This is a genomic window from Roseibium sp. FZY0029 (assembly GCF_036350355.1).
GTDB lineage: Bacteria > Pseudomonadota > Alphaproteobacteria > Rhizobiales > Stappiaceae > Roseibium.
The window spans coordinates 226,997-342,339 of the sequence record NZ_JAZDVZ010000006.1; the positions used below are offsets into that span (position 1 = coordinate 226,997).

Sequence of the window (115,343 nt, forward strand, 5' to 3'; positions counted from 1 at the left end):
TCCAGAAAATCCCAGTAAAGCGCGTTGAACGGGCAGGCTCGCGGCCCGGTCTTCTCACGAACGTCATAGAAGCAGTTCCCGCAATAATCCGACATTTTGTCGATGTAGTTGCCGCTTGAGACATAGGGCTTTGAGCCAAGCAGCCCGCCGTCGGCGAACTGGCTCATGCCAATGGTGTTGGGAGCCTCGACCCATTCGTAGGCATCCGCGTAGACCATCAGATACCACTCATGCACGTCCTTCGGCCTTATTCCGGCCAGGAGCGCGAAATTACCCGTCAGCATCAGTCTTTGAATGTGGTGCGCGTAAGCTTCTTCCAGTGTCTGGCCAATGGCTTCGGCAAGACAGCGCATGCGGGTCTTTCCGGTCCAGTAGAAGTCCGGCAACGGCCGGTTCGCGCCAAGTGCGTTGCTGTCGATATAGTCCGGCATTTTCAGCCAGTAGATACCGCGCACATATTCGCGCCAGCCGACAATCTGCCGGATGAACCCTTCGGCCGCGTTCAGCGGAATCTTGTCCGCCTGCCAGGCCTCTTCCACCTTCCGGCACAGCGCCTTGGCATCCAGCAGGCCGGCGTTCAGATAGGCCGACAGGACCGAATGGAACAGGAATTTCCGGTCCCTCAGCATGGCGTCCTGATAGGTTCCGAAATCAGCCAGCGCCTCCGTCAGGAAATGGTCGCAGGCTTTTTCGGCGTCCTTGCGGGTCACCGCAAACCAGAATGGCTCCAGGTCGCCGATATGATCTGAAAACCGCTCGCCGACCATCTCCAGCACCTCCCGCGTGATCGCGTCGGGCTTGAAGTGTTTCGGCTCGGGCATGAAGAGGTCCGGCTTTGCCGGTTTGCGGTTGTTGGCGTCATAATTCCATTTGCCGCCCGCCGGTTTGTCGCCGTCCATCAGCAAACCGGTCGAACGGCGCATTTCCCGATAGAAATATTCCATGCGCAATTGCTTGCGACCATCCGCCCAGGCCCGGAAATCCGCAACCGTTGAAAAAAACCGCGTGTCTGTCAGGATCTCCACCGGCAGGCCGAAGGCATCCGACCACGCGCGCATGTCCTCCAGAACCCGCCATTCGCCTGGCTCGGTGACGAGTATCTGCTCCGGCTGCAGGCGGCCACAGGCGCGCTCCACCTCTCCCTTGAAGCTGCCGGTGTTGTCCGGGTCGTCCAACTTGACATACTCAACGCTCCAGCCGGCTTGCCTCAGCTCCTCGGCAAAATGGCGCATTGCTGAAAACAGGAAGGCAATCTTCTTCTTGTGATGGCGCACATAGGTGGCTTCCGCCATGACCTCGGCCACCAACACCGTGTCGCGGTCCGGATCTGCCCGCTTCAAGCTGGAGAGGTCGGTGCTCAACTGGTCCCCCAGCACAAGGACCAGCGATCGGCATTTTTCTGTCTTGGTCATCGGTCTCTGCAAAGATCAGGTCGTCTGCCTTCCTACGCACCAACCTTGCCGCCCTATCACTTCGCCAGTCATTTTTTCCAACTGACAGTATGACCCGATATTCAGCCTCACTTGATAACGGCAAAGCTTCGCCCCAGTGTTTCCCCGGGCTCAGTGTTTCCCAGGGCTTTGATGTCACGCGCACACGTCAAACCCGCCGCAGGCCAGCAAAAAAGCCACCACCTTTCGGTCCCGCAGCCGCGCCGATATCTTGTCCAAAATGTCAAAAAGCAATTGCCCCGGATCGCCGGATCTTGTATCAGACCCCTCTATCCGCCGCGCAGCCCTTGCGCGCGCGAAGAGCACCCGTAGCTCAGCTGGATAGAGCGCTGCCCTCCGAAGGCAGAGGTCACAGGTTCGAATCCTGTCGGGTGCGCCATTTTCCTCATTGTTAGGCCATGAGACATAGGTAGCGGTTTGTTCCGGAGACATGGGTTCAACCTCGTGCTGAACGGGGTGTCGATTGCCTGTGGTGTTCTCTGCTCCGCGTTGATGTTTGCCAGATCAGAACTCGAGACGCTGATCGGCCAGGTTTCCTCCTCTCTTTCCTTGATCGAGTGTTTTTCTTCGCGCGTTCGTCTTCGATTTGACGAGGCGGTGATGTTACCCTAAAAGAGAATTTATGATTCTCTTTTAGGGTTGGATAGCTCCGATGTCAGATGCGTCTCTCTATGTTGATCTTGATGCCACCGGCCAGGCTGAACTGGTCCGTTCAGGTGAGGTGGAGCCGAGGGAATTGCTTGAGGCTGCCAGGCGCAGGGTAGAACGGGTCAATCCGTTGCTGAGTGCGCTGGCATCCGTCGACTTCGACCTTGCGGAAGAGCAGGCGCAGCGGTGTGACCGGAGTGGTGTCTTTGCCGGGGTGGCAACGCTGGTGAAGGATCTGAGTGCCTATCCCGGCCTGCCTTGCGAATATGGATCACGCTTGTTTCAGGGCTATGTGGCGCAGACGTCCTCGCCTTACATCGATGCACTCACGGCCTCCGGCCTTGTCGTCTTCGGCAAGTCCACGACATCCGAGTTCGGCTTGATGGGGACCACCGAAAGTCTGGCAACTGGCGCCACACGAAATCCGTGGGATCCAACCCGTTCAACGGGTGGATCATCCGGCGGTGCGGTCGCAGCGGTCGCCGGCGGCATCGTGGCGGTTGCACATGCTTCGGATGGCGGTGGCTCGATCCGCGGTCCTTCCTCCCACACCGGTCTGTTCGGCTTCAAGCCAAGCAGGGGGCGAACAGTGCAGGCCGATGTCCCTCCCGAAGCGCCGACGTGGAACATCCTCAGCGAGCATTGCGTCAGCCGAAGCGTTCGCGACAGCGCCGCGTGGCTGCGCGTCACCGAGACCGAGACACACAATCTGGAAGCCGATGACGAACTGCGCGAAAATTGCCCGAGACTGCGAATTGGTGTCCACGCCCGTGATTGTTTCGGACAATACGCCGAGAAGGAGGTTCTTGAGATCTTCGAGCAGGCGAGCGCACTCTGCGCCTCGCTCGGTCATGAAATCGTGCCAGTCGAAATGCCCCTGATGCCGGACGGGGCCGGTGTGGAAGCCGTTCTTGATCTCATGTCCGCGTCGGTTTTCGGGATCCTGGCGAAGATCGAGCAAATGACCGGAGCCAAACCTCCCTTAGAGGCACTCGAGCCCTATACACGGATGCTCGCGGAGCGAGGAGAGACGCTTGATGCGCGCAGTATGATCGCCGCGCAGAAAACACTGGCCGAGTTGGGGGCTTTGGCGGCTCAACCGCTGAACGATGTCGATGTGCTGTTGAGCCCGACCATTCCGTTTGCCGCATTTCCCTTGGGAACCTATGCGCCGGACGCGCCTGTTGAGCGACTGAAACAGCTTTTCCAGCGTTCAGCTGCCTATACGGCGCCGGCCTCGCTAAGCGGATGTCCGGCAATGTCGGTGCCGCTGTTCGAAGGGCGCTCCGGGCTTCCGATAGGGAGCCATTTCGTGGCCCGGAAGGATCAGGACGCCCTTCTGTTCCAGTTGGCGTTTCAACTGGAACAGGCCCGTCCGTGGGCACCGCGCCTGCAAAGCCTGTCTCGAAAGCTCGGCTGATGGTGCAGGTCCTCAAGGAAGAGCTGCGCGAGGCTATCCTGAAAAGCGCAGCAGAGGTCTTCGCCGAACAGGGCTTCAAGGATGCGCGCCTTTCCGACATTGCAGCGCGTGCCGGCACAAGCACCAGCAATCTCTACAAGTATGCCAAGGACAAGGCCGCCCTGTTCGACCAGGTGGTTCCAAAGGCGCTCGCCGAGCGGTACGCCGGCATCCTGGAACGACGGGTGTCCGAGTTTTCGGGGCGTCCCGATTGGCAAGCGTTGACCCACACAGGCTCACGCGAAGCGGCGGATCTTCTGCATTTCTGGATCGCTCATCGTCATGTCGCCGTGATCCTGATGAGCCGCGGGGGTGGAACGGCCTACGAAGCATTCGGCGCGCGCATGGTCTCGATGATGGTCGAAAGCACGCTGGCCAACAGCGATGCGGCGAACAACGGGCCTCATGTGCGGATGCTTCTGGAACAGATCTTCACCAACACTTTGACGACACTCTCCAGTATTCTCATGCGCTTTGAAAAAGAGGCGGATATCACCGCCGCGGTTTCCATGTTCTGGCGCTTTCAACTGGCTGGTCTGACGGCGCTCCATGAAGATGCCACCGAAAGCAAACAGCCCCGGTGATGACCGGGGCTGAGCAATTTAACGGTCTTCAAAACAGGCCGGTTCAGAACTCCAGCGCACGGTCGCCGTCGGCATCCTTGATGCGGGTCGGCAGGCCAATGCGGTTGAGGATGGCGAGGAAGGGATGCGGCGGCAGTTCTTCCACGTTGGCCATCTTCTTCACGTCCCATTCACCGGTCGCGATCAGCATGGCGGCCGCGACGGGCGGAACACCGGCGGTGTAGGAAATGCCCTGGCTGCCGACTTCCTCATAGGCTTCCTTGTGGTCTGCCACGTTGTAGATGAAAACCTCGTGGTCCTTGCCGTCCTTGGTGCCCTTGACGAAATCGCCGATGCAGGTCTTGCCGGTATATTCAGGTGCCAACGAAGACGGGTCCGGAAGACACGCCTTGACGACCTTCAGCGGTACAACCTCCTGCCCTTCGGCCGTCATGACCGGCTGTTCGGACAGAAGGCCGATGTTCTTCAGAACGGTGAAGACGTTGATGTAATGCTCGCCGAAGCCCATCCAGAAGCGGACGTCCGCGCCGTCCATGTTCTTTGAAAGGGAATGCACTTCGTCATGGCCGCAGAGATAGGCCATGCGCTTGCCGACCACCGGCAGGTCGTATTCCTTGCCGATCTCGAACATCTTGTTTTCCTGCCACTTGCCTTCCTGCCAGGAATAGACCGTGCCGGTGAATTCGCGGAAGTTGATTTCCGGGTCGAAGTTGGTGGCGAAATAACGCTGGTGGCTGCCGGCATTGATGTCGACGATGTCGACGTCGGTCACCTTATCGAGATAGTCGTCCTTGGCAAGGCGCGCATAGGCGTTGACGACGCCCGGGTCGAAACCAGCGCCCAGAATGGCGGTAACGCCCTTGGCGGCGCACTCCTCAGCCCGTTTCCATTCGTAGTTCGCATACCAGGGCGGGGTCTCGCAGATCTTGCCCGGCTCTTCGTGAATGGCGGTGTCGATATAGGCGGCACCCGTCTCCAGACAGGCACTGAGCACGGACATATTCAAGAAAGCGGTGCCGACGTTGATGACGATCTGCGCGCCGGTCTTGCGGATCAGGGCGCAGGTGGCAGCTATATCCAGCGCGTTGAGTTCATGTCCTTCCAGAACACCCGGCTGCTTCAGGGCCTTCTTGGCATGCACGGTTGCGATGATGTCGTCGCATTTTGACTTGGTGCGCGAGGCAATATGAATATCGCCGAGAACATCGTTGTTCTGTGCGCACTTATGCGCCACCACCTGAGCGACACCTCCGGCGCCGATGATGAGAACAGTCTTTTTCATTTGATAAAGATACCTTCCTTGGACCTTCGGGGTGTTAAGGGTTCAAGTCTCAAGACAGACTTTGTTCGTAGTCCTGGTATGAAAACTCACGAACAACGCGGACCGTTCCGTCCACTTCCTTGACCGCAATCGCGGGCATTTTCACGCCATTAAACCAGTTTTTCTTGACCATCGTGTAACCCGCCGCATCCTGAATGGAAACCCGATCACCGGTCTTGAGTTCGGCAGGGAAGTTGAATTCGCCGAATATGTCGCCGGCAAGGCAGGACTTGCCGCAGATCATGTAGCTGTGCGGACCTTCGTTCGGTGCCACCTTTGCGGTTTCCCGGTAGATCAGCAGGTCAAGCATATGCGCCTCGATGGAGGCATCGACGATGGCAAGGTTCTTGCCGTTGAACAGCGTGTCGAGGACCGTGGTCTCCAGCGTTGTCGATCGGGTGATCGATGCTTCGCCCGGCTCCAGGTAGACCTGAACGCCATATTTTTCGGCGAAAGCCTTGAGGCGGTCTGCGAAAAGGTGGAGCGGATAGTCGTCTCCCGTGAAGTGGATGCCACCGCCAAGGCTGACCCATTCCGCCCGGTGCAGAAGGGCACCGAACTTTGTCTCGATATCGCCGAGCATACGGTCGAACAGGGAAAAATCGGCATTTTCGCAGTTGTTATGGATCATGAAACCACTGATCCGGTCCATGACCTTCTCGATCTTGGCAACGTCCCATTCGCCGAGGCGCGAGAACGGCCGGGCTGGATCGGCAAGGTCGAAGCTGGATGAGCTGACCATCGGGTTCAGACGCAGGCCGCGCACGATGCCGGCGGACTTGTCGGCGAACCGCTCCAGCTGGCTGATGGAGTTGAAGATGATCTTGTCGGCATGGGAGATCACGTCGTCAATCTCGTAATCGGCATAGGCCACGGAGTAGGCGTGGGTTTCCTTGCCGAAGCGCTCGTGCCCCAGACGGACTTCGTTCAGCGAGGACGAGGTGGTGCCGTCCATGTAGTCGCGCATGACGTCGAACACACACCAGGTGGCAAAGCACTTGAGCGCCAGCAGGGCCTTGGCGCCGGACTTCTCGCGCACATAGGCGATCTTCTCCATGTTGCGGAGCAGCTTTGCCTTGTCGATCAAATAATAGGGTGTGTCGATCATCTCAGTCTGTCGCCATCGTTGCCCGCAGCCGGTGGAGGCCACGTGGACAGGTGATTGGGAGCGATTGCGGTAACTCCGGTTATCCGGACCGGCCTGTCCGCCGACAGGCGGTCCAGCGTCGCTGCGCGCGTGACGGATACCGTTTTCCGGCACGGCCTTGCAAGGGCCTGAGGCGTCTTTCTTGGCACTGCCGCCTCACTGAAGAAGCCTGCAGCAGGGCGTTCCGCCAGCCTGCTATGCCATGTGTGAATAGGGCGCAGAACAGTTATGCAAAAATAGGAGGCAGATTGGTGTTTTGACTCATTGAATTCTTAACTTTCCTCCCGTATTTGTCCGGCAGATCAAATATTCACCAACCCGCTCAAGTAGCGTGCATTTCTGGAGGTCGGTATGACCCGGGACGATCTCATTCGCGAATACAGGACACACAGCGGTTCATGGCCGGCACTTGTCGGTGTGTACGCTGTTATCGTGGGTGCGATGGCTCTCTCCGGCTACATGATGGTCGGTTGATCCCGCACGCCTGACGAAAGACACCGCAGCGTTTCAATCACCCCCGGAGTTATCCGGGGGTGATTGCGTTTTTGCGGCCGGTAAACCGCGTGCCGTCATACGTCGGCGGCTTCACCAATGGCGTCGGTGCCGCGTTCTTCCAGAAGCGTTGTCAGCCAGTTCGGATCCATTTCGGGAACCGAAGACAGAAGCAGATCCGTGTAGGGGTGATGCGGCGGCGTGAACATCTTGTCCTTCGGCCCCTGTTCGACCACCTTGCCTCGCTGCATCACCACCACTTCATCCGCGATGGAGCGCACCGTTGCCAGGTCGTGGGTGATGAACATATAGGCCAGGTTGAACTCCTGCTGCAGCCGGTCGAGCAGCTTCAGGATGCCTTCCGCCACAAGCTGATCGAGCGCGCTCGTCACCTCGTCGCAGATGATGAAGGACGGATCGGCCGCCAGCGCCCGTGCAATGCCCACACGCTGTTTCTGGCCACCGGAAAGTTCCGGCGGATAACGGTTGTAGAACTTCGACGGTTCCAGCTCGATCAGGTCGAGCAATTCGTCGACACGGCTTTTCAGTTTCGCACCGTGCAGTCCGCCATAGAACTGGGCAGGCCGGCCGATGATCTCGCTGATCTTGATCTTCGGATTCAGCGCGGTATCGGCCATCTGATAGATCATCTGCGCCTGGCGAAGCTGATCCTTGCTGCGGTCCTGATAGCGCGGCGGCAGCGGTTCGCCCTTGAACAGGATCTGCCCCTTCGTCGGCGGCAACAGGCCGGTGATGCAGCGCGCGGTCGTGGACTTGCCCGACCCCGATTCGCCGACGACGGCAACCGTCATGCCCGGATAGATGTCGAAGGAGACATCGTCCAGAACCTTGGTCTTGCCATAGGCGGCATCAATGCCCTGCACCGACACGATCGGGATCGCATCGGGATCCGACGGCCGCTCCTTCTGCGGCCGTTCAAAGCTGCGAACCGCCCAAAGGCTCTTGGTGTAGTCTTCCTTTGGCGAACCAAGCATCTCCTCGGTTGGGGCCTCCTCGACCTCTTCGCCTTTCAGAAGCACCTTGATGGTGTCGGCCATCTGCGCCACCACCGCCAGATCGTGGGTGATGTAGATCGCAGCCGTGTTGAACTGATCGACAATGTCCCGGATCGCCGCCAGAACCTCGATCTGTGTCGTCACGTCGAGCGCGGTGGTCGGTTCATCGAAGATGATCAGATCCGGCCGGCAGGCCATGGCCATGGCGGTCATGGCGCGCTGCAACTGGCCACCGGAAACCTGGTGCGGGTAGCGGAAGCCGATTTCTCCCGGGTTGGGAAGACGCAGCCGCTCATAAAGCTGCATGGCGTCTTCCTGCGCCTCGACCCGCTTCTGGATGCGGTACTGGATCGGCGCTTCCGTATGCTGGTCGATGATCCGGTGCGCCGGGTTGAACGAGGCCGCCGCCGACTGGGCGACATAGGCGATGCGCGAACCGCGCAGCGCCCTGAGGTCGCTTTCCGGCGTCGTTGTCAGCTCCATGCCGTCGAACTCGATCGAGCCGCCGGAAATCCGACAGCCATCGCGGGCAAAGCCCATGGCGGCCAGACCGATGGTCGACTTGCCGGCACCGGATTCCCCGATCAGCCCCAGCACCTCGCCCTTGTGAAGGGTGAGATCGACACCATGAACGATCTCGACCCATTTCTCGTCGGAATACCCTTCGATCCGGAGATCGGAGATCCGAAGCAGAACGTCTCTTTTCGGCACCATTCTCATACCTCCTTCAGGCCGGAAGACCGGAACAGCATCCAGTCGACGACAAAATTCACAGCAACGGTCAGAAGCGCGATGGCTGCTGCCGGGATCAGCGGTGTCATTTCGCCAAATGAGATCAGCGTCGCATTTTCACGCACCATGGAGCCCCAGTCCGCGGTCGGTGGCTGAATGCCGAGCCCCAGGAACGACAGGCCGGCGATGAGCAGGAACACGAAGCAGAATTCCAGACCGAATTCCGCGATCAGCGGCGCTGTCGAGTTCGGCAGGATTTCCCGACGGATCAGGTACCAGGTGCCTTCACCGCGCAGCTTGGCCGCTTCGATGTAATCCATCACCACCACGTTGCCGGCAACCGCTCGGGTGAGACGGAAGACGCGCGGCGAATAGATGATCGCGACGACCATCACGATCACCGCCAGGTTTGTGCCGAAGATACTGAGCATCAACAGGGCGAAGATCAGCGACGGCACGGACATGATGACGTCGGCAATCCGGCCGGCCAACTGGTCGAACCAGCCGCCTTTTGTGGCAGCGAGCAGACCTGCCAGCGCCCCCATGATGAAGGCCAGCAAGGTTGCCAGCAGCGCGAGCCCGACAGAGTTGCGCGCCCCATAGATGATGCGGCTGAACATGTCTCGGCCGAGCTGGTCGGCGCCCAGAAGCATGGTCTCGTCCGGCGGCGCAAAGGCCGAAGAAATCACCTCCGCTTCCCCGAAGGGGGCAATGACAGGCGCAAAAACCCCGGCAAGGGCGTAGGTGAAGATCACGAACATGCCGAAGGCGGCCGTGAGCGGTGCGGTTCGCAGTTCCTTGGACACCCCTTCGGGGGTGATGATGATCAGGAATTCACGGAACGCATAGGATGTCCCGGCTGCGAGCGCCAGAGCGCCTGCGGCCGTGGTGATGAACCGCAAGGCCGGAGCACCACCGATGATCCCGGTGATGAAGGAAATCATCGTCAGGGAGAAGACAAGAATGAAGATATTGCGCTTGTTGAAATAGGCTGCCAGGCAGGAAGCCCCGATCAGCAGCGCATAGTAGCCGATAACGAATGTGCTCATGTCGCTGCCCTCATTTCGGATGCCGCAAACGCGGATTGGTCAGGATCGCGCCAACATCGGCTGCCAGGTTCAGCAGGATGAAGGTGGCGGCGAAGATCAGACAGCAGGCCTGCACGATCGGGAAATCGCGTTTGGCGACTGCGTCCACCAGAAGCTGGCCAACGCCCGGATAGACGAAGACAACTTCCACCAGGACCACACCGGTGATGAGATAGGCGAGATTGAGCGCAACCACGTTGATGATCGGCGCCCAGGCGTTGGGCAGGGCATGCTTGACGATCACCTTCCAGGGCGGCACCCCTTTCAGCCGCGCCATCTCGATGTAGGGCGAGGCCAGAAGGTTGATGATCGCGGCGCGCGTCATGCGCATCATGTGCGCCGTTACCACCAGAACCAGGGTCAGCGCGGGCAGGAACGTTCGATGCAACAGATCTCCAAAGCTCATGTCCGCGCTGAGGCTCGCAATGGCGGGGAAATAGTTGGATTTGACCGCCAGATAGAGAATGAGAATGTAGCCGAGAAAGAATTCCGGCGAGGAAATCGATGTCAGCGTCAGAACGTTGGCAACCCGGTCGAACAGCGTGTTGCGCAGCAGGGCGACAATCACACCGAGAACAATGGAGACCGGCACCGCGATGACAGCGGCATAGGTCGCCAGGAACAGCGTGTTGACGAACCTGTCGCTGATGGCCGCGCTGACCCGTTCGCCGGAGACGAGCGAGACACCGAAATCGCCAGTGAGAGCACCGGCAAGCCAATGGAAATATCGAATGACGGCCGGCTGGTCGAGGCCAAGCTTCTCTCTCAGGGCGGCGACTGTTTCAGGCGTTGCTCCCTGTCCGAGAACGGCCTGGGCGATGTCGCCGGGCAGTAGTTCGACTGCAAAGAAGATCAGGATAGAGACCACAAGCAGTGTGATCGCCCCTAAGCCAAGTCTCTTCAGGACCAGCTGTAGGATGTCCCCCATATGTCCCTCCAAAATAGGAAAGCCCGACACGGCTCAATGCGCCGCCGGACACACATCGGGCAGGTTTCCTGTCAGCTTTTTTTGATTTGCTTTGGCAGGAGTCCTGTCCGTCCAGGACGGCCCTGTCCCGTGACCGGGGCAGGGCCAGATTGCAGGCAGCGGCGCTAGCCGCCACCCGAGCCTTCAATCAGGACTCGAACCACCAACGGCTGGCAGCGCGGGCACCATCGTTTTCCCAGCTGGCAGCCAGTTTTTCCGGCGTACCCACCTTCGTGCTGTTAGCGTAAACGAAGTTGTTGAAGAACGGAATGATTGTCCCGCCGTCGTCACGCGCAAGCATGGCCATCTCGCGATACATTTCCGCGCGCCGGGTGTCGTCCAGCTCGGCCTTGGCCTGCAGCAGAAGCTCGTTGAAGCGCGGGTTCTTCCAATGGGACTCGTTCCACGCCGCATCGTTCTTGTAGGCCAGCGTGTACATGACATCAGGTGTCGGACGCGCGCCCCAGGAGACGAGGCAGAACGGCTTCTTCAGCCAGACGTCGGAGTAGTAGCCGTCGTTCGGCTCACGCACGACGTTGATGTTGATACCTGCCGCCTTGGCGTGTTCGGCATAGAGCACCGCCATGTCGACCGCGCCGGCATAGACACTGTCCGCGGTGCTGAGGCTGACCGTAAGACCTTCCGCGCCCGCCTTCTTGAGCAGGGACTTGGCCTGATCCGGATCGTATTCGCGCTGCGGAATATCATCCGGCCAGTAGGGCTGGGCCGGAGAATGGTGAAAGTCGTTGCCCTTGGTCGCCGCACCGAAGGTGATCTTCTCGATGATATCGTCGCGGTTCATCGCCAGCTTCAGCGCGTTGCGCACATCAGGATTGTCGAACGGTGCCGTGTCGCAGAACATCGGCAGCGTGATGGCCCCCGCGGACGGGATGTTGTGAATCTTGATGTTCGGATTGCGCTGCAAAAGCCCCATGGTCTTCAGCTCGATCAGCGAAACCGCGTCCACATCGCCGGTGACAAGTGCCGTCTGACGGGCATTCGGATCGTTCAGCGTGATGAGCTCGACCTTGTCGAAGTAGGCGCCTTCACCATGCCAGCCGTCATGCCGGCTGAGGCTGAACTGGACGCCGAATTCGCCAGTGTCGATTTTGTAGGGGCCCGTACCGTCGCCGGACTGCCAGTCGATCGTGCCATCGTCGTTGGCCGGGCAGATGGCCATGTGATAGTCGGTCATCAACCACGGGAAGTCGGCGTTGCCGCCGGAAAGCTTCACGACAACGGTGTAGTCGCCGTCCTTGGTGATGTCGGTGACATCGGTCAGCAGCGCCTTGGCGGCGGAAGTGGTCTTTTCACCACGGTGGTGGTTCAGCGAGGCGATAACATCATCAGCCGTCAGCTTCTTGCCGCTATGGAACGTGGCGTTTTCGGTGAGTTTGAAGGTCCACTCGGACGCATCCGCGCTGGCTTCCCAGCTTTCGGCCAGATCCGGCCCCAGCGATCCGTCGCCCATGATCATGGTGAGGTAGCTGCGGTGGGTATGGGCGAGGAAAATCATTACACGGGTCAGATAGGTGCCCGGATCGTGAGAGTCTGAGGTGTTGCCGTCATGGATACCCCAGCGAAACGTCCCGCCCTGCTTGGGCTGCGCTTTCGCCTTGGTGGACCAGAGGCCTGTCGCGGTGCTTGCTGTGAGCCCGGCCAACACGGAATATCGAAGGAAATCACGCTTGCTGATCCCTCCCGTGCGGGCCGCTGATTCAAGCCTCTCAAGCATCTCGGCATCTTTGGATTTTGTCATACGACTCCCCTTTCGGTTTTTCTTAAACAGTCTCTTGCCAAATTCCCAAATAGAGCATCCGTGATTTTTTTGTATCCATGATGCTCATTTGCGACATCTACATAGCAAAACACGAACTACCCCTGTCCGGCCACCCCTTCGGGCAAATTCCGAATATAAAAATGTATAATTTAGAACGACTTCCCACATATTGTGCGCAGCAGCATTGTTGTGAAATATTTTTTCTTTTCGCGTGGGGGCGAAAATGCGATCTGCCTATAGCTTTCTCTACTGAGGCGCATCTCAAATAATTCTTTTGGGCGAAGTTCAATATTCTTTGAACCTTTCGGTAAAAAGGCGTGGCGGTTGGTATTTCGGTTTGTAATCGGAAGGATCCAAGCGGCAGAAATGGCACAGGTTTCTTGTCAAAACAGCCGATCTCCCGGGGGCCGGGTGCAGATCACCGGATCCGTCATTGTCCGCGCTATCGACAGCAGCGGCCGTGCGAAATGGGGAAAGCCCGCTGATGCCCGGATCAGGCATCGGGGCGATGCGATGCGGCGCCTGGCGACCCCGCTTTGACTGGTCCACCCGGCCTCCCATCCTTCTTGCGCGTCTTCCCCCAGTGACTTAGATCCTTCTTTGAAGCCGGACAGGACCGGTGTGCTAACGGAGGCCGCATCCATTCTTCCCGTCAGAATTGCCGGCACTGGGCATGCCTTGCCAGCACAGTCCATCACTTCCGAAACGCTTGACCACCGGCTTGGGTTCCATGCCGGGCGAATAAAAAATTTGTCCGGCGTTTCAAGCCGGTTCGTCACAGCAGAGGAAAGCCAGATAGATCTGGCGGTTTCGGCCTGCAAAGCCGCGCTGGAAAAAGCGGGCCAAACGCCGAGGGACGTCGATCTCGTTCTCGGCGCTTGCGGCATCCCCTACCAGACCCTTCCGGCAACTGCGCCGCTGGTGATGCAGAGACTGGGTTTCGCGGATGGTGCTGCGGCAGCCTACGACGTCAACGCGACCTGTCTTTCCTTCCTGAGCGCTGTTGAGCTTGCCGCCAACAAACTTGTGCTCGGGCAAGCCGCGTCAGTGCTGGTGTTTGCGGCGGATATCGCCTCCCGTGCCCTGCCGTGGGAAGACCAGCCCGATGTTGCCGCCCTGTTCGGCGACGGTGCGGCCGCAGCTGTTCTGACGGCAGCAGACGAAAACGGCCCCGGCATTGCAGCTTCTCTGCTGCGCACATACCCTTCGGCCTATGCCGCATGCGAGATCGGAGCCGGCGGCACGCGGTTCGATTTTCACAAGGACCACGAGACTTTCGCCCGTCATGCCGTGTTCCATATGGACGGCAAGGATCTTTTCCGCGTCACGCACAAGCACTTTCCGCAGTTCGTCGACACCCTGCTGTCGAAAGCCGGATGGGGCCGGCAGGATATCGACCTCGTCGTGCCGCATCAGGCAAGCCCGCTTGCGCTTGAGCACATGATCCGGGGAACCGGGATGGAGCGCAGCCGCGTGGTCGACATCAGCTCCACGCACGGCAACCAGATTGCAGCGTCACTGCCGACCGCGCTCGACATTGCCTGGCGCCAGGGCCGGATCGAGCCCGGCATGCGCGTGCTGTTGCTCGGGACATCGGCCGGCGTCACCTTTGGCGGCATGGCCCTGGAGGTTTGACCATGGGGCGTTTGCTGGTGACGGGAGCGACGGGATTTCTGGGCGGCGCACTGATCCGTCATTTGCGCGCCAAGGGCTCCAGTCCCATCGCGCTCGGTCGCAACGAATTGCACTGTCAGCATCTTGAGGCCGAGGGCTTCGATGTCGTGCGCATGGATCTGTCCGGCCCTTGTGATCCAGAGCGTTTCTCCGCCTTTGGCCCGGTCAGCGCCATCGTACACTGCGCAGCGCTCTCCGCGCCCTGGGGGCGGCGCAGCGCCTTCGTGGCGGCGAATGTCACCGGGACGAGGCACCTGCTTGATCTTGCGGGCGAGCTTGGTGTGCGCCGCTTCGTCAACATTTCCTCGCCCACTGTCACTTTCGAGATGAAGGACAAGGAAAACGTGCGGGAAGAGGACCCGCTGCCGCCACCCGTCAACGCCTATGCGGCAACCAAAGCCGAGGCGGAGCGGCTGGTGCTGGCGCGCTCTGAGTTCGGCCCGATCAACCTGCGGCCGCGCGGCCTTTACGGCGCCGGGGACACGACCCTTCTGCCTCGTTTGCTTGCCGCGGCCCACAAGCGGCCCTTGCCGCTTTTCAGGGACGGAGCTGCCTCCATCGACCTGACCCACGTCGAGGATCTGCTCTCAGCCATCGACGCCGCCCTTGAGGCCTCTCCCGCCTGTGAGGGCGAGACGTTCAACATTTCCGGCGGTGATCCTTTACCGGTCCGCTTCATTGTCGACCGCGTCTGTGCCGCCAGGGGTGTTCCGGTGCGCTGGCGAAAGCGCCCCCTCGCTCCGGCGATTTTGGCGGCAAGGCTTCTGGAGAAGGCGTGCCTGATTGTGCCGGGTGCAGGCGAACCTCTGGCAACGCCTTATACGCTTGGTCTCTTCGCCTTCCGGCAGAGCCTCGACATTTCCAAGGCGGCGCGGCTGCTGAGCTGGCGGCCGCAGATCGACTTCGACCGCGGACTTGGTAAAACACTTGGCGAAGGGAGAGCCCTTTGACGCCGGTGTTTGCCAACAGCGCCTTCGTTTCCGCGCCCGAGCGTCTGGTGGTCCGCGGCGGCGGTCGGCACGTGCTTCGCTTCAAGGTGCGCTATGGCGTTTACCAGCATCCGACCGCCGGTCTGGTGCTCATCGATACCGGCTACGGACCTCAGGTCACCGAAGGTCCGGGCCGAAGCCTGCCGCTGCGCCTCTATGACAGGATGCTGCGACCGAAGCTGGTTGAAGAGCACCAGCCGGCCCGCGTGCTTGAACAGCTGAACGCAAGCACAGAAGACGTGGCAGCCATCGTGCTGACCCATTTTCACGCCGACCATGTTGCTGCGCTCACTCTTTTTCCAAAGGCGAAGATCTATGCGAAAGCAGCGGTGCTTGCTCGTATCCTTGCGCGCTCAAGGTTTTCGAACCTCCGCCACGGTATCTTTGACGAGCTGCTGCCGCAGGATCTCACCAGCCGGATCGCTGATATCGCCCAGCTACCTGTCAGGCGTGCTCCCCATGGACTGGGGGAAAGCGCCGATCTCTTTGGGGACGGCACCCTGCTTGCCGTCGACCTGCCCGGCCATGCGGAAGGCCACTTTGGTATCTGCTTTGCCGCGCTGCCGGTGCCGCTGCTTTATGCGGTAGATGCCCAGTGGTGTGCGGCGGCGCTTGCGCCCGGCAAAGCGCCCGGACTGCCCGCGTCTTTGGTCGCTTCAGATCGAAGGGCGCTTGCCGCCAGCACCCGCCGGGTTGCGGCGTTTGTCGAAAACGGCGGTGATGTCCTGCTGTGCCACGATCCGTCCGACAGCCCTTACGACCTGCTGGGATTTCCGGAATGAGCGGGCGTTTTCAGACCGCCGTTGCCTTTTCCGGGACACTCTGGACCTGCCGCAGCGGCCGATCCAGGCAGGCTTTCGAAACCTGGCAGAAGCGGCGGCTGGATACCTGGTTGCGCCAGTCACTTCCCAAGGTCGACTTCTACCGCGATGCGCCACCGCGCCTCGACCAACTCCCTGTCATCGACAAAGCCATCGTGATGAGCCGGTTCGAGACCTTCAACAGGGAGCGGATCACCACAGAGGACGGATGGCGGGCCTTGGAAACAGGCGGCGAGATCAACGGGATCAACATCGGCGCCAGCACGGGCACAAGCGGCAATCGCGGCCTCTATGCCATTACCGCGGCGGAGCGGTTCCGCTGGCTCGGCACCATTCTGGCCAAAACGCTACCCGGCTTTCTGTGGCACCGGGAACGGGTCGCAATCATCCTGCCTCAGTCCTCTTCGCTTTATGAAAGCCCTGCCAGCCTGCGACAGTTGCAGTTGCGGTTCTTCGATCTGCGCCATGGCATTGCCGCCTGGCTGGACGATCTGGAAACCTTCGACCCGACGACCATCGTTGCCCCGCCCCGGGTGCTGCGGCACCTTGCAGAAACATCGAACCGCCTTGCCCCGCGAAAGCTCTATGCCGGGGCCGAGACGCTCGATCCTGTCGACCGGGTCGTCATCGAACAGAGGTTCGGCCTCACGCTCGGGCAGATCTACATGGCAACCGAAGGCCTTTTTGCCGTCACATGCGCCCAGGGGCGTCTGCATCTTGCCGAGGACGCCAATTATTTCGAGTTAGAGCCGGTCGCAAACGGTCTCGTCACCCCACTGGTGACAGGCTTTCGCCGGGATTTCCAGATCATGGCCAGATACCGGATGAACGACCTCTTGCGTCTGTCGTCAGACCCCTGCACCTGCGGTTCGCCGCTTCAGGCTGTCGATGAAGTGGTCGGGCGGATGGACGATATCTTTGTCTTCGCCAACGCAGCGGGAGTGGAAGTGCCTGTCACACCCGACATCCTGCGCAATGCGGTTCTGGACGCTTCCCGCGAGATTTCCGATTTTCGCCTTGTGCAGGAAGACGATGGATCGGTGACCCTGCTGCTGCCGCCCGATCTGCCGGATACAAGTGCTGAAGCGGCGCGCATGGCACTCGGCAAGACCCTGAGCACACAGGGGCTGACACCAGCAATTTCCCTTCACCGGGAACGTTTGCCTCTGGAACGCCCCCGCAAGCTGCGGCGGGTGGAATGCCGGCTGAAGCGGCAGGGGCGGCCATGACGACCGAACAGGATCCTGCCATTAGGGACACTTCAGACCGCGGAGGTGTGCGCAATGACCCGGAGACCGTCCGCGCCTTCGTGCGCTTGTGCAACGACTTCGCAATGCCTGACCTTGTCGCCAACCTCACGACACGCGTCAGTATGCTGGAGATTGCCGGGCGCTGTTTTCCGGTGACGATCAACGAACCGAGCCGTCCGCCGACGTGCTACATCTGCTCGCCCAGCGCCGCCTATATCAACTATGCCATCGAGGAAACGCGCAACTTCCTGAAGTCGCCGCTGACCTACCATCTGGTGCGACCACTGATCCGGGCCTGCGCGCCCTTGATCGCCGCCAGCGGACTTGACCGGCAGGTGCAGGTGAACAACTGGCTGCTATCAACCAATCCCGTGCCGGAGATCGATCCGACCGCTGCCCGCGAGATTGCCAGCACGCTATCGCAGCGCCATCCCGAGCATGCCATCGTCATCCGGTCGCTCAATGGCCGGGCCGACCGAACAACGATGAATGCCCTCAGGCAGGCGGGGTTCAGGCTTCTGGCCGCCCGGCGGATCTATCTCTATTCGGGCGACAAGACGCCAGGCAAGGGGACGCAAAACCGCCGTTACGACGTGAAGCTGATGCAGCGAACGCCTTATCGGCTCGCGGAAAATGACAGTTTCAGCGGTCAGGATTTTGCCCGTGCCGCAGAGCTCTACAAGATGCTCTATCTCGACAAGTACACCCCGCTCAATCCGCAGTACACGGCAACCTACATCCGCGAATGCCACCGCAGGGGCCTGTTCCAACTGCTTGGGTATCGCGACGCAAGCGGCCGGTTGGCAGCGGTCGCCGGTTTCTTTGCAAACGGCCGCACGTTGACGCAGCCGCTGGTCGGATACGATACCCGCCTGCCGCTGAAGGATGGGCTCTATCGGCTGGTGATGGCAGCGGGTCAGGAGATCGCCGAACGGCACACTCTCTTTTTCAACATGAGTGCGGGCGCGGGCCACTTCAAACGCCTGCGCGGGGCGGAACCGGAAATCGAGTTCAACGCCGTCTATGCGGGCCATCTGTCCCGGCGCAGACAACTGGCGGTACGGAGCCTTGAAACGCTTCTGTCGCGCATCGGCATCCCCCTTCTGGAGGCCTTCGACCTATGACTTCATCAAGGGATTACTGGCAGGCCGCAGCGCTTGTGAAGGACGTCAAGCGGCAGCCGTTGCGGCTTGAGTTCGGCGGTGAACCGGTGGTCGTGTTCGAGAGCGGAGCCGGCATTGCGGCTCTGGCCGACCGTTGCCCCCACCGGCTGATGGAGCTGTCGAAAGGAAAGGTCGTCGGGGGCGAGATCGAATGTCCCTACCACGGCTGGCGCTTTGATGGGAGCGGACGCTGCACCGCCATTCCCGGACACCTGGGCGACGTGCCGGGATACCGCATTCCCGGCCTCAAGACGTTCGTCAAGGACGGGGTGGTTTTTCTCTCCAGAGGAGACCCGGCCGGCGAACCTTACCTGCACCCGATGGAAGGCAAAAAGGTGCTGATGCGGCTGGTACGCAGCAGCACCAGGTCGACACTGATCGATACCGCTGAAAACATCCTCGATGCGACCCATACCCATTTCACCCACAAGGGCCTGCTACGCGGCCTCAGCAGCAAACGCCATCGGGTTCGGGTCGACATCACCGGTGGACCGGGCTGGGTCGAGGCCGTCTATACGGGAGAAGACCGGCAGCACGGCCTGATCAGCAAGCTGCTGGAAGCCGGACGGGTCCGGACTGTCGGGCGCTATCGTTTTCCCGGCATCGCCGAGCTTGAATACTGGGGCGAAAACGGCCTTGCGCTGGCAACCACCTTTCATCTGCGGCAGGCGGCAGACGGACGTGTTGAGGGGGTTGGCTTCCTCATCGGCCCGCACAAAGGCCTGCTCGACCGGATCAAGTCCTGGGTCTTCCAGCCCATGTTCCGCATCGCTCTGGAACAGGACCGCCGCGTGCTGACATCCTCGCTTGAAAACGCAGCTCGGTTTCCGGACGCAAAGCCTCTGATCGGACCGCTCGACTATTTGCGCAGGGACATCGAAGCAATTGAAAAAGGCGAGCTACCGGGCGCCGCGCAATCCCCCAGGACCGCTTATATCGAGCTTTGATCCGGCCCGTTCCACTCGATGTCCCTTGTGGTGGCGCTTTGAAGGCTGATGCGATTGCGCAGGGCAATGGCCGCGATTTCCAGAAAGGCTGGTATTTGTGCACGTCCAGGCGCTGGATCGTCCCCGGTTCCGAGGATCTCCTCGGCTGCGCCGAGCACCTTGCGGAAGCGACCGACGTCCCCTGAGCGGAGTGCTGCGGGCAGGCCATAGACCCACATGGCAAGACGCACCGCCTGAATGCGCGATACGTCCGGCAAGACTTCCTGGCCACCTATCGTTAGCGCGCGGACAAACCGGTCCGCGTCTTGGAAAAAGTGCAGGCCGCTGGTTGCGCGTGGATTGCATTCCAGCGGGCGCACAGAGCCGTCTTCAAGGCGCATCAGGTCAAACGAAACCTGCCCGGTCCAACCGGTGTTGCGGGCGAATGTTCCGATAAAAGCCCGTGTTGCCGGGTCCTTTACCGGTTCAAAACAGATCCCAGCGCCAGCACCGGCCCGGTAAAGCGAACGGTACATCGACACTGCCAGCACCTTGCCGTCGCGCGCCAGGACGTAGGCACTGATCTCGTCTCCTTCCAACCGTTCCTGGGCGACCCAGGGCATTGCAGCGCTCGGCGCCACTTGCTTCAACTTGCCGGCGGTAGGCGCCACCAGCACCTGACCGGCGAAGCGCGACCAGACCGGTTTGAACACAAGGTTTCCTGCTTCCTTGCCGAGGCTGGTGATATCCTCCGGGGTCGTCAGCAGCCTTGTTTCGGGTACGGCGATACCGAAGCCTTCACACTGCCTGATGAAGTCGTGCTTGTTGTGGGCCGTCTGAAGCTGGTCGAGGCCTGGTGCGAACACCTCCGCCCCGAGGCTGCGTCTTTCCCTGAGAGCGGTAAGGTAGAAGACCTCTTCGCAGGTCGGGACAATCAGGGACGGCTTTTCCCGTTCGACCAGCGCCTCGAAAGCGTTGGCGAAATCTTCGGGATGAAACCTCGGCGATGGCAGACGCTGATAGACCGCGCAGGCACGGCTTGCGCTGGAGAGAGGCCGGGCGGGCATGTCGGCCAGAACAACGCGCCAACCGGCTGCATGAAACAGCCGGGCGTGATGCAGGGCGACAGGTGCCCGGGCACCCGTTATCAGAACGGTCTGGCCGGAGGATGCTCGGAAGGCAGGCGGCATCGTCGTCAGCTTTCTTTACCGAATGCAGATCCCCGGCACCCTTCAGCGTTCGGCTTCGTAGCGCGCCCTGGTTTCCTCGTTCATAGGATAAAGCCCTGGCAGGCGCGCACCGGCATCCACCTGCTCGACAATCCAGGCTTCCATGCGTTCCTGTTCCGGTGCTTCTTTCAGAACCTCTTCGAGTTTGGCGGCGGGGATCACGACCGCGCCATCACCATCGGCAACGATGATGTCACCCGGAATAATCGCAACGCCGCCGCAGCCGATGGTTTCCTGCCAGCCGACGAAGGTAAGACCAGCAACCGATGGCCGGGCCGAAACGCCGCTGCACCAGACCGGAAGATCCGACGCCAGGACGCCGCTGAGATCGCGCACCGTGCCGTCGGTCACCATGCCGGCAACATTGCGCTTGCGCATGCGGGCACACAGGATATCGCCGAAGACACCGGCGTCCCGGATGCCCATTGCGTCGATGACCGCAACACATCCTTCCGGCATCTCCTCGATGGCGGCACGCGTTGAAATGGGCGAGCCCCAGGAGGCGGGCGTTGCCAGGTCTTCGCGCGCAGGCACGAACCGGAGGGTGAAGGCCGGTCCGACAATCCGGGGTTTGGCGCGGTCGAGGGGCATCGCTCCGCGGATCCAGACGTTGCGCAGTCCCTTTTTCAGGAGGATCGTGGTGAGCGTCGCGGTGCTGACGGATTTCAGGATTTCGACGGCTTCAGCGGACAGGGTCATAAAGGTCTCCGGAAGATGGCGCTGACGGGGAGCGGAAGGACAGCAACTTTTCAAAAGCCATGCCGCTGATCCCGTACGGGGCGTTGTCCCGGCGCGGGCTCAAGCGGTGGAGGCGGCATATTCGGCCGGATCGCATTGCCAGCCAAGAGGTTTTTGAGCTGTGCGGATCTGAAGACGCGTTGGCGGGCAACACGCTGGAAACGCGCCTTAGCCTTGGATGCCAGAGCGGTGACACGCAGGTGTCAGGACCTCTGAACGTCAAGTCGATTTGGAGGCCAGGGCATCAGAGGCGGCAGAAGCTGTGAGCACTCCCCTGCTGGAGCGCGCCGGAGGCACCAACGACAGGCACACGGCATCCGGCTCTCTTGAAACCGAGGCCGGACGTTAGCGTGAATGACCGTTGTGCTTGCAGCAGGCTGCGGGATCAGGAAATCGTCAGTTCAAGCGCCGGGTGGAGACGCTGCAGGTTGCGGAGCGATTTCGACTGCCAGGGAATGGACTTGGAACCAAGAACGCGAACGCCGACTTCCGGCTGCTTTCTGATTTCGATCGTGAATTTGGCGAGAAGGTTGATGCCGGAGCTGTTCAGGAATTCCAGGCTGGTCAGATCCATCGTGATGAGTTCCGGCTTGGCTGCCAGAACCGAATTCATGATCTCCAGAATAGGGGCATAGGCATCCGTTCCTGAAAGCCGCATCGTTCCTTCGTAGTGGATGTCGGAGCCTTCAGTCCAAACGCGGTAATCGTTCGTGCTGATTTCCATTTTGGTATCTTCCTTTGGAATATGTCAGCGATCAGGAAAGTCGCAAAGAAGCATATGTCGTCAACTCAACGCCTTCACTTACACGCTCAGACGCGAAAGACCAGCCCAATTTGGCTTCGTAGTCGCTCATAAGTGTGAGCAAACCCAGTCCTGAGCCGGAGGAATCCGGGTTGAGGGCGTTCTCCTCGATACGTTCCAGGAGCAGCTCTCCCGGCTCGCGTTCGAGCAGGCCTTTCAGGTGAACCTGAAACTTGCTGGCCGTTTCCTGGTCGATCCGGTTCACGATCCGGATTTCAAACGTCTGGTCTTCCAGCGAGCTGTGAATCGCGACATCCCCGCCGTGACGGAACTTGATCGCGTTTTCCAGGATCTCGTTGATCATGTAACTGATGCTGTGGCGCGCATCGACCTGATCGATGCCCTTGCCACAGGCCCTGCTGAAATATTCCCCGATAAAATCCGACGTAAGGCCGCAATGATGCCAGCTCAGCTCCAGCGGTTCTGCCTTCAACGTGAGACAAAACTGTCTCGCGTCTCCGCCATTCACAGCAGTCGTTTCTCCAAAATCCTCGACCATGCCTTACCTATGCTTCAACACAACAAGAGTGATGTCATCAAATACCTTGTAGTCGCCGATATGCGACTTCACATCGTGAATGACCGCCGCCGCAATACCCTTTGCGGTTTTCTCGCGGTTTTCATGGGCGCTCTGGGCAAGCCGGTCGAGGCCATACATCTCGCCCTTGGCGTTTTCCGCCTCCGTAATCCCGTCCGTGTGCAGGATGAGAATGTCCTCAGGTCCGAACGCGAGGTCGAGTGTCGCCACGAAGGGTGAAATATCGGCCTCGAGCCCGACCGGGAAACCGAGATCCATCGTGTCGATGCGCTCGGTTTCGCCATTGGCACGGATGATCAGCACTTCCTCGTGCTGGCCGGACAGGGTGACCTGGCCGTCTTCATAGTCGACGAAGGCGAGCGTCAGGTGCTTGTCGGATCTGGTGCGGGTGATGTTCTTGTAGACGGCACGGTTCAGCACATCCAGGAAGGCGATCGGGTCCTTGTCGCCTTTTTCCTGAAGCGCCCGGGCGACCGACTGAACCATCAGCATCAGGACGCCGCTTTCCAGCCCGTGGCCGGTCACGTCGCCGATACCGACCTTGATGCGGCTGCCGTCGAACAGAACGTCGTAGTAATCGCCGCCGACCTCGTCTGCCGGCTCCATGAAGGCGGCAATTTCGATCTGCGGGATGACTTCCAGTTCGCTCAGGCGCGGCAGGACCATTTCCTGGATGCGCTTGGCGACATCCAGCTCCGCCCCAAGGCGCAGGTTTTCCGATTTCAGCCGCTTGTTCAGCTCGCCGATCTCGCGGTTCGCGGTTTCCAGCTTCCTGGTTCGCTCCTCAACGAGATTTTCAAGGTTCTCGGTGTGATAACTGATCTCGTCAGCCATGCGGTTGAAGGCCAGGCCCACCGCAGCGACCTCGTCGCGGGTCGGTATGGCAACGCGAACAGAATAGTCCTTGTTCTGAAGCGCGCGCGCCGCCTCGGCCAGTTGCGACAGGCCCTTGGTGATGCGGCCGGAAATGGCATAGACAGCGAGAAACACCACGAGAATGCTGACGCAGAAAGCAATGAGCTGATAGTTCAGAATCCGGGCCGTCGCTTCGGAGATGTTGTTGGTGGCATCGATCAGCGACTGGTAGATCTCGCGTTCGGACACGACGAAGCCGAGCGTCATCGTTTCCGAGGTGATGCCAGCGCCATCCCAAAGGTTCGTCGGATTGAGCTGCTTGAGAACCAGAAGGTAGGGAACCTCCTCGCCGCCGTTCTCAAGAAAGATATGCTTGATAACGGTCTCGTCCTTGGCGCTCAGTTCAAGAGACGCGATGGCCGGCTGGCTGCTTTCCTTGAGGTTCCGGTTCACGCCCGTGACCCCCTGGCCACTGACATCGCTGGAGACCAGCCCCAGGGTCTGCTCGCCGGCCTTCGGCGTTGCCACGACATTGCCGTCGGACATCGTCAGGAAACCGAAACCGCTTTCCGAAATCTCGAGGCTCTCGACAAGTGAGGTAAGCTGCTCGAGCGTGATGTCGACCGCCACCATGCCCGCAACGTCTTGGCGGTCCTGCGTCCACAGGGGATGGAAGAAGCTGACGATCAGCTTGCCCGTGATCGCATCGATGTAGGGAGCGGTGGTGACGATATTGGAGTCAACCGGCTTGGAGGACGGATCCTTGATCCACGCCTGCCAGCCTTCGTAAACGCCGGGAAAGAAGAAATCCCAGAAGTTCGCGCCCTCGTTATGGCCGGGGTACAAGAGGTCGAATGTCTGCGCCTGTTCCGAATAGGGCGTCGCACGCATGATCGACGCGTCCTTTGGACCGACGTAATAGATCTGCAGCTTGGGCGCGCCCGTCGACATCATCGACGGACCGACGAGGCTGAGGAAGGAGCTGTGCTTCAGCTCTTCGGCGGCCTTTGGAACCGGGTTCTTGTTTTCATCAAGCAAATAGCCCCAAACGCTGACGGCGGAGGGAACGCCCTCCGTGTTCTGCGACCAGCCGCCCTTTTCGTCATAGACCAGCTCGGACGAAAACGCGGGACTGCCTTCGATCGTGTTGCCAACCGCTTCCTGGACTTGCGGGTTGTCGATCAGCGTCTGCATGGATGAGGCAAGCGTCGCAAGTTCGGAATGGACGCGTTCGATCATAAGGTCGGCGCGGAAGGCCGTCGTGTCGATATAGGTCTGCAGATAGTCTTCGGTCGCTGTGGTCAGGCCTTCACCGACCTGCTCCGTCGCATCCCTGGACAGTTTCTGCACGTTCCAGATGCCGATGCCGCCGGCAAGTGCCAGATCGAACAGAACAGCGACGCCGACCACGAGCATGAACTTGGCCCGAAAGCTTCGCAGGGAAAAACGGCCGATCTGCTTTTCGCTCTGGGGACTGGTTACCGGTGCGTTCATAGCGGCTTACGTCCCGACGCAACCCAGATCGGCCAGCCTGCGTAGCCCTTGGGGTGGAGCGCTGCGAAAATATGATCGTCGAAGCCCTTGGCGAACCGCTCGATGAACTCGGCGCTGTCGCCGCGTTCCTGCGCCATTTTGCCGGCGAAGAGATTTTTCCAAGAGGCGATGACATCCGCGAAATCCTGCGGATCGCCATCCGTGTTGTTGACCATGAAGGATCCGATGGTCACGTTTTCAAAGCCACCGTCGATCAGGAGGCGCCGGCTCTTCGGACCGATTTCGATGTCCATGTCGAAATGATGCCAGAGTTTGGCGACCTCGTTATAGGTCCACTGAATGCTTTCCGATCTCGGTTCGCCGAGGCAGTGCGAGTTCTTTTCGTTGGTGACATAGACGCGGCCACCCGGCTTGCAGATGCGGTAAAGCTCTTTCAGGATCAGCTCCGGCTGGTCGAACACCTGCAGGGAATGGCGGCAGGTCACGAAATCGAACTGATTGTCTTCCAGCAGCATGTCCGCAGCGTCGCCGAAGACATAATCAATGCCCCGGATACCGAAGTCGGCGGCGACACGGCGCGCGTAATCGAGGCTGGATCTGGAATGGTCCAGCGCGACCAGCCTGTCCGGCTCGAATTCCTTTTGCAGAAGCACGGCGAAATCGCCGATGCCGCAGCAAATGTCTGCCACCTGCATGCCCGGTTTCAGGCCGTGCTTGCGCAGAAGTTCCTTTTCGTGCCGCCAGGTGAGCTTTGTCTGGGTCCGCAGGACATGAATAAACTCGCTGTCTTCGACGAACGACTGGCCGGGATAGAATTCGTTGTCGTACTCACTGACGGTGATCTTGTCGGACATCGTCTCGAGCACGGCGAACTTGCGCGTTGCCCAGCCGACCACGCTCGACGTCGTGACGTGAACGCTCAGGTCGCTGCGGCTACGCACAAGGTCCAGTATTTTGCCGGCAAAGGCATGGAAGGCGACGTTATTCATGCGCACAAGGCGTCTGACATTGACGTAGAACTTGCCGCTCACCTTGGCGACGGACTGTTCCATCGCGGAAAAGCAGCCGTTCAGCTCGTCGGCCCGCTGCGGGCGCAGGCTGCCATGAAGGGAGAACTCCTGATCGTTCTCGTTAAAGGTCCACTGAAAGGCCTGTGTCATATTATCAGCGATCATTCTGCATCGTCCTCAAGCACGAGCTCCGCGACCAGGCTCATGCGGCCGTCTTCATTCCGTCCGATGGCAAGCCGGGCGCCGTAATCAACGCCGAGTTCCAAAAGTCCAAGGCTTGCATCCGGTTCGGCGTCGGCAAACAGCGCCTCCAGATACAGCGTTTCGGCGTTGTCGCCGTTTACTTTGGCAATGGCCGCCTCATAGACCTTGTAGGTCTCCTCATCGGCGGGAAAGGTCAGTTCGATCCGGTCGACGTTGCCGTCGCGCAGAACCGCGCATTGCAATTTGCCGCTCGAACCGTGCGTGCGGTAGACCGCTTCCAGCAGTTCGTTCAGAGCCGACGAATAGAGATTGGAGAACAGGAGCGAATCCAGCCGGTTATGACTGACCATCCGGGCGATGTACCCCGACATGAGATCGCAATGGGTCCAGTCGGTGCAAAAATCCTTGATGTCCAAATCCAGGTGAATCATCTGCGGCAAACCGGAATTCAAGGATATGCCTTCAGAAGGTGCCTGCATTTTTATTCCCCCGCTGGCGTGGTCGATTGCACCTCAAAGGGGTGCACTTCTGTTTTATACGAGAAAGCTGGAAATTTTGGCCGATTGAACTCGTGTCATCGATAATTCATGTCTTTAACAATAGGGTGTCGCTCATTGCCAAGAATATATCAACCGAGATTGTTCCCATGGTTTGTACTTCATCAGCGTAGCATCCCAACTCTAAACTTTGGGTTTCCACCGCCCGTCCTTAACGGCATTCTTCCTTGATCAAGACAAACGCCAGTAATTGCCGCAGTGCATCATGGCCGCATGCTTTTTCTGCTGACCTCGCAACGTCGCAGAGACCTTGAGAAAATCCCCTTCAGATCAAGTCGGCCTCCGCTGGCGTTTATCTGCCTGCCGGCACCGCTCACGACACATTCCCCTCACAACACATGCCATGCCCGGCCGCGGGAACCGCCTGAAACCCGTACTTTGTCAGGAGGCGTATTTTGCTGATGCGCTCCGCCCTAAGGCCAGCTTGGCGTGCCGATTGAGCCACGTTTTCCGTGGCGTCCGCCGAACCTTGCAGTGATTCGCGCGGTGGGCATGGCCGCGCCGAATACGCCAACCGGCGGCAAGGTGCACGCATCTAGCCGCCGGCTCCTTCTCCAAAGCAGATCTTTGCCGCCTTATCGTTTCGGCAGGATGTTGTGCTCCGGCCCGAACGGGAAACCGGTGATGTTTTCAGCACCGTCTTGCGTCACGATCAGGATGTCATGCTCCCGGTAACCGCCCGCGCCCGCTTCGCCTTCGGGGATCATGATCATCGGTTCCATGGAGACGACCATGCCCGGTTGAAGCACCGTCTCGACATCCTCGCGCAGTTCCACCGAGGCTTCCCGGCCGTAGTAATGGCTTAGCACGCCGAAGGAATGGCCGTAGCCGAAGCTGCGGTACTTCAGGAGATCGTGGCTGCGGTAGATGTCGTTCAGCTCAATTGCGATATCGCAGCAGCGCGCGCCCGGCCTGATCAGCTTCAGTCCCTCGCGGTGAACATGGCAGTTGATCTCCCACAGGCGCAGATGCTCGTCGGAGGCATATTCGCAGAACAGGGTCCGCTCCAGTGCGGTGTAATAGCCGAAGATCATCGGGAAGCAGTTGAGGCTGAGGATATCTCCCGCTTCGACCCTCTTGTTGGTGACCGGGTTGTGAGCCCCATCCGTGTTGATGCCCGACTGGAACCAGGTCCAGGTGTCCATCAGCTCGACGAACGGGAAGGACTTCGCGATTTCGCGGATCATGGCATTGGTCGAGGCCATGGCGATTTCGTGCTCGGGGACACCGGCCTGAACCGCGTCCACCAGAGCCGCTCCGCCGACATCGCAGATGCGTGCACCTTCGCGGATCAGCACGTGCTCCTCGTCGCTTTTGATCGTGCGCTGCGCCATGGCATCGGCTGCAATATCGACCAGCTCCACACCCGGCAGTGCGGCTTCCAGAAGCTTCAGCATGTCGAGGGAGACGTGATCGAACTCGATGCCGATGCGCTTGACTGAAGGATTGGGCATGCCAAGCAGTGACTGGATGGCATGAAAATAATTGTCCCGGCGCCAGTCGGTGTAGATCACCGTATCGCCATGGGTCCTGCGCCAAGGCTGGCCGCCATCGATACCGGCTGCAATCGTGGTTGCCTTGTCCTGCGTGACCAGGAAGCCGTACTTGCGACCGAAGTAACAATAGAGGAAGCCCGAGTAGTAACAGATGTTGTGATAGGAGGTGAACAGCGCGGCATCGATCTGCCGGTCTTCCATCAGCTTGCGGAGCTTGGCCTGGCGGCTGTCCATTTCTGCGGCTGAAAAGGGCGAAAACGCCTTCTCTCCATTGTTCATTTCGTAGATGCGGATCATGTCATTACTCATTGAAGGCTCCTTCCGTTTGGTTCAGCTTTCGGTTTCCGGCGCCTGAAACGCAAAACGGGCCGGCTTCCGCGAAGAAGCCGGCCCGCCAGGCCCAAATTCACAATGTCTTGCTACCGGGAGATCCTGTCTCCACCCGGTGACTGGCGTTCCGCCACCGGCTCAAGGTGAAAGCAGCGGGGCGCTCTTCGCGCCCGTCCGGGATCAGCCCGGCGACAGACCTCTCAGGCGTTCGGACCTGCGGCGCAACAGCTCCAGCACGGTCAGCAGACAGATGGAGATGGCCACCATCAGGGATGCCACCGCCAGAATGGTCGGCGAGATCTGTTCGCGCAGGCCAGTGAACATCTGCCACGGCAGGGTCTTCTGACCGGCAGAGCCGAGGAACAGCACCACCACCACTTCATCGAAGGAGGTGATGAAGGCAAACAGCGCACCGGAAACGACACCCGGAATGATCAGCGGCATCTGCACCTTGAAGAAGGTGGTGACCGGGTTGGCGCCAAGGCTGGCCGAGGCCCGGACGAGGCTTCGGTCGAAGCCGACCAGCGTCGCCGTCACCGTGATGATGACGAAAGGCGTGCCGAGTGCGGCATGGGCCAGAACCACGCCCCAGTAGGTACCCTGCAGGCCGATGCGCGAATAGAAGAAATACATGCCCGCCGCCGAGATGATCAGCGGCACGATCATCGGCGAAATCAGCACCGCCATTATCGCGGACTTGTAGGGCACATGGGACTGTGACAGGCCGATGGCCGCCAGGGTGCCGAAGCCAGTTGCCAGAATGGTGGCGACAGGTGCGATCATCACCGAGTTGGTCAGCGCCTGCTGCCAGTCCGGATTGGTGAAGAAATCCTGGTAGTGCTTGAAGGAATAGCCTGCCGGATCAAGGGCCAGCATTTCCTTGGTGAAGGTGAAGAAGTTCTCCGCGTTGAAGCTGAGCGGGAGGATCACCAGGATCGGGAAGATCAGGAAGAAGAAGATCAGCCCGCAGATCACCCGGAACATATAGTACCAGGTGATCTGGAGAGGAGACGCGTAGGGAGGAAGTGCACTCATGCCGCCACCTATCCGAGTTTCACGTTATCGATGCCGACGATCTTGTCGTAGACAACAAAGAGCACCATGACCGCCACGAGCAGCAACGTGCCGAGAGCAGCACCCAGACCCCAGTTGAGCGACGACGAGATGTGATAGGCAATCCGGTTGGAAATGAAGATGCCCGATGTTCCGCCCACCAGTTCCGGCGTGATGTAGTAGCCGATCGACAGAATGAAGACGAGAACGGCACCCGCACCGATACCAGGGATAGTCTGCGGGAAATACACCCGCCAGAACGCGGTCCAGTCATTGGCGCCAAGGCTCTTGGCCGCGCGCACATAGGACGGCGAAATGGTTTTCATGACCGAGTAGAGCGGCAGGATCATGAACGGCAGCAGGATGTGCGTCATGGCGATGATCGTGCCGGTCTGGTTGTTGATCATCACCAGCCGCCCGGCGTCGGTGATGATCCCTGTCCAGACAAGGAAATCGTTGATCACCCCCTGTTGCTGCAACAGCACCTTCCAGGCAGACGTGCGCACCAGCAGCGATGTCCAGAACGGCAGCAGAACCAGGATCATCAAGAGGTTGGACGAGCGCAGCGGCAGAGCCGACAGCAGGAACGCGATCGGATAGCCGAGAAGCAGGCAGGAAACGGTAATGGCGACGGACAGGAACAGCGTGCGGCCGAACAGATACATGTAGATCCGTTCGTCCTCCGGCTTCAGTTCGATGCCGTTCGCGGTCTGCTGTGCATCGAAGGCATTCAGGAAGTAGCCGGGCGTATAGCGCGGCGAGAACCGTTTGAGCACCTGCCATGTCTCGACAGCGCCCCAGTCCTTGTCCAGGTCGATGAATTGTTCCTTGAAGGGTCCGGCTTCGTCCATGCGCTTGATGCCGCGGCCCGTCTTGCGGAACAGGCTGGAGATACCGGATTCCTCGTAATTGAGGCGTGAGCCGAGGCGGGTATGGGTCTTTTCCTCCACCGCGACGGCCATGTCGTCGTAAAGCGCCACGAAGACGGCTTCATCAGGCACGGTGCCGGAAGTCGGGTCCCACTCCTGAAGGGCCACGACGGTCTTGGGAAGCGTATCTTCCACGATCCCGTTTTCGACCGAGCGGAACAGCATGTCCACGATCGGGGCTACGAAGGTGAGCAGGACAAAAATCAGCAGGGGCGCAATCAGCGCCAGGGCGCGCAGCTTCTCGCGGCGCAGCGCCTTGGCAAGGGCCACCTTTAGCGGCTTGCCGTCTTGCGTCGTCAGAACCTCGCCCGCGTGGGTATCGCTCATGAAACAGTCTTCCGCAAATCCGTTGGGAGATCCGGGTGGAGCAAGCCCCACCCGGACCGGTTTTCTCCTGTCCGCGTTCATCCGAACGCGGACAGCATCAGGTGATTACTGGGCCAGCCACGCCTGGAATTTGGCGTCGATGTCGTCCCGGTAATCCGCCCACCACTCGTAGTTATAGAGGAAGGTGTTCTTGGCGTTGTTCGGGTCGGTCGGCATATGCGGAGCCATTTCGATGCCGAGGTCAGCGTGCTTGCCAACCAGCGGAGCCGAAGACTTGCGAGCCGGGCCGTAGGAGATGTATTTCGCCTGATCCGCCAGACGCTGGGTGTCTGTGGCGTATTTGACGAAGTCCTTCACCATGGCGAGACGGTCTTCCGGCAGACCGGCCGGGATGATCCAGCCGTCAAGGTCGAACACCTGAGCGTCCCACAGCATCTTCACCGGCTGATCCTGCTCTTCGATGAGAGAGAACAGACGGCCGTTGTAGGTGGAGCCGATCACGACTTCCTTGTCAGCCAGAAGCTGCGGGGTTTCCGCACCAGCGGACCACCACACGACATTGTCCTTGATGGTGTCGAGCTTCTTGAAAGCCCGTTCCTGACCTTCTTCGGTCTCAAGAACGTTGTAGACTTCTTCCTTCGGCACGCCGTCGCACAGAAGAGCCCATTCCATGTTGTTGATCGGGCGCTTTTCCAGCGAGCGCTTGCCCGGGAACGTTTCCAGATCGAACACGTCACAGATATCGTCGGGCTCCTTGCCGTTCCATTCTGCTACGTCGGAACGATAGCCGAAGGTGGTGGAGTAGACGATCTGCGGAATGAAGCACTCGGACACCAGCAGGTCGCCGAAGTCTTCAGAAGCCTTGGTGCCGTCCGGCGCGTCTGCCAGGTCGGTGTCCGGATCGATTTCCAGTGCCAGGCCTTCGTCGCACAGACGGATGGCGTCGGAGGCGACCACGTCAACCAGATCCCACGTGATGTTGCCGGCTTCGTTCATGGCGCGCAGCTTGGCGACAGCCTCGTTCGAAGACTCGTCCCAGATCACGTTGATGTCCGGGTGTTCTGCAACATAGGGATCAGCGTAGGCCGCTTTCTGGGAGGCCTGATAGGCACCGCCCCAGGAAACGATGGTCATGTCCTTCGCCATGGCTGTGCCGCCGGCAAATGCCAGAGCGGTGCCTGCGAGAATTACAGTTTTGAGCTTCATTTGAGTTAGCTCCCTCTTTTAGGATTTAACGGATTTTTCCGTTTTAGTCGCTGGCGGCCGTGGACCGGCCGCCCGGCGATTTCAGACAACCGCATCAAGCGCCTTGCAGTCGTTCAGCGCCCAGCCCACCTGGACTGTCTCGCCAACGGCAAGCTTACGCTTTTCTCCGCGGTTGCGAACCTTGACGATGAACTCGTCGTTGCCGCCCACATTCATGCGAACGCGGATATGGTCACCGAGATAGATGAGTTCCTCGATCCGGCCATCGACCAGGTTGTCCATCGTGTCATGGGTGTCGAATTCCACCCGCTCGGGCCGAAGGGACAGGGTAGTCTTGTCGCCGACGGCGGACACGTTGACCTTGTCTGCCTTAAGCCTCGTACCGTCATCGATTTCAACAAGGCATTCCGAACCGCTGATCTCAACGACCTTGCCGTTCAGCTTGTTGTTTTCCCCGATGAACTGCGCAACGAAGGAATTTTGCGGATCCTCGTAAAGGTCGTCCGGCGTCGACAGCTGCTGGATGATACCGTCGTTGAACACCGCGACACGATCCGACATGGTCAGCGCCTCGGTCTGATCGTGGGTCACATAGACCACGGTAACACCCAGGTTCTCGTGAATGTGCTTGATCTCGTATTGCATCTGCTCGCGAAGCTGCTTGTCGAGAGCGCCAAGCGGTTCGTCCATCAACACCAGTTCCGGATCGAACACCAGAGCGCGGGCCACGGCGACACGCTGCTGCTGACCACCGGACAACTGGGCCGGGCGGCGGTTGCCGAAGGCACCAAGCTCGACCATTTCAAGCGCCCGCTTGACCTTGTCCTGCTGCTCGGCCTTGCCGACACCGCGGACCTGAAGCGGAAACGCGAGGTTCTCGGCCACCGTCATGTGCGGAAACAGGGCGTAGTTCTGGAAGACCATGCCAATACCGCGCTTGTGCGGGGGCACGTTATTGATCGGGCGGTCGTTCAGATAGATTTCGCCGTGCGTTGCCGGTTCGAAACCGGCCAGCATCATGAGGCAGGTGGTTTTGCCGGAACCGGACGGACCGAGCATGGTCAGAAATTCGCCCGGCGGGATATCGAGATTGAGGTTCTTTACGACCAGGGTTTCCCCGTCATAGCTCTTTTGAACGCTGTCATACTTAACAGCAGCGCCCCGTGTGTTCGCCATTGTGTCCCCAAGTCAGCTTCTATCATTATTATTAGACGCACACCCAATAACCCTCAGGTAACCTCCGTACCCAAAGAGCTATCGTTGTGTGCGAACGTGCATAGAAAAACAAAATTACTGCCATTTGGGAAGGGCTTATGAAAAAAAATTGGATATTTTTTAATCAGGCGTCGACTTAATATTTTGCAGCGCGGTATGAAGCGGGTACTTTTACTCAAGAAGAAGCGCCCGGAGAAAGAAATATCTTTCGCCGGGTTAGCCAATCTTTACTACACAGCAATGTTCTTTGTTGTGCCTCTAGAAGAGTTTCACCCAAGCTAACTTGTACCATTTGTCGTAGAACGTCACGAAATGCTCTCGCAGCGTCATCCGTCGGGAGGGCCGCAAAAAGAGCGCGGACGGTCTGCCCGCAACAAAAAACCCCGCCCGGCAAAGGCCGGACGGGGTCTTGTGCAAAGCACCAAACGTGCAGCGACTATGGCTTATTTATAGTCGTACTTGCCGTCTTTCCACTCGTACCAGACGTAGCCCGGCAGGGTAACGTCACCCTTGTCGTCGAAGGACAGGTCACCAAGAACGGTCTTGAAGTCGCCGTCGTTCAGCGCGCCGACAACGTCGTCATACTCGGTTGAACCGGCAGCAGATGCAGCCTCTGCCCATGCCTGGATGGCGGCATAGGTGTAGAGCGCATAGCCTTCAGCGGTCTTGCCGGCGTCTTCAAGCGCCTTCACGACCGGAGCTGCTACCGGGTTCTTGCGCGGATCCGGAGAGAAGGTCATCAGCGTACCTTCGCCGGCCGGGCCGGTGATCGACCAATATTCGTCGGTCACGAGTGCATCGCCGGAGACGAGGATGGTGCTCATGCCCTGGTCGACCATCTGACGCTTCATAAGGCCGGCTTCGGTGTGATAACCGCCGACATAGAGAACGTCGATGTTTTCCGACTTCAGCTTGGAAACCAGCGCGGTGTAGTCCTTTTCACCGGCCGTATAGGCTTCGTAGAGGGCTTCGGTCTTGCCGGCCGCGTTCATGACTTCCTTGGTCGCATCGGCGAGGCCTTTGCCATAGGCAGTCTTGTCGTGAACGATGGCGATGTTCTTGTCGCCGAATTCCTCTGCCAGATAAGTGCCGGCAACCTGACCCTGCTGGTCGTCACGGCCGCAGACGCGGAAAACACCCGGTCCCGGACGCTCGTCGGTGAACTTCGGGTTGGTGGAAGCCGGAGAAATCTGGACGATGCCTTCTTCCGCGTAAACGGCGGATGCCGGGATGGAAGAGCCCGAGCAGAAGTGGCCGGCCATGAAGACCACGCCCTTGCCGACCATCTGGTTGGCAACGGCAACAGCCTGTTTCGGGTCGCAGGCGTCGTCGCCCACTTCCAGCACCAACTGCTCGCCGTTGACGCCGCCTGCTGCGTTGATGTCCGCCACGGCCTGCTCGGCACCGGCTTTCATCTGTGCGCCGAAGGAAGCGTACTGGCCGGTCATCGGACCTGCAGTTGCAATCACGATGTCTGCAAAAGCGGCAGTGGACATAGCCACACCGGCAATCGCAGCAACGCTAGCCAAAAGATACTTTTTCATCATCAACTCCCCTGGTTCCAGTTATCTGGACCACTTGGATTGGAAGCCCGTGCTTCCGTTTTGGCCGGGCCACAGACGATTTTTGTTGTTTTTCGTCCATTCCCTGCCGGTTCCCCATTGGTGCGGAAAATGCACCTCCGGAATTCTCAGCCCTTGGCGTATTTGTCCGTCTGGCCGGCCTTCAACCGCCAACTGAAGGGACTCGTCTTTTCATAAAGCCACACATATTGCGTCGTCATCTGGTTGGTCCGTGTATAGCGCCATCCTGCAAGCCCGAATGCAAGCAGTATGACGTAATCTACAACCAGATAGTGCACCGACAGAAGCGTTCCATCGAACAAGGCAAAGGTCAGGAACCTGATCGCCAGGCTCAGCAGAAACACGAACCAGAACAGCACGTAAAGCGGCCGCCAGGTGTTGGCACAGGCCCGTCCCGTCATCCAGGCCGCACCGCCACCGAGGCCGCACAGCAGGACGAGAAACACGCCAAAACCGGTCTGATAAAGAATACCCATAGCGCGCTCCTAGTGTCTTCCGCCTTCGAGGTAGGCTGCCTGCACATCCTCGCGGGCAAGCAGCTCCCTGCCGGTTCCCGACATGGTGATCTTGCCGTTCACCATCACATAGGCCCGGTGCGCCAGTTTCAGCGCGTGATAGGCGTTCTGTTCCACCAGGAAGACGGTGAGGCCATCGCTCTGGTTGAGGTCCCGGATTGCATCGAAGATCTGTTTGACGATCAGCGGCGCCAGACCGAGAGACGGCTCGTCCAGAAGCAGAAGACGCGGATTGGACATCAACGCCCGGGCGATGGCCAGCATCTGCTGTTCGCCGCCCGAAAGCGTGCCGCCACGCTGGTTCCTGCGCTCTTTCAGGCGCGGAAACAGGTCGAAGGCGCGCTGCAGCCCGGCTTCCAGATCGTGGTTGCCGGCCATTTCCGCACCCATGATCAGGTTTTCCATCACGCTCATGCGCGGGAAGATCCGCCGTCCTTCCGGAGACTGGGCAATCGACTTGCGCATGATCAGGTGGGTTGGCATGCGGGTGATGTCTTCACCGTCGTAGATGACCTTGCCGGAGCTCGCCTGCGGCGTGCCGCAGATGGTCATCATCAGTGTCGACTTGCCGGCTCCGTTGGCGCCGATCAGCGAGACGATCTCGCCCCGGTCGACAGTCAGGTCGACACCGCGCAGCGCGATGATCTTGCCGTAGTGGGTCTCGACGTTTCTGACTTCGAGAAGATGATTGGAGGCTGTCATATGCCAACCTCCTCTTCCACGGCATCCACCTCTTCATCCGGGACGCCCAGATAAGCGGCAATCACCTTCGGATCGTCCTTCACCTCGGCTGCGGTGCCGTCGGAGATCTTCTCGCCATAATCCAGAACCACGACGTGATCCGAAATTTCCATCACAACGCTCATGTCGTGTTCAATCAGCAGGATTGAGGTTCCGTGCTCCTTGCGGATGTACTGCAGGAGCGTGTTCAACTCGCCACTTTCCTTGGGGTTCAAACCGGCGGCCGGTTCGTCCAGGCACAGGAGTTCAGGACCCGAACACATGGCGCGGGCGATCTCCAGACGGCGCTGGTCGCCGTATGGCAGATCCGCGGCCGGAGCATCCGCCCGGTCGATGAGCGCCGTCTTTTCCAGCCAGTAGCGTGCCTTTTCAACCGCCTGACGCTCTGCCTTGCGGAAGGTCGACAGTCCGAAAATGCCTGCCAGCGAATAGCCGGATGCCAGCATCAGCGGATTGTGCTGCGCGACCATCAGGTTTTCCAGAAGGGTCATGCCGCCGAACAGGCGGATGTTCTGGAACGTGCGGGCGACCTTGGCTTTCGCCGAGATCTGGAAGTCGGCCATGCGTTCGAGCAGGTAATGCTCGCCGTTGGTCCGGTTCATCACGACCCGGCCCTCGGTCGGCTTGTAGAAGCCGGTGACACAGTTGAAGACGGTGGTCTTGCCGGCGCCGTTCGGGCCGATCAGGGCGGTGATGTCGCCGCGCCCGACATTGAAGGACAGATCGTCGATGGCGACCAGGCCGCCGAAGCGCATGGTCAGGTGTTCGATCGTCAGGACGGGGTTTGTCTCCCAGGCGCTCATCCGTGGCCCTCCTGCACGAGGTCGGCACTGATGCCCTTGGCCTTCTTGCCGCTCAAGGTAATGGACGGCATGCGGGTGGAGATGAGGCCGCGCGGTTTCCAGACCATGATGACGACCATCAGAAGTCCGAACACCAGCATGCGGTATTCCTCCAGTCCGCGGAAGAATTCAAAACCGCCGATCATCACCACCGCGGCAATGACGACGCCGATCTGGCTGCCAAGCCCCCCCAGAACCACGATGGCCAGAATGACCGCGGATTCGATGAAGGTGAAGCTTTCCGGCGAGATGAAGCCTTGCCGGGTCGCGAAGAACGAGCCCGCAAAACCGCCGAACATGGCACCAAGTGCGAAGGCGGTCAGTTTGGTGTGGGTGGTGTTGATGCCGAGCGAACGGCAGGCGATCTCATCCTCGCGCAGGGCTTCCCAAGCCCGCCCGACCGGCAGCTTGCGCAGGCGCATGGTCACGAAGTTTGTAGCCAGAGCCATGATCAGGATCAGGTAGTAGAGGAAGATGATGCGGTGAATGGAATTGTATTCCAGACCGAAGGTGTCGGCGAAACCGCCCGGGCCGCGTTCAAACTCGATACCGAAGAAGCTCGGCCGCGGAATGCCGGAGATACCGTCCGGACCACCGGTGAAATCGTACCAGTTCAGCAGAACCACCCGGATGATCTCCCCGAAGGCCAGCGTCACAATGGCAAGATAGTCACCCCTCAGACGCAGAACCGGGAAGCCCAGGATGATGCCCCAGAAAGCGGCGAGGATGCCGGCCAGCGGCAGGCAGAGCCAGAAGGAGAAGCCGAAATACTGGGCCAGCAGCGCATAGGAATAGGCACCAACCGCATAAAAGGCGACGTAGCCCAGATCAAGCAACCCCGCGAGCCCGACCACGATGTTCAGCCCCCAGCCGAGCATCACGTAGGTGGTTACCAGAATGGCAAGGTCGAGATACTGGCGGGACCCGCGCGAGCCATAGGCCGACATCAGCAGGAAGGGCAGCACCACGGCGAGGACCAGAAACACCGGCATTGCGTATTTGCCGAGCTTTGCCAGAGGCTTGGCACTTGGCAGGAAGCCTTTGGCCGTCGCGGTGACCGGTTTGTCTGTCTTCCAGACGAACAGGTTCAAAAGCAGGCGCCCGCCGAAGACGATGGCAACCGCAATGGCGACAGCCGCCCAGCGGTATTCGATGCCGAGCTGGCCGCCAAGGCCGCTTGCGACCTCGGCCTTCATGCCGATCAGGACGCCGAACAGGGCAAGCGCTATCGCGCCCCCAGCCGCCGCATCCTTGAGCGACACCATGAAGAGGTTCTCAGATTTTGCGGACATGGATCAGACCTTCTCCACTTCCGGCTTGCCGAGTAGACCTTCGGGCATGAAGATCAGCACGATCGCCAGGATCGAGAAGGCGGCAACGTCCTTGTACTCGACCGAGAAATAGCCGGACCAGAACGTCTCGATGAGACCGATCAGCAGCCCGCCGAGCATGGCGCCCGGCAGCGAGCCGATGCCGCCCAGAACCGCTGCGGTGAAGGCTTTCACCCCGGCCAGGAAGCCGATGTAGAAATCGATCACGCCATAGTAGAGCAGGAACATGAGTCCAGCGACGGAGGCCAGGCCCGCGCCCATGACGAAAGTCAGCGAGATCGTGCGGTCGACGTTGACGCCGACGAGGGACGCCATCTTGCGGTCCTGCTCGCAGGCACGCTGCGCGCGCCCGAGAGAGGTCTTGTTGATCAGGAAGGTGAAGCCGACCATCAGAACGACGGTTACGACAATGATCAGGATCTGCGTGTAGGAAAGCTGCACGATGAAACCGGACCCGTCCGGGCCGCCGTCGCTCAGGGTGAAGCCGCCGGAGATCAAAGGCTGCAGAGGCTTGTTGCGCGCGCCTTGCGAAATCTGCACGAAGTTCTGGAGCGTGATGGACGCACCGATTGCCGTGATCAGCGGTGCCAGACGGAAAGAGCCGCGCAGCGGGCGGTAGGCGATCCGCTCGACCGTCCAGCCCCAGGCTGCCGTCAGCGCCATCGAGATGACCAGCACACCGATCAGCGCCAGTATGAGGAGGGCCACCGGCAAACCTGCCGTGATACCGAAAGCGACGATGAAGATCAGCGCGATAAAGGCGCCGACCATGAAAATGTCACCATGAGCGAAGTTGATCATGCCGATGATGCCGTAGACCATCGTGTAGCCGATGGCGATAAGGCCGTAGATCGACCCGAGCGTCACACCGTTGATCAGCTGTTGCAGAAAGTAATCCATGTTCTTTTTGTTACCCCCGGAAGCCTTAGCTGCTTCTTAGAACGAGGCATTTTTGCCTTCATTAAAGCTTCATTAGCAACTCACGCGTGGTGAGACAATTCCTCTCGCATCAGGGGAAAGATAAAAATAAAAGATTTCCTGTTTTCGAAATTTGAGGAAATTTATTCTTCTTTTTGAAAATTCAGGTCAGAAAAAACCGGACCGGGCGGTACGGTTTCGCTTATCCGTCAAACCAACAAGGTGAAGACTGTCCGGACAGTCTTGTCTCTCCGGAAGGTCCTCCGTAAAGTCCTGTCGATCAACCATGGGCGACGCTTTGCAAGACACCGGCACTCAGCAACTTCAGTTTCTGACCACCAAGGAAGTGGCCGACCTTTTGAGGGTCAAGGAGCGCAAGGTTTACGACCTTGCCGCCGCCAACGAGATTCCGCATCGGCGAATCACGGGAAAGCTGCTTTTTCCCGCAGCCGAACTCCGTTCCTGGATCGAGGGCCCGGCTGCGGCCACCGGCGCTGAACGTCCCGCCGTTCTCGCCGGTTCCCACGATCCCTTGCTGGACTGGGCAGTTCATGCCTCCGGCTGCGGACTGGCCATGCTGTGCAACGGCAGCGCGGACGGCTTGAGCCGCTTTGCCGCCGGGGACGCAGCCCTTGCCGGGTTGCATCTGCCGGAAGAAGACGGCTGGAATGTCAGGTCTGTCGACCACCTCAACCTGAAGGAGGCTGTTCTGGTCGGCTGGGCGACCCGCAAACGCGGCCTTCTGGTTTCACAGGAGGCAGCCTCGGCCATTCGCTCCATCGCCGACCTCAAAGGCAAACGGGTTGCCATGCGGCAACCGGGCACAGGCACGGCGCTGCTGTTTTCCAGGCTGCTTGCCGAGGCCGGCCTGAGCGAAGCCGACCTGACGATCGGACCATCCACCGCCCACACGGAAAACGATGCCGCATCGGCAGTCGCCGCCGGTGAGGCGGAAGCTGCTCTCGGCATTGAAACTGCCGCAAAGCCTTTCAAACTGGCGTTTGTGCCGCTTGCCGAGGAAAGCTTCGACCTTCTGATCGATCGCCGCTCCTATTTCACCCCGCCTGTTCAAACGCTGTTCGCGTTCGCACGAACACCGGAGTTTCAGGAAAAGGCAGCAGCACTCGGCGGTTACGACCTCGAATGTCACGGCGACGTCCGCTGGTTATCCGCCTGATGAGCACCGTCTCGTAGGTTTCCGGAGCGCATTCAGGTTCTCATTCAGGCAGTCTTTGGGCCCTTATTCAGGAAAGACACGATGAGCGATATCCGCCCGCATGAAATTTCGGTTTCGATACCGGAGCCGGACGATGCCAGGCTCTTTTTCATCGGCAGGATCCACACACCCTTCAAGGAGCGCAAGGACTGCCCGCGTCAGGGCAGCGTGGACGGCCCTGAATGCCGGATCGAGATCTTCGACCCCTGGGTGCCGGCATTGCAGGGCATCGAGGCCTACGAGAGTGTGGAAGTGCTCTACTGGCTCGACAAGGCCAGGAGGGACCTGGTGGTCCAGAACCCGGCTCATAGCGAAAACATTTTCGGCACCTTCGCCCTGCGCTCGCCTGTCCGGCCAAACCCGATTGGCACCGTTCTGGCAAAACTGGTCTCGGTCGACGGCCCAACCCTGATCGTGCGCGGACTTGACTGCCTCGACGGCACCCCGCTTATCGACCTGAAGCCTGATCGCTGCGCCTTCACCCCGAAAGCACCGCCGAAGGACTGAACGCGTCACTTGCCCTCTTCGGTCACCTTGACAAGCTCTGCCCGGACCTGACAATCCAGCCCAAAATTTCGCGCCTGCCTGGCGCCAAGGGAGATCTTCATGCCTACGGAACCGCTTGCCGGCGAAACCGGTATCAACGACGTCGTCTCAATCGAGATCAACGGCTCTGTCGGCCTCATCGCCCTCGACAACCCGCCGGTCAACGCCGCCTCCCATGCCATCCGCTCCGGACTGTGGCAGGCCGTGGATACGCTGCAGCAGACGGATGGCGTCGAGGTGATCGCGCTTTATGCCAAGGGCCGAACCTTCATTGCCGGGGCCGACATCCGCGAGTTCGGCAAGCCGCCGCTCGATCCATGGCTGCCGGAACTTTGCAATTTCATCGAAACCGCGTCGAAACCCATTGTCTGTGTCCTGCATGGCACCACGCTTGGCGGTGGTCTGGAAGTTGCCATGTCGTGCCATGCGCGTGTCGCGCTGAAGGGCTCGAAGGTGGGTCTTCCGGAAGTCACGCTCGGCATTCTGCCAGGTGCCGGCGGCACCCAGCGCGCGCCCCGGCTTGCGGGTATTGCGGTGGCCCTCGACATGATCACCAGCGGCAAGCCGATGGGTGCCGACGAGGCCCTGGCCAACGGGTTGATCGACCGGATCGTGGAGGGCGATCCGCGCGACATCGCGCTGTCTTCGGCCAAGGATCTGCTGGCCGGTGACCTGCCCAACCGCAAGACGGGCGAATTGACCGCCGAACCGGACCCGGCCGCCATCGAGGCGATGCGCGCCAAGCTTGCCAAAAGCCAGCCGCTGCTGTTCTCGCCGCACAAATGCGTCGACGCCGTCGAAGCCTGTCATCTGCCTATCCGCGAGGGCATGACCGAAGAGCGCCGGCTTTACGAGGAATGCATGGCAAGCCCGCAACGCGCAGGTCTGATCCATGCCTTCTTTTCCGAGCGTGCCGTCACCAAGATACCGGAAGCCACCGCAACCGCCCGCGAGATCAACGCCGTTGGCGTCATCGGCGGCGGCACCATGGGGTCCGGCATCGCGACCGCTATCCTGCTGGCCGGCCTGCCGGTGACCCTGACCGAACGCGATCAGGACGGCCTTGACCGCGGTGTCGCAACGATCACCAAGAACCTGGAAGGCGCCGTCAAACGCGGGAAGCTTTCCGCAGAAGCCCGCGACGACATTCTGGCCGCCAAACTCAAGACCTCGACGGATCTCGCCGCGCTCGCCGAGGCCGATCTCGTCATAGAGGCGGTGTTTGAGGACATGGCCGTCAAGCGCGAGATCTTCCAGACGCTGGACAAGGTCTGCAAACCGGGCACCGTGCTTGCCTCCAACACGTCCTATCTCGACATCAACGAGATCGCGGCGACAACCGAGCGTCCGCAGGATGTCATCGGCCTGCACTTCTTCTCGCCCGCCCATGTCATGCGGCTTCTGGAAGTGGTGGTTGCCGACAAGACCGGCGCCGATGTGGTTGCGACCGGCTTCGCGCTGGCCAGGAAACTGAAGAAGATCGCCGTGCGCTCGGGCGTTTGCGACGGCTTCATCGGCAACCGCATCATGACCTTCTACAAGAAGGCTGCCGATTACATGATGATGGATGGCGCCTCGCCGGAGCAGATCGATACGGCCATGCGCGGCTTCGGCTTTGCCATGGGGCCTTACCAGGTAGCGGACCTTGCCGGGCTCGACATCAGCTGGGCCGCCAACAAGCGCCGCGCCGCCACCCGCCCGGCCGAGGAACGCTATATTCCGATTGCCGACCGTCTTTGCGAGAACGGCTGGTTCGGGCGCAAGACCGGCCAGGGCTTCTACATCTATGACGACCAGGGCTCGCGACCGAACCCGGAAGCACTTGCGATCATCGATGCGGAACGGGAAAAGGCCGGTGTCACACCGCGCAGCTTCACCGAAGACGAAATCGTCAGCCGGTTCATGACCGCGATGATTTCCGAAGCCGTGCGCGTTCTGGAAGAAGGCATTGCCCTTCGCCCCATCGACATCGACGCCGTCTTCCTCAACGGCTACGGCTTCCCCCGCTTCCGCGGTGGCCCGCTGCACACAGCAGATGTCATCGGCGCGGGTGAACTGGTTCGCCGCATCGAAGACTATGCCAAGGAAGACGCCTACTACTGGAAAGTCCCGGCTCTCCTGCGGCAGATCGCTGAAACTGGCGGAACCTTTGCGGAGATGAACGCCAAAGGGTGATCGAGGGCAAAGTCCAAGGCACTGCGCGGTGTCGATGAGGAAAAGCATACGCAATCACGCAAGATGTCCCCGGACAGAGCACAAGCGCAGATCCGGGACTCACTTGCCTCGCGTCTTGCCAAAATGTCGGCAAGAGGCCAGCGACGGTGCGGCTTCTTCCGAACCCTTCTCATGGCCTCTCTGCAAATGAATGGGCCCCGGCTCTCCCTTCGGTCGGCCGGGGTGACATCAGGGGTATGGTGACCCCGAACGGGCTTTGCGGCTTGCTGGAAGGTGTCTAACCTTCCTGCGCCGCCTTCAGGCCGCCAGCGGCATAGTCCGGTACGCTTGCGCCCAGCTTCAGGCCGAGTTCCGGATTGGAGGCATTGCCGTCGAGGGCGCGTTTCTTGACGCCCTGCAGGATCGCTCCCATGCGGAAGAAGGCGAAGGCCAGGTAGAAACCGAACTCCGGAATGCCTGTCAGCCCCATACGAGCGCAGTAAGCGTCGATGAATTCCTGGTCTTGCGGAATGCCGAGCAGCTTCCGGTCGACACCGGCCAGACCTCTGCCTTCCGTGCCGGGCGGGCGCTGCCACTGCATGATCAGGGCAGCCAGATCCGCAAAGGGATGGCCGATGGTCGACAGCTCCCAATCCAGCACGGCGACACAGGCCGCACCGTCTTCCGCAAACAGCATGTTGTCGATACGATAGTCGCCATGCACCAGCGTCCGCCGGCCGTCGTCTTCGGGCACATTGGCGTCGAGCCAGGCAATGAGCTCGTCCATTGCGGGAATGGGGCCGGTTTCGCTTGCCCGGTACTGCTTGGTCCAGCGGTCGATCTGGCGGCGATAGTAATTTCCGGTGGGGCCGAAGTCGGCGAGGTTTCTGGCTTCAAGGTCGATGCCATGGATGGCGGCCAGAACGCGGTTCATCTCGGCATAAATGCCACGTCGTGTTTGCGGATCAAGATCCGGCAAACGCGGATCATCGAAATTGCGGCCCATGACGAGATCCATGACGTAGAACGCCGACCCGATTACGCCCTCGTCCTCGCACAGGACATGCATGCGCGCGACCGGCACCTTCGACCCGGCCAGCGCCTTCTGCACCCGAAACTCGCGCTCAACGGCATGTGCGGACTTCAGCAACACCCCGGGAGGCTTGCGGCGGAGGACGTATTCGCCAGAGGCGGCACTCAGGCGAAATGTGGGGTTGGATTGACCCCGGTTGAACTTTTCGGCTGTCAGCGGTCCCTTGAACCCGGGAAGGGTCCCTTCCAGCCACTTGCTCAGGGCCGTGAGGTCGAAATCCGTGTTTGGGGTCATGAGGGGCATGCCTCAGCGGTGACCTGGCTTTCCCCAGTCTTTAAACCTGACGCGCCACTTGCTCTCCCCTCATCCTGAGGAAGCGCGCAGCTCTGTCTCGAAGGATGGGCGGCAAACACTGGAGCAAGGGGCCCATCCTTCGAGACGCCGCAAGGACGGCTCCTCAGGATGAGGAGGTGGGGAGGCAACGAGTCGTGGCAGTTGCTCTCTGTTGGAAGCCGGAAAAAGACCATCCTCACAGCTTCCCGTTGGAATACTTCCGAAGCTCCGTGCGTGCGACCTGGCGGCGGTGGACAGCGTCGGGGCCGTCGGCAAACCTGAGGGTGCGCAAGTGTGTCCACATGGCGGCGAGCGGGAAGTCCTGGCTGATGCCGGCGGCACCGTGCAGCTGCATGGCTTCATCGACCACCTTCAGGGCCGTGAGCGGCGCGACCACCTTGATCTGGCTGATCCATGGCTGCGCGGCGCGGGTGCCTTGTGTATCCATCACCCAGGCCGCCTTGAGACAGAGCAGACGGGCCATTTCGATTTCCATGCGCGCATTGGCGATGATGTCGTAATTGGCGCCAAGATCCATCAGCTTCTTGCCGAACGCCTCGCGCCCCATGGCCCGTTTGCACATGAGTTCCAGTGCCTTTTCCGCTTGCCCGATGGCGCGCATGCAATGGTGGATACGGCCCGGGCCGAGGCGGCCCTGAGCAACCTCGAAACCCCGCCCTTCGCCCAACACCAGGTCTTCCTGCGGCACGCGCACGTTGGTGAAGCGGATGTGCATGTGGCCGTGCGGCGCATCGTCGGCGCCGAACACATGCATCGGCCGCAGCACCTCGATACCTTCGGCGTCCGCCGGAACCAGGAACATGGAATGGCGGCTGTGCTTGTGAGCTTCCGGGTCGGTTGCGGCCATGACGATGTAAAGCGCACAGCGCGGATCGCCGGCCCCCGTTGCCCACCATTTGTCACCGTTCAGCACCCAGCCCTCGCCATCACGCACAGCTGTCAGCGCGATGTTGGTGGCATCCGAGGAGGCAACATCGGGCTCCGTCATCAGGTAGGCGGACCGGATATCGCCCTGAAGCAGTGGCTTCAGCCATTTTTCCTTATGGACCTCGGTGCCGTAGCGCTCCAGCACTTCCATGTTGCCAGTGTCAGGGGCGTTGCAGTTGAAGACTTCCGCGGCAATACCAACCTTGCCCATTTCTTCGGCCAGATAGGCATATTCCACGGTCGTCAGACCGAAGCCCTTTTCGCTGTCCGTCAGCCAGAAATTCCAGAGCCCGCGTTCCTTGGCCTTGGCCTTGAGGCTGTTCAGGATTTCTAGCTGGCGGTCCGTCATCCGGAAGCGGTCGCCGGACGGGTGGCGTCCGACGTCCTCGTGATATTCCCGGTCGAGGGGCGCGATTTCGGTTTCCACCATCTGGCGCACCTGCTCGATCAGCGGCCGCACCCGGTCGGTCATTCCAAGATCCATCACTTCCCCCTAGCAGATATCGGCGCGCAGCCGCTTGATGGCAGCGCGGTATTCGGTTTCCAGGCGCTCGACCACGGCAGCGGCCGGCCCGACGGACTTGATCGCCCCGATGCCCTGGCCAGCGCCCCAGATTTCCCGCCAGGCTTTCGGTTTCGGGCTGTCATCCGGCATGACGCTGACGTCCCACTCGTCCGGCAGGTGATCGGGATCAAGACCGACCTTGCGAATGGAGCCTTTCAGATAGTTGGCCGGATGTCCGGTGAAGAGCGACGAGGTCAGCACATCCTCGGCCCCGCCTGCGACCATCATGTCCTTGTAGGTCCGATCCGCATTGGCTTCCTCCGTCGCAACGAAGGGCGAGCCGACGTAGCCGAGATCAGCGCCCAGAACCCCGGCCGCCAACAGGGCTTCGCCGGTGGAGATGGCGCCGCCCAGAAGCAGCGGGCCGTCGAACCATTCCCGGATCTCACGCACCAGCGCAAACGGCGACTGCGGCCCGCCGTGACCACCCGCCCCTGCGGCCACCGCAATCAGCCCGTCCGCCCCTTTTTCGACAGCCTTCCTGGCGTAGGTGTTGTTGATGACATCATGCAGGGCGATACCGCCGCAGGAATGAGCCGCCTCGTTCACCTCGACCCGCGCACCCATGGAGGTGATCCAGATCGGCACCTTCCACCGCGTGCAGATCTCGACATCCCGTTCCAGCCGCTCATTGGACCGGTGGACGATCTGGTTGACCGCAAAAGGGGCCGCCGGGCGATCCGGGTTTTCCTGGTTGTGCCGGTCAAGTGCTTCGGTGATCTCCTTCAGCCAGGCCTCCAGCATGACCGGGCCACCGGGTTCATCCCTTGCATTGAGCGCCGGAAAACTGCCGACAATTCCGGCCTTGCACTGGGCGATCACCAGCTCCGGACAGGAGACGATGAAGAGCGGGGCCGCAACGGCGGGAAGCCTCAGGTTCTGCAGCACCTTGGGAAGGGATCTTGCGTTCAGCATGATGTGTCCACCTCACCTTCCAGATAGAACCGGTTCAGCCATTCCGCGACCAGCGCCGGCCGCTTGCCTCCCTCGATCTCCACCGTCGACTGCCAGACGATATCGACCTCCTGCGGCTTCGGCCTCGTCAGACGCGCCAGGACAAACCGCCCGCGCAGCCGGCTGCCAACTTTGACCGGGGCCAGAAACCGCACTTTCTCGAAGCCGTAGTTGATGCCCATCGTGGCGCCTTCGATCTTCGGCTGGGCTTCGGCAGCCATCGCGGAAAGAAGCGACAGTGTCAGAAAGCCGTGCGCAATCGTGCCACCAAAAGGTGTTTCCGCCGCCCTTTCAGGGTCAACATGGATGAACTGGTGGTCCTGCGTTACCTCGGCAAAAGCGTCTATCCGGGCCTGGTCGATAAGGTGCCAGGAGGAGACGCCGACTTCCGTTCCGACAAGCGTTTCCAACTCGCTGGCGGCAAGGGGGCGCTGCAAGGTTTCAATGCTCACTCAATAGGCCTCCTGGAAGAGGTCCGGCCCTGTTTCCACGTTGATGCCGCCGCTGATCGGCAGGATGGCGCCGGTGACATAAGACCCACCGCGCCCGCACAGATATTGCAAGGCGGCCGCTATATCCTCCGGACGACCGACCCGGCCAAGCGGCACCTGCGCCCCGACACGGGAGCGCACATCCTCGTCGGCCGTCGCAAAGGCCGTCATGTTGCTGACAAAAGGCCCCGGTGCCAGCGCATTGACGGTGATGCGCCGGTCGGCAAGTTCCTTGGCAAGAATCCGCGTCAGGTGGTGGACGGCGGCCTTGGAGGCCGCATAGCTGTAGGCCCGGTCGCCATGGGCGGTTTCTCCCATCACCGAGCCGACGTTGACGACACGCGCCGGATCATCGTCACTGGCGGCGGCTTCCAGCAGGGGCAACAGGCTTTGCGTCAGTTGAAACAACCCGGTGACATTCACCCGCATCACCCGCTCCCACGCGTGATAGGGAAAGTCGCCAAGCGGCTGGCCCCAGCTTGTGCCGGCATTGTTCATCAGGATGTCCAGCTTGTCCGTGCGACGGCCGATCTCGGCTGCCAGAGCCGCAATGCCTTCTTCGGTCGCAACGTCCCCGGCAAAGCCTTCCGCCTTGCCGGAATAGCCGAGCGCGTTCAGCTCATCCGCTGCCGCGTGGCAAGCGGCTTCCTTGCGGCTGGCGATCAGGACGCGCGCGCCCACGGCCATCAAGCCCTGGGCTGCCATCCTGCCAATACCTGTGGCACCGCCCGTGACCAGCGCTGTCTTTCCGGTCAGATCAAACAGAATATCCGGCGTCATGCGCCACCTTCCGCGAAGTTCTTTCTCAGTGTGAGCTTGGAGACCTTGCCGGTCGCGGTCATCGGCAATTCGTCTACATAGACGACATCGTCCGGCACCTGCCATTTGGCGACCCGTTCCGACAGCAGCCCGAGGATCTCCTCCTTCTGCGGCTGGGCATCGTCGCGGGCCTGCACGATCAACAGCGGGCGCTCGTCCCACTTGGCGTCCGGCACGGCGATCACGGCACAATTCGCAACACCCGGGTGCGACATGACGATGTTTTCCAGATCGAGCGAGCTGATCCATTCGCCGCCCGACTTGATGAGGTCCTTGGACCTGTCCGTGATCGTCAGAAATCCGTCCGGGCTGATGGCGGCAATGTCGCCGGTGCAGAACCAGCCTTCCTTGTCGAACACCTGTTTCGAGGCTTCCGGATCCTCGTAATAGCCGGAGGTGATCGTGTTGCCGCGCACATAGAGATGGCCCGGTGTCTTGCCGTCATGCGGCAGGCGGTTGCCGGCATCATCGACAATCTTCATCTCGACGCCAAAGATCCGCCGCCCCTGGCTCTGCTTCCTGTCGATGCGCTTGTCGAAGGGCAGATCCGCCATCGACGGAGGCAGGTTGCACTGGGTGCCGAGCGGGCTCATTTCCGTCATGCCCCAGGCATGGCAGACATTGACGCCCTGCTTCTCGAACCCCTCGATCAGCGAGCGCGAGGCCGCCGAGCCGCCCACAACGATATCGCCGAAGCCTTCGGGAATGCGGCCGCGCTGGCGGATCTCATTCATGAGGCCGATCCAGACGGTCGGCACGCCCCAGGCGGAGAACACCTTTTCTCTATCCATCAGGTCGAACAGGCTTTTGCCGTCCAGCGCGCCGCCTGGGAAAATCAAACTGGAGCCGGAAAGCGGTGCGCCATAGGGCAGGCCCCAGGCGTTGACGTGAAACAGCGGCACAACGGGCAGAATGCGCGAGCCTTCCTTGAGGACCTTGGGGATGGTGACGCACATGTCGTAGGCATGCAGCACCGTGGAGCGGTGGGAATAGAGCGTGCCCTTGGGATTTCCTGTCGTGCCGGAGGTGTAACAGAGCCCGGCGGCCTGATCCTCGTCGAAATCCGGCCAGTCCATTTCATCGGGCTGCCCGTCAAGGATTTCCTCGTAACAGAGCGCGCCATCCAGCGTCGTTTCCGGCATATGCGCGCGGTCCGTCATGACGACCACGCGAAGGTCTGCCGGAAAATGCGGGCGAAGCTTTTCCACGATCGGTACGAAGGTGAGATCAACGAACAGCAGCCGGTCCTGAGCGTGATTGACGATATAGATCATCTGTTCCGCGGAAAGCCGCGGATTGATCGTGTGGCAGATGGCACCGATGCCGGAAATTGCATAATAGAGCTCGAAATGGCGGTAGCCATTCCAGGCCAGCGTCGCAATGCGGTCGCTCTCGCCGACACCGAGCGCCTTCAGGCCATGGCCCAGCCGGGCGATGCGGCCGGCGGTTTCCTTGTAGGTTGTGCGGTAAACATCGCCTTCCGTCCGAACGGAAACGATCTCACCGGCCGGATAAGTATCCGCTGCAAAGGTGATGAGGTCCGCGATTTTCAGCGGACGGTGCATCATCATTCCCTTCATGTGTTTCCTCCCAGAACACGGCCGCTTCATACGGTCCCTCAAGGGGTTGTATGCGGAGCCTAGCGTGCGGCAGACGTGCTGGAAAGGTCAATTTCCTCAAATGACATGTCCGGAAACCCTTTGACAGCAGCAGGCACATGCGCCAAACCCTGCCCAACCTAAGTGACATGGTTGAGACCCCTTCATGACCCAGAAACTGGTCATTGCCGTTTGCACCGCGCAGCGGCCGAAAATGCTGCAGGCGTGCCTGGAAAGCCTCGACAAGCTGATCGTGCCCGAAAACACGCAGATGTCGATCGTCGTTGTGGAAAACGATCCCGTGCTGCATTTCACCGGTGCCGCCGCTGAAGACGTGAAGGGAAGGCTGTCCCTGCCGGTTTTCTTCCACCACGAAAAGCGCAAGGGCATTCCCTTTGCCCGCAACACGGCCCTGGAAGCAGCGCTGGAACACGACCCGGACTGGGTGGCGCTGATCGACGACGATGAGCGCGCCGAACCGGACTGGATCGAGAAACTTCTTTCGGCCTGCAAGCAGTTCAAAGCCGAAGTCGCCAACGGCCCCGTGCGCCGGATCTATGAAAAGCCGGCCCCGCACTGGTGGAAATCGCAGCTCCTGAAGCCGCGGCCGACCGGCTCGATCATCACCGAAGCGCCGACCAACAACGTGCTGCTGAGCGGCCGCATCATCGCGCGGGACGGCCTTGGCCTGCGGTTCGACGAGCGCCTGACCTTCGGCAGCGAGGACATCGACTTCTTCCGCCGCACCCATGCGGCCGGCGCCAAGATGATCTGGGTGGATGATGCCTTTGTCGAGGAGGACATTCCGGCCTCGCGTGTCACCACCGGCCGCCTGCTGAGCCGCATGCACATGGCGGCAACCTCCGGCGCCTTCAACATCGTGCTGCGCGAAGGCCGGCTGAAGGCCGCGCTGCATTTCATTCCCAAAAGTCTGCGGCGCATGTTCTTCGGCCTTCTGGCGACGGTCGTCGGCTTCGTGCTGAAGCCCTTTGCAAAAAAGCGCGGAGAGAAGCTTTACTATTATGGCCTGATCCGGCTCATGAAGGGCTCGGGTAACCTGCGCGGACTTCTGGGCCGGGCGCATAACTATTACGATGTGATCGATGGTCACTGACACGCAAACGCTGCCGAAAAAACTCGCCCATATCCACCTTGGTGTCGACGGCGGGGCGGAAAGGTTCTTCGTGCGCCTGGCAGGTGCTCTTGCGCGGCGCGGCGTGGAGCAGGTCGCCTTCATCCGAAAGGACCGGCCCTGGCGCGACGACCTTGCCAGACACTGCGATGTGCGCGAGATGACCTTCAGCCGCTCGCACCTGAAACGCCATGTCATCCGCTGGAACATTGCCCACCAGATCAGGGCATTCGGTGCGCGTGCCACCATGGGCTGGATGAGCCCGGCCAGCAAATGGATGCCGAAACCCGGCCCGAACATGCGCACCTTCCTGCGCCTTGGCGACTGGCCGGACGGCTTTCACACCTATGGCAACGTTGAGGACCTGATCGGCAACACGCCGGAGATCATCCGCCAGGCCATCGAAATGGGCTGGCCAGCGGAGCGCGCCCACGTCATCAGCAACTTCGTCGACCCGCTGCCTGCGGATCTGAAGCCCGTCAACCGGGCGGACTATAATACCCCGGAAGATGCCACGGTGCTGATCCACCTCGGCCGCTTTGTCGAACGCAAGCGCTTTGACCTTGCCATTCAGACGGTCGCCGGCCTGCCGGAGAGCGTTCATGCCTGGCTGATCGGCGACGGCGAACTGATGACCGACATGAAGGCATTGGCCGCAAACCTACGCGTTCAAGACCGCGTCCACTTCCTCGGCTGGCAACGCGACCCCTCGCCTTTCCTGAAGGCCGCCGATATCCTTCTTTGCCCGACCGACGAAGAACCGCTCGGCAACGTCGTCCTGGAAGGCTGGACCGCCGGGCTGCCCGTTGTCGCAACCGCCTCGCCCGGCCCAGGCTGGCTGATCGACCACGGCAAGACCGGACTGCTGTCGCCCTGCGGGAATGTCGACGGGCTGGTGGGGTCGGTCAAACAGCTGCTCAGCAAGCCGGATCAGGAAAATGCATTGGTTGAAGGTGGCAAACGCCGCCTGGAAGGCCAGTTTTCCGAAGTCGCCATTTGCAAGACCTATTCCACGCTGCTTTTCGAGAGCTGATACCGATTACCGCAAGGCAACCCACGCAGGCGCGAACATGAAAAAGAAAAAAAGACTCTACAATTTCATCGTCCGTCACCCGAACCGGCACACCTTCGCAAAGCTTTTCAATTGGTATGTCACCTTCTCGAACGCGCTGCGGAGCAAGAAACGCTGGAACATCAAGGTTGTCTCAGATGAGCCGGTCTTCCGCGTTCGGGACGATAAGGGCCAGGAGATCTCCTTTCTTCACAGCGAGCGCGTCGGCTTCTACCGTTATGGTGTTCAGCCGAGAACCAAGGGCCTTCTGGACGACTATTTCATCGACCCGGCAATGATTTCAGACGGTGACGTGGTCATCGATTGCGGCGCGAACATAGGCGAAATCGGCCTCGCATTACGCCTTGAAGGCAAATCCGTCCGCTACATCGCCTTCGAGCCCGGCCGGAACGAGGCCGCCTGCTGCAAGCTCAACAACCCGGAGGGCGTTGTCGAACAACTGGCCCTCTGGCACGAAAAGACGACGCTCAAATTCTATGAGAAATCGGACACCGCCGACTCCTCCCTTATCGAATTTTCCGGCTACGGCTCGGTTGTCGAAGTCGAAACGACCACACTTAACGACTACTGCGAAGAAAACGACATCCGCTCGATCAAACTATTGAAGATCGAAGGCGAAGGGGCAGAACCCGAAATCCTCAAAGGCGCCGCCAGGATCCTGGACCGCGTCCAATATATCTGCGTCGACTGCGGCCCCGAACGCGGCCTCGCCAAAGAACCCACACTGCCAGCCGTGTGCCATTTTCTGATTGAGCGGGGGTTCAGGTTTGAGAGGATTTCGACGAAGAGATTGACGGCCTTGTTTGTGAGGAGCTGAGCGAACCAGTCCCCGATGAGTTAACAGTCGAGGCAAATTTCTCAAGTTTAATATTCTTGAAGTATTTTTTTAATCCACCCTTTTTCTTCAATGGTATAAATAAGAGCATCATAGTAGTGTATTGTTCTCGTTTCCTGCTCTTTATTTTGCCTGTCGACATACCTAAACATGTCTTCGACTGTACAAATATTATCTGTTGAACAAACTACGGCGCCAAAATTATCAAATATAGTAATATATCCATAACCTCGCTCAAATAAATTTTTCAAGAGAAGCAGATAGTCTTGCATTTGATCGGCTTCTTGAAAATGACATTCAAAAAACAGGAGCGGTTTCTCGTCCAGCAAGTTGCCAGCTGACGAAATCACATCATGGTCAAAACCATCAACATCAGACTTAATTAAACGAGGCGCCGGCAAGTCAGGGAACTGGTGCACTATCTCAGACAAGGGCTTAGTCGGCTCACCACCATTGCCCATCACCGCATGTTTGGTACCGTGCTCACCGGAAAGTTCAGCGTAACTTCCAGTTTTACCGACGAGTTCTTTCGCTAATTCAACTACGGCTTCAGGAATATCGTTTTTTATAGACAACCAGTTGTTTTGTAAGTAACAGAAAAACTCATCATCTGCTTCAATACATAACACGTGAAGATGTGGGTTCCCATCCAGTATAGACGCTAGTGTATCACCGACATTTGCTCCTACGTCGATGACAACATCACCCGCGTCCAGATATCTGGCTAGGTGAGGCAGAAACCTATCGTAGTTTTTGTGTTTGCTTTGATAGGCGGGCAGTCTGTGTCCGGGCGGCAAGGTAATGTTGATGTTGCCGATCTGATACCTGATCGGCCCTTGTTTTTTCACGGTTTTTGATCTGCGAAACGGATTCTTCAATTTTACGCTTCCCGCCTTTGATGCTCACCTTCTAAAGGTTGAAAGGCATCAGTCAATCCGAAAATATAGTTTTTCCATCTATGTGAAACAATACTCTTGCGCCACAAGCCACATGTAATCCATCAGAATTTTTTAAGAACAGGGAAAATCTTCTTCAATTTATTTTTTATCTTCTCTTTTGCTCTCGATGAAAAACCATATTCCTTGTCTCTTTTTGCAAGTATCGGATAATCTTTCAACACCTCCCAATCGGGCTGCTTCGTATTTGGCTGCGGGTACCAATATTCATAGGCCGACACCGTGCTGACCCCCCGAAGCTTTGCAAGCACTGAAAAAATGGATTGATCATGTCTGTGTCCCTTGAAACCTGGAAGATTTTCAGATTTCGAAGGCGTATCATCAATGTTGCCAAAATCTTGCTCGAATACAGATTTCCATTCTTCCAGAAATGACTTGGCTGGATCACAATTTCGAAACAATATTATTCCGGCACCAAATGATTGGCTGTCGGTTATATTTGGACGATCTCTAACGCAAAAAATAATCTAGCACATCACCCTTAGTCCAATATCTTTCGCGTAAGTCTGGAAGCCATCGACCGTCGTGTGGAAATGGCGGTTCGGGCTCGCGTGCCTGAAAAGCTAGTATTCCCGTCTTTGACGTCTCAACGATTGCAAAATACTCATTTAAGCGCCACAATCCGCGAGAATTCAAATGGCATCCCGCATCCACGTAAAGAAGAGTATCATTTACGGGTAATCTACTAAGGGTTTGAATTATTATTTGTGGCTTCCAACACCAATAGCCAAACCCGCGAACATTTGCCTTTAATTTTTGTCGAAATTTCTCACGAAACCCACTATCTAAGTCCTTTTCGCTACAGCTAAAAATACTATCGAAATATCTCAAATCCGTCGCCTGCAAGACTATTCGCCTTGACGATTTAACCATATTGGAGCTTGCGAAAGTAAGTAAACTCTTCCCCATATGAATAAATTCTTTTCTTGATTGCCGCGCCCTTCTACAAACTTAAATCTTGATCGCTTCCTAAACACTATTACATTTTCGAAGCTTTTTTTTCATAATATCGAAATCTGATTTAGTAAGCGATTTTGGGCATTCCAACTCTCTTTTATACTTATTACTGCCTTGAAAAAATTTTGAGAACCAAGAATTTTTTCTTTTGAGTTTAGTATCAAGTGAAAGTGTTGAGAAAGCAAAGAACTCACCACCGAAGTGAGTCAGCTTCATGTCTATTTGACTTGCCATATACTCCAAAGCGGTTTTTGAAAAAAAGCTGATATGTTGGCCAGTTTCAAACACCCAATACCACCATTTTTCATCCGGTAAGCCATTCATATCAAAACAGGTTGCGGTAAAGAAACATGTATGAAAATTGTACTTTAACTTAGCGGCTTGAAGAAATTCAAGCGGGTTTCCCAAGTGCTCCAATACTTCAAACGCAACTGCGACCTCATGAATATCGTCGTCGGCTTCGAAGCCTCGAGCCACGAGATTCTCAGCGTATTTATCTTCCCAGAAGAAGTTAAAGCCCTTGTCTCTCATTCCGCGTACAAAGAGACCATAACCTCCGCCAAGATCTATCCCTTTCTTTACATCAATAGAATTAAACAAAATTGCATTCGAAACACGCGTTACGTTAGCATTATTCCTAGCAAGGATGCCAGTGTCTGTGATTGTTATCGCGGAACTATAGGCCTCCTCTAACCAATATGGTTGATCAATGAAAATATAACCTATGCTTTCATCATAATAATAATTAGCATTATATTTTCCTAGAACTTCATGTGAAAATAGTTTTTCACAGTCAACACCGGTTAATGGGGACTTTTTTTGCATTTCTTTTCTCATATTTTTGAAAGATCAAATTTCCTACCACTCGCTGGACCTAGATGTTCACTTGGCGCCTTGTTGATTAGATCCGGGGCTATGAAAATCTTCCCCCCCTTTTCAATCATTTGCTTATGCAAAACAACATGTTCACACGTCAGGTTTCCAAGGCTGTCTCGTGGTGAATACCAGCAACCTTTCAGGGAAGCGGTTTTGTACATAGCCAAGCCACCAAAGGCCGACTCCACTTCAATCCAAGAGTGATCTTCAGGTATCTTGAATTGCCTGTTGTGGATGTACTCGTCTCTAAGAAGTCGAATATTCTTCTTCTTAAAAAAACGTCGCCGTTTAGCGTTTCGCAATTCCCGCCAGCAATCATCAGGACACCAGGTTGGGTGCCTAAGAGCGTAAAGATCATAGTAAGCTTCTGCCTGATTTGCCGTAACGGCATCCCAATGAAGTGATGATTTGTCGATTATTTTACGAACTTTGACAATATCAAACTCATCATTCACACCATCCAAATCCATAACAATGGTATACTCAGAGGTGCTTTCTGATAGAACAATTTTTTCCAAGGCAAAATTTCTAGCTACGGCAATTCTTTCAACTCTATTTTTGTATGCATTTACCAATCCATCCAGGCGAACAATTTGGAAAACATCAGATTGATTTGCCGCCTCTTCTAATAGTTGATCAGTTTCGTCCTGATTGTCGTTTGTTGTAATTATGACTTGAGAAACGCCGCTGCTGGCATCCAGACGCAGTAGTCTCGATAGAGTTCTTTTGAACCCTTCTCCACCGTTTCTCACGGTTCCGACAATGCATATATCTCCATTCAACATATCTAATCTTGCTTTTGCATTTTAGTTTTCAATAGAGATTGGAAAATCTGGCAGCCCTGTCTCACCTAAAAAAGGGTGTGACTTCAAAATTTGACCGAAATACTCTTTAGCAGCTCCGCATCCTCGCCGAAATCTGTTCTTCTGTTCGAAAGCGCTAACAATTGCCTCCGAAAATTCGCGATTACCAACCACCGGAATTGCATTTCCATGAGTAAGAAAATCCTGCATCGCAATACCTTTGGAATGTACGATGATCTTTTCCGCGGCAACAGCATCCTGCACAAGACCTGAGCCCTGAAGCCCATAGACGCCTGTGTCATATGGCAAAAGGATCACGTCCGTCGAGAGGAACAATTCTTCAAAGACTTCGGGATCAAGACTATCCGAAAAACAAGTGACCCGAAGCTTGTCAGCCTTTGACTTGAAGTGTTTTGCAAAGGAATAAACACCTCCGTCGCCATAATCCGTGCCTGTGCCCTGAAGTAGAATTTCAACCGGTTGGTCCAGACTGCGGCTATCGATCAAAGAAGACAGTTCTTCGATGATGGCTCCTACGCGTTCATAACCCTTGCCTGGCCTAGGTGCGCCGAGGAGACCAACGCGAAACGTGTCATAGTGGCCGATAGCCTTGCGGGTTGGCTCCAGCGGGCTGACGCTGCATGTCAGGTAGAAGCCACTGGTGACGGGCAGGTCAAACTGCTTCCACATGTATTCCGCGAGCTCACGGGTCTCGCTGAACAGACGAATTTTTTCAGGTCTTCGGATCGCATCCCGAACCACTTTCATTCTCTGAGCCCGACGGCTGTCCTTGTGTTCGCCAAGCGTCGGATCCAGAAGGCGCATGCTGATCTGCGGTATATTTTTTTCGAGTTGTGAAACAAAATCGATGATCGATTCCAGCGCGTCCAGATTTGCGGACGGAATGATCAACGTGTCATGCGCGTCAAACTCAAGTCGCTCACACACCTCAAGGATTGTGTGGCCGAAAGGAGATTTTGGATAGGAGCCAACGCCTCCGTCAGATACACATCTGAAAAATGCGTCGACTTTTTGCCGATATCCACCGTGCCTGAACCGCCAGTACAGCCTGGCCTTCACCTGATCTGCAGCTGTCAAAGTGGCCGCAGCTTCTCCCAGAAAGCCATCGTAGCCCTCACCAGCGATAAAGTGCAGTTGATGGTCAGGCAACAAGGCCCTTAGCGCGGCAATCTGTGTATGGTGATGTCCGCGATTTTTTATGAGCTTCGGCTCAACGATCAGAAGTTTTGAGCCTTCAAGAGAACGCTGGTCGGCACTCATGACATCCGGACACCGCGACTGTCTTCAACAAACGCCTTCCGGTAGGTTTCTCGCAAGCCCTCGGCAAGCGACCGTACCTTGTTCCAACCCAATTCGTTTAACCGTGTCGTATCGGTAAGTTTTCGCGGTGTGCCGTTGGGCTTGCTCGCATCAAATGATAGTTCTCCCTCAAAACCAACAATGTCACAGATCAATTCTGCAAGTTGCCTGATGCTGATTTCCTTGCCAGTTCCGACATTTATCGCCATTGGATCAGAGTAGTGTTTTGCCAGAAAAACAACAGCGTCTGCCAAGTCATCTACGTGAAGGAATTCCCGCAAAGGTGAGCCGTCTCCCCAAACTTCCAGAAATTTCTTGCCAGCTGTTTTCGCTTCATGCGCTTTGCGCAAAAGTGCAGGCAACACGTGACTCGATTGCAAATCATAGTTGTCGCCAGGCCCATAGAGATTTGTTGGCTGTGCTGAAATGAAATCGCAGCCATATTGAAAGCGATAGGCTTCACAAAGTTTGATGCCTGAGATCTTCGCCAGCGCATACCATTGGTTTGTCGGTTCGAGTGGTCCCGAGAGAAGGCTGTCTTCCCGGATCGGTTGCGGGGCCATCTTTGGATAGATACAGGTGGACCCAAGAAAAATGAGCTTGTCGACTGAGCATTGATATGCCGAGTGAATGACGTTGGCCTCAATCATCAAGTTGTCGAACAGAAATTCAGCCGGCCTAGTGCTGTTTGCCAGGATACCACCAACTCTTGCCGCTGCCAGAAAGACCACATCCGGGCGCATCTGCGACATCCATTCTTCGACGCCTGCCTGCCTGCGCAGGTCGAGATCTTTACTGGATACCGTCACGATTTCACAGTCTTCGGACTTCAAACGCCGAACGATGGCACCGCCAACCATGCCCGTATGGCCTGCGACGAAAACACGTTTGCCTGAAAGGTCAAACGATGTGGCCAAGGCTTGTCCAGATTCTGCGGTGCCACGCATGCTTTCAGTCCTCAAACGGCTTTGATCGAAAATGCTTGAGACTCGTTTTTCAAGTCCTCGGGCACCGACCTTAGATCGCCTCGAACCATCTGCCTGATCATGTCATGAAATGGCGTAGTGGGTGCCCAGCCAAGTGCGTTTTTCGCTTTTTCCGGATTACCGAGCAGCAGATCAACTTCCGTTGGCCGGAAGTAGCGTGGATCGATGGAAACCAATGCCTTTCCGGTTTTCGTATCGACACCTTGTTCGTCTACACCGCTACCTTCCCAGCGAATGTCAATATCCAGTTCGGCGAAGGCAAGTTCGACAAATTCGCGAACCGAATGCTTTTCTCCCGTCGCCAGAACATAATCATCCGCCTTGTCCTGCTGCAGCATCAGCCACATGCCGCGGACGTAGTCCTTTGCATGTCCCCAGTCGCGTTCTGCGTCCAGGTTTCCGAGGTAGAGCTTGTCCTGAAGGCCCAGTTTGATCGCAGCGGCGGCGCGGGTGATCTTGCGGGTCACGAAGGTTTCGCCGCGGATCGGACTTTCGTGGTTGAAGAGGATGCCGTTGCTGGCGTGCATGCCGTAGGCTTCGCGGTAGTTGACGACGATCCAGTAAGCGTAGAGCTTTGCCGCGGCATAGGGGCTTCGTGGATAGAAGGGAGTGGTTTCCGACTGCGGAACTTCCTGCACCTTGCCGTAGAGCTCCGAGGTGGAAGCCTGGTAGAAACGCGTTTTTTCGGTCAGTCCGAGAAGGCGGATGGCCTCAAGCAGGCGCAGGGTGCCGAGAGCGTCCGCATTTCCCGTATATTCCGGGGTTTCGAACGACACCTGAACGTGGCTCTGCGCGGCAAGGTTATAGACCTCGTCCGGCTGCGTTTCCTGCATGATGCGGATGAGGTTGGTGGCATCCGTCATGTCACCATAGTGCAGATGCAGCTTCACATTACGGTCGTGCGGATCCTGGTAGAGATGGTCGATCCGCCCCGTGTTGAACGACGACGACCGCCTCTTAATGCCGTGAACCGTATAGCCTTTCTCAAGCAGGAGTTCTGCGAGATAGGCGCCGTCCTGGCCAGTGATCCCGGTGATGAGAGCTGTTTTTTGCATCTGGCTCTTTTGTCTCAATCCATTTCCGTGAGAGCTTCTTCAGGAAGCAATGCGGATCTGCGTTTTGGTTTGCGGCGCGGTGTCTTGGCGGTGCTGGCAAACGGTGGGTCATCCGCGGACGTCTGACCAGCACCTCAGTTCGTGCCGAAGATTTCGGGCGTTATAGTCGGTTCCAAAATCAATTGAAAGAGACCCATGAATCCTGCGCAATTTAAACGCGGAGGAGTGAGAGAAAAAGGGGCGCCTAAACAGCAGCGTGCGGATCAATGATCACTGGATTTCACGCTGCCGGCTTGGCATAACCGCGACGGGACGGCATTCACCTTCTGGGTGCAGCCAAACGGTGACAAGAAAAGCAGATTACCGGCAGTCTCGCCGACCTTCTTTGCAGACGAGTTTCATGACAGACACTGTGACAATCGATCTTCTTCTTGTTTCCGGTGCCCGACTGGGCCTTCTGGAGAAGACGCTGGCGAGTTTTTCGCAGCGGTTGTTCCGGCATTTCAAGATCGGCACGCTTTACGTCAACATCGATCCCTTTGAGGGCGGGCCTCGGGAGGTTGATGCCTGCGAAGAGCTGTGCAAACAGCATTTTGCCAATGTCGTCACGCGCAAGCCTCACAAGCCACACTTTACAAAAGCAATCCGATGGCTTTGGCGGCAGCCGGCGGCAGACTGGTGCTTTCACCTGGAAGATGACTGGGTGCTGAGCCGCGATGTCCGCCCGGAAGAAGTCAGCCGGGCCATGACACGCAACGTGAGGCAGATCAGTCTGATGACGCGGGAGAAGAACTGGGGGTACCGGTCTTTCTATCACTTTGAACCCGGGCGCCGGACCTTCCTCGGAATGGATCTTGGCAAGGGGCTCAACACGAAACGGCCGATCTTCGGGACCAGCCCTTCCTTTTTGCGCAGCGATTTTGCAACCAGGTGCGCGGAGCTGATGGATGAGACACTCGATCCGGAGAAACAGCTCAACTACATGAATCCGGAGCTGAATGCCTATACAGCGCAATTCAGAAACAGGTTCATTGGTGCGCGGCGGGAATATGTGGCTGTCGACATCGGCCGCGAACACCGCGATGCGCTTGGGATAACCAAGGACGTTATCGACGGGAACAGCGTGTGGAGCCGGACCGAGTAAGGCGTCGCCACGGGCACGCGAGGGTTTTTGGCATTGAGCTCAGGTGAAGAAGACGTTCCGCGTTGCCGGTGTGTCAAAATCAAAGCCGAACAGCTCGATTTCTGTTTTGTACCAGTCGGCGACGATCGCAATGTTCCGGTCTGTGTAGAACTCTCTCTGGTTCGCAAAGGCGTTGCGGGAGATGTTGCGCGGTTCAAGCGTGTCTTCCGTGCCGAGGTACCTTGCCAGTTCCGGCCCCAGTTTTTCCTGGCGCAGGATATTGACCGCCACTTGCCCCGTTTCATCGAGAACATAGTCGGTTTGCGGATACCATCCGAGCGAGGCCCGGTGCCAGAAGAAGTCGACCTGCCCCCACTCGTGGCGGGTCTCCAGAAATTCCTCGAAACCCTTCACCGTCAGATCGAATTCCGCCTCGTGAGATCCGCTGGTCTGCAGGTAGAATTTGAACCTTGAAAACGTCCGTGCCCATGGGTTGCGGACAACGGCAAAAGGCACCGTGCCGGCGCGCACCGAGAGGTCGATGTCCCGCAGCCGGGCATGCTCGTAGCCGGGATGAAGGCCGCGATCCTTCATGAAGCTCATCAAAGCGTCGGCGTAGGCTTTGCTTTTCAGGCGCCGCCGGTTGGCGAGCACAAGCTTGCCCTCAAGCGCCTTGGCATGGCGCACCGACATGCCGCCGTTCTTGGGAATATGGACAAGCAGATGCTTCTTTGGCACCAGCCCCAGCCTGGCGGGTGCGAACTTGAGAAAATTCTTGAGCTGGTATTCGTCCATACTGTCCGTCTCTTGAAAGCGGTGCCCTGCGCCTTCCCGCACCTGGCCCTGCTGACGGCGAAACGTCGTTTCATCCTGCCGGTGCAGTGACCGTCAGCGCCTGAGGTCGATCTGGTGGTGCCTTATCCCAATCTGCCAGGACTGTCCATTCATCGGCTCGCCGTCCAGGTTGAACTGCACCGGCTGCTGGGTCTCGATCTTCATGTTGCGCACCTTGCGCTGGATCGGGCCGCCATTGATGTCTTCCACACCGCTGTCCAGCAAGGCCGACAACAGGTCGATGACCTTGCCCGACTGTGGAAAGGGGACGATGGTCAGATCCAGATAACCATCATCGAGGACGGCATCCGGGCACAGGCGAATGCCGCCCCCGGCGCGGCGACCGTTGCCGATGGCCAGGGCCAGAAACGAGCCCTCCCATGAAAAATCTTCCGCCTCGATACGCGCTTCGCAGGCGGAAAGTTCCGAAAACCGCTGCAGGCCGGTGAAGAGATAGGCGGCACCGCCCAGAACCCGTTTCAGGTTGGGGTCGGTCTGCGCCGTAACCTGCGTCCCGAACCCTCCGGTCGCCATGTTGATGAAAACGCAGCCGTTGACTTCGCCGATATCCGTTGGCTTGGCAGAGGCGCGCGCGGCAAACCTCAGGCAGGAGATGACGTCCGCCGGGTCGAGCCCGATGTGATGGGCAAAGTCGTTTGCCGTGCCAAGGGGTAGAACGGCAAAGGAAAACGGCGGCTTTTCTCCGTCCTTCAAGTCGTGCAGGGCAGCGTCCAGAACCTCGTTCAAGGTGCCGTCGCCACCACCGCTGACAAGCGTATCAATCTTGTCGTTCTCGTGATCGCGCAGGGCATCGTGAACCAGTCTTTCCACGTCGCCGGCCTCGTAGGTCACCCGGACAGAGACCTTGTGGCCCATGGCCCGCACGGCTTCCACAGCGTCGCGGACATCCTCCCGATCGGCTGACTTGCCATTGAGGATCAGGCGCAGATGGTGCTTTTCCAATGAAATCTCCTTGTCCCCGCCTTTGCGGGCCACCAGCGCGGCCGACACCCCATTCAGCCGCCAAAGCAGATCATAACCCTGGACCGGTTTTTGAAAGTTAGAATGTGTGGCAGGCCTGCCGGGGTTGTGTGCCTTCTGAAAAACGCCGACCGTGTGCAAACGTTCCACTGAAAGATGGCCCATGCGCGAGCGTGTTTCAATTTTTCCAGATAGCAGAACAATCAGATCCGCCGAAAAGCGCGCACAGCCAACGCGGCCCTGGCCCCGTTTCAGCCGGGCAACATCGTTTCGCGGCTTGTGCGCGCGCTGCGCGCTTCCTCCATGAGCCATTTGCGAAAGGCCGACACAACCGGCCGCATGGTCCGGCCTTCCGGATAGACGAAATAATAGGCCGTCTGCTGCGACAGGGAGAGGTCGAACAACCGCACCAGCCGCCCGGAGGCCAGTTCCGCCTCGACGAAGAAACGCGGGATCAGCGCGGCCCCGGCGTGATGGATCGCAGCTTCCGAGATCATGACGAATTGCTCGAACCGCGCGCCCTGAAACGCTGCGTCCGTTTCAACACCGGCAAGGTCGAACCATTGCCGCCAGGCGAGCGGACGAGTTGCCAGTTGCAGCCGCGGCACGCGCACCAGGTCGGCAGGTGTGCGGATCTCGTGCCGGTCGCGGAAGACGCGTGAGGCAACCGGGACAACTTCCTCATCGAACAGATGCTCGGCGATCGCCCCCGCCCAGACCGGATCGCCATGATGGATGGCGCCGTCAAAAGGTTCCTCGTCGAAATCGAAGGGCTGCAGACGAACGCTCAGGTTCAGGCCCGCGTCCGGATACCGCCTTCCGAAATCGGCGATCCGCGGCGCCAGCCAGCGGGTGCCGAAGGTGGGCAGCACCGCAAGGTTCAGAACGTCCGCGCTGCCGGCATAGGACATCACCTGCCGCGTGGCTGCCGTCATCTGTTCCAGCGCACCCCGGATGTCGTGCAGATAGATCCGGCCCGCGTCGGTCAGGACTATGCGCTGGCGCACCCTCCTGAACAGTTCGACGCCCAGCCTGTCTTCCAGTTGCCGCACCTGCTTGGACACCGCGCCTTGTGTCAGATGCAATTCCTCCGCGGCGCGGGTGAAGCTCAAATGCCGGGCCGCACATTCGAACGCGATCAGCGTGTCCGCCGGCGGGACGAAGGCGCGGCGCATGGCATATTCCCTAACTTCATTCCATTTCGTCATGAATGATGGACGAGGTTTCGCTTTTACGCAAACGGATTTGAGGCAAGACTAGAGAAAACAGAATGACCTTGGCCGTCGAACGGCTATCCATCATTGGCCGGACCACGGCTTGGGAGACATGATCATGAACGCACCCGCAAACGTTAAGTCCGCACCGGCAGGCGGCGGCTCCTTCGACTGGCAGGATCCGTTTCACCTGCGTGAACAGCTGAACGAAGACGAACAGCTCATCCAGGACACCGCCCGCGCCTATGCTCAGGACAAGCTTCTGCCGCGTGTCATCGAAGCCTACCGGGAAGAAAAGACCGACCGCAGCATCTTCAACGAAATGGGCGAACTCGGCCTGCTCGGCGTCACCCTTCCGGAAGACTACGGCTGCGCTGGTGCGTCCTATGTTGCCTACGGTGTGGTTGCCCGCGAGATCGAGCGTGTCGACAGCGGCTACCGCTCCATGATGAGCGTTCAGTCCTCCCTGGTCATGTATCCGATCTACGCCTATGGCTCGGAAGAACAGCGCAAGAAATATCTGCCGAAACTGGCAACCGGCGAATATGTCGGATGTTTCGGCCTGACGGAGCCGGACGCCGGTTCGGACCCCGCCGGCATGCGCACCCGCGCGGAAAAAATCGACGGCGGCTACAAGCTGACCGGTTCGAAAATGTGGATCTCCAATTCCCCGATCGCCGATGTCTTCGTCGTCTGGGCGAAGTCTGAAGCCCATGATGGTGCCATTCGCGGCTTCGTGCTGGAGAAAGGCATGAAGGGCCTCACCGCACCGAAGGTCGGCGGCAAGCTTTCCCTGCGTGCGTCCATCACCGGCGAAATCGTCATGGACGGCGTTGAGGTGGGGGAAGATGCCCTCCTGCCGAATGTCTCCGGCCTGAAAGGTCCGTTCGGCTGCCTCAACCGTGCCCGCTACGGCATTGCCTGGGGCGCGATGGGCGCTGCTGAAGACTGCTGGACCCGTGCCCGTCAGTACGGCCTCGACCGTGAACAGTTCGGCCGCCCGCTGGCACAGACCCAGCTCTTCCAGAAGAAGCTGGCGGACATGCAGACCGAAATCACGCTCGGCCTTCAGGCAGCGCTGCGTGTGGGTCAGTTGTTCGATGCCGGCAAGGTGGCGCCGGAAATGATCTCGCTGATCAAGCGCAACAACTGCGGCAAGGCCCTGGATATCGCCCGCCAGTCACGCGACATGCATGGCGGCAACGGCATCCAGGAAGAATACCACATCATGCGCCACGCCCAGAACCTGGAAACGGTCAACACCTACGAAGGCACGCATGACATTCATGCGCTGATCCTCGGCCGTGCGCAGACCGGCCTGCAGGCGTTCTTTTAAGACCCTGACAGCATGACATTTGATGCGGGCGGCCCGGCCGCCCGTCTCTCGTTCGGTTCTCTTGAAAAGGGTTTGCGTCAGCAGGCCCATTGTTTTGCCTGACAGCGCTCAAGGAGGCTCCATGGCGGACCAGACTGCGGATGTCGTCATCGTGGGCGGAGCCGTCATGGGCTCGTCCGTTGCCTGCCACCTTTCCATGCGCGAGGATTTTACCGGACGCATTGTCGTTATCGAGGCGGACCCCGCCTATGAGACCTGCGCCTCCGCACGGTCGGCCGCGTCCATCCGGCAGCAATTTTCCAGCGCCATCAACATCGAGATCTCGCTGTACGGAATCCGCTTCCTGCGGGAGATCGGCGCCGCGCTCAATGTGAACGGCGACAGGCCCGCGATCGACCTTCACGAAGGCGGCTATCTGTTTCTGGCAACGCCGGACAAGCTCGGCATCCTTGAGGAAAACCACCGCCTGCAGCAGGAGCTCGGCGCGGACATCGCCTTTCTTGACCCGGACGGTCTGAAGGCAAAATTCCCTTGGCTGGAAGTATCCGACCTGGCCGCAGGCTGTCATGGCCTGACCGGTGAAGGCTGGTTCGACGGTTATGGCCTGATGCAGGCTTTCCGCAAGAAAGCCCGATCGCTCGGGGTCGATTATCTCGCTGCCAAGGCCTCAGTCGAAAAAGACGGTTCTGGCGGCTGGACGGTGACACTTTCGTCCGGCGAGACGCTATCTACACCTGTCGTCGTCAACTGCGCGGGTGCGTCCGGCGGGGCCGAGCTTTGCCGTCAGGCCGGGCTGGATGTGCCGATTGTCTCAAAAAAGCGCTGCGTCTTTACCTTTGAATGCAAGGACAAGCTGGAGCGTTTTCCGCTGCTGATCGACCCGAACGGCACTTATGCACGCCCGGAAGGCACCGGCTACATCTGCGGGTCGGCGCCACCTGAGGACCGCGATCCGGACTGCCACGATTTCGACGTCGATTACGAGCTTTTCGAAGAGCATATCTGGCCGACACTGGCAACGCGCGTTCCCGCTTTCGAGTCCATCCGTCCAGGGGCTTCCTGGGCGGGATGCTACGACATGAACCTCTTCGACCACAACGCCTTCGTCGGCGCCGTACCGGGGCTAGACGGTTTCTATCTGGCACTCGGGTTTTCAGGTCATGGTCTGCAGCAGTCGCCAGCAGTCGGACGCGGACTTGCGGAACTGGTCGCGACCGGAAGCTATCAGACGCTGGATCTTTCGCCGCTGGCATTCGACCGTCTCGCCGCCGGAACGCCGATCATCGAAAAGAACGTGGTCTGACTGTCTGAGGTCTATTCGGCAACCAGCAAAGGCGTGACGGGGCCATCCTCGACCTTGCTCGTCTGAGCGCTGGACACCTTGGGCAGGCTCTTCGGATCAACAGGAATGGCTGCCGCCTTTTCTGGCGCGCCATCCGCACTGATTTGCGCAAGGTCTTCGGGAGTTTCTGATGCGCTTTCGGCAGCCGGCGCAGCCGTGACCGGTTCATCCGAAGCACTGATGCCGTGCGGATCTTCAGCTTCCGCCACGTCCTGAGCAGGCGCATCCACCGGCAAAGGTTGGTTCTGGTTTTGGTTTTGGTTTTGGGAGCCGATTGACCCATCGCTGACGGACGTCCAGTCCACCAGCCGGGTCAACGCGTCCTGCAGAACCACCTTCAGTCGTGCCATCCGTGCCTTGTCCGGTTCGAACGGCGGCGATTCATGGCGCAGGTAAGAGCGCTGTGCCAGCAGCAGGGTCATGGCATGCAGGCCACGTTCGGGCCGGCCAAAGGTCTGGGTGATGAAGCCTCCCCTGATCTGTTCATCAACGCTGACCGTGAAGCCTTCCAGCCCCTTGAACGAGCCGACCAGCACATTTCGCAGGTCCGGATCACAGGATGTTCCACCCGCCGTTCCAATGCTGACTATCGGCAGGCCGTTGTCGGTCACGCCCTTTATATGCGACCGCATGGACTGGCAATCCAGCACGATCACCTTGCCATGACTGCGCAGGAGACGGTCGATCTGGTGCCGCAGGGCCTTGTGGAACGGCGCGTAGAAAAGCAATGAGCGCTGTTCGATTTCGGTCGGACCGGGTTCCTCCCCCTCCTGATAGATGCGCTTGCCGTCCAGCGTGGTCGCGGGACACAGGGCCCGCGCGGGATCATGCGCCGCGCTGACAGGGGTTTTCGGATCGCGATCCAGGTCAATGACATAACGGGAGATGGAGGAGCGAAGCACCGTTGCGTTCAACTCACCGTGAAAGTCGAACACACGTTCCAGACGCCATGCGAGATCGGCCTGAAGCCTGCCCGTGGCGTTCAGTCTTTTTTCGACCGCATTCGGAATATCCGTGCCCGAATGGGGCAAGCAGACGATAAGCGGGCTTTGTCCTTCTTCAACCAGGATCATGCTTAAACAACGCCTAAACGACGAGACCGTGCGGTCTCTAACTTGTAGAATTTACTTAGCGGAAACAAGACATTTTCTTTTCAGCCAAAAGACACCTGATCCCAGGAGCGGTGGGGCTCCATCAAGTAGATCATCGTTAATGGCTGTTTGCCAACTCTTATCGCCCGCACCGCTTCCGGGCGAAAGCTGTTTCCGAAGACTGGCTCTCTTTCCCACACCATTTCGCAAACGCACGATCGAGTGTTCCAGAGGCCGTCACGCAGCCGGCCACGGAACTGGTGTCTTGACGGATGCGTGCAGGCGGGCAATTTTCACAAACGACAATCCCTCCGGTGGCTCCGGCTGCCCAATCTCCTCCGCTCAGGATCTGCCTTCACACGAGGACCCGGCCATGACGCTTCGCAATGGCAAAGAATTTCTGATGATTCCAGGACCGACCAATGTGCCGGAGGAAGTCCTGCGGGCCATGCACCGGCCTGCGGTCGACATCTACGAAGGTCCGCTTCTGGAAACCACGCGGTTCTGCCTGCACGGCCTGCAGCGCCTCTTCCGGACAGAAGGCAAGACCTACATTTACGCCGCCAACGGCCATGGTGCCTGGGATGCCGCCCTGTGCAACACGCTGAAGCGCGGCGACAGGGTTCTTGTGCTGGAATCCGGGCGCTTTGCCGTTGGTTGGGGCGAAGCGGCCAATGTGCTGGATCTTGAGATCGAGGTTCTGCCAGGTGGCTGGGACAGGGGCGTTGACCCAACCCGACTGGAAGAGCGCCTGAAACAGGATGGGTCTTACGAGATCAAGGCCATTCTGGTGGTTCAGGTCGATACGGCATCCGGCGTCTGGAACGATGTTGCAGCGCTGCGCAAGGCCATCGATGCTGCCGGACATCCAGCACTTTTCATGGTCGATACCATCGCGTCGCTCGGCTGCATGCCGTTCGAGATGGATGCCTGGGGTGTCGATGTGGCGCTGACGGGTTCGCAGAAAGGCCTGATGTGCCCGCCCGGCCTCTCCTTTGTCGCAGCCGGCCCGAAAGCCGACAAGGCGCATGAGACGGCGGAGCTGCGCACAAACTACACCGACTGGACGTTCCGGCAGGGGACGGAACACTACCAGAAATACTGCGGAACCCCGCCAGAGCATCTGCTGTTCGCCTTTCACAAGGCGCTCGATCTGATCTTCGCGGAAGGGCTGGAGAAAACCTGGCACAGGCACGCCCTTCTGGGCGAGGCAACCCGGCGGGCAGTTGCTGTCTGGGCGCAAAAAGGTGCAGTCGACTTCAACATCACCGACGCCCATGCCCGCTCGAACTCCGTCACCGTGGTGCGGTTCAATGAAGGCGATGCGGCAGCTCTCAGAACCTTCACCAAGGAAGTCTGCGGTGTCACCATCGGCGGGACCATCGGCGATCTCGCCGGCAAGGGCATCCGCATTGCCCACATGGGTCATGTGAACGCCGTCATGCTGCTGGGCACACTGTCAGCCATCGAGCTTGGCTTCCAGAAACTCGGCATTCCGCACGGGCGCGGCGGTGTGCAGGCGGCAATGGATTATCTGGCGACGGCCCTCTGAGAGCGGTGGAACGCGTCCTGGAAAGTGTCGGTATTTAGAGCCTGATCGGCCGTCCACCTCACGGATTCAAATGCTTGGCAATCCTTGCTGCGCGGCATTTTCACCAGCCCCTTCAGCAAAACGTTCCTCATCCTGAGGAAGCGCGCAGCGCTGTCTCGAAGGATGGGCGACATAACCCGGTCCAAGCGGCCCATCCTTCGAGACGGACCTGATCGGTCCTCCTCAGGATGAGGGGCGTTTTGAGGTCTTATTCTTCCTAAAGCTTCTCCTCCAGCCGGTCGCAGATCGTCTTCAGGACCTTGATCCGGGCGTGGCGCTTGTCTTCGGAGGAAACCAGCGTCCAGGGGGCGTAGTAGGTTGAGGTGCGGTCGATCATGTCGCCGGCGGCGATGGCGTATTGATCCCATTTCAGGCGGTTGCGCCAGTCGTCGTCTGTGATCTTGTGTTGCTTGTAGGCGGTGTCCTCGCGCGCCTTGAACCTTCGCAGTTGTTCTTCCTCGGAAATCGCCAGCCAGAATTTGCAGACGATGTAGCCGAAATCTGTCAGTTCCTGCTCGAACTCGTTGATCTCATTGTAGGCGCGCAGCCAGTCGTCATGACCGGCGTAGCCCTCCACCCGTTCCACCAGCACACGTTCGTACCAGGACCGGTCGAAAATGGCGAAATGGCCCTTTGCCGGCACCCGACGCCAGAAGCGCCAAAGATAGGGGCGGGCCTTTTCCTCGTCGCTGGGGGCGGAAATCGGGTGAACCTTGTAGATGCGCGGATCGAGCGGGCGGATCACCCTGCGGATCGCGCCGCCCTTGCCGGCGGCGTCATTGCCCTGAAACACAAGCACGACCCCGGTCTTGGACAGGGACTTCATGTCCGACAGATCGGACAGCTTTTTCTGGTACTTGTCGCGCAGCTCTTCGTATTCGCCCTTGTCCAGCTTTTCCGTCAGGTCGATTGTATCGACCGCCGTTTCCCGCTTCAGTCCGCCGACAACCGGTGGTGCGGCAATCGAATGCGGCTCGCCGTCCTCCAGCTTCAGCTTCATGGAATTGGCAACCGTCTGCGCCAAAGCCGCATCGCGGTATTCCGGGTCCTGCGAGGGAATGACGAACCAGGGCGCATAGCCCTTGCTGGTTTCCAGAATGATCTTCTCTCCGGCCTCACTTGCCTTCTTGTGGTGCTTCAAGGCTGCCCAGTCGGCCAGCACATGACGGGCGACGTTTTTTTTCTCGATGCGCTTCAGCCGCTCTTCCTGTTCCTTCTTTGGCAGGTAGAACCAGAACTTGAGGATCAGCACATCCTCGTTCGCCAGCATTTCCTCAAAGCGGCGGATGCGGGTCAGCGCCTTGTCGAAGGCGTCTTCGTCAATCTTCTTGTAGATCCAGTCCCGCAGAACGGTCTGATACCAGCTTCCGAACACGATTGCGGTCTCGCCCTTCGGCGGCAGATCACGCCAGTAGCGCCACAGCGGCGGGCGCAAGCGGGCTTCATCCATCATTTCGCCGTAGGCGTTGCAGACCAGATGGCGCGCGTCCATCCAGCCATACAGCCTGGCAACCGCCTCGCCCTTTCCCGCACCATCAAGGCCGTCGACCAGGATCATCGTTGAAAACGGCTGTTTCTCGACAACAGGCAACTGAGCTGCCAGCAGCGCCTCGCGCAACTGCGGCTCCAGTTTCTTGAAGGTTTTCTTGTCCATGTTTTGCGGCAGGCGGGCGGATTCGAACATGAAGACCTCGAAAGAAAAAACGCGTTGGCTGCATCTTGAAACAGTGGCGCCAAAAAAACCATCTCTTGCTTCATTCTTGCGGAATGGCCACGGATTTCAATTTTTCGCTATCGGATGGAAGGCAGCGCGCCTATATGAAGCGATGAAAGTTTCCTTCGGGTCTTCGAAGGGGCCTATTACTTGACTGTTTTTGATTTTTCTCGATCCGTACGACCGACCCCGTGACCGAATTCCTTGATCCCGTTCTGACCTTCATCGCGGACAATCCATCCCTGGCAGGTCTGATCTGTTTTCTGGCCGCCATGGGCGAAGCGCTGTTCCTGATCGGCCTGTTCGTGCCCACGACAGTGGTGCTGGTGGGCGCCGGCACGCTGGTCGGGCTTGGCAAGCTGGATCCCGTTCCGCTGTTCATCTGGACGACCCTTGGCGCCACTGCGGGCGACGCGATTTCCTACTGGATCGGGTACACCTTCAAGGACAAGATCAAGACGATGTGGCCGCTGAACAAATACGCGGACATCGTGGAAAGCGGCGAGAATTTCTTCAAGAAGCACGGCGGCAAGAGCGTCTTTATCGGACGTTTCGTGCCCGGCGTGAAATCGGTGGTTCCAGGTATTGCCGGCATGGCCGGCATGAATTTCACCCGGTTTTCGGTGGTCAACGTCACCTCAGCTTTTGCCTGGACGGTTGCCCATATCGCCCCCGGCATCATCGCTGGTTCGGCGCTTGACGCCATCGGCCAGATCAGCGGACGGTTGGCGCTGGTGCTCGGGGCGCTTCTGGTAATCGTCTTCCTGGCAGTGATGCTCGGCCGCTGGTTGATCCTGATCGTCTTGCCGCTGTTTCCCAACACCCACGTGGCCATCATCAAACGCTTCGCAAGGCGTCAGGACCGCGTCTCGAAATGGATCGCACTTACTTTCGATCCTGCGCATCCGCGCTCGGCGGGCATGCTGGCCTCGGCGCTCATCCTGCTGATTTCGCTGCCTGCCTTCTTCTGGATCGTCGGTGAAATCGCCCCCGGCGAACCGATGGTGCGGGCCGACCTTGCCATCCTGAACCTGTTCGACAGCCTGCGAACCCCGGTGGGTGACAGGATCATGGTGTTCGTGACCTCGCTCGGCGACGGCATTGTCGTGACCGCTGTCTCCCTTGCTGTCGCCGCCTATCTGTTCCTGAGGAAGGCCTGGCGGCGTGGCACAGGCTTCGTCATCGCCATGGCCGGCACAGCCCTGTTCGTGCCCCTGTTCAAGCTGATGCTGCACCGGTCACGGCCGATCGAGCTATATGCGGGAGCCGACGCCTACAGCTTTCCAAGCGGCCATGCGACGCTGAATGCGGTGCTCTACGGTATCTGCGCCGTACTGATCGCGCATGATCTCAGCCGCTGGGCCAAGGCCAGCATTTTCACCGTTACAGCGACACTGGTCATCACCATCGGCTTTTCGCGTGTCTACCTCGGCGCCCACTGGATGTCCGATGTGTTGGCCGGGCTGTTGTTCGGCATCGGCATGGTCTCGGCCTTCGCCTTCGTATTCGGCCCGATCCACAACGAAAAGATCGGCCGGACGACGCTTGCCGTCATCGTGGTGGCAACGCTCGGCATCTTCGGTGCCTGGCACCTTTCGGGCACCTACGACAAGGCGCTGCAAATCTATCAGCCGCGGTCCAACAAGGAAGTGCTGACCTCGACAGGGTGGCTGGCGACTAACTGGCGGGCCCTGCCTGCCAAGCGCATCGAACTGAACGGCGATACGGAAGAACCTCTGGTGATCCAATACGCCGGGTCCCTGGATCGTTTTGCCAAGGCGTCGGAAGCCGACGGCTGGCAGACACCACCGAAATGGTCACTCTCGACCGCAAGCGGTTTCGTGGAAGGCAAGACACCTCCGGATTCGCTGCCCATCCTGCCGCGCAGCCAGAACGGGCGGCAACCGGAGCTCGTGCTCATCCGCAAGGACCAGTCGGCGGACGCCGAGAAGAGCGGCCGCTGGGTGCTGCGGCTCTGGCCGAGCCGCTACGCCATCCTGGAAGCGGGGCACCTGCATCCGCTTTACCTTGGCAGTGTGGTGCATGAGGACATTCTGCGCCCGATGGGCGAATTTTCCGGACCGAAAACGGATATCGAGACCCCCGCTCCGACCGACAACCCCGCCCATCTGCTGCCCGGCTCGGTTACGCGAACGCGGGCTGACGGCACCGAAGTGGTGCTCGGCTTCGATTTTGGACCCGTGCCCTTACCCCCGTCCGACGTCACAAGGACTGACAAGTCAGGGGCCAATCCTCCGGCTCGGTAACCGTCTTGTCGCAGTCGGCCTTTTCGCGGAAGAGACGCAGTTCCAGGTCAAGCACTTCGCGCGGCCCATCGATCAGGCAGAGCATCCCCTGGCTGGCGCCATCGCCAAGTCCGCTGGCCAGTGCCGCCATTCTTTTCCGGGGTTTCGATGCTGCTTTCGACGTCTTTTTGACCAAAAAAGCTTCAGCGCAATCCTGGCCGTTTCTTCAGCGGGAAAAGCGGTCTGGCTGCCGGCGAAAGCCCATAAGACCGCCCCAGGCGACCGTAACAGGATGGAGGTTGCGGACGGCAGACCCTTAGGCGATTTCATCAAGTCCCCCAAAGGCTTTTAGGATCATACGAATGCACCGCGCGTCTGTGCCTGTCATGCGAGTGTCCGAAATATACCGACTGTTGGAAGATGGCGTGATGGCTAGCGACCAGGGGGTATCTTCGTCCATCCGACGCTGTCATGATAAATTCACCCCTTGATACTTTTTTCTTATATTCATATATTTGAATATATCGTAATCAAAGGTCCATCATGACTGACTTTACACCCCTTATGAGTTTCCTGGGTGGAACGCTGATCGGCGTTGCCACGGTTGCCCTGATGGCTGTGCTCGGACGCATTGCCGGCATCAACGGCATTGCAAGCGGATTTCTGACGACTCAGTTCAATCAGGACTGGGCGTGGCGCGCCGCTTTCCTGGCCGGCATGGTTGCCAGCCCGCTGATCATGCTCGGTGTAACCGGCCAGTTGCCGGAAATCACCGTACCGTCATCACCGCTGCTGCTGGTGATCGGCGGCTTCCTGACCGGCATCGGCACGACCTATGGCTCCGGCTGCACAAGCGGCCACGGTGTCTGCGGCATCTCACGCCTGTCGGCACGGTCGATCGTGGCCACGATCACTTTCATGGCGACCGCAGGCGTGACCGTCTACCTGACACGCCACGTCTTTGGAGGATAACGGCATGAAACTGCTTTCCGCTTTTGCCATTGGCCTCCTCTTCGGCTGCGGCATCCTGATTTCCGGCATGGGTGACCCAGCCAAGGTGCTGAACTTCTTCGATGTGGCCGGCACCTGGGACCCGAGCCTTGCCTTCGTTATGGGCGGTGCGCTTCTTGTCACGGCCATCGGCTATCGTCTGGTCTTCCGGATGAACGCGCCATTGCTGGCGCAGGGCTTCACCCTGCCCACGACCACCGATCTCGACGCCAAGCTGATCGGCGGGTCGGCTGTTTTCGGTATCGGCTGGGGCCTCAGCGGCTTCTGCCCGGGCGGCCTGGTGCCGGTTCTCGGACTTGGTATGGAGCCGGTGCTGACCGCCGGTGCTATCGTCGCGGGCATTTTGACCGCAAGATGGATGATCGCCTTAGGCCATCGCCAGCAACCCGCAAAGGCCTGACCCGGCTCTGCCGGCAAAACAAACGGGAGACTGATATGAGCAATTCAAACTATCCGGTCGACATGGGGATCAAACCCGAAGTTACCCCCTTCTTCGACCCGGCCACCAACACCATCAGCTACGTGGTCAAGGACCCGGCCTCCAACGCCTGCGCCGTTGTCGACAGTGTGATGGATATAGACTATGCCGCCGGCCGCATCACCTACGACCATGCGGATCAGATCATCGCCTATATCCGCGAGAAGGATCTCAAGCTGGAATGGCTGATCGAGACCCATGTCCACGCCGATCACCTGTCGGCCGCGCCCTACATCCAGCAGAAGCTGGGTGGCAAGCTGGGCATCGGCGACAAGATCACCGTGGTTCAGGAAACCTTTGGCAAGGTGTTCAACGAAGGCACGGAGTTCCAGCGCGACGGCAGCCAATTCGACCGTCTGTTTCAGGATGGCGACGTCTATCAGGTTGGCGAAATGACAGCCTTTGCCATGTATACGCCCGGCCACACACCGGCCTGCATGGTGCATGTGATGGGCGACGCTGCCTTTGTCGGCGACACGCTGTTCATGCCCGACGGCGGGTCGGCCCGTGCCGATTTCCCGGGCGGCGACGCGGCAACGCTTTACGACAGCATCCAGAAGGTGCTGGCGCTGCCGGACGACATGCGCCTGTTCATGTGCCACGACTATGGCCCGAATGGCCGCGACATCCAGTGGGAAACCACCGTGGGCGCTGAAAAGGAGCACAACATCCACGTTGGCGGCGGCAAGACCAAGGAAGAGTTCGTCAAGTTCCGGACGGAACGCGATGCCCAGCTCGACATGCCGAAGCTGATCATTCCCTCGCTGCAGGTGAACATGCGCGCCGGCAAACTGCCGCCCGCAGACGAAAGCGGCAAGACCTTCCTCAAGGTGCCGGTTAACGGCCTCTGAGCGGGGTCATCAACAGGGCCTTCCTGCGGGCCCTCTAACAGAACCGGAGCAGTCGGCCAGGCCCCCTGTGCATACACGGGGCGGGCGGCTGCGGAACACGGTCTCGACTTTATCGCCGGGAGGAGGCGGACAGGACCCATGAAAGCAATCAATTCCCAGATATCGGTGGCTCCCCAGGTTAAACCCGAGGACATGGCCGACTTTGCACAGCAGGGCTTTCGCTCGGTAATCTGCAACCGTCCCGATGGGGAAGGCGCCGACCAGCCCTCGTTCGAGGAAATCGAGGCTGCCGCCCAGAAGCTCGGCCTTGAAGCACGCTATCTGCCCATCGTCGCCGGCAAGGTCGGTGATGAGGACGCAGAGGAGTTCGGCAGGTTGATGGAAAGCCTGCCGAAACCGATCCTGGCCTATTGCCGGACCGGCACACGTTCGGCAACGCTCTGGTCATTGTCCCAGGCAGAAAAGCTGCCGCTGTCCGATATCCTGTCCAAGACCAAGGCCGCTGGCTACGACATGGCGGGCGTCGTGCGGCGTATCGCCAATGGTGGACGTACGCCGACAGAAACAGCCGAGGATGCGCGCTTCGATATCGTGATCGTGGGAGGCGGCGCGGCCGGCATTTCCGTGGCCTCCAGCCTGCTTTCCCGCAAATCCGACCTGGAGATCGCCATCATCGATCCGGCGGACGTCCACTACTACCAGCCAGGCTGGACCATGGTCGGCGGCGGCATCTTCGATGCGGCAGACACTGCCAAGACCATGGGGTCGCTCATTCCCAAGGGCGTTCACTGGATCAAGTCGGCAGTCGCCGCCTTCGAACCGAAGGACAATGCCGTCGTCCTGGACGGCTGCCGGGTGGTCAAATACGGGCGTCTGGTGGTGTGCCCCGGGTTGAAGCTCGACTGGCACAAGGTTGAAGGACTTGTCGACACGCTTGGCAAGAACGGCGTCACCTCCAATTATCGTTACGACATGGCACCCTACACCTGGCACCTGGTGCAGGGCATGAAGGAAGGCCGGGCGCTATTCACCCAGCCGCCGATGCCGATCAAATGCGCCGGTGCGCCGCAGAAGGCCATGTATCTTTCGGCCGACCACTGGCTGAGGTCCGGCACGCTCGACAAGATCGACATCCAGTTCATGAATGCCGGCGGTGTGCTGTTCGGCGTGAAGGACTACGTGCCTGCGCTGATGGAATACGTGAAGCGCTATGACGCCGACCTCAACTTCTTCCACAATCTGATTGCTGTCGACGGCCCTGCCAAAAAGGCTGTGTTCGAGGTGAAGGAACCGGAAAAGGATCCGCGCCAGGTGGAAGTCGCGTTCGACATGATGCATGTCACGCCGCCGCAGACCGCACCCGACTTCATCCGCGTCTCGCCCCTCGCGGATGCTGCCGGCTGGGTCGACGTCGACCAGACCACACTGCGTCACAAGACCTTCGACAACATCTGGTCGCTTGGCGATGTCATGAACGCGCCGAACGCCAAGACGGCCGCGGCCGCGCGCAAACAGGCACCGGTGGTGGCGGAGAACATCGTCTCCGATATCGCGGGCCACAGCGCGACGGCACAATATGACGGTTACGGCTCCTGTCCGCTCACCGTGGAGCGCGGAAAGATCGTCCTGGCCGAGTTCGGCTATGGCGGAACGCTGCTGCCGAGCTTCCCGCGTTGGCTGGTGGATGGAACCAAGCCAACGCGCACTGCATGGCTCCTGAAGGAGCGTATCCTGCCTCCCATCTATTGGCGCGCGATGTTGCGCGGCAAGGAATGGCTGGCCAAGCCGGAAAAAGTAACGGCAGCATAACAAACCCGGCAAACGGGCCCCAAGACACCAACCTGCAACACGAGCCGGCTTTCCGGCTCGCGTTTTTACCAGCCCCGACAAAGGCCAAGAAAAATGATCCGCCTCAAGCGCTACCTGCCCATTCTCGACTGGGGCAAAAGCTATGACAGGGAAACGGCGACAAACGACCTCGTTGCCGCCGTGATCGTGACGATCATGCTGATCCCGCAGTCGCTTGCCTACGCGTTGCTGGCCGGTCTACCGCCGGAAGTCGGGCTCTATGCATCGATCCTGCCGCTTGTCGCCTATGCCCTGTTCGGTACCAGCCGCGCGCTGGCGGTCGGACCTGTCGCCGTGGTCTCGCTGATGACGGCTTCCGCCGTTGGCGAACTGGCCAGACAGGGCACCCCGGAGTATCTGGGCGCGGCGATCATTCTTGCGTTCCTGTCCGGCCTGATGCTTATCGCCATGGGCTTTTTCCGGCTCGGTTTTCTGGCAAACCTTCTGAGCCACCCGGTGATTTCCGGCTTCATCACCGCCTCGGGGCTATTGATCGCCTCCAGCCAGCTCAAGCATATCCTGGGGGTCAAGGCAAACGGGCATACGCTCTACGACATCCTGGGCTCGATTCTTCAACATCTGGGCGAGATCAACTGGATCACCTTCGCAATCGGCGTGTCTGCCACCGCCTTCCTCTTCTGGGTCCGCAAGGGCCTGAAGAAGCTGCTGCTTGGCTTCGGACTGAAACCGTTTATTGCCGATATCCTGACCAAGGCCGGGCCGGTGGCGGCTGTTGCCGTCACCACGATTGTCTCCGCTGCCTTTCAGCTTGGCGACAAGGGCGTGCGCGTTGTCGGTGACATTCCTTCCGGTCTGCCGGTGCCGCATCTGCCCGGTTTCGACAGCGAGTTGTGGCTTGCCCTCGCCACGCCGGCGCTGCTGATTTCGGTCATCGGCTTTGTGGAATCCGTTTCGGTCGCCCAGACCCTGGCCGCCAAGAAGCGTCAGCGGATTGAGCCCGACCAGGAGCTGATCGGACTCGGGGCCTCCAACATCGCTTCCGCCATTTCCGGCGGATATCCGGTGACGGGCGGGTTCGCGCGCTCGGTTGTCAACTTCGACGCCGGCGCAGCAACGCCCGCCGCCGGCGCTTTTACTGCCGTCGGTATTGCGCTTGCCACCTTGTTCCTGACGCCCCTGCTGACCCATCTGCCGCAGGCGACACTGGCCGCCACCATCATCGTCGCCGTGCTGTCTCTGGTCGACTTTGGTGCGATCAAACGGACGTTCGCCTATTCAAAAAGTGACTTTGCCGCGATGGCGGCGACGATCCTCATCACGTTGTTCTTTGGCGTCGAGCCGGGTGTGGTGACCGGCGTCGCCCTCTCGATCGCGCTCTATCTCTACCGCAGCAGCCGCCCGCACATGGCCATTGTCGGCATCGTTCCGGGAACCGAGCATTTCCGGAACGTCGACCGGCACACCGTTGTAACGGGCGACCGGGTGCTGACGCTGCGGGTGGACGAAAGCCTGTTCTTCGCCAATTCGCGGTTTCTGGAAGACCGGATCTATGCGCTGGTTGCCGAAAAGCCCGACATCGAGCACGTTGTGCTGATGTGCCCGGCCGTGAACGAGATCGACGCCAGCGCGCTGGAAAGCCTTGAGGAAATCAACCACCGCCTGTCGGATTCCGGCGTTTCCTTCCATCTGTCCGAGGTCAAGGGACCGGTGATGGACCGGCTGAAGCGAACCGATTTCCTGAAACATCTGAGCGGTCAAGTGTTTCTCAGCCAATACGACGCCCTGTGCACGCTCGACCCGCTGACGGCCCATATCTCGGAAAGCCGCACGCCGAAGAAGGCCGCAAAGTCGAACCTGTGGAGCGGACCGGAGATCTGATCCGGCCTTGGCAATTTTGATGTGAGAGGGCCGAACCGGGTGTTCCCGCATTTTTGTATGACCCACTGCTCCTCATCCTGAGGAAGCGCGCCAGCGCTGTCTCGAAGGATGGGCGGCATACATCGGAGCAAGCGGCCCATCCTTCGAGACGCCGCTTGCGGCTCCTCAGGATGAGGGTGTCGTACTCAGGGCTCTCGGTTTCCAAACCAGGCAGTAAAAGAGCATCAATTGCTGTTCGACGATTGCAGGATCGGGACGATCTTTTCGCAGAAGCGGAAATGGACGGGCGGTTTTTCGCCTTCCTGAACGATCAAACCTTCCGCGCCTCTTGGCTGCACCGTGACCAGTTCGATCGCCTCTCCGCCGTCCGTCAGCAGGCAATTAATGGCTGCGCGCTGGGTCATCTTGCCACTCTTCTCGGCACCATAGACCTGGCAGATGCGGCCCGGGGTTTCCAGAAGGCCGCGGTAAATGGCAAGCGTCGAGCCCGGCGGGCTTCGATCGATCCTCGGTGCCGGGCAGTCCTGCAACTCGCGAACCCAGATGCCTTGTGCGAAATCTGCGAACCGCAGATCAAGTGCGCGGCCCTGCATCAGGGGCGCGGATTTCGGCACCTTGAACATCAGGTCGCCCTTGCCTGCCAGCGCTGGCCCGCAGGCAAGTGCCAATGTAATGCCGAAAAAGGCACTTCGTTTGAAACCGTTCAACCGCTCCCCCTCCCGGAGTGACAAGATTTGTCCGGAGTATCCATTGCGCGGAAAGATCGCGCATGTTGGCAGGAAAGGTCAATGAGGCTGGCAGCGAAACTTGCAAAAAACGAACAAATGTGGAACAAAATTCGTATGGAACCCTATTATCAGCCACTTGCGGGGCGGATTCAGCTGGATGACCCGCTCTCGGACGGACGCCAGTCGGAAACCGCGCTGAAGGTCTGGCGCGGCGCTGCGCGTCTTTTGCGGCAACTCGATTTCGCCTGCCTGCCGGAAGTCACCCTTGCCTCCGCCCGTCGGGCCGACCTTCTGGCGCTTGGGCCGAAACACGAGCTCTGGATTGTCGAGGTCAAATCCTCGATTGCCGATTTCCGGGCCGATACCAAGTGGCCGGACTACCGCCTTCATTGCGACCGTCTTTATTTCGCGACCCATCCGGATGTTCCACTGGAGATCTTTCCCGAAGAAGCCGGGCTGATTGTCTCCGACGGCTATGGAGCGGAGATCCTGCGGGAAGCGCCGGAACACAAACTGGCCGCAGCCACGCGAAAGTCGGTAACACTCCGCTTCGCCCGCCACGCAGCACACCGGCTGCACAACCTTGCCGACCCGGACGGGGCGCAGGTGTTCAACCGGTTCTGACAAAGCCTTCAGTCACAAATCCATCCACTTGTTCGCGCGTATCAAGCAAGACTTCCTTGCAGGACGGGAACGGTCTGGGCTGTGCTGACAGGAGAAAGCCCGGCTTTGCAGGAAGCCATTTGGCAATCCCGACGAGGCGGACCTTTTCGAAACTCAGTGATGAAAATGCGCAAGAAAAGGGATTTGCCGGAAAAGATCTGCGCCACCTGCGGACGCCCGTTCACTTGGCGCCGGAAATGGGCCCGGGACTGGGAAGACGTGCGCCATTGCTCCGAGCGCTGCAAGCGCAACAAGGGCAAGAGGCAAGAGCCCTCACCGGAAAGGCGCAGCCAAGGCAGCCGATCCCCAACTTAGCCAGCAAGTAAGTCAGGCGGCCAGTCTTTCGAATGGGGGAGGTCACGGGTGCCCGTGACTTCCCTTGTTGTCAGCACGCTGTCCTCAGACGAACAGGTTGACCAGGCTTTCCAGGTATTCCTGCTTGCCGGATTTCGGCTGCGGTTCCAGGTCGGCCTTGTGAACGCGCTCGGCCAGAGCCTCGAGCGAAGAGCCGCCCTTGAGGATGTCGGCGTTTTCCGGTTTCTGCCAGCCGGCATAGCGGTCGTCGACGAAGCCTTTGAGACGGCCATCCTCGATCATGGCGGCCGCTGCCTTCAGGCCGCGGGCAATCGCATCGGCGGAGCCGACATGCGCCTGGATCAGGTCGACCGGATCGAGTGACTGACGGCGCAGCTTGGCGTCGAAGTTGGTGCCGCCAGTGTTGAAGCCGCCAGCCATCAGGATCTCGTAATAGGCGAGCGCGAGTTCCGGCACGTTCATGCCGAAGTGGTCGGTGTCCCAGCCGCACTGGTAGTCGTTGCGGTTCATGTCGACCGAGCCGAAGATGCCGAGCGAACGGGCCATGTGCAGCTCGTGCTCGAACGAGTGACCGGCCAGGATGGCATGGCCCTGCTCGATGTTCATCTTGACGTCGTTTTCCAGCCCGTAGGCCTTCAGGAAGCCGTAGACGGTGGCGACATCGTAATCATACTGGTGCTTGGACGGTTCCTGCGGTTTCGGCTCGATCAGGATCGTGCCCTTGAAGCCGATCTTGTGCTTGTATTCGACCACCATGTTGAGGAAGCGGCCAAACTGGTCCAGCTCCTGTTTGACATTGGTGTTGAGCAGGGTCTCATACCCTTCGCGGCCACCCCAGAGCACATAGTTCTCACCACCGAGGCGATAGGTGACGTCCATCGCGTTCTTCACCTGTGCGGCAGCATAGGCAAAGACGTCCGGATCCGGGTTGGTGGCAGCTCCCGCCATGAAGCGGCGGTTGGAGAACATGTTGGCCGTGCCCCACAGCAGCTTGATGCCGGTGTCGGCCATCTTCTTTTCGAAGATGTCGGCAATCGCGTTGACGTTGGCATTGCTTTCGGCAAGCGTCCGGCCTTCCGGCGCAATGTCGCGGTCGTGGAAGGTGAAGAACGGCATGCCCAGGATCTGAAACATCTCGAAGGCGACATCCGCCTTCAGTTTCGCCTGTTCCATCGGGTCGCCACCGGCAGCCATCCAGGAGCGGTTGAAGGTCTCGCCGCCGAAGGGGTCGGAACCCGGCCAGCAGAAGCTGTGCCAGTAACACACGGCAAGACGCAGGTGGTCTTCCATGCGCTTGCCGAGAACGACTTCGTCCTTGTTGTAGTGACGGTAGCTCAGCGGCTCGGTGCTGGAAGGACCGGCGTATTGGATCGGCTGCAGATCGCCGAAGAACCCAGTGCTCATATTATCATCTCCTTGAAAGTGTTTCCTAAAAGCCGGCTTGTTTGAGCGCCGGATACAGCTTCCGCCAGCGCTCATACCCTTCGGCATATCTTTGTGTGAGGGCCGGAACGGGATCGATGCTGGTCTTGAGAGCGGGTTTTAAGAAGATCCCCTCCGTGGTGCCGAGCGCAGCGGCCTGGCCGAGGCGTGCCGCCCCCAGCGAGCCGCCGAAATCGCCGTCGACCGGAACGTCGACCGGCACATTGAGCAGGCTGGCGATGATCTCCAGCCAGACCGTCGAACGCGATCCGCCGCCAACCGCCAGAACACGCTCGATCCTGGTGCCGGCAACGCTAAGAGCTTCCAGACAGTCCTTGAGCGCGAAGGCGACACCGTCCAGCACCGCGTGAGTGAGTTCGGCATCGTCAGTTGCATGCGAAATGCCGAAGAAACCGGCGCGGATGTCGACATCGTTGTGCGGTGTCCGTTCGCCGCCAAGATAGGGCATGAAGGACACCGGCGAAGGCCCTTCGACCTTGCTCACAAGACCCGTGAGGTCTCCCGGGCTGCGCTTCAGCACCTTCGCCAGCCAGTTCAGGCTGTCAGTGGCCGACAGGATCACCCCCATCTGGTGCCAGGTATCCGGAACTGCATGGCAGAAGGCATGCACTGCGCTGTCCACGTTGGGCGAGAAACGGTCGTTGGTCACGAACAGCACACCGGAGGTGCCGAGCGAGACGAAGGCCGACCCCGGATCGACCGCGCCGACACCGCAGGCCGAAGCAGCATTGTCCCCGCCGCCACCTGCCACCACCGGCGCGGCATCGAAGCCCCAGCGGCCGCAGAGCTCTGCCTTGAGCGTGCCCGAGCTTTCGGACCCCTCGACAAGGCGCGGCATGTTCTGACGGGTCAGGCCGGTGGCGGCCAGGAGCGCGTCGCTCCAGTCGCGCCTGGCGACATCCAGCCACAGCGTTCCGGCGGCATCCGACATTTCGCCGACGTATTCGCCGGTCAGCTTGAAGCGGACATAGTCCTTGGGCAGCAGAACCATCTTGGTCCTGGCAAAGATATCCGGCTCGTTCTCGCGCACCCATTGCAGCTTGGGTGCGGTGAACCCCGGCATGACCCGGTTGCCGCCGAGCGTCAGGAATTTCGGTTCAGCCGCTTCCAGCTCCGAGCACTGCTTGCCCGATCTGCCGTCGTTCCACAGGATGCACGGGCGCAGCGGAGTACCGGCTGCATCCAGAAGCGTGGCGCCGTGCATATGGCCTGACAGGCCAATGCCGCGCACAGCCGCCATGGCTTTCGGCGCTTCCGCTTTCAAGGCATCAAGAACGGTTTCGCAAGCGCGCCACCAACTGTCGGGATCCTGCTCCGACCACCCCGGCTGAGGCCGCTCGACCGTCAGATCCGCGGTTGCCGATGCGATCAGGGACTGGTCCTCGCCCAGAAGAATGGCTTTGACCGAACTCGTACCGATATCCAGACCGATATACATGAGGTGCGTTCCTCAAAATGAACCAAAAAGAATGCCGATGACCCCTGAACGGGTTTCGGCATGAGGTTCCACACCGTCAGAACAGGGGCCAGGCCATCTGTTCAAACCATGAGGAAGCCCCGCGGGCAAGAGCCCGCGGGCCCGGCCGGTTTATCCGACCACGGTATCGTCCACAAGGGCACCTGGGCCCGGGATGGCCCCTTCCGGGCATTTCCCGAGAATGATCATGCCGAGCACGTCGTCGTCGGTGACGTCGGTCGTGCGGGCGGTGCCAACAAGCTGACCGTTCTTCATGACCGCGATTCGGTCGCAAAGCTGGAAGACGTCGTGAATGTCGTGGCTGATCAGGAAAATGCCGAGGCCCTGTTTCTTCAGTTCCTGGATGAGTTCGGCAACCATCTGCGTTTCATGCACGCCAAGGGCTGCGGTCGGTTCGTCCATGATCAGGATTTTGGCATTGAAGTAGACCGCTCGGGCAATGGCCACCGACTGGCGCTGACCGCCCGACAGGGCTTTCACCGGCGCGTGGAACTTTTTGAAGTTCGGATTGAGCCGGCCCATGATCTTGCGGGTTTCCGCTTCCATGGCATCGTCGTCGACAAAGCCGAGCGGCGAGGTCAATTCACGGCCGAGGAACAGGTTGGACGCCGCGTCGAGATTGTCCGCCAGAGCGAGCGTCTGGTAGATGGTCTCGATGTTCTGCGCCCGCGCGTCGCGCGGCGAGTGAATGTGCACTTCCTTGCCGTTGATGCGGATTTCGCCACTGTCGGCCTTGTAGGCGCCGGAGAGGATCTTGATCAAGGTCGACTTGCCGGCGCCATTGTGGCCAAGCAGGCCCACAACTTCACCCGGGTACAGATCGACCGAGACATGATCCACGGCCTGCACCCCACCGAAGGAGATGCACATGTCTTTCATTTCTACGAGAGGCGCGTCCATGTCTCAGTCTCCCGTGCGCTTGCGATAGACGATGTCGACGAGGACGGCGATCACGAGCACCGTGCCGACGACGATGTTCTGCAACGGCGCGTCAACACCGACCATGGCCATGCCCGACTGCAGCGACTGCATGATCAGCGCGCCCAGGATAGCGCCGTAGATCGTGCCGACACCACCGGCAAGCGCCGTGCCGCCGATGACCGCCGCGGCGATGACCCTGAGTTCGTCCAGCGTGCCGATGTCGTTGGTCGAAAAGCCGAGGCGTGCGGCCGCGACAGCCGCGGCAAGCGCGCTGAGGCCGCCCATGATGGCAAACACCTTGACCGTCAGGAACCGGGTGTTGATGCCGGAGAGTTCGGCCGCATCCGGGTTGCCGCCGGTTGCGAAGATGTAGCGTCCGAGACGGGTGCGGCGGGCAACGATGGTCATGATTACGGTGACCACGATCAGAAGCAGCACCGAATAGGGAATGCCGTAGCCCATGACCAGGCCTTCCGGCATGGTTTCACCGCGGGCCTCGAAGATGCGCTCAAGACGCGCCGACGGAATGTCGTAGGCGTTCAGCACCCAGACGAACCCGAGAATGGCGACGGCCGTGATGACAGCCATGGTGGCTTCCGCCCAGCCGGGTTTGACCGGGAAACCGTGCGCGGCCTTGCGGCGGCGTGAGGAAATCTGCAGCCAGAGGGCTGCCGCAACTGCCAGAACACCGAAAATCCAGGAGCCCGTTTCGCCCATGGTCCCGCCGATGCCACCGATCATGGTGAAGGTTTCATCGAGCGGACCGATGGTCTGGCCGGAGGTGATGAACCAGGCAACGTTGCGCCAGACCAGGAGGCCACCGAGCGTCACGATGAAAGCGGGAATGCCGAGGTAACCGATCATCCAGCCCTGGAACGCGCCGATCAGCACACCGATGACCACGCCGGCCAGAATGGCCAGGATCCAGATGAACGGATTGCCGAGGCCCAGAAGCGGCGGCAGGATATCGGTTTGCACCACCGCCATGACAGCGGCAACGGTGGCCAGCACGGAGCCGACCGACAGATCGATGTGCCGGGTGACGATGACGAACACCATGCCCGTGGCCATGATGGCGACGGAGACGGTCTGGATCGTGAGGTTGAAGATGTTGCGCGGCGTCAGAAACCGGCCATCCGTGAACACATTGAACACCAGGCACAGAACGATGAACGCCCCGATCATGCCGAGAAGCCGGGTGTCGAGCTGCAATGCGGCAAACAAGTTTCGTGCTGTCGGGCTTTTGGGCCCTGACAGTGCGGTGTCAGACATAGAGGTTACTCCTGCTTGGAGACCATTACGCTTACGCATCGGGTGGCCCATCCCGGGGTGCGGCTTCTTCAGCAGCTGTCCCTGTTGTTACGGCCCCGGTTAAGAATAACCGGGGCCGTACATTAAGCGTAGTGTTATTAGTTACAGGGAGCCGGGCCGCTTTCAACGCCCTGGCACAGATCTTCCTTGGAGATCCAGCCTGCGTCCACAACAGCGGTCAGGTTGTCCTTGGTGACGGGGAGCGGTGCCAGGAACTTGGCGGTCAGCTCGGTGCCGGACGGAGACGTCCAGGCTGCTGCGCCATCAACGCCGGACATTTCGGTGCCACCGGCCAGAGACACGGCGATTTCACCGGCTGCCTTACCGAGTTCACGCGCGTCTTTCCAAACGGAAACGGTCTGGGTGCCCTTTGCGACACGGTTCAGAGCGGCATGGTCGCCGTCCTGACCGGACACCGGAATGCCGTCCATGCCCTGCGCGGTCAGAGCGGCAACAACACCGCCGGCCGTGCCGTCGTTGGAGGCCACAACCGCATCGACCTTGTTGTCGTTTGCGGTCAGGATCTGTTCCATGTTGCGCTGAGCGTTCGCCGGCAGCCAGCCATCGGTGTAGGCTTCACCAACGATCTTGATGTCACCCGCGTCGATTGCGGACTGCAGGACTTCCTGCTGACCACCGCGGAGGAAGTCCGCATTCGGATCAGTCGGCGAGCCCTTGATCATGACGTAGTTGCCCTTGGGCGCAGCTTCCAGAACGGCACGGGCCTGCATGCGGCCAACTTCGACGTTGTCGAAGGTCAGGTAGAAGGCGCGCGGATCGTCGATGAGACGGTCATAGCCGACAACCGGAATGCCTTCGTCAGCGGCAGCCTGCACAGCCGGGCCGATTGCCTGGGAATCCTGAGCCAGGATGATAAGGGCGTTCGCACCCTGTGCGATCAGCGCCTCAACGTCGGAAAGCTGTTTTGCGGACGAGCTCTGGGCATCGGCGGAAATATACTTCGCGCCGGCAGCCTCCAGCGCGCCCTTGATGGCGGCTTCGTCAGTCTTCCAGCGTTCTTCCTGGAAGTTGGACCAGCTTACGCCGACAACGATGTCTTCTGCATGGGCAAGGTTCAGTGCGGTTGCGGACAGCAGGACGCCTGCCAGCAGAGTGGTGATTTTACGCATTGCGATGTTTCCTCCAGTTGGCACATCCCACGTCGGACGGATGCGCCTGAAATGCGTCAGTGTCGAAGCGCCTTTTCGAGACGCTTTCAGATAGGACAGCCTTATTGTTATTTTTTTTAGTGTCCGAAAAAAAGTTGCAGGAAAGCGCTGCTCCTGTCAACATGGTTTTGCAAAACACTGTTCCGCAGGGTGTGAATCACCCGTGAGAAGCAGGAAAACCGGGAGAAACCCGGGTCAGAGGAAACACCTTGGGAAGAGCTGAGCGAGCATGACACGCAAGGCGGACCGGGATCAGATCCGGCGGCAAAACAGAAGTATTGTTCTACAGGCCCTGCGCCGGAACGGCCCGATGGCGCGCATAGATCTCGGCCAGATGACACGGCTGAGTCCGGCGACGGTGACGGCCATCACCTCCGATCTTCTGGACCAGGAATTGATCCTGAGCCTGGAAAGCGAAGAGCCGAAAGCACCTCTGGCGCGGGGGCGGCCCCGCACCCTCCTGAAGCTTAATCCGGACGCGGTCTACACGATCGGCGTGCGTCTTTCGGTCAACAACATCGACCTTGCCCTGGTGAATTTCGCCGGTGAGGTGGTGCGCAGCGAGCGCAGCCATTTCGACAGTGCGACGGAAGATGCCGCCAGCTTTCCCGACACGCTGATTGGCACGATTCGGCAGTTCCTCAACGCCGCCGGGATCGTTCCGTCACGGGTTCGGGAGATCGGCGTTGCGGCGCAGGGGGTCGTCGAAACGGAAACGGGTGTCGTGGCCTGGAGCCCCGCCTTTGCCGGGCGCAAGATACCGATCGTCGGACCGTTGCACGATGCTTTCGGGGCGGATTGCTACATTTCCAACGACACCAACATGATCACCGAAGCGCTGCACTGGTCGGACCCGAACCGCTACAGCGGCACCTTCGCCGTCATCATGCTCGATTACGGTGTCGGCATGGGGCTTTATCTCGACAACCGGCTGTTTTCCGGTGCAAGCGGCACAGCCGCGGAATTCGGCCATGCCAACCATCTGCCCGGCGGAGCGCTCTGCCGGTGCGGCAAGAAAGGGTGTCTTGAGGCCTATCTGTCCGATTACGCGCTGGTGCGGGCGGCCTCGCATCTGCCGGAAAACACGGATCCGAGCACCATCAAGGCAGGCGTTGGCGGCCTTGCCCGGCTGATTGAACTCGCCGGTTCCGGAGACAAGGACGCCTGCAAGGCCTTTCATGAGGCCGGCCAGGTTCTTGGCTATGGCCTTGCCCGGGTGATCGCGATGATCGACCCCAAGCGCATCGTGCTGACGGGTGCTGCCATGCGGGCCTTCTCCTTCATGGAAAAGGGCATGTGGGAAGGTCTGGAGGAAGCCCTGGTCGCCGACCTGCGGAACAATTTCTCCCTGGACGTGATGCCGTGGAACGAGGATTTCATCCGCAGCGGCCTGATCGCCCAGTCCATGGAGCGCCTCGACAAGGACTTTCTGGGCAACGCGACAGCGGCGTCCCGCCGTGTCGCGCGGCTTGACCGCAAGGAAGCGACTGCATGACCAGCCTGTTCCGCCCGGCGGTCTCCACCTTTGCCCTCGGCCTTTACCTGGGTCTTGCCCTGCCCGTCGCCACGCACGCCGATCCGGCGCCATGGAGCGAACGCGCGATCAAGGAAGATGTCGACATCGACGCTCTTGCACAGTCCGGAGACGATGCGATCGCGGTCCTGCAGCCGATCGGCAAGGAGCTGTTCAAGGCCAAGTTCACCACGCTGGATGGCGCGGGCCGTCCGGAGGCGACACGGGCCATCGTACCGACCAAGGTGCGTCGCAAGTCGCCACAGGCCTTTCAGCGCCTGGCGGGCATGGACGCCAATGCCTGCTCCTCATGCCACAATGAGCCGGTCATCGGCGGCTCCGGCGCGTTCACCGCAAATGTGTTCGTTTCCGAAGGGTTTGAAAGCGCCGACTTCGACACCACCGACCCGCAGTTTTCCAACGAGCGCAACACGGTTGCGATTCAGGGTGCCGGGCTGATCGAACTTCTTGCCCGGGAAATGACCACGGACCTGCGCCGCCAGCGGACGGACGTTTTGGAAAGGGCAAGGGCAAGCGGCCGTGAAGAGACGGTCAGCCTGGAAACAAAAGGGGTTTCCTTCGGCAAGCTGACCGCGTTTCCCGACGGAACTCTGGACGTTTCGCGCCTTGACGGGATTGACGACGACCTGACCGTCCGGCCCTTCAGCCAGAAGGGCGTCTTTGCCTCACTCCGCCAGTTCACCGTAAACGCCAGCAACGATCACCACGGCATGCAGGCCGCCGAGCGGTTCGGGGCCGTGTGGACCGGCACGGACGATTTCGACGGCGACGGCCATATGAACGAAATAACACCCGGCCAGATCTCGGCACTGGTTGCCTTTCAGGCGACCCTTCCCGCGCCCACCCGAAAACAGGACCTTCCAGACGTCTGGCAGGATGCTGCGGAAAAGGGCGAAGGGCTCTTCGGCGCGATCGGCTGCAGCGCCTGTCACATTCCAGAACTGCCGCTCGAAAGCATGATCTTTCAGGATCCGGGTCCGTTCGACACCGCCGGAACCCTGCGCCAGAGCGACGTGACAACACCGCTTGAACTTGATCTCGGCACGCTGGACTGGGTCAAGGCCCTGCCGCGGGACGACAAGGGCCGCGTGCTGGTTCCCCTTTATGGCGACCTGAAGCGCCACACGATTGCCGATGCAGCCAACGACACCTTCGGCAACGAACTGCTCGCCCAACGCTTCGTTGCGCGGGACGTGTTCATCACATCCGAGCTGTGGGGCATCGGCAGCACGGCGCCCTATGGGCACCGGGGGGATATCACCACGCTGGAAGAAGCCATTGTCGCCCATGGCGGCGCGGCGACCGACAGCCGCAAGGCCTATGCCGATCTTACGGAAACCGAGCAGCAGACAATCATCGCCTTCTTGCGCAGTCTGGAGATCGCGGAATGAACCGGTATGCTCTTTCCGTATCCGGCGCGTTGCTGGGTGTGGCCTTTGCTGCGCCCGCTCTGGCAGACGATACCCGGCAGACGTCCGTTGCACCCGTTCCAACGTTTGTGGAAGAGGCCGCAGCTGCAGGCATCGAACACAGTTATGACGGTGCGTGGGAATTCTTTGTCGGCGGCGGCACCGCGATCTTCGATTGCGATGGCGACCGCAAGCCAGATCTGTTCTTTGCCGGCGGCAAGAACCCGGCGCAACTGTACCGCAATGAAAGCCGCGTCGCGGGGCCGCTGAAGTTCACCGCACTGGACACTGGCCTCAGCGACAAACAGGCGACGGGTGTGCTTGGCGCATATCCTCTGGACATCAACAACGATGGTCTCATGGATCTTGTCGTCCTGCGTCTGGGGGAAAACCTGATCCTGGAAGGCAAGGGCACCTGCACCTTCGAGGTTGCCAATCGGGCGCTCGGCTTTGACGGCGGCCGCGAGTGGAGCACGGCCTTTTCGGCAACCTATGAACCCGGCCTCGATTATCCGACGCTGGCCTTCGGCAATTATGTCGACCGCTCCGCCCCCGGCTCGCCATGGGGCACCTGCCACGACAACTTCCTGTTCCGGCCGGAAAAGGCAGAAGACGGCAGCGTGCGTTATCCGGAAGCCACCCGCCTGACGCCAGGCTATTGCAGCTTGTCGATGCTGTTTACAGACTGGAACCGATCCGGCGAGCCGGCACTTCGGATCTCCAACGACCGGCAATATTATCGTGGCGGCGAAGAACAGCTCTGGGCCGTTCCACCCGGCCGCCCGCCCCGCCCCTATCGCAAGTCGGACGGCTGGCAACACCTGAAGATCTGGGGCATGGGCATTGCCTCCATCGACCTGGATGTCGACGGGTTTCCTGAATATGCGCTCACCAGCATGGGCGACACAAAACTGCAGAAGCTCGATCCGGAATCGGACGAGACCGTGCCGGTCTATCAGGACATAGCCTTCGATCTGGGTGTGACCGCGCACAGGCCCTATGCGGGGGAAGACCTGAAACCTTCCACCGGCTGGCATTCGGAGTTTCAGGACGTCAACAACGACGGGCTCTGGGATCTGTTCATCGCCAAGGGCAACGTGGAAGCCATGCCCGATTTTGCCGCCTATGATCCGGACAATCTGCTGCTCGGCCAATGGGATGGCCGGTTTGTGGAGACGGGCGACACGGCCGGGATCGCGCTGAACCGGCGCGGCCGCGGTGCTGGCCTTGCGGACTTCAATGCCGACGGGCTGATGGATCTGGTGGTCGTGAACCGCTCCGGCCCGGTCAGCCTGTTCCGGAACGTTGGCCAGGGCACGGCTGACGCACCGAAACAGCTGGGCAACTGGCTGGCCGTCGAAGTGCGCCAGCCGGGTAAGCCGAATGCCCGCGCGGTGGGTGCCAAGATCAGCGTGAAGACGGGCAACCGCACTGTGGTGAAAGACATTCAGGTGGGCGCGGGACACGCCTCCGGTCAGATGGGCTTTGTGCATTTTGGTCTGGGCGTTGCGGAACGCGCCAATGTGCGCATCAAATGGCCGGACGGCGACTGGAGCCACGGCTACCGCGTCTTTGCCAACGGTCACGTGATCATCGAGCGCGGTGCGGAAAAGGCGAAGCTCTGGTATCCGGAATAGCTCCCGTGAGGAGATCTATCCGGCGCCCTGCAGGCTGAGAAGATCGATCATCGCAAGCTCAGAAAAGCTGCATTTTTTCAATGACTTTCCGGTCTTTTTGCCGGAACATGCGTGACAAGATGCAACTTCCGGAGTTTCCGCGATCATGGCTGGTTCTACCGACAAGAAACCCTTCAATCCGCCTTCCGTGCGCACGCCCTTCGGGCAGTACAATCACGGCCTTTCCGTGCCGCCGGGCGCAAGCCTGCTGGTGACCTCCGGCCAGCTCGGCATCAGGCCGGACGATACGATCCCGCCGGATGTGACCGGCCAGGCCGAAGTCTGCTTCGAGGCCATTGCCGCCATCCTGAAAGAGGCGGACATGAGTTTTGACGATGTCATCCGCATATCCGGCTTCGTCACACGGCGGGAAGATTTCGCAGACTATATGGCTGTCCGCGACCGCTACACCGGAGCGCTGAAACCGGTCTCGACCCTGTTGGTTGTCGGCGGCTTCACGCGCCCGGAATTTCTGGTGGAAGTGGAAGTCACCGCCGCCAAAGTCATTTCGTAGAGACAGGCCCGGAGCGGTGTCAGAACCGCTCCATTTCCCGGCCGACCTTCTCCAGAAAGGCGCCTGTCGAGGCCGGGGTGCAATTGTTCATGTCGTAATGGGCGAGATATTTCACCGGCGCGCCGATCTTGATCTGGGCCCGGATGACCCGGTTGACGATCTTGCGCGGCGGATCGCCGACAAGAAACGCCCGCCACCGGCTGCCGCCATAGGTCATGACGGCGGCCATCTTGCGGATGTGGCGCAGGGTCGGCGTCAGGACGCCGTCCTCCAGATGAAACGAAACACCCGGCAGCCACACCCGGTCGAAATAGCCCTTCAGCATGGCGGGAAAGCCGAAGTTCCAGACCGGCGTGCAGATGACCAGACCTTCGGCCGCCAGCAAGCGCTCGCAGTAGCTTTCGACCAGCTCCCGGTTGTCGGGGACGGTGTGATAGATGTCCCTGTCGCGCGCGGAGAGGACTGGGTCGAAGCCTTCCTCATAGAGATTGCAGCCATCGACCTCGTGCCCAGCCTTCGCGAGGCTTTCGCACGTCTTGTGATAGAGCGCCCGGCCGAAGCTCTGCTCCTGCGGATGGGAATGAAGAACCAGTACGCGCATCGGATCAGGCCTCGGCAAAGGCCTGGAGGCCCGGGAACAGGTAGTTCTTGCCCGCGTCGAAATCGAAGTCCGGATTGTCCCAGGCGATCATCTTACCCGGATTGAGCAGCCCTTTGGGATCGGTCTCCTTCTTGAAGGCAAGCTGCACCTGGTCGGTCTGCTTCATGCCGCCCTCTTCCAGCGTATAGCGGTGCGGGTTGAAGACCCGGCAGCCGTTTTCCTCGTGCAGGCGGATGATCTCGTCCAGCCGTTCTTCCGTCGTGTAGCGGACCAGCGGCAGGCCGGAACATTGGACCTGACCGTCAAAGCGCAGAAACTCCAGATGGCCGAAGATCTCGCCCGGGAACATTTCGGTGGTCTTGCGCACCAGCTCCACATGGTTCGGCCCGGGATACTGGGTCTGCAGATAGGTGAAAGAGCTGTCGAACTTCAGCGCCCGAAGCGTCGTGTGGTTCCAGGCAAGCTCATAGGCATGGGGAATGCCCTTCATGCTGTCCACTTCGTCCGACCGGAAACGGACTTCGCCCTTCATCCGTTCGGCAAGGGCAAGCATCGCGGACATGGAATGCGGGGCCACCATCAGCACGGTGACAGCCTCGCCCTCCTTCAGCCACGGCTTGTGGCGGGTGAAATAGTCGAACGGGATCGGCGCTGCAATCGGAGCGACTTCCTTCAAGAGAAGCCCGTTGCTGCGCGCCAGCTTGTCGGAAAAGACCACCGCATCCATGAAGGTTTCATGGCCGACGATCACGTCCACCCAGTCATGGGCCGTGGTCAGCGGCATTTCGACTTCGGTGATGATACCGTTGGTGCCATACGCATGGCTGACCTTCTGCAGGTCCCAGGTGGAAAGTTCGATCACCCTGGGCTCGGCTTCCATGGTGACGATCCGCAGGCGCAGGATGTTGCCGAGATCGCGCAAGCCGCCCCAGTGAACCGAACCGACACCACCCGACCCGCCGGCGATGAAGCCGCCAATAGTCGCGGTCTGCGCCGTTGAAGGGTGGAAGCGCAGCTCCTGGCCGGAATGCTCCCTGGTGATCTTGTCGAGCTTGGCAATGACGATGCCCGGGCCGCAGACGACCCGGCCCGGCGCGATTTCCTTGACCTCGTCCATCTTCGACATGTCGAGAACGATGCCCCCGGAGAGCGGCATCGCCTGGCCGTAGTTGCCCGTGCCCGCGCCGCGCGGCGTGACCGGCACCCCATGGGCAAACGCCGTCTTCAGGACCTTTATGACTTCGGCCTCGTTTTTCGGCGAGACCAGAAGATCGCCGGTGACATTGTCGAGTTGCGCCTTCAGGACCGGCGAATACCAGTAGAAATCGCGGCTCTTGGCCTGAACCAGACGCGGATTGTCCTCAACCGCAATGCCATCAAGTTCAGCCTTGATTGTCTCGTAATCGGCCATCGTCAGCCTTTCGTCAGCGGGTCAAGTTCAGAATAATCCGGCAGGCGGCGGTCGATGCCCATGCCATTCCGCATCACGATGCGGTCCGCCTGCGGACGGGACAGAAATTCGCTCCACGTGCGAGCGTTGAAGATGACGAGATCGGCGCTCAGTCCCTCGGCAATACGCCCGGCTTCGGGAACTTTCAGAATATCCGCCGGAAGGCTGGTGACCACCTTGGCGGCATCATCGAGCGGATGGTCCAGATGCACAATGCGCACCGCCTCGCGGAACACTTCCACCATGTCGAGATCGCCATAGGCGTAGAAAGGATCGCGGGTATTGTCCGATGAAACGGCCACAGGCACGCCTGCGGCGCGCAACTCATGCAGCAGGGTGACACCGCGCGAGCGCGGCGTGCGGCCCGGATGACGGTCCTGCAGATACATGTTGCACATGGGCAGGGACACGACGGACAGGCCCGCCTCGCGCACCTTGTCGATCGTCGCCTTGGCCTTGTCGTCGTCCTGACGCGCCAGAGAGCAGCAGTGGCCGACCGTGACGGCGCCTTCAAAGCCGTTGCGCAGCTTGGCCTCCGCAATGGTGAGCAGCGTCAGGACACTGGCATCCTGCGTCTCGTCCACATGCAGGTCGATATCGAGGCCGTTGTCCGCGGCCGTGCGAAACAGGATGTCGAGCCTTCGGTCGAGATCCGGTAGCGGGAAGGTCACGCCGCCCAGCAGGCCGCGGTTTGCCACGACGACTTCAACGAGGTCGGAGAAGTACGCTTCATCGTCGATGGCATCGATCGGAAACAGGGCCGCCGCCTGGAGGGTGATCCGGTCTTTCCAGCGCTCGCGCATGTCGGCGAAAACCTCGAAGGATATCCGGTGCTGCGGCGCCAGACTGTCGAGGTGGGTGCGCAGGAGACTGGTGCCGTGGGCGTAGGCGCAGCGCAGGGAGAAGTCCATGCGCGTTTCCACGTCTCTTGCCGTCCAGTTCGCTTCCCGGTCGGCCCGGACGGCGTTGAGCGCGCCGTCGAAATCCCCGGTCGGGTTGGGTTGCCGGTCCCAGATGTGGCCCTTGTCGATGTGGGTGTGCATGTCGGCAAAACACGGCCAGACCATGCGTCTTTGCAGATCGACGCCTTCGATATCCGCAGGCGCTGAACCCGCGGCAAGAATGGCCTCGATCCGGCCATCTGCAATGATCAGATCGGCCGAAGACAAGCCTTCGCGCGCAGGCGGCGTTGCCCCGTGTGCGACAGCGGCGGGCAGGGTTGCGGTGCGCAGCGCGAACCGGCCGGCTTTGGGAAGGGTGAGCGTCATCAGTTTTCCCGCTTCAGGCTGCTTTCGTGCCAGCGATGCAGCGTCCACCAGGAGATGAAGGACGTCAAAGCGAAGATCACCACACCCAGGCTGGCCAGCAGGAACAGCGCCGCGAACAGACGCGAAATATTGAGCCGGAACTGGCTCTCCAGAAGGCGGAAAGCAAGGCCCGAACCGGCCCCTGCCGATCCGGCCGCGAATTCCGCAACGACCGCCGCAATCAGCGCCAGGCCACCGCCGATGCGAAGACCGGTCATGAAATACGGCAGGGAGGCGGGCAGCTTCAGATAGATCAGCGTCTGCCAGCGTGAAGCGCCATAAAGCTCGAACAGGTTGAGGAGGTTATGATCGACGCTCTTCAGGCCTTGCACCATGTTGGACAGGATCGGGAAGAAGGCGACGACAAAGGCGCAAATCAGAAGTGCTGCCTGCGTCGACGGCGCGTAGATCAGGATAAGCGGTGCGATGGCGATGATCGGCGTAACCTGCAGAATGACCGTGATCGGATAGAGCGCTGTTTCGATCCAGCGTGACTGCACAAGCAGGATCGCCATGCCGCCACCGCCGATCAGCGCCAGGGCAAGGGAGGCAAGGGTGATCTTGGTCGTCACCCAGAGAGCAGGCAGAAGGACGTGCCAGTCCGACAGCAGCGATTGCACCACCAGTCCCGGGCCGGGAAGGATGTAGTGAGGAATATCGTTCACGGTGACCATGATCTGCCAGAGGGCGATCAGGGTGGCGATGACGCAGATCGGCACCAGCACCGTCAGGATGCGCTCCCGGCGCTTGGCGGCTGCGGCGCTTTCCTTTGTCGGCAGTTTGACTGTCGATGACTGCCTTTTGCGCGAGGGCTGCGTTGAACCGTCCGTTTCCTGCGGCAGGTCCGCGGATACCAGCGTTTCATTTGCCGTTGTGGTCATCAGTGCTCCTCGCCTCCCATGGCTTCCAGCAGCATGGCCGAGACTTCCGCGCAGGCCTGCCTGTATTCCTCGGAGGTGCGGTATTGCGCGTCCCGCTCCAGGCTGGTGTGCAGGGGAAAATCCGAATGAACGCGGCCCGGCCGCGCTTTCATCACCACGATGCGGTTTGCCAGATAGGCGGATTCATAGACGGAATGGGTCACGAAGATCACCGTGATGCCGGTGGCTTTCCAGAGCGCCAGCACGTCGTCATTGAGCTTCTGGCGCGTAATCTCGTCAAGGGCCGCGAAGGGTTCGTCCATCAGCAGCAGCTTGGGTTCCGTCACCAGCGCGCGGGCGATGGAAACACGCATCTTCATGCCGCCGGAAAGTTCGCGCGGGTAGGCGTCGGCAAAATCCTTTAGACCCACGCTTTCCAGCGCGGTCAGGATCCGTTCCGAGGCCGCCTTTTTTGATATGCCCTTAAGGCGCAAGGGCAAATAGACGTTGCCGAACACCGTCTGCCAGGGCATGAGCGTCGGCTCCTGAAAGACGAAGCTGATGTCGCCGTCCGGCAGACCTCTTGAGTTGATCCGGAAACTCGGCCAGTCGATTTCGCCTTCAGAAACGTCACCAAGGCCCGCGATGATCCGGAGCGCTGTCGACTTGCCGCAGCCGGAGGGGCCCAACAGGCTGATGAACTCTCCCGGACGAACCGTCATCGACATGCCGGACAAGGCCAGCGTGCCGTTGGAGAAAACCTTTGAAACATTGTCCATCGCCACCAGTGGGCGAGACGATTTCAGACTGCGGGCCGACGGCGTCTTCGTTTTTGCGCTGCCCTGTTCGGCGATGACCATACTCAACTCTGCATCTGGAGGCGGCCGCTCCGCACGGGGCCGTGCGAAGCGGAATGGGTGAGCCGGAACCGGCTTATTTCTTCAGATCGAGGCCGACGCCCTTGCACACGAACTCGGTGGTGTAGGACTTCTTGTAATCAAGCGAGGCATCCACAACGTCGATCGACGCGAGCGTATCGAAGAATTCCTTGAAATGCGCGTCCGTCATGCAGCCGATGCCTTTTTCTTCCGTGTCACCGGAATCGACGATCCCGTATTCCTTCATTTTCGCGAGGGAATAAGCGAGCTGACCGTCGGTCATCTCGGGATTGTCCTTCTTGATAAGCTCGTTTGCCGCGGCGTTGTCCCCGTAGAGGTAGTTGTACCAGCCCTCGATGGAGGCATCGACGAAGCGCTGAACCAGATCCGGGTTTTCCTCGACCAGCGCCTTGGAGGTGGTGATCATGGTTGAATAGGGCGTCCAGCCTTCATCGGCCAGAAGGAACACTTTCGGCGCCCATCCGGCCTGGTTTTCGATCTCATACGGCTCGGACGTCAGGTAGCCCTGCTGCGCGGACTTGGGGTCGACGATGAAGGGGGCCGGGTTGAAGGTGTAGGGCTTGAACTGTGCGTCGGAGAAGCCCTCGAAGTTTTTCTTCATCCACTCGAAGTAGGTGACGTAGCCATCCTTGCCCATGTAGATGGTTTCGAGCTTGGCAAGGTCAGCGAACTTGTCGATGCCCTGGTCCGGATGGGCGACCAGGATTTGCGGATCCTTCTGGAAGATGCTGGCGACGTTGATCAGCGGAATGCCTTCCTTGACATAGTCGAAGCCCTTCAGCGTGCCGCCCATGTAGAAATCGATCTTGCCCGAGATCAGCAGCGCATCGTTGGCTGCCTGCGGACCGCCCGGTACGACGGTGACCTTCAGTCCGTATTTCTCGTAGGTGCCGTCAGCCACGGCCTGGTAGAAGCCGCCATGTTCCGCCTGGGCCAGCCAGTTGGTGCCGTAGCTCACCTCATCCAGCGCCAATGCCTGGTGAGTGGCGGTTCCGGTGAGAAGAACCGCCGCGAGAAGCGTCTTCGCAGATGGGAAAACTGTCACTTCGTACCCTCCAGTAAAACAAAACTGCCGTGAAACCGCACATTTCCAGAAATATTTGAGCCCTTGCAGCGCACGTTGAAAAGCATCAAAATTCGCCTGCAGCGATGCCTTATTGTCATCGCTCACATTTCTGGCGATCAATTGTGCCGCATGCACAAAAAGGAGGCACAAGTTGGCCCTGCTGCATTCCCGCAAACTGCTGTATCTGGATGAGATTGCGCGCTGCGGGTCCATCCGCAAGGCGGCTGACAGGCTCAACGTCTCGTCATCCGCCATCAACAGGCAAATCCTTGCTCTGGAAGAAGAATTCGGCGTACCCCTGTTCGAACGCCTGCCGCGCGGACTGCGGCTCACCGCAGCCGGAGAGCTGTGTGTGGAGCATATCCGCGGCGTCCTGAAGGACTACGCCAGGCTTGAGACCAGAATCAGGGCGTTGAAGATGCCGCAGGCAGGTCAGGTCTCGCTGGTGACGACCGTCGGCCTTGCCTCCGGGCCCTTGTCGGAGATCATTGCCAAGTTCATCGAGAAAAATCCGCGCGTTCACATCAAGCTGCGCAGCGACGGCGGCACGACCACGATCAATCCGGTCCTGACAGGCGAAGTCGACATCGGCCTCGGCTTCAACATCGCCGCAACGCCGGGCCTGCGGACGCTGGCAACCTTCGACATTCCGATCGGGGCTGTGGTTCCACCCGACCACAAGCTGGCGCAGGAAACCGGGCCGGTCGATCTGGTAGATGTGGTTCAGGAGCGTCTGGTGCTGGCCCAGTCAGGCACAAGCCTGCGGGACGTGATCAATCTGGTGCTGTCGTCCGTGCCGATCCCGGTCGAGCCGATCCTGGAAACGAACTCCTCGGAGACGGTTCGCCAGCTTGTCCGGCGCGGCATCGGCATCAGCCTGCTCAATCCACTCGATGTCCTTGCCGAATGCAGGCGGGGCGAGCTTGTTTTCCGCCCGCTGAACGTCGCGCGAACGCATCATCAGCCGATGAAGCTTTTCACCCGGGCAAGAGCCTCGATGGACGCGGCAACGAGCCTTTTTATCGAGTTCCTGCTTCAGGAGCTCGTTGCCCAGGTGGAAGAATTGCAGCGGAAGGGAAGCTTGCCGGTTTAGGATCTCAAGATCGTTATGGCTTATACAGGTTGGTCAGCGGATAGGCTGTAAAGTCGCGCAGCATCTCAATGAAACCGGCGGCTTGATGGGCGCTGATCGCCGCCCCTTTTTCCGCCGTCCCCTTTGAGGCATCGCCGACAACGCCTGCCGGGTTGAGATCGTGTGCGATCCAGGCCAGGGCGTGAGGGGGGGTCGGCTGGATATACTTCGAGTTCTCCAGCATTTCTTCTGCCCTGGAGATGAAGTTCTCGGCTTTGTCCATGCGCACAAGCTCTGGCCGGAAATGCAGCATCAACGAGGTTTCAACCTCGCCGCCGTGGATGCCGAATTTGGACTCATGCGCGGAAATCATGCCTTCCGGGTGGCCGAAGCGGCTCCAATGGGTCACCAGGACAGCCATCTGGTAGCGGACACGCAATTCACGCGAGACAATGCTGATGATGTCGGTGTTGCCGCCATGGGAATTGACGATCACCATCTTCCGGATACCGGCTTCCGACACCTTCTGGCCGATGGCGGTCCAGACCGGTATCAGCAGCTCGGCGGCGAGAGAGAGCGTTCCCGGGCCGTAAATGTGCTCGTTCGCCTTGCCGATCTCCTGCACAGGCAGAACCAGGATATCGAGATCGTCCGGCAATTGTTTGCGCGTTTCGGCCAGCATGCCCTCGGCAATGGCGACATCGGTGGCAATCGGCAGATGCGGTCCATGCTGCTCCGTCGAGGCTGTCGGCAGGATGGCAATGACCCGGTCGGGATCGAGTGCCGCAAAATCGGAGGCATTCAATTCGTTCCAGAAGAAATGCTTGGCCATTGGCGCTGCCCCAAGTCTGTTGCCGTGATGTGTTCCATTTTGGGGTAGGCAAGTCCGCGGCACTTGAAAAGCATCATTATGTCTTCAGCCCGCTGCCTTTTTGTGTGCGGTGGATCTGAATTGCCTGACGCACATGGAAAGGCAGAGACCGACCGTTGCCGGCTTATTCGCCGCGGCCGCGCGGACCAGGCGCATTTCTCTCCACAAGTCTATCCACATGGCTGCCCACAGGCTGTGCTTGTATTGCGGCGGCGGAAGAAAGCGGCTCTTGGCACCTGCTCAGAGACCTTAAACCTCAATGAAGCCAGACAGTTAATCCTGTTCTGAAGCTAATTCAGCATCTTCCGAGCACCTCCGCTCAGCTTGAAATGCCGAAAATGTGAGCACGGCCTTAACTACCCAGAGGCGAGACCGCCACATTTACACCAAACATTTACCCTGTGATGTAGGCGGTAGGACGCCGCATTGAGGCTCGGGATGCGGCATTGGGTTCAATGTTAAGGTGGGTAACCGACATGTATCTCCTGTTCTTCTTTGGAGCCATTGTTTATGGCGCCATCACGCTGCTGTTTCTGATCCTGTCGTCTTCGGAGCTGCTCGACAGTGGTGTGAGCACACCCGGCCGGCTGTTCTGGGTTCTCGTCACTTCGGTCTTCTGGCCTGCGACCCTGATAGCAGTCAGCCTCGCGCTTGGTTTCCAGAACGCGTCCGGTCGCCTGCATGGTTCCCGGCAGACCGCACCTCTGCGTTTGTCGCATCGGTCGCACTGAACCGGACACGGTTCGCGACGCACTGATCTTCAGTCCGTTCGGCTGACACTTTAGCCCCGACGCACAGTTGTGCGTCGGGGTTTTTTATGCTTGCGCTCAGGTTGAGCCGCTCTCCTTCCCCCCGCGAAACCACTGCAATTCCCGGCCAGCAGGCCGGGTTTTGCGCCATGGCGCAAATTTCATCACAGGGCGTTTTTCGGCTTAAGCTTCTGTTTTTCTGATAATTTTATTGCTGATTTTTTGTCTCAAGTTTTTAATCATTCCAAAAAAAATTTGACTAACTGTTCAAATTTTCTTCCAATGCATTCCTGAGCCTCCTCACCAAACGAAGGAAGCCGCCTTGAAAACGATCGCCAACCTTCCGGAGATCTCCATGACCCAGACCAAAGCCGGCCCGGACATCGCCGCCGGGCGCTTGCCTGAGGACGTATACGCTGAGAATTTCAGCGACCTGCACCCGCTGCTGGACCAGCACGAAGCGCAGGTTGAAGCCGACCGCTGCTACTTCTGCTACGACGCCCCCTGCATGCAGGCCTGTCCGACCAGTATCGACATTCCGCAGTTCATTCGACAGATCTCGACCGGCAACCCGACCGGGGCCGCGAAAACCATTTTCGCGCAGAACATTCTGGGCGGCATGTGTGCCCGCGTCTGCCCGACCGAGACCTTGTGCGAACAGGTCTGCGTGCGTGAGGTTGCCGAAGGCAAGCCGGTGAAGATCGGCCAGCTACAGCGGTATTCGACAGATCACTACATGTCGGAATTCAGCTCAACGCCGTTTACACGCGCGGCCGCAACCGGCAAGAAAGTCGCCGTCGTCGGCGCCGGGCCCGCAGGCCTTTCCTGCGCCCACCGGCTGGCAGTGCATGGGCACGATGTCACCCTGTTCGACGCCCGCGAGAAGGCCGGTGGCCTGAACGAATACGGCATCGCCTCCTACAAGTCGGTCGACGATTTCGCCGCGAAGGAAGTGGATTTCATCCTCTCCATCGGGGGCATTGAGGTGCGCACCGGCATGCGGCTTGGCACCAACCTGGATCTGGCCAGCCTGCGCGCCGAATATGACGCTGTCTTCCTCGGCATCGGCCTTGGCGGGGTCAACGCGCTTGGCCTCGACGGCGAGGACAAGAGCGGCGCCATCGACGCTGTCGACTACATTGCCGACCTGCGTCAGGCGAAAGATCTTGCCGAGCTGCCTGTCGGCCGGCGCATCGTCGTGATCGGCGGCGGCATGACCGCGGTCGACATCGCGGTCCAGACCAAGCTGTTGGGCGCGGAAGACGTCACGATTGCCTATCGCCGTGGCCAGGACAGGATGAACGCCTCCGAATACGAACAGCAACTGGCCCAGACCAGCGGTGTTCGCATCATGACATGGGCCCAGCCCAAGGGGCTTGTCGGTGAGAACGGTGCGATTACCGCGATTGAACTGGAGCGGACCCAGGAGCAAGATGGTGCCCTGACCGGTACAGGCGAGGTCATCACCCTGCCCGCGGACATGGTGTTCAAGGCCGTCGGCCAGACGCTGGTGCAAGCGGATCTCGGCGATGCGCTGACCCTGGAAAGGGGCCGGATCGTGGTCGATGCGGACCGCAAGACCAGCCTTGCCGATGTGTGGGCGGGCGGCGACTGCGTGCTGGGTGGCGAAGACCTGACGGTCGCAGCCGTCGAGGACGGCAAGATTGCCGCCGAGAGCATTCACGCTGCCCTGACCGCCTGAGGACTTGCGCGCCTGAGACCTGCGCACCTGACAGGGGCAGACGCTCGGCGCCACCGATTTGAGGGAGAGCCACCATGGCTGACTTGCGTACTGATTTTATCGGCATCAAATCGCCGAACCCGTTCTGGCTGGCATCAGCGCCACCAACGGACAAGGAATACAATGTCGTCCGGGCCTTCAAGGCCGGCTGGGGCGGCGTCGTCTGGAAGACGCTCGGGGAAGACCCGGCGGTCGTCAACGTCAACGGCCCGCGCTACGGCGCGATCCACGGCAAGGACCGCCAGCTGATCGGCCTCAACAACATCGAACTGATCACCGACCGTCCGCTGGAAGTGAACCTGCGCGAAATCAAGCAGGTAAAGCGCGACTGGCCGGACCGGGCACTTGTCGTTTCGCTGATGGTGCCCTGTGAGGAACAGAACTGGATCGACATCCTGAAGAAGGTCGAAGAGACCGAAGCCGACGGTGTCGAGCTGAACTTCGGCTGCCCCCATGGCATGAGCGAACGCGGCATGGGCTCCGCCGTCGGCCAGGTGCCGGAATATATCGAGATGGTCACCCGCTGGGTGAAGCAGCATTCGCGCATGCCCTGCATCGTCAAGCTGACGCCGAATATCACCGACGTCCGCAAGCCGGCGCAGGCCGCTAAGGCGGGCGGCGCCGACGCTGTTTCGCTGATCAACACCATCAACTCGATCATGGGTGTCGATCTCGACATCATGTCGCCATCCCCTTCCGTTGACGGCAAAGGGGCTCACGGCGGCTATTGCGGCCCGGCGGTCAAACCGATTGCGCTCAACATGGTCGCCGAAATTGCCCGTGACCCCGCAACCCACGGCTTGCCGATCTCCGGCATCGGCGGCGTGACCACCTGGCGTGACGCGGCCGAGTTCATGGCGCTCGGCGCAGGCTCGGTTCAGGTTTGCACGGCGGCAATGACTTATGGCTTCCGAGTTGTCGAAGACATGATCGAGGGTCTCAGCGACTGGATGGACACCAAGGGTTACACGTCCGTCGACCAGTTTGTCGGCAATGCAGTGCCCAATGTGTCCGATTGGCAGTATCTCAACCTCAACTACATCGCCAAGGCCAAGATCGATCAGGATCTGTGCATTGAATGCGGCCGCTGCCACATTGCCTGCGAGGACACCTCTCACCAGGCCATCACCAACATGGTGGATGGTGTGCGCAAGTTCGAGGTGATCGACGAGGAATGCGTCGGCTGTAATCTGTGCGTCAATGTCTGCCCGATCGAGGGCTGCATCACCATGGAACCCATGGCTGCCGGCAGCATCGACCCGCGGACCAAGAAGCCTGTCGAAAAAGACTACGCCAACTGGACCACGCATCCGAACAACCCGATGGCCGTCAAGGAAGCAGCCGAATAGGCGGGCCTCCGGCGGTCACCTTCAACGCGGGCAGGATCCTCCCTTGCCCGCGTTTTTTTGTCTGCGAAGTCTGCAGGTGCCAGCGCCAGAAGCGCAAATCAAGCTCAGGCCGAGCGTATTGCCTTTGGCAGCTGCAAGGGATCCGGCGGCTCCAGGTCCGCAAGCGGCAAGGGCCTGTCGAACAGATAGCCCTGGAGGAAATCGCAGCCTGCTTCCACCAGGAAGTTCCGCTGCGCTTCCGTCTCCACACCCTCACCAACACTTTGCATGCGCATCACCCTGGCAAGGCTCAGCATCGAGCAGACGACCATGTCGGCCTCCTCATCCTCGCCAATACGCGAGATGAAACTGCGGTCGATCTTCATCTTGTCGAAGCTGTATTTGTGGAGGTAGCTCAGACTGGAAAAGCCGGTGCCGAAGTCATCTATGGCAAGCCCGACCCCCAGATTGCGCAGCTTGACGATGGTCTCGCGTGTCTGCGTGCTTTCTTCCAGCATCAGGTCTTCGGTGATTTCCAGGATAAGGCGTTCCGGCGGAAAATCGTATTTCTGCAGCAGCAGGCTGACCTTCTTCGCAAATCCCGTCATCTGAATCTGGCTTGAACAGACATTGACGGACACGCCGGTCTGCATCCAACTGCTGGCATCGCGAAGCGCGCGCTCCAGAACCCAGGCTCCGATGGCAGGCATGAGCCCGGCATCCTGTGCAATGGGCAGGAACAGGTCCGGAGGCACAAGGCCCCGGTACGGATGCCGCCAGCGGATCAGGGCCTCGTAGAATGCCAGTTGACCTGACCGTGCATCGATAATCGGCTGGTAAAACAGGTCGAACTGCGCTTCGCGCAGCGCTGAATCGAGCTCCACCCGAATTTCGCGCCTCTGGCGCAGATGATCATCCATCCGCACATCGTAGATCCGAAACGAGCTTTTCTGCTCCATCTTGCAGCGCTGAAGGGCAATGTCGGCAGCCCGGATAAGGCCCGTCAATGTCTGACCGTGATCCGGGAAGCAGGAAATGCCGGCGCTGACGGAGGTTTCGATGCGCTTGCCGTCGTACTCGAACGGCTGACGCAGCTTTTCAAACAGTCTGTCTGCTTCCTGCAAGGCTTGTTCCGGCGTTTCCCAGCGATCCGTCAGGATCAGGAATTCATCCCCGCCACTGCGTGCGACAAGATCGAAAGACCCGAGAACGGATTTGATGCGCTCCGCCTGGGCAACCACCAGACTGTCGCCCACGGTATGGCCGTGAATGTCGTTCACTTGCTTGAGATTGTCGACATCAAGATAAATCAGCCAGGCACCAAGCTGCTGTTGCGAACGCACAGCCAGCCTGTGGGTAGCAGCAACGTGAAAAAAGCGCCGAGTGACAAAGCCCGTCATGGAATCATGATTGGCGGCGTATCTGGCTTCCTGCTCCCGCGCTGCCAGGCGCGCCTTGGCGTTGGCGTTCTGGCGCAGAGCGATCAGGGCGACGGTCAGAATGACCCCGAGGGACAAGAGCAGGACCGGTATCGAGGACAGAATGATCCTTGAGGCCTGGCTCATCGGATACCAGACAAGATAGCCAAGTACCGCTCCTGCCTCGTTTTCCACCGGCGTTCCGATCATGCTCGCCGGAATGTCGGGGGCGAATTTCAGATTCTCGAGCGCGAGGCTGGACAGAAGATTGCTGAGATGCACCGCATCGATCTCAAAGGCACTCACAAGAATATTCGGCGGGCCGTAAGACATTTCGATGCCGCCCGGATCGGGTACGATCGAAAAAGCCGTCACGATGTAGGGGCGGGTGTTGATCTCGACAACATCGATGGCGGAAATGTCGGTCAGTTTCCCGGCGAAACGGACCTCATCCGTGCCGGAGCGGATCAATGCGTCAACATAGTTGCGGCGAATAGTGTCCAGCGTCCCGGAGATGCGGGTCCCCACTCTTGCGGAAAAAGCTTCGGCGGTCTCGGTGCCGTGGAACGTCGAGGAAAAGATAACCTTTCGGTCCGGCCCGAAAAGCACCGTATACTCATGCGCGAAGTCCTGCGCCATATCGACACCGAACCGTGTCTTGATCCAGTCGGGCGACAGAGTGGTATCGATGTTCTGGTAGGCGGCATTGGAGGCGGCGTAACGCTCCATTTCGCGCAGGAGAAGCTGCTTGTGGTTTTCAAAGACGCGGGCGACGGACCGCGTTTCCCGCGCTGCGGCCTCTCGTTCGGCAACCAGAACCTTGAACAGCACGGCGCCGAAAGAAAAGATCACGGCGCAGAACATCAGCAGGATGATAACGCTGGAAGAGACGCCGAATATGCTGGAATTCGCCGGGCGCGGTTCGTCAGACGCGGTCTGCGCGACTGATTGAAGCAAGTCTAATTTGTCTGTTTTTCCAGACAGATCCGGCATTTCGCTTTCAAAATCCCAAGCTTTTGTCAGCGCAGCAGTCTGGATCCAAACACTTAATTTTTAGTGCCTTGGCAGGCACAGGGTCCTGGCAGCCGGAACGGGGGACCGCCCCGGCTGCCTTCGGACATCACATCTTGTCGGTGACGACCGTGGTCGTTGCGCCTTCCGGCTCCTTGGTAATGACCGGATCGGACCCGCCGGAGAGCAGGGACTTCACGGTGCGCTCATAGGCAGACATGTCGAGCTTGCCGTCAGAGCCGTCAACCAGCTTGTTGATTTCGCCGACCATGCGGATCTGGTGCTTTTCGGTCTGTGCGCCCGTGGCGTCGTTTTCCAGAACGATTTCAGCAGCTTCTTCCGGGTGTTCGGCAGAATAGGCCCAGCCCTTCATGGAGGCCTTCACGAAGCGGGCGAGCTTGTCGACCATTGCCGGGTCGTCCAGGCTCGATTCCAGGACGTAAAGACCGTCTTCCAGCGTGGCGACACCCTGATCCTCGTATTTGAAGACGATCAGGTCTTCCGCCGGAATGCCGGCGTCGATGACCTGCCAGTATTCGTTGTAGGTCATGGTGGAGATGCAGTCGGCCTGCTTCTGCAGCAGCGGATCGACGTTGAAGCCCTGCTTCAGGACAGTCACACCTTCCTCACCGCCATCGGTGGGAATACCGAGCTGGCTCATCCACGACAGGAACGGATACTCGTTGCCAAAGAACCAGACGCCAAGTGTCCGGCCCTTGAAGTCTTCCGGCGAAGTGATGCCGGTTTCCTTCAGACAGGTCAGCATCATGCCGGATTTCTTGAACGGCTGGGCGATGTTGACGAGCGGCACACCCTTTTCGCGCGATGCGAGGGCGGACGGCATCCAGTCGATGATCACGTCGGCACCGCCACCGGCGATGACCTGCGGCGGTGCAATGTCCGGACCGCCCGGCTTGATCGTGACGTCCAGGCCTTCCTCGTCGTAGAACCCCTTGTCCTTGGCCACGTAATAGCCGGCAAACTGGCCCTGGGTGACCCACTTAAGCTGCAGTGTCAGCTCGTCCGCGGCGTTGGCCGCGCCCGACGCCAGGCTTACGCCCAGGACGGACGCGAGCGCCAGACTTTTCAATGCCTTCATTGCCATTCCCCTACTGGTTATGGGCGAACCGTTATCGGTGTCGCCCTTCTCTGGAACTTCAAACCCTGACCGGAGCGGACCTCTAAGCGGTTCCCGGCCGCCTGATCTTCTTCCGGCTGTTTGGCCGCATCCGGACGTTGGGGCATTTTGCCTTCTCAACGAACAGCGCTGACCAATTGGTCAAGAAAATCTAGAAAGGTGCCATGTCTCTGGTCAAGGTTATTTTTTCATCAAGGGCATTTGGTGTTTTCAAGGCGAGCATAGGCGCTCCCGGATCCGGTTGTGAAGCCGGTCGACCGGTTTTTAGTTGCCTGACGTGTGGGTAGCCGGTTCATACTTCCCGCCGCGTAGTGGGAGGAGATTGCGCGGCCCGGCTTCCTTCAGAGCCAGCGGACCGGCAATCCGAATGGATGCGATAACATGATTTCCAAATCAGCCCTGGATTACCAACCGTTGCCGCTGCCCGACCGGCGGCTGTTCGACGACACCGAAATGCTGGCGCGTGCGCAGGACTTTTATGACGAGGTGCGCACCCGTCACACGGTGCGGGATTTTTCCGGCCGGCCCGTGGACCGTTCCGTCATAGAACTCTGCATCCGGGCAGCGGGAACGGCGCCGAGCGGTGCCAATCACCAGCCGTGGCATTTCGTGGCGATTTCCAATGCAGACTTGAAGCACAGGATACGCCTGGCCGCCGAGGAGGAGGAGCGCAAGTTCTATGACGGCGGCGCCGGTAATGAATGGATCAAGGCGCTGGAGCCAATCGGCACCAATGCGGACAAGCCGCACCTGGATATAGCTCCCTGGCTGATCGTGATCTTCGCGCAGCGCTGGGGCACCTTCGAAGACGGCACCCGCTACAAGCACTATTACGTGCCGGAAAGTGTCGGCATCGCCACCGGCCTGCTGATCAACGCGCTTCACCATGCGGGCCTGTCGGCCCTGACGCATACGCCCAACCCGATGAAGTTCCTGAACGGGATCCTGAACCGCCCAGAAGCTGAAAAACCCGTGATGATCCTGGCTGTCGGCCACCCGGCAGAAAACGCCACGGTTCCGGCAGTCGCCAAGATCAAGAAGCCCCTGGAGGAGATCTTGAGCGTTTTCGAGGATCAGGGATAACAGCGCAGAAACAAGCTTCCAGGACGTCACCCTCGGGTAACCGGCATGAGCCCCGGGGACCTGCTCATTTCCAGATTGCTGATGTGGCGGCGAGCCTCACGTCGCCCCCTCTTCCAACAAGCGACACTGCGAGTAAGGCCGGATCGGCGCTTTGCTTGTCCGAGGTGAAAATGGTGCGCGTATGGAAACGGCTTGCCCGAAACCTTGCAATTCACCCGGTCACATGCGTCGGGGCGGTGCTGACCTTCGCCTTGATCTTCTCCAGAAGGCTCTTGCGGTCCGGGCTGCCGTCGGCGGCGTAATTGAGGTTCTTGAAGAGGGACGTCTGTTCGGTGAAGAACTTGCGCACGGCCTCCTTGTCGTCAAAGGCGAAATCGGTGCGGGCGATCCGGTAAACGAGGTCGAAGGTTTCCTGCTGGCGCTTGAGCGGCGCCGATACGTCGACATCGTCAAAGGCGTCCTGCTGCAGGTAGACCATATCCAGGAACAGTGCCTTCTGCTGAAGGACGAAGTCCTCTGTGGAGACGCCTTCTTCGCCCGTTACCTGCATCATGCGGGTAATCTCATCGCCCTTGCGCAGCAGTTCGATCATCTCCGAAACGCGGGGCACCCAGTCCGGACCGATGTTCTTGTGGTACCAGTCGTTGAGCTGAATGTGATACCGCGACCAGGACAAAAGCGGATCAACCGCTGGATAAAAGCGCTTGTAGGCCCGCTCGGATGAGAGGCCCAGGAAGGTCTTGACCGTGCCGAGGGTCGACTGGGTGACCGGTTCCTCGAAATTGCCGCCTGCCGGAGACACGGTGCCAATCATGGTGAGACTGCCGGTCTCGCCGCTGGCGGTGCGCAACACCCCCGCGCGCTCGTAAATGCCCTTGATGGAACTGTCGAGATATGCGGGAAACGCTTCCTCTCCGGGAATTTCCTCCAGACGGCCGGAGGTCTCACGCATGGCCTGGGCCCAGCGGGAGGTGCTGTCGGCGATCAGGAGCACGTCATAGCCCATCTGCCGATAATATTCGCCAAGGGTGATACCGGTGTAGATAGAGGCCTCGCGTGCTGCCACCGGCATGGACGAGGTGTTGCAGATGATGACCGTGCGGTCCATCAGCGTACCGTCGCCGGAGGGGTCCGGCTGGTGCGGGAACTCGGTGATCGTTTCGACCACCTCGCCGGCGCGCTCGCCGCAGGCAACCACGATCACGATGTTGACCGCCGAAAAGCGTGAAATCAAAGATTGCAGCACCGTCTTGCCTGCACCGAAGGGACCCGGAATGCAGCCCATGCCGCCGCGGGCGATGGGGAAGAACGTGTCGATCAGGCGCAAGGTGGTGATCAGCGGTTCGCTGGGGTAAAGCCGCTCGCTCTGACCGGCTTTCACCATCGCTTCCGGGATTGCCCGGCGAACCGGCCAATGCTGAACCATGGTCAGGTCGCGGGTTTCACCACGGTCATTCTTGAGCGTTGCCACCACCTCGTTGATGGTGAAAGTGCCTTCACGGATCCGGTCCACCGTCCAGGACCCCATGGTGACGAAGGGAACCATGATCCGGTGCTCGAATCGGCCTTCGGGAACCGTGCCGAGCGTGTCCCCGGCTCTCACAACGTCACCGGATTTCACCTTCGGTTCGAACGACCATTTGCGGTTCTGGTCGAGTGCATTGGTCAGCACGCCGCGCGGCAGGAAGAAGCCGTGCTCGGCGGCAATGTCGGCGAGCGGGTTCTGCAAGCCGTCGAAGACAGTGCTGAGCAGCCCTGGCCCGAGCGCAACCGACAGCATCTCGCCACTCTGGATCACCTTGTCGCCGACCCGAACGCCAGCAGTGCTTTCAAACACCTGCGCTTCCGCCGACTTGCCGCGCACCCGCAGCACTTCGGCCTTCAGGTATTCACGCGGCTTGCCGTCCCGCTCCGGGCCGTGCGGAATGATATAGACCACCTCGTTCTTGATGAGGGGGGCAGAGCCGAGCGGCGACAGCGTGACGAGATCGTCCTGAACGGCGACGATTTCCGCGGTCGGTTCGGGCAACTGAACATGGCTCGTCATGAAAAGGCTCCCTCAAGGGCAGACGTGAAGTCTGAGAAAAGGTCCTGCCGGCCGGCTTGCCCGCCGGCATCCGTCTTGCCGCCCTCCGTCTGACCGTCAAGGGCGGCGGCCACAAGCGTTGCCAGCCGGGCGCGGGCATCGGCCTCGTTGTAGCGGGACCAGCGTTCGACGATCACCCACCGCAGCACATAGATCGCAACGGCTTCGAAATCGAACTCATGCAGATTGCCGTAGTGACCCAGTTGGTCGAACACCTGGGTCAGGACAAGGCGTTCCATGGCGATGTGATCGCCTGCCAGCATCAGCCGGTGCGCCTCGCCCACCCAGGGCATGAAGTGTCCCAGCCCGAAGGCCGGGTTGCTCCAGTTCGCCCTGATTTGTGTGCACCACCGGCCGAGGCCCCAGTTTTCAATGTCGGCAGCGCTTTCCTGCCCGTCCCGCCGGCGACGCAGCGCCGCTATCAGCGTCCGGGTTTCCATGCGTGCACCCACCAGGTGCTGCAGATCCGGAAAGTCCTTGAGATCGGCGAGGACTTTATTTGTCCGCCGGATCACGTCGATGTCCCGGTCGAACCCGGCAACACCGGCCCAGGCCGTGACTTCCACCATCTCGCGCAGCAGGTTCGCGTGCGCCGGTTCCAGCATCGACAGCCGTTGCTTCAGCCGGAACCCGGAGATCGGCACGTCCTTGCGCGAGAACAGCTTGCCGAGATGCGGCAGGCTGGAGACCAGCGCGATATATTGGTGCGGCCGGCTCATGTCAGCGCAGCACCCCTTCCATCACCGCCCTGAGGCGCGGTTGCAGGTGCCGCTTCAACAGTGTCGCGATGGCCTCTTCGGTCAGGTCAATGGACACGTCCCTGTCGGTCAGCTTCACCTTGATGCCGTCGAAGCCCGGCGCGGTGGAGAAAGTGACCCCTTCCCGCAAGACCTCCCCTGCCATCGCGATGACGAAATGGGTGAGCGTTCCCGGCTTGACGGCCTCGGGCGATTGTTTCAGTTCCTCGAAGGTGACGACCTTCTCCGGCAGGACGATCTCCATCGGCTCAGCATCGCCGACAGAGGCATTGTCCTTTGCATTGGCGGCCATCGCCAGAATGAGGTTCTTCAAGAATTCCTCGTCGGCAAGGGTGGTTGCCACCAGCCGTCCGGCTTCCTGCTGGATACGGTCGCCAAGCTCGTTGCGCAGGCTGAGAACAAGGTCGCGCGCGGCAACCTTCAACCCGTCTTCCGTCGCCGCCTTTTCGCGGGCCGCCTCCGCCCTTGCCTCGGCCAGCAGGCTGTCCGCCTTCTGCCGTGCCTGCGCGACGATCGCCTCCGCCTTTTCCCGGGCCTTGGCCAGGATGGCATCGCCCTCCGACTGGCCGGCGGCCACGCCTTCGGACTTCAGCCGTTCGATCAGGGCCTGGACACCGGCGCCTGCGGCATTTTCCAGGTCGTCTGCTGCGTCATGTTTGGACATTGCCGCCTCCTGTTCCTTCTGGTCCTAAGCGGGGATCGAGCCGGACAGGACCAGCGCAAAGACGAGGGCAAAGACCGAGAACCCTTCCAGCACCGCCGCCGGAGCAAGCGAAATGCCGAATATTTCCGGCTTGGCCTTGGACGCATGGATGGCCGAGGCGAGCACCTCGCCCTGGCGGATGCCGGTGTAGAGCATGGTAACACCGGATAGAAGACCGATGCCGAACAGCGCTGCGCCATTGGCCGCATCGATGGTCGGCTGCTGCAGCGAGAACATGATGACGATGCCGTAGATCACCTGGGAAGACGGCATCAGCGAGACGCCGATGAACCGGCCATAGCCGCCATCGCTGTCCAGCATCGCGCCAATGGCGGCGCTGCCACCAAGGGCACAGCCCCAGGCACTGCCGATGGCTCCGAGGGCCACAGGTGCGAACAGCCCAAACCAGCCGAGAGCCACAACGAATTCGTTCACAGGCGTGTCTCCTCTTTCCTGAAGGGACGGAAGGGCGTGCCCTCGTCCTTCAAACCCCAATTGAAAAATTCAATGACATTCAGGCGCAACCCGTGCACACAGCCGGCGATCAGCCCCAGCCCGATGTTGATGGCGTGCCCGAGCACCAGAACCGCGATGGCAATCAACAGACCCACTCCCGGAACCGCGTGATTGAGCTGGCCCGACAGCGAATTGATGGTTTCGGCGAGCGAGGCGGCCGCAAGGCCCAGCGCGAACAGGCGCATGTAGCTGAGGACATCGGAGAAGATGTTGACGACACGGGCAAGCGACGCGAGCCCGTCGAAGACCCTGAGCCCGCCTGTCTTAAGCGAGGTCACCTTGCGGTCGCTGCCGAAGATGCCGACCAGAAGCAGCCCTGCGACCACCGCGACCGGGCCTGCGACGGCCATGGGGGTGCCCTGCCCCAGGAAAGTCACCAGACCGCCCAGTGCCACCAGACACCAGCCGACAGGCTGCATGCGTCCGCTCAGGGTCTGTTCGTGCCAGGCGCGCATCATGTTGGCGATGACGATATGGACCACACCGATGGTCAGCGTGATCTTCATCATCGTGTCGACATCCTTCAGGTGCAGTACCTTCAGGTGCGCCAGGAACGTGCCGTCGGGAGGCGTGACACCGAAATAGCTGCCCGTCGCCACACCGAAGGCTGCCGTGGAGATCATCAGCCAGACCGACATGCGGAACATGCGGCGGCCGAGTGCGGACCCCGTGAAGCGCCGCCGGAACAGGAACAACAGGACAAGAAGGAGCAGGCCATAGCCCGCATCCGTCATGATCATGCCGAAGAAGATCACGAAGGAAACATAGACGATTGCCGAAGGGTCCCACCCCCTGTAGCCGGGGGTCTGATAGAATTCGACCAGATCCTCCCCCGCTTCCAGTGCCGGGCTGTTGTCAAGAAGCGTGGGCGGCGCATCGGCGTCTTCCACGTCCGTGACCAGTAGGGCGATGCCGAGACTGTCCGCAAGCCTGCTGATCTCCGGCACCTGATCCCGCCGCGCCCAGGCCTGAAGTACGAAGACCCTGTCGGTATCCGCGGTTTCGAGCGATGCCCTGTGCCGGGCGGAATGGTCCCGGGCGGCGGCGAGGTTCTGGGCAAGCACGAACCGCCATTTGGTAAGCGCCTGGCGCTGAAGCTCCAGCTCTTCCAGTTGAATGGCCGCAGCTTCATATTGCCGCCGCAGCACCGAAAGCGCCTCGGCCCCCACGTGGACACGCGGCACGGGCATGGCATTTGCCGCCGGCTCTTCCGGCGACAGCAGCACGATGTAGCTGCGGTACTTGTCCCTGTGGACCACCTCAAGGATCTTGCCGGCCGGATCGATCTGCTTGAGCTTGGCTTTGGGCACAACGTAGAACCAAAGCCGATAATCGCCGATCTCGGCCAGATCGGAAAAGCTGAACTCGCCCCAGGGCTCCACATCCTCAATGCGCTGGTCGAGACGTGCCACCCGGTCTTCGCAGTCACGTAGCGCCTTGCGGTTGGCAAGGGTCTGTTCGATGACCGCTTCCAGGTCGAAGTCGTCGGGGTGAGTGATGGGGCGGCGCTGAGCGTTGCTGTCCATGAGCCAGCGCAGAGCTTCGCTCGCCTCACGCCCCCGGCCAGCCGGCACGGCTTCCAGTTCCTTTTGTGCCGATGTCAGGGGGATCAGATGGAAGGCACCAAATTCCTGGGCGGCCTCCAGCACCTTGTCCTTGTCTTCAAGGATGCCGACCAGGTTCACCTTGACGAGCGGGACGATGGTCATAGCTCGGCCACCGAGGTTTCGGCGCCGCGGGCGGCCGTCTTGCGTTTGGAGATCTTGGCACGGACCACGGCATCGCGTTCCGCATCGGCAAGGGCCATGCGGATCTTCTTGATGTTGCGTTCCGCCTGCGGGATCAGGACCTTTTCGAACAGGTTGACCCGGCGCGAGATAACCGCTTCAGCCTCTATCAGCCTGGCGATGCGCTCCCTGGCGATGTCCCGTTCCTTGTTGAGCCGCAGAAGCTCCCG

General features: G+C 59.7%; 100 protein-coding genes and 1 tRNA gene (2 of these 101 running past the window's edge). 36 read left to right on the plus strand and 65 right to left on the minus strand.

The annotated features are described in order from the left end of the window. A protein-coding gene (locus tag V1T76_RS18830) for a cryptochrome/photolyase family protein (protein ID WP_330562176.1) crosses the window boundary here: on the minus strand, positions 1 to 1,412 show its 5' portion. 145 nt of this gene lie to the left of the window's left edge; the window shows 1,412 of its 1,557 coding nt (coding positions 1-1,412); the start codon lies at positions 1,410 to 1,412; its stop codon lies off the left edge, out of view. A gap of 341 nt (positions 1,413 to 1,753) precedes the next feature. On the opposite strand from V1T76_RS18830, the gene V1T76_RS18835 reads away from it, so the two are divergent. The 3 genes from V1T76_RS18835 to V1T76_RS18845 all read left to right on the plus strand — a co-directional run bounded on the left by V1T76_RS18835 (position 1,754) and on the right by V1T76_RS18845 (position 4,142). Further along, a tRNA-Arg gene (locus V1T76_RS18835) sits at positions 1,754 to 1,830 on the plus strand. A gap of 273 nt (positions 1,831 to 2,103) precedes the next feature. Further along, positions 2,104 to 3,519: an amidase gene (locus V1T76_RS18840; RefSeq protein ID WP_330562177.1), complete on the plus strand. Its 1,416-nt coding sequence runs from the start codon at positions 2,104 to 2,106 to the stop codon at positions 3,517 to 3,519. Then, positions 3,519 to 4,142 carry a TetR/AcrR family transcriptional regulator gene (locus tag V1T76_RS18845; RefSeq protein ID WP_330562178.1) on the plus strand — a complete coding sequence of 208 codons (624 nt, stop codon included), beginning with the start codon at positions 3,519 to 3,521 and terminating at the stop codon, positions 4,140 to 4,142. Before V1T76_RS18840 ends, V1T76_RS18845 begins: the two co-directional genes overlap by 1 nt. 43 nt (positions 4,143 to 4,185) lie before the next feature. Here the strand turns inward: V1T76_RS18845 and V1T76_RS18850 are convergent, their stop codons facing one another. The 6 genes from V1T76_RS18850 to V1T76_RS18875 form a co-directional block, all read right to left on the minus strand. After that, complete coding sequence (locus V1T76_RS18850) at positions 4,186 to 5,424, minus strand: saccharopine dehydrogenase family protein (RefSeq protein WP_330562180.1); 1,239 nt, start codon at positions 5,422 to 5,424, stop codon at positions 4,186 to 4,188. A gap of 49 nt (positions 5,425 to 5,473) precedes the next feature. After that, positions 5,474 to 6,571, minus strand: a complete 1,098-nt coding sequence (locus tag V1T76_RS18855; protein WP_330562181.1) for a carboxynorspermidine decarboxylase — start codon at positions 6,569 to 6,571, stop codon at positions 5,474 to 5,476. 608 nt (positions 6,572 to 7,179) lie between these two features. Continuing rightward, positions 7,180 to 8,832: an ABC transporter ATP-binding protein gene (locus V1T76_RS18860; protein ID WP_330562182.1), complete on the minus strand. Its 1,653-nt coding sequence runs from the start codon at positions 8,830 to 8,832 to the stop codon at positions 7,180 to 7,182. A 2-nt stretch (positions 8,833 to 8,834) separates the two neighbouring features. After that, positions 8,835 to 9,899: an ABC transporter permease gene (locus V1T76_RS18865; protein ID WP_330562183.1), complete on the minus strand. Its 1,065-nt coding sequence runs from the start codon at positions 9,897 to 9,899 to the stop codon at positions 8,835 to 8,837. Positions 9,900 to 9,909: 10 nt separating this feature from the next. Continuing rightward, positions 9,910 to 10,866, minus strand: coding sequence for an ABC transporter permease (locus V1T76_RS18870; RefSeq protein WP_006935299.1), 957 nt, complete (start codon positions 10,864 to 10,866; stop codon positions 9,910 to 9,912). Between the two features lie 187 nt (positions 10,867 to 11,053). Beyond that, positions 11,054 to 12,664 (minus strand): ABC transporter substrate-binding protein, encoded by a 1,611-nt coding sequence (locus V1T76_RS18875; protein WP_330562184.1) that lies wholly within the window; start codon positions 12,662 to 12,664, stop codon positions 11,054 to 11,056. Between the two features lie 771 nt (positions 12,665 to 13,435). On the opposite strand from V1T76_RS18875, the gene V1T76_RS18880 reads away from it, so the two are divergent. The 6 genes from V1T76_RS18880 to V1T76_RS18905 are packed head-to-tail and all read left to right on the plus strand — an operon-like array spanning position 13,436 to position 19,529. Then, positions 13,436 to 14,320 (plus strand): 3-oxoacyl-ACP synthase III family protein, encoded by an 885-nt coding sequence (locus tag V1T76_RS18880; protein WP_330562185.1) that lies wholly within the window; start codon positions 13,436 to 13,438, stop codon positions 14,318 to 14,320. 2 nt (positions 14,321 to 14,322) lie between these two features. Continuing rightward, positions 14,323 to 15,309: an NAD-dependent epimerase/dehydratase family protein gene (locus V1T76_RS18885; protein WP_330562186.1), complete on the plus strand. Its 987-nt coding sequence runs from the start codon at positions 14,323 to 14,325 to the stop codon at positions 15,307 to 15,309. A 5-nt stretch (positions 15,310 to 15,314) separates the two neighbouring features. Beyond that, positions 15,315 to 16,130, plus strand: coding sequence for an MBL fold metallo-hydrolase (locus tag V1T76_RS18890; protein ID WP_330562345.1), 816 nt, complete (start codon positions 15,315 to 15,317; stop codon positions 16,128 to 16,130). Beyond that, a complete protein-coding gene (locus V1T76_RS18895; protein ID WP_330562187.1) occupies positions 16,127 to 17,398 on the plus strand; it encodes a F390 synthetase-related protein in 1,272 nt (423 codons plus the stop codon). The genes V1T76_RS18890 and V1T76_RS18895 overlap by 4 nt, the downstream gene beginning before the upstream one ends. After that, positions 17,395 to 18,543, plus strand: a complete 1,149-nt coding sequence (locus V1T76_RS18900) for a GNAT family N-acetyltransferase (protein WP_330562188.1) — start codon at positions 17,395 to 17,397, stop codon at positions 18,541 to 18,543. Before V1T76_RS18895 ends, V1T76_RS18900 begins: the two co-directional genes overlap by 4 nt. Then, positions 18,540 to 19,529 carry a Rieske 2Fe-2S domain-containing protein gene (locus V1T76_RS18905; protein ID WP_330562189.1) on the plus strand — a complete coding sequence of 330 codons (990 nt, stop codon included), beginning with the start codon at positions 18,540 to 18,542 and terminating at the stop codon, positions 19,527 to 19,529. Before V1T76_RS18900 ends, V1T76_RS18905 begins: the two co-directional genes overlap by 4 nt. On the opposite strand, the gene V1T76_RS18910 is transcribed toward V1T76_RS18905, so the two are convergent. From V1T76_RS18910 to V1T76_RS18995, 18 genes are all read right to left on the minus strand, one after another. Beyond that, entirely contained in the window at positions 19,514 to 20,698 is a 1,185-nt protein-coding gene (locus V1T76_RS18910) for a hypothetical protein (protein WP_330562190.1), read from the minus strand. The genes V1T76_RS18905 and V1T76_RS18910 overlap by 16 nt on opposite strands. 42 nt (positions 20,699 to 20,740) lie before the next feature. Beyond that, positions 20,741 to 21,436, minus strand: a complete 696-nt coding sequence (locus V1T76_RS18915; protein WP_330562191.1) for a ribonuclease activity regulator RraA — start codon at positions 21,434 to 21,436, stop codon at positions 20,741 to 20,743. Positions 21,437 to 21,860: 424 nt separating this feature from the next. Then, positions 21,861 to 22,199: a slr1659 superfamily regulator gene (locus V1T76_RS18920; RefSeq protein WP_148582075.1), complete on the minus strand. Its 339-nt coding sequence runs from the start codon at positions 22,197 to 22,199 to the stop codon at positions 21,861 to 21,863. A 31-nt stretch (positions 22,200 to 22,230) separates the two neighbouring features. After that, entirely contained in the window at positions 22,231 to 22,776 is a 546-nt protein-coding gene (locus tag V1T76_RS18925; protein ID WP_330562192.1) for a slr1658 superfamily regulator, read from the minus strand. Between the two features lie 3 nt (positions 22,777 to 22,779). Next, a complete protein-coding gene (locus tag V1T76_RS18930; RefSeq protein WP_330562193.1) occupies positions 22,780 to 25,164 on the minus strand; it encodes a SpoIIE family protein phosphatase in 2,385 nt (794 codons plus the stop codon). After that, positions 25,161 to 26,339, minus strand: a complete 1,179-nt coding sequence (locus V1T76_RS18935; RefSeq protein ID WP_330562194.1) for a class I SAM-dependent methyltransferase — start codon at positions 26,337 to 26,339, stop codon at positions 25,161 to 25,163. The genes V1T76_RS18930 and V1T76_RS18935 overlap by 4 nt, the downstream gene beginning before the upstream one ends. Next, positions 26,336 to 26,857, minus strand: coding sequence for a ubiquinone biosynthesis methyltransferase UbiE (locus tag V1T76_RS18940; RefSeq protein WP_330562195.1), 522 nt, complete (start codon positions 26,855 to 26,857; stop codon positions 26,336 to 26,338). The genes V1T76_RS18935 and V1T76_RS18940 overlap by 4 nt, the downstream gene beginning before the upstream one ends. Positions 26,858 to 27,510: 653 nt before the next feature. Further along, on the minus strand, positions 27,511 to 28,740 hold the full coding sequence (locus tag V1T76_RS18945; RefSeq protein WP_330562196.1) for a M24 family metallopeptidase: 1,230 nt from the start codon (positions 28,738 to 28,740) through the stop codon (positions 27,511 to 27,513). 201 nt (positions 28,741 to 28,941) lie between these two features. After that, positions 28,942 to 29,796: an ABC transporter permease gene (locus V1T76_RS18950; protein ID WP_330562197.1), complete on the minus strand. Its 855-nt coding sequence runs from the start codon at positions 29,794 to 29,796 to the stop codon at positions 28,942 to 28,944. Positions 29,797 to 29,804: 8 nt separating this feature from the next. Beyond that, positions 29,805 to 31,070 carry an ABC transporter permease gene (locus V1T76_RS18955; protein WP_330562198.1) on the minus strand — a complete coding sequence of 422 codons (1,266 nt, stop codon included), beginning with the start codon at positions 31,068 to 31,070 and terminating at the stop codon, positions 29,805 to 29,807. Between the two features lie 105 nt (positions 31,071 to 31,175). Then, on the minus strand, positions 31,176 to 32,276 hold the full coding sequence (locus tag V1T76_RS18960) for an extracellular solute-binding protein (protein WP_330562199.1): 1,101 nt from the start codon (positions 32,274 to 32,276) through the stop codon (positions 31,176 to 31,178). An 81-nt stretch (positions 32,277 to 32,357) separates the two neighbouring features. Then, positions 32,358 to 33,452 (minus strand): ABC transporter ATP-binding protein, encoded by a 1,095-nt coding sequence (locus tag V1T76_RS18965; protein ID WP_330562200.1) that lies wholly within the window; start codon positions 33,450 to 33,452, stop codon positions 32,358 to 32,360. Between the two features lie 482 nt (positions 33,453 to 33,934). Next, positions 33,935 to 35,035, minus strand: coding sequence for a branched-chain amino acid ABC transporter substrate-binding protein (locus tag V1T76_RS18970; RefSeq protein ID WP_330562346.1), 1,101 nt, complete (start codon positions 35,033 to 35,035; stop codon positions 33,935 to 33,937). A gap of 146 nt (positions 35,036 to 35,181) precedes the next feature. After that, positions 35,182 to 35,550, minus strand: coding sequence for a DUF6867 family protein (locus V1T76_RS18975; protein ID WP_330562201.1), 369 nt, complete (start codon positions 35,548 to 35,550; stop codon positions 35,182 to 35,184). Between the two features lie 9 nt (positions 35,551 to 35,559). Continuing rightward, positions 35,560 to 36,291: an ABC transporter ATP-binding protein gene (locus V1T76_RS18980; RefSeq protein ID WP_330562202.1), complete on the minus strand. Its 732-nt coding sequence runs from the start codon at positions 36,289 to 36,291 to the stop codon at positions 35,560 to 35,562. Then, positions 36,288 to 37,133, minus strand: a complete 846-nt coding sequence (locus V1T76_RS18985; RefSeq protein WP_330562203.1) for an ABC transporter ATP-binding protein — start codon at positions 37,131 to 37,133, stop codon at positions 36,288 to 36,290. The genes V1T76_RS18980 and V1T76_RS18985 overlap by 4 nt, the downstream gene beginning before the upstream one ends. Further along, the gene (gene livM, locus V1T76_RS18990; protein WP_330562204.1) at positions 37,130 to 38,464 is read right to left on the minus strand and encodes a high-affinity branched-chain amino acid ABC transporter permease LivM; all 1,335 of its coding nucleotides are present in this window, start codon (positions 38,462 to 38,464) and stop codon (positions 37,130 to 37,132) included. The genes V1T76_RS18985 and livM overlap by 4 nt, the downstream gene beginning before the upstream one ends. A gap of 3 nt (positions 38,465 to 38,467) precedes the next feature. Next, positions 38,468 to 39,403, minus strand: coding sequence for an ABC transporter permease subunit (locus V1T76_RS18995; RefSeq protein ID WP_330562205.1), 936 nt, complete (start codon positions 39,401 to 39,403; stop codon positions 38,468 to 38,470). 304 nt (positions 39,404 to 39,707) lie between these two features. Between V1T76_RS18995 and V1T76_RS19000 the strand changes: the two genes are divergently transcribed. The 3 genes from V1T76_RS19000 to V1T76_RS19010 all read left to right on the plus strand — a co-directional run bounded on the left by V1T76_RS19000 (position 39,708) and on the right by V1T76_RS19010 (position 43,358). Then, positions 39,708 to 40,598, plus strand: coding sequence for a helix-turn-helix transcriptional regulator (locus tag V1T76_RS19000; RefSeq protein WP_330562206.1), 891 nt, complete (start codon positions 39,708 to 39,710; stop codon positions 40,596 to 40,598). Positions 40,599 to 40,679: 81 nt separating this feature from the next. Beyond that, on the plus strand, positions 40,680 to 41,144 hold the full coding sequence (tsaA, locus tag V1T76_RS19005; RefSeq protein ID WP_330562207.1) for a tRNA (N6-threonylcarbamoyladenosine(37)-N6)-methyltransferase TrmO: 465 nt from the start codon (positions 40,680 to 40,682) through the stop codon (positions 41,142 to 41,144). A gap of 99 nt (positions 41,145 to 41,243) precedes the next feature. Continuing rightward, complete coding sequence (locus V1T76_RS19010) at positions 41,244 to 43,358, plus strand: 3-hydroxyacyl-CoA dehydrogenase NAD-binding domain-containing protein (protein ID WP_330562208.1); 2,115 nt, start codon at positions 41,244 to 41,246, stop codon at positions 43,356 to 43,358. A 277-nt stretch (positions 43,359 to 43,635) separates the two neighbouring features. Here the strand turns inward: V1T76_RS19010 and V1T76_RS19015 are convergent, their stop codons facing one another. From V1T76_RS19015 to V1T76_RS19040, 6 genes are all read right to left on the minus strand, one after another. Beyond that, positions 43,636 to 44,664: a phosphotransferase family protein gene (locus V1T76_RS19015; protein WP_330562209.1), complete on the minus strand. Its 1,029-nt coding sequence runs from the start codon at positions 44,662 to 44,664 to the stop codon at positions 43,636 to 43,638. 235 nt (positions 44,665 to 44,899) lie between these two features. Continuing rightward, positions 44,900 to 46,135, minus strand: coding sequence for an acyl-CoA dehydrogenase family protein (locus tag V1T76_RS19020; protein ID WP_330562210.1), 1,236 nt, complete (start codon positions 46,133 to 46,135; stop codon positions 44,900 to 44,902). Positions 46,136 to 46,144: 9 nt separating this feature from the next. Continuing rightward, entirely contained in the window at positions 46,145 to 47,131 is a 987-nt protein-coding gene (locus V1T76_RS19025; RefSeq protein WP_330562211.1) for an NAD(P)H-dependent flavin oxidoreductase, read from the minus strand. Continuing rightward, positions 47,125 to 47,622, minus strand: coding sequence for a MaoC family dehydratase (locus tag V1T76_RS19030; RefSeq protein WP_330562212.1), 498 nt, complete (start codon positions 47,620 to 47,622; stop codon positions 47,125 to 47,127). The genes V1T76_RS19025 and V1T76_RS19030 overlap by 7 nt, the downstream gene beginning before the upstream one ends. After that, positions 47,623 to 48,441 carry an SDR family oxidoreductase gene (locus tag V1T76_RS19035; RefSeq protein WP_330562213.1) on the minus strand — a complete coding sequence of 273 codons (819 nt, stop codon included), beginning with the start codon at positions 48,439 to 48,441 and terminating at the stop codon, positions 47,623 to 47,625. It abuts the gene before it with no gap. Beyond that, positions 48,438 to 50,060 carry a long-chain fatty acid--CoA ligase gene (locus V1T76_RS19040; RefSeq protein ID WP_330562214.1) on the minus strand — a complete coding sequence of 541 codons (1,623 nt, stop codon included), beginning with the start codon at positions 50,058 to 50,060 and terminating at the stop codon, positions 48,438 to 48,440. Before V1T76_RS19040 ends, V1T76_RS19035 begins: the two co-directional genes overlap by 4 nt. A 184-nt stretch (positions 50,061 to 50,244) precedes the next feature. On the opposite strand from V1T76_RS19040, the gene V1T76_RS19045 reads away from it, so the two are divergent. From V1T76_RS19045 to V1T76_RS19055, 3 genes are read left to right on the plus strand one after another with little or no spacing between them, the layout of a single operon-like run. After that, on the plus strand, positions 50,245 to 51,192 hold the full coding sequence (locus V1T76_RS19045; RefSeq protein WP_330562215.1) for a glycosyltransferase family 2 protein: 948 nt from the start codon (positions 50,245 to 50,247) through the stop codon (positions 51,190 to 51,192). Then, positions 51,182 to 52,243: a glycosyltransferase gene (locus V1T76_RS19050; protein ID WP_330562216.1), complete on the plus strand. Its 1,062-nt coding sequence runs from the start codon at positions 51,182 to 51,184 to the stop codon at positions 52,241 to 52,243. Before V1T76_RS19045 ends, V1T76_RS19050 begins: the two co-directional genes overlap by 11 nt. A 37-nt stretch (positions 52,244 to 52,280) precedes the next feature. Then, positions 52,281 to 53,099: an FkbM family methyltransferase gene (locus tag V1T76_RS19055; RefSeq protein WP_330562217.1), complete on the plus strand. Its 819-nt coding sequence runs from the start codon at positions 52,281 to 52,283 to the stop codon at positions 53,097 to 53,099. Between the two features lie 47 nt (positions 53,100 to 53,146). Here the strand turns inward: V1T76_RS19055 and V1T76_RS19060 are convergent, their stop codons facing one another. From V1T76_RS19060 to gmd, 7 genes are all read right to left on the minus strand, one after another. After that, the gene (locus V1T76_RS19060; protein ID WP_330562218.1) at positions 53,147 to 53,995 is read right to left on the minus strand and encodes an FkbM family methyltransferase; all 849 of its coding nucleotides are present in this window, start codon (positions 53,993 to 53,995) and stop codon (positions 53,147 to 53,149) included. 122 nt (positions 53,996 to 54,117) lie between these two features. Beyond that, positions 54,118 to 54,474 carry a hypothetical protein gene (locus V1T76_RS19065; protein WP_330562219.1) on the minus strand — a complete coding sequence of 119 codons (357 nt, stop codon included), beginning with the start codon at positions 54,472 to 54,474 and terminating at the stop codon, positions 54,118 to 54,120. A gap of 568 nt (positions 54,475 to 55,042) precedes the next feature. Further along, positions 55,043 to 55,855 carry a class I SAM-dependent methyltransferase gene (locus tag V1T76_RS19070; RefSeq protein WP_330562220.1) on the minus strand — a complete coding sequence of 271 codons (813 nt, stop codon included), beginning with the start codon at positions 55,853 to 55,855 and terminating at the stop codon, positions 55,043 to 55,045. A gap of 8 nt (positions 55,856 to 55,863) precedes the next feature. Then, positions 55,864 to 56,691: a hypothetical protein gene (locus V1T76_RS19075; protein ID WP_330562221.1), complete on the minus strand. Its 828-nt coding sequence runs from the start codon at positions 56,689 to 56,691 to the stop codon at positions 55,864 to 55,866. Positions 56,692 to 56,712: 21 nt separating this feature from the next. Beyond that, positions 56,713 to 57,990 (minus strand): hypothetical protein, encoded by a 1,278-nt coding sequence (locus tag V1T76_RS19080; protein WP_330562222.1) that lies wholly within the window; start codon positions 57,988 to 57,990, stop codon positions 56,713 to 56,715. After that, positions 57,987 to 58,976 (minus strand): GDP-L-fucose synthase family protein, encoded by a 990-nt coding sequence (locus V1T76_RS19085; protein ID WP_330562223.1) that lies wholly within the window; start codon positions 58,974 to 58,976, stop codon positions 57,987 to 57,989. The genes V1T76_RS19080 and V1T76_RS19085 overlap by 4 nt, the downstream gene beginning before the upstream one ends. A gap of 11 nt (positions 58,977 to 58,987) precedes the next feature. Next, positions 58,988 to 60,070 (minus strand): GDP-mannose 4,6-dehydratase, encoded by a 1,083-nt coding sequence (gene gmd, locus V1T76_RS19090; RefSeq protein WP_330562225.1) that lies wholly within the window; start codon positions 60,068 to 60,070, stop codon positions 58,988 to 58,990. A gap of 400 nt (positions 60,071 to 60,470) precedes the next feature. Here gmd and V1T76_RS19095 point away from each other — a divergent pair, with 400 nt between their 5' ends. Continuing rightward, positions 60,471 to 61,214 carry a hypothetical protein gene (locus tag V1T76_RS19095; RefSeq protein WP_330562226.1) on the plus strand — a complete coding sequence of 248 codons (744 nt, stop codon included), beginning with the start codon at positions 60,471 to 60,473 and terminating at the stop codon, positions 61,212 to 61,214. 39 nt (positions 61,215 to 61,253) lie between these two features. On the opposite strand, the gene V1T76_RS19100 is transcribed toward V1T76_RS19095, so the two are convergent. The 3 genes from V1T76_RS19100 to V1T76_RS19110 all read right to left on the minus strand — a co-directional run bounded on the left by V1T76_RS19100 (position 61,254) and on the right by V1T76_RS19110 (position 64,183). Further along, a complete protein-coding gene (locus V1T76_RS19100) occupies positions 61,254 to 61,988 on the minus strand; it encodes a hypothetical protein (RefSeq protein ID WP_330562228.1) in 735 nt (244 codons plus the stop codon). Between the two features lie 93 nt (positions 61,989 to 62,081). Continuing rightward, positions 62,082 to 62,990, minus strand: a complete 909-nt coding sequence (gene yegS / locus V1T76_RS19105; RefSeq protein WP_330562229.1) for a lipid kinase YegS — start codon at positions 62,988 to 62,990, stop codon at positions 62,082 to 62,084. 269 nt (positions 62,991 to 63,259) lie between these two features. Beyond that, positions 63,260 to 64,183 (minus strand): LysR substrate-binding domain-containing protein, encoded by a 924-nt coding sequence (locus V1T76_RS19110; protein WP_330562230.1) that lies wholly within the window; start codon positions 64,181 to 64,183, stop codon positions 63,260 to 63,262. A 157-nt stretch (positions 64,184 to 64,340) separates the two neighbouring features. Here V1T76_RS19110 and V1T76_RS19115 point away from each other — a divergent pair, with 157 nt between their 5' ends. After that, complete coding sequence (locus V1T76_RS19115; RefSeq protein ID WP_442970146.1) at positions 64,341 to 65,558, plus strand: acyl-CoA dehydrogenase; 1,218 nt, start codon at positions 64,341 to 64,343, stop codon at positions 65,556 to 65,558. Positions 65,559 to 65,679: 121 nt separating this feature from the next. After that, on the plus strand, positions 65,680 to 66,861 hold the full coding sequence (locus V1T76_RS19120) for an NAD(P)/FAD-dependent oxidoreductase (RefSeq protein ID WP_330562232.1): 1,182 nt from the start codon (positions 65,680 to 65,682) through the stop codon (positions 66,859 to 66,861). 11 nt (positions 66,862 to 66,872) lie between these two features. Here V1T76_RS19120 and V1T76_RS19125 read toward each other — a convergent pair whose 3' ends face one another. Next, positions 66,873 to 67,973, minus strand: a complete 1,101-nt coding sequence (locus V1T76_RS19125) for an N-formylglutamate amidohydrolase (protein ID WP_330562233.1) — start codon at positions 67,971 to 67,973, stop codon at positions 66,873 to 66,875. 391 nt (positions 67,974 to 68,364) lie between these two features. On the opposite strand from V1T76_RS19125, the gene V1T76_RS19130 reads away from it, so the two are divergent. Beyond that, the gene (locus V1T76_RS19130) at positions 68,365 to 69,543 is read left to right on the plus strand and encodes a pyridoxal-phosphate-dependent aminotransferase family protein (RefSeq protein ID WP_330562234.1); all 1,179 of its coding nucleotides are present in this window, start codon (positions 68,365 to 68,367) and stop codon (positions 69,541 to 69,543) included. A 256-nt stretch (positions 69,544 to 69,799) separates the two neighbouring features. Here the strand turns inward: V1T76_RS19130 and pap are convergent, their stop codons facing one another. Then, complete coding sequence (gene pap / locus V1T76_RS19135; protein WP_330562236.1) at positions 69,800 to 71,266, minus strand: polyphosphate:AMP phosphotransferase; 1,467 nt, start codon at positions 71,264 to 71,266, stop codon at positions 69,800 to 69,802. Between the two features lie 221 nt (positions 71,267 to 71,487). Between pap and V1T76_RS19140 the strand changes: the two genes are divergently transcribed. Then, positions 71,488 to 73,563: a bifunctional DedA family/phosphatase PAP2 family protein gene (locus V1T76_RS19140; RefSeq protein WP_330562237.1), complete on the plus strand. Its 2,076-nt coding sequence runs from the start codon at positions 71,488 to 71,490 to the stop codon at positions 73,561 to 73,563. On the opposite strand, the gene V1T76_RS19145 is transcribed toward V1T76_RS19140, so the two are convergent. After that, positions 73,520 to 73,693: a hypothetical protein gene (locus V1T76_RS19145; RefSeq protein WP_330562238.1), complete on the minus strand. Its 174-nt coding sequence runs from the start codon at positions 73,691 to 73,693 to the stop codon at positions 73,520 to 73,522. The two genes, V1T76_RS19140 and V1T76_RS19145, sit on opposite strands and share 44 nt — an antisense overlap. Before the next feature lie 392 nt (positions 73,694 to 74,085). Here V1T76_RS19145 and V1T76_RS19150 point away from each other — a divergent pair, with 392 nt between their 5' ends. The 5 genes from V1T76_RS19150 (at position 74,086) to V1T76_RS19170 (ending at position 79,569) form a co-directional block, all read left to right on the plus strand. Further along, on the plus strand, positions 74,086 to 74,514 hold the full coding sequence (locus V1T76_RS19150; RefSeq protein WP_330562239.1) for a YeeE/YedE family protein: 429 nt from the start codon (positions 74,086 to 74,088) through the stop codon (positions 74,512 to 74,514). Positions 74,515 to 74,518: 4 nt separating this feature from the next. Continuing rightward, positions 74,519 to 74,953 (plus strand): DUF6691 family protein, encoded by a 435-nt coding sequence (locus V1T76_RS19155; RefSeq protein WP_330562240.1) that lies wholly within the window; start codon positions 74,519 to 74,521, stop codon positions 74,951 to 74,953. A 35-nt stretch (positions 74,954 to 74,988) separates the two neighbouring features. Further along, positions 74,989 to 75,882 carry an MBL fold metallo-hydrolase gene (locus tag V1T76_RS19160; RefSeq protein WP_330562241.1) on the plus strand — a complete coding sequence of 298 codons (894 nt, stop codon included), beginning with the start codon at positions 74,989 to 74,991 and terminating at the stop codon, positions 75,880 to 75,882. A gap of 138 nt (positions 75,883 to 76,020) precedes the next feature. Beyond that, positions 76,021 to 77,691, plus strand: coding sequence for a TIGR01244 family sulfur transferase (locus V1T76_RS19165; protein ID WP_330562242.1), 1,671 nt, complete (start codon positions 76,021 to 76,023; stop codon positions 77,689 to 77,691). A gap of 93 nt (positions 77,692 to 77,784) precedes the next feature. Continuing rightward, positions 77,785 to 79,569: a SulP family inorganic anion transporter gene (locus V1T76_RS19170; protein WP_330562243.1), complete on the plus strand. Its 1,785-nt coding sequence runs from the start codon at positions 77,785 to 77,787 to the stop codon at positions 79,567 to 79,569. A 224-nt stretch (positions 79,570 to 79,793) separates the two neighbouring features. On the opposite strand, the gene V1T76_RS19175 is transcribed toward V1T76_RS19170, so the two are convergent. Continuing rightward, on the minus strand, positions 79,794 to 80,276 hold the full coding sequence (locus tag V1T76_RS19175; protein WP_330562244.1) for a hypothetical protein: 483 nt from the start codon (positions 80,274 to 80,276) through the stop codon (positions 79,794 to 79,796). A gap of 135 nt (positions 80,277 to 80,411) precedes the next feature. Between V1T76_RS19175 and V1T76_RS19180 the strand changes: the two genes are divergently transcribed. After that, positions 80,412 to 80,921: an MmcB family DNA repair protein gene (locus V1T76_RS19180; protein WP_330562245.1), complete on the plus strand. Its 510-nt coding sequence runs from the start codon at positions 80,412 to 80,414 to the stop codon at positions 80,919 to 80,921. A 165-nt stretch (positions 80,922 to 81,086) separates the two neighbouring features. Further along, positions 81,087 to 81,275 (plus strand): DUF2256 domain-containing protein, encoded by a 189-nt coding sequence (locus V1T76_RS19185; RefSeq protein ID WP_442970147.1) that lies wholly within the window; start codon positions 81,087 to 81,089, stop codon positions 81,273 to 81,275. Between the two features lie 84 nt (positions 81,276 to 81,359). On the opposite strand, the gene xylA is transcribed toward V1T76_RS19185, so the two are convergent. From xylA to xylF, 5 genes are all read right to left on the minus strand, one after another. Continuing rightward, on the minus strand, positions 81,360 to 82,679 hold the full coding sequence (gene xylA, locus V1T76_RS19190) for a xylose isomerase (RefSeq protein WP_330562247.1): 1,320 nt from the start codon (positions 82,677 to 82,679) through the stop codon (positions 81,360 to 81,362). A 25-nt stretch (positions 82,680 to 82,704) separates the two neighbouring features. After that, positions 82,705 to 84,156 carry a xylulokinase gene (xylB, locus tag V1T76_RS19195; RefSeq protein ID WP_330562248.1) on the minus strand — a complete coding sequence of 484 codons (1,452 nt, stop codon included), beginning with the start codon at positions 84,154 to 84,156 and terminating at the stop codon, positions 82,705 to 82,707. A gap of 150 nt (positions 84,157 to 84,306) precedes the next feature. Further along, positions 84,307 to 85,074, minus strand: coding sequence for an ATP-binding cassette domain-containing protein (locus V1T76_RS19200; protein WP_006939086.1), 768 nt, complete (start codon positions 85,072 to 85,074; stop codon positions 84,307 to 84,309). A 24-nt stretch (positions 85,075 to 85,098) separates the two neighbouring features. After that, entirely contained in the window at positions 85,099 to 86,388 is a 1,290-nt protein-coding gene (locus tag V1T76_RS19205) for a sugar ABC transporter permease (RefSeq protein WP_330562249.1), read from the minus strand. Positions 86,389 to 86,525: 137 nt separating this feature from the next. After that, entirely contained in the window at positions 86,526 to 87,557 is a 1,032-nt protein-coding gene (xylF, locus tag V1T76_RS19210) for a D-xylose ABC transporter substrate-binding protein (RefSeq protein WP_330562250.1), read from the minus strand. Positions 87,558 to 87,906: 349 nt separating this feature from the next. Between xylF and V1T76_RS19215 the strand changes: the two genes are divergently transcribed. The 4 genes from V1T76_RS19215 to V1T76_RS19230 all read left to right on the plus strand — a co-directional run bounded on the left by V1T76_RS19215 (position 87,907) and on the right by V1T76_RS19230 (position 92,729). Beyond that, positions 87,907 to 89,091, plus strand: a complete 1,185-nt coding sequence (locus tag V1T76_RS19215; RefSeq protein WP_330562251.1) for an ROK family protein — start codon at positions 87,907 to 87,909, stop codon at positions 89,089 to 89,091. Then, entirely contained in the window at positions 89,088 to 90,521 is a 1,434-nt protein-coding gene (locus tag V1T76_RS19220; RefSeq protein ID WP_330562252.1) for a di-heme oxidoredictase family protein, read from the plus strand. Before V1T76_RS19215 ends, V1T76_RS19220 begins: the two co-directional genes overlap by 4 nt. Then, positions 90,518 to 92,176 (plus strand): CRTAC1 family protein, encoded by a 1,659-nt coding sequence (locus V1T76_RS19225; RefSeq protein WP_330562253.1) that lies wholly within the window; start codon positions 90,518 to 90,520, stop codon positions 92,174 to 92,176. The genes V1T76_RS19220 and V1T76_RS19225 overlap by 4 nt, the downstream gene beginning before the upstream one ends. 145 nt (positions 92,177 to 92,321) lie before the next feature. Next, the gene (locus tag V1T76_RS19230; RefSeq protein WP_330562254.1) at positions 92,322 to 92,729 is read left to right on the plus strand and encodes a RidA family protein; all 408 of its coding nucleotides are present in this window, start codon (positions 92,322 to 92,324) and stop codon (positions 92,727 to 92,729) included. 19 nt (positions 92,730 to 92,748) lie between these two features. Here V1T76_RS19230 and V1T76_RS19235 read toward each other — a convergent pair whose 3' ends face one another. From V1T76_RS19235 to V1T76_RS19260, 6 genes are all read right to left on the minus strand, one after another. After that, positions 92,749 to 93,330, minus strand: a complete 582-nt coding sequence (locus V1T76_RS19235) for an NAD(P)H-dependent oxidoreductase (protein ID WP_330562255.1) — start codon at positions 93,328 to 93,330, stop codon at positions 92,749 to 92,751. 4 nt (positions 93,331 to 93,334) lie between these two features. After that, on the minus strand, positions 93,335 to 94,741 hold the full coding sequence (locus V1T76_RS19240) for an FAD-binding oxidoreductase (RefSeq protein ID WP_330562257.1): 1,407 nt from the start codon (positions 94,739 to 94,741) through the stop codon (positions 93,335 to 93,337). A 2-nt stretch (positions 94,742 to 94,743) separates the two neighbouring features. Next, positions 94,744 to 96,048: a cytosine deaminase gene (locus V1T76_RS19245; protein WP_330562258.1), complete on the minus strand. Its 1,305-nt coding sequence runs from the start codon at positions 96,046 to 96,048 to the stop codon at positions 94,744 to 94,746. Further along, positions 96,048 to 96,968 carry an ABC transporter permease gene (locus tag V1T76_RS19250; protein ID WP_330562259.1) on the minus strand — a complete coding sequence of 307 codons (921 nt, stop codon included), beginning with the start codon at positions 96,966 to 96,968 and terminating at the stop codon, positions 96,048 to 96,050. The genes V1T76_RS19245 and V1T76_RS19250 overlap by 1 nt, the downstream gene beginning before the upstream one ends. Then, complete coding sequence (locus V1T76_RS19255) at positions 96,968 to 97,807, minus strand: ABC transporter ATP-binding protein (protein WP_442970148.1); 840 nt, start codon at positions 97,805 to 97,807, stop codon at positions 96,968 to 96,970. Before V1T76_RS19255 ends, V1T76_RS19250 begins: the two co-directional genes overlap by 1 nt. Positions 97,808 to 97,880: 73 nt before the next feature. Beyond that, positions 97,881 to 98,891 (minus strand): ABC transporter substrate-binding protein, encoded by a 1,011-nt coding sequence (locus V1T76_RS19260; protein ID WP_330562260.1) that lies wholly within the window; start codon positions 98,889 to 98,891, stop codon positions 97,881 to 97,883. Between the two features lie 178 nt (positions 98,892 to 99,069). Between V1T76_RS19260 and V1T76_RS19265 the strand changes: the two genes are divergently transcribed. Next, the gene (locus V1T76_RS19265) at positions 99,070 to 100,005 is read left to right on the plus strand and encodes a LysR family transcriptional regulator (protein WP_330562348.1); all 936 of its coding nucleotides are present in this window, start codon (positions 99,070 to 99,072) and stop codon (positions 100,003 to 100,005) included. Between the two features lie 13 nt (positions 100,006 to 100,018). On the opposite strand, the gene V1T76_RS19270 is transcribed toward V1T76_RS19265, so the two are convergent. Continuing rightward, positions 100,019 to 100,816 (minus strand): creatininase family protein, encoded by a 798-nt coding sequence (locus V1T76_RS19270; protein ID WP_330562261.1) that lies wholly within the window; start codon positions 100,814 to 100,816, stop codon positions 100,019 to 100,021. A gap of 515 nt (positions 100,817 to 101,331) precedes the next feature. Here V1T76_RS19270 and V1T76_RS19275 point away from each other — a divergent pair. The 3 genes from V1T76_RS19275 to preA all read left to right on the plus strand — a co-directional run bounded on the left by V1T76_RS19275 (position 101,332) and on the right by preA (position 104,694). Beyond that, entirely contained in the window at positions 101,332 to 101,586 is a 255-nt protein-coding gene (locus V1T76_RS19275) for a hypothetical protein (protein WP_330562262.1), read from the plus strand. A 373-nt stretch (positions 101,587 to 101,959) separates the two neighbouring features. Then, positions 101,960 to 103,306 (plus strand): NAD(P)-dependent oxidoreductase, encoded by a 1,347-nt coding sequence (locus V1T76_RS19280; RefSeq protein WP_330562263.1) that lies wholly within the window; start codon positions 101,960 to 101,962, stop codon positions 103,304 to 103,306. A 74-nt stretch (positions 103,307 to 103,380) separates the two neighbouring features. Beyond that, a complete protein-coding gene (gene preA / locus V1T76_RS19285) occupies positions 103,381 to 104,694 on the plus strand; it encodes an NAD-dependent dihydropyrimidine dehydrogenase subunit PreA (RefSeq protein WP_330562264.1) in 1,314 nt (437 codons plus the stop codon). A 104-nt stretch (positions 104,695 to 104,798) separates the two neighbouring features. Here preA and V1T76_RS19290 read toward each other — a convergent pair whose 3' ends face one another. Together V1T76_RS19290 and V1T76_RS19295 are read right to left on the minus strand one after the other, a co-directional pair. Further along, entirely contained in the window at positions 104,799 to 107,048 is a 2,250-nt protein-coding gene (locus tag V1T76_RS19290; protein WP_330562265.1) for a putative bifunctional diguanylate cyclase/phosphodiesterase, read from the minus strand. A 163-nt stretch (positions 107,049 to 107,211) separates the two neighbouring features. Further along, positions 107,212 to 108,201: an ABC transporter substrate-binding protein gene (locus V1T76_RS19295; RefSeq protein WP_330562267.1), complete on the minus strand. Its 990-nt coding sequence runs from the start codon at positions 108,199 to 108,201 to the stop codon at positions 107,212 to 107,214. Positions 108,202 to 108,621: 420 nt separating this feature from the next. Between V1T76_RS19295 and V1T76_RS19300 the strand changes: the two genes are divergently transcribed. Next, a complete protein-coding gene (locus tag V1T76_RS19300; RefSeq protein WP_330562268.1) occupies positions 108,622 to 109,323 on the plus strand; it encodes a nitroreductase family protein in 702 nt (233 codons plus the stop codon). A 211-nt stretch (positions 109,324 to 109,534) separates the two neighbouring features. On the opposite strand, the gene V1T76_RS19305 is transcribed toward V1T76_RS19300, so the two are convergent. The 6 genes in view from V1T76_RS19305 to V1T76_RS19330 are tightly spaced (at most 24 nt apart) and all read right to left on the minus strand, a layout consistent with a single transcriptional unit that may run on beyond the window. Continuing rightward, positions 109,535 to 111,370 carry a V-type ATP synthase subunit A gene (locus tag V1T76_RS19305; RefSeq protein ID WP_330562269.1) on the minus strand — a complete coding sequence of 612 codons (1,836 nt, stop codon included), beginning with the start codon at positions 111,368 to 111,370 and terminating at the stop codon, positions 109,535 to 109,537. Continuing rightward, positions 111,367 to 112,128 (minus strand): hypothetical protein, encoded by a 762-nt coding sequence (locus V1T76_RS19310; protein ID WP_330562270.1) that lies wholly within the window; start codon positions 112,126 to 112,128, stop codon positions 111,367 to 111,369. Before V1T76_RS19310 ends, V1T76_RS19305 begins: the two co-directional genes overlap by 4 nt. 1 nt (position 112,129) lies before the next feature. Continuing rightward, positions 112,130 to 112,831, minus strand: a complete 702-nt coding sequence (locus V1T76_RS19315) for a hypothetical protein (protein ID WP_330562271.1) — start codon at positions 112,829 to 112,831, stop codon at positions 112,130 to 112,132. A gap of 24 nt (positions 112,832 to 112,855) precedes the next feature. Continuing rightward, the gene (locus V1T76_RS19320; protein ID WP_006939055.1) at positions 112,856 to 113,305 is read right to left on the minus strand and encodes an ATP synthase subunit C; all 450 of its coding nucleotides are present in this window, start codon (positions 113,303 to 113,305) and stop codon (positions 112,856 to 112,858) included. Then, complete coding sequence (locus V1T76_RS19325; RefSeq protein ID WP_330562272.1) at positions 113,302 to 115,095, minus strand: V-type ATP synthase subunit I; 1,794 nt, start codon at positions 115,093 to 115,095, stop codon at positions 113,302 to 113,304. The genes V1T76_RS19320 and V1T76_RS19325 overlap by 4 nt, the downstream gene beginning before the upstream one ends. Further along, positions 115,092 to 115,343 carry the 3' end of a V-type ATP synthase subunit D gene (locus tag V1T76_RS19330; RefSeq protein WP_330562273.1) on the minus strand. The gene runs 372 nt beyond the window's last position, so the window shows 252 of its 624 coding nt (coding positions 373-624); its start codon lies beyond the right edge, outside the window; it ends in the stop codon at positions 115,092 to 115,094. The genes V1T76_RS19325 and V1T76_RS19330 overlap by 4 nt, the downstream gene beginning before the upstream one ends.

Bases quoted from the DNA above. Each gene is read 5' to 3' on its own strand.
- V1T76_RS18840 (WP_330562177.1), top strand. From the start codon at position 2,104: ATGTCAGATGCGTCTCTCTATGTTGATCTTGATGCCACCGGCCAGGCT.
- V1T76_RS18845 (WP_330562178.1), top strand. From the start codon at position 3,519: ATGGTGCAGGTCCTCAAGGAAGAGCTGCGCGAGGCTATCCTGAAAAGC.
- V1T76_RS18850 (WP_330562180.1), bottom strand. From the start codon at position 5,424: ATGAAAAAGACTGTTCTCATCATCGGCGCCGGAGGTGTCGCTCAGGTG.
- V1T76_RS18855 (WP_330562181.1), bottom strand. From the start codon at position 6,571: ATGATCGACACACCCTATTATTTGATCGACAAGGCAAAGCTGCTCCGC.
- V1T76_RS18860 (WP_330562182.1), bottom strand. From the start codon at position 8,832: ATGGTGCCGAAAAGAGACGTTCTGCTTCGGATCTCCGATCTCCGGATC.
- V1T76_RS18865 (WP_330562183.1), bottom strand. From the start codon at position 9,899: ATGAGCACATTCGTTATCGGCTACTATGCGCTGCTGATCGGGGCTTCC.
- V1T76_RS18870 (WP_006935299.1), bottom strand. From the start codon at position 10,866: ATGGGGGACATCCTACAGCTGGTCCTGAAGAGACTTGGCTTAGGGGCG.
- V1T76_RS18875 (WP_330562184.1), bottom strand. From the start codon at position 12,664: ATGACAAAATCCAAAGATGCCGAGATGCTTGAGAGGCTTGAATCAGCG.
- V1T76_RS18885 (WP_330562186.1), top strand. From the start codon at position 14,323: ATGGGGCGTTTGCTGGTGACGGGAGCGACGGGATTTCTGGGCGGCGCA.
- V1T76_RS18895 (WP_330562187.1), top strand. From the start codon at position 16,127: ATGAGCGGGCGTTTTCAGACCGCCGTTGCCTTTTCCGGGACACTCTGG.
- V1T76_RS18900 (WP_330562188.1), top strand. From the start codon at position 17,395: ATGACGACCGAACAGGATCCTGCCATTAGGGACACTTCAGACCGCGGA.
- V1T76_RS18905 (WP_330562189.1), top strand. From the start codon at position 18,540: ATGACTTCATCAAGGGATTACTGGCAGGCCGCAGCGCTTGTGAAGGAC.
- V1T76_RS18910 (WP_330562190.1), bottom strand. From the start codon at position 20,698: ATGCCGCCTGCCTTCCGAGCATCCTCCGGCCAGACCGTTCTGATAACG.
- V1T76_RS18915 (WP_330562191.1), bottom strand. From the start codon at position 21,436: ATGACCCTGTCCGCTGAAGCCGTCGAAATCCTGAAATCCGTCAGCACC.
- V1T76_RS18920 (WP_148582075.1), bottom strand. From the start codon at position 22,199: ATGGAAATCAGCACGAACGATTACCGCGTTTGGACTGAAGGCTCCGAC.
- V1T76_RS18925 (WP_330562192.1), bottom strand. From the start codon at position 22,776: ATGGTCGAGGATTTTGGAGAAACGACTGCTGTGAATGGCGGAGACGCG.
- V1T76_RS18930 (WP_330562193.1), bottom strand. From the start codon at position 25,164: ATGAACGCACCGGTAACCAGTCCCCAGAGCGAAAAGCAGATCGGCCGT.
- V1T76_RS18935 (WP_330562194.1), bottom strand. From the start codon at position 26,339: ATGATCGCTGATAATATGACACAGGCCTTTCAGTGGACCTTTAACGAG.
- V1T76_RS18940 (WP_330562195.1), bottom strand. From the start codon at position 26,857: ATGCAGGCACCTTCTGAAGGCATATCCTTGAATTCCGGTTTGCCGCAG.
- V1T76_RS18945 (WP_330562196.1), bottom strand. From the start codon at position 28,740: ATGAGTAATGACATGATCCGCATCTACGAAATGAACAATGGAGAGAAG.
- V1T76_RS18950 (WP_330562197.1), bottom strand. From the start codon at position 29,796: ATGAGTGCACTTCCTCCCTACGCGTCTCCTCTCCAGATCACCTGGTAC.
- V1T76_RS18955 (WP_330562198.1), bottom strand. From the start codon at position 31,070: ATGAGCGATACCCACGCGGGCGAGGTTCTGACGACGCAAGACGGCAAG.
- V1T76_RS18960 (WP_330562199.1), bottom strand. From the start codon at position 32,276: ATGAAGCTCAAAACTGTAATTCTCGCAGGCACCGCTCTGGCATTTGCC.
- V1T76_RS18965 (WP_330562200.1), bottom strand. From the start codon at position 33,452: ATGGCGAACACACGGGGCGCTGCTGTTAAGTATGACAGCGTTCAAAAG.
- V1T76_RS18970 (WP_330562346.1), bottom strand. From the start codon at position 35,035: ATGAAAAAGTATCTTTTGGCTAGCGTTGCTGCGATTGCCGGTGTGGCT.
- V1T76_RS18975 (WP_330562201.1), bottom strand. From the start codon at position 35,550: ATGGGTATTCTTTATCAGACCGGTTTTGGCGTGTTTCTCGTCCTGCTG.
- V1T76_RS18980 (WP_330562202.1), bottom strand. From the start codon at position 36,291: ATGACAGCCTCCAATCATCTTCTCGAAGTCAGAAACGTCGAGACCCAC.
- V1T76_RS18985 (WP_330562203.1), bottom strand. From the start codon at position 37,133: ATGAGCGCCTGGGAGACAAACCCCGTCCTGACGATCGAACACCTGACC.
- livM (WP_330562204.1), bottom strand. From the start codon at position 38,464: ATGTCCGCAAAATCTGAGAACCTCTTCATGGTGTCGCTCAAGGATGCG.
- V1T76_RS18995 (WP_330562205.1), bottom strand. From the start codon at position 39,403: ATGGATTACTTTCTGCAACAGCTGATCAACGGTGTGACGCTCGGGTCG.
- V1T76_RS19000 (WP_330562206.1), top strand. From the start codon at position 39,708: ATGGGCGACGCTTTGCAAGACACCGGCACTCAGCAACTTCAGTTTCTG.
- tsaA (WP_330562207.1), top strand. From the start codon at position 40,680: ATGAGCGATATCCGCCCGCATGAAATTTCGGTTTCGATACCGGAGCCG.
- V1T76_RS19010 (WP_330562208.1), top strand. From the start codon at position 41,244: ATGCCTACGGAACCGCTTGCCGGCGAAACCGGTATCAACGACGTCGTC.
- V1T76_RS19015 (WP_330562209.1), bottom strand. From the start codon at position 44,664: ATGACCCCAAACACGGATTTCGACCTCACGGCCCTGAGCAAGTGGCTG.
- V1T76_RS19020 (WP_330562210.1), bottom strand. From the start codon at position 46,135: ATGGATCTTGGAATGACCGACCGGGTGCGGCCGCTGATCGAGCAGGTG.
- V1T76_RS19025 (WP_330562211.1), bottom strand. From the start codon at position 47,131: ATGCTGAACGCAAGATCCCTTCCCAAGGTGCTGCAGAACCTGAGGCTT.
- V1T76_RS19035 (WP_330562213.1), bottom strand. From the start codon at position 48,441: ATGACGCCGGATATTCTGTTTGATCTGACCGGAAAGACAGCGCTGGTC.
- V1T76_RS19040 (WP_330562214.1), bottom strand. From the start codon at position 50,060: ATGAAGGGAATGATGATGCACCGTCCGCTGAAAATCGCGGACCTCATC.
- V1T76_RS19045 (WP_330562215.1), top strand. From the start codon at position 50,245: ATGACCCAGAAACTGGTCATTGCCGTTTGCACCGCGCAGCGGCCGAAA.
- V1T76_RS19050 (WP_330562216.1), top strand. From the start codon at position 51,182: ATGGTCACTGACACGCAAACGCTGCCGAAAAAACTCGCCCATATCCAC.
- V1T76_RS19055 (WP_330562217.1), top strand. From the start codon at position 52,281: ATGAAAAAGAAAAAAAGACTCTACAATTTCATCGTCCGTCACCCGAAC.
- V1T76_RS19070 (WP_330562220.1), bottom strand. From the start codon at position 55,855: ATGCAAAAAAAGTCCCCATTAACCGGTGTTGACTGTGAAAAACTATTT.
- V1T76_RS19075 (WP_330562221.1), bottom strand. From the start codon at position 56,691: ATGTTGAATGGAGATATATGCATTGTCGGAACCGTGAGAAACGGTGGA.
- V1T76_RS19080 (WP_330562222.1), bottom strand. From the start codon at position 57,990: ATGAGTGCCGACCAGCGTTCTCTTGAAGGCTCAAAACTTCTGATCGTT.
- V1T76_RS19085 (WP_330562223.1), bottom strand. From the start codon at position 58,976: ATGCGTGGCACCGCAGAATCTGGACAAGCCTTGGCCACATCGTTTGAC.
- gmd (WP_330562225.1), bottom strand. From the start codon at position 60,070: ATGCAAAAAACAGCTCTCATCACCGGGATCACTGGCCAGGACGGCGCC.
- V1T76_RS19095 (WP_330562226.1), top strand. From the start codon at position 60,471: ATGACAGACACTGTGACAATCGATCTTCTTCTTGTTTCCGGTGCCCGA.
- V1T76_RS19100 (WP_330562228.1), bottom strand. From the start codon at position 61,988: ATGGACGAATACCAGCTCAAGAATTTTCTCAAGTTCGCACCCGCCAGG.
- V1T76_RS19110 (WP_330562230.1), bottom strand. From the start codon at position 64,183: ATGCGCCGCGCCTTCGTCCCGCCGGCGGACACGCTGATCGCGTTCGAA.
- V1T76_RS19115 (WP_442970146.1), top strand. From the start codon at position 64,341: ATGAACGCACCCGCAAACGTTAAGTCCGCACCGGCAGGCGGCGGCTCC.
- V1T76_RS19120 (WP_330562232.1), top strand. From the start codon at position 65,680: ATGGCGGACCAGACTGCGGATGTCGTCATCGTGGGCGGAGCCGTCATG.
- V1T76_RS19125 (WP_330562233.1), bottom strand. From the start codon at position 67,973: ATGATCCTGGTTGAAGAAGGACAAAGCCCGCTTATCGTCTGCTTGCCC.
- V1T76_RS19130 (WP_330562234.1), top strand. From the start codon at position 68,365: ATGACGCTTCGCAATGGCAAAGAATTTCTGATGATTCCAGGACCGACC.
- pap (WP_330562236.1), bottom strand. From the start codon at position 71,266: ATGTTCGAATCCGCCCGCCTGCCGCAAAACATGGACAAGAAAACCTTC.
- V1T76_RS19145 (WP_330562238.1), bottom strand. From the start codon at position 73,693: ATGGCGGCACTGGCCAGCGGACTTGGCGATGGCGCCAGCCAGGGGATG.
- V1T76_RS19150 (WP_330562239.1), top strand. From the start codon at position 74,086: ATGACTGACTTTACACCCCTTATGAGTTTCCTGGGTGGAACGCTGATC.
- V1T76_RS19155 (WP_330562240.1), top strand. From the start codon at position 74,519: ATGAAACTGCTTTCCGCTTTTGCCATTGGCCTCCTCTTCGGCTGCGGC.
- V1T76_RS19160 (WP_330562241.1), top strand. From the start codon at position 74,989: ATGAGCAATTCAAACTATCCGGTCGACATGGGGATCAAACCCGAAGTT.
- V1T76_RS19165 (WP_330562242.1), top strand. From the start codon at position 76,021: ATGAAAGCAATCAATTCCCAGATATCGGTGGCTCCCCAGGTTAAACCC.
- V1T76_RS19170 (WP_330562243.1), top strand. From the start codon at position 77,785: ATGATCCGCCTCAAGCGCTACCTGCCCATTCTCGACTGGGGCAAAAGC.
- V1T76_RS19180 (WP_330562245.1), top strand. From the start codon at position 80,412: ATGGAACCCTATTATCAGCCACTTGCGGGGCGGATTCAGCTGGATGAC.
- V1T76_RS19185 (WP_442970147.1), top strand. From the start codon at position 81,087: ATGCGCAAGAAAAGGGATTTGCCGGAAAAGATCTGCGCCACCTGCGGA.
- xylA (WP_330562247.1), bottom strand. From the start codon at position 82,679: ATGAGCACTGGGTTCTTCGGCGATCTGCAGCCGATCCAATACGCCGGT.
- xylB (WP_330562248.1), bottom strand. From the start codon at position 84,156: ATGTATATCGGTCTGGATATCGGTACGAGTTCGGTCAAAGCCATTCTT.
- V1T76_RS19200 (WP_006939086.1), bottom strand. From the start codon at position 85,074: ATGAAAGACATGTGCATCTCCTTCGGTGGGGTGCAGGCCGTGGATCAT.
- V1T76_RS19205 (WP_330562249.1), bottom strand. From the start codon at position 86,388: ATGTCTGACACCGCACTGTCAGGGCCCAAAAGCCCGACAGCACGAAAC.
- xylF (WP_330562250.1), bottom strand. From the start codon at position 87,557: ATGCGTAAAATCACCACTCTGCTGGCAGGCGTCCTGCTGTCCGCAACC.
- V1T76_RS19215 (WP_330562251.1), top strand. From the start codon at position 87,907: ATGGCGCGCATAGATCTCGGCCAGATGACACGGCTGAGTCCGGCGACG.
- V1T76_RS19220 (WP_330562252.1), top strand. From the start codon at position 89,088: ATGACCAGCCTGTTCCGCCCGGCGGTCTCCACCTTTGCCCTCGGCCTT.
- V1T76_RS19225 (WP_330562253.1), top strand. From the start codon at position 90,518: ATGAACCGGTATGCTCTTTCCGTATCCGGCGCGTTGCTGGGTGTGGCC.
- V1T76_RS19230 (WP_330562254.1), top strand. From the start codon at position 92,322: ATGGCTGGTTCTACCGACAAGAAACCCTTCAATCCGCCTTCCGTGCGC.
- V1T76_RS19235 (WP_330562255.1), bottom strand. From the start codon at position 93,330: ATGCGCGTACTGGTTCTTCATTCCCATCCGCAGGAGCAGAGCTTCGGC.
- V1T76_RS19240 (WP_330562257.1), bottom strand. From the start codon at position 94,741: ATGGCCGATTACGAGACAATCAAGGCTGAACTTGATGGCATTGCGGTT.
- V1T76_RS19245 (WP_330562258.1), bottom strand. From the start codon at position 96,048: ATGACGCTCACCCTTCCCAAAGCCGGCCGGTTCGCGCTGCGCACCGCA.
- V1T76_RS19250 (WP_330562259.1), bottom strand. From the start codon at position 96,968: ATGACCACAACGGCAAATGAAACGCTGGTATCCGCGGACCTGCCGCAG.
- V1T76_RS19255 (WP_442970148.1), bottom strand. From the start codon at position 97,807: ATGGTCATCGCCGAACAGGGCAGCGCAAAAACGAAGACGCCGTCGGCC.
- V1T76_RS19270 (WP_330562261.1), bottom strand. From the start codon at position 100,816: ATGGCCAAGCATTTCTTCTGGAACGAATTGAATGCCTCCGATTTTGCG.
- V1T76_RS19275 (WP_330562262.1), top strand. From the start codon at position 101,332: ATGTATCTCCTGTTCTTCTTTGGAGCCATTGTTTATGGCGCCATCACG.
- V1T76_RS19280 (WP_330562263.1), top strand. From the start codon at position 101,960: ATGACCCAGACCAAAGCCGGCCCGGACATCGCCGCCGGGCGCTTGCCT.
- preA (WP_330562264.1), top strand. From the start codon at position 103,381: ATGGCTGACTTGCGTACTGATTTTATCGGCATCAAATCGCCGAACCCG.
- V1T76_RS19295 (WP_330562267.1), bottom strand. From the start codon at position 108,201: ATGAAGGCATTGAAAAGTCTGGCGCTCGCGTCCGTCCTGGGCGTAAGC.
- V1T76_RS19300 (WP_330562268.1), top strand. From the start codon at position 108,622: ATGATTTCCAAATCAGCCCTGGATTACCAACCGTTGCCGCTGCCCGAC.
- V1T76_RS19305 (WP_330562269.1), bottom strand. From the start codon at position 111,370: ATGACGAGCCATGTTCAGTTGCCCGAACCGACCGCGGAAATCGTCGCC.
- V1T76_RS19310 (WP_330562270.1), bottom strand. From the start codon at position 112,128: ATGAGCCGGCCGCACCAATATATCGCGCTGGTCTCCAGCCTGCCGCAT.
- V1T76_RS19315 (WP_330562271.1), bottom strand. From the start codon at position 112,831: ATGTCCAAACATGACGCAGCAGACGACCTGGAAAATGCCGCAGGCGCC.
- V1T76_RS19325 (WP_330562272.1), bottom strand. From the start codon at position 115,095: ATGACCATCGTCCCGCTCGTCAAGGTGAACCTGGTCGGCATCCTTGAA.